This window comes from Nonomuraea sp. NPDC023979 (genome assembly GCF_040639085.1).
GTDB lineage: Bacteria > Actinomycetota > Actinomycetes > Streptosporangiales > Streptosporangiaceae > Nonomuraea > Nonomuraea ceibae.
In genome coordinates this window covers 56,226-153,270 of sequence record NZ_JBEZZG010000010.1, presented here as the reverse complement: position 1 = coordinate 153,270, position 97,045 = coordinate 56,226, and the positions used below count along the sequence as shown (strand labels likewise).

General features: G+C 73.6%; 74 protein-coding genes, 1 tRNA gene and 1 pseudogene. 49 read left to right on the top strand and 27 right to left on the bottom strand.

The window, feature by feature from the left end; translation table 11 throughout:
- The 10 genes from AB0G11_RS20010 to AB0G11_RS19965 form a co-directional block, all read left to right on the top strand.
- On the top strand, positions 1 to 1,662 hold a 1,662-nt coding region (locus AB0G11_RS20010), incomplete at its 5' end, for an acyl-CoA dehydrogenase (RefSeq protein ID WP_357587339.1).
- 69 nt (positions 1,663 to 1,731) lie between these two features.
- A complete protein-coding gene (locus AB0G11_RS20005; protein WP_357587337.1) occupies positions 1,732 to 3,567 on the top strand; it encodes a BTAD domain-containing putative transcriptional regulator in 1,836 nt (611 codons plus the stop codon).
- 115 nt (positions 3,568 to 3,682) lie between these two features.
- Positions 3,683 to 3,892, top strand: a complete 210-nt coding sequence (locus AB0G11_RS20000) for an MbtH family NRPS accessory protein (RefSeq protein ID WP_357587335.1) — start codon at positions 3,683 to 3,685, stop codon at positions 3,890 to 3,892.
- Between the two features lie 68 nt (positions 3,893 to 3,960).
- Positions 3,961 to 14,985 carry an amino acid adenylation domain-containing protein gene (locus tag AB0G11_RS19995; RefSeq protein ID WP_357587333.1) on the top strand — a complete coding sequence of 3,675 codons (11,025 nt, stop codon included), beginning with the start codon at positions 3,961 to 3,963 and terminating at the stop codon, positions 14,983 to 14,985.
- 10 nt (positions 14,986 to 14,995) lie between these two features.
- The gene (locus AB0G11_RS19990; RefSeq protein WP_357587331.1) at positions 14,996 to 20,107 is read left to right on the top strand and encodes an amino acid adenylation domain-containing protein; all 5,112 of its coding nucleotides are present in this window, start codon (positions 14,996 to 14,998) and stop codon (positions 20,105 to 20,107) included.
- Positions 20,104 to 21,399 (top strand): MFS transporter, encoded by a 1,296-nt coding sequence (locus tag AB0G11_RS19985; protein ID WP_357587329.1) that lies wholly within the window; start codon positions 20,104 to 20,106, stop codon positions 21,397 to 21,399. Before AB0G11_RS19990 ends, AB0G11_RS19985 begins: the two co-directional genes overlap by 4 nt.
- A gap of 140 nt (positions 21,400 to 21,539) precedes the next feature.
- On the top strand, positions 21,540 to 23,618 hold the full coding sequence (locus AB0G11_RS19980; protein ID WP_357587327.1) for an MMPL family transporter: 2,079 nt from the start codon (positions 21,540 to 21,542) through the stop codon (positions 23,616 to 23,618).
- 83 nt (positions 23,619 to 23,701) lie between these two features.
- A complete protein-coding gene (locus AB0G11_RS19975) occupies positions 23,702 to 24,958 on the top strand; it encodes a sensor histidine kinase (RefSeq protein ID WP_308125895.1) in 1,257 nt (418 codons plus the stop codon).
- Positions 24,946 to 25,587 carry a response regulator transcription factor gene (locus tag AB0G11_RS19970; protein WP_308125896.1) on the top strand — a complete coding sequence of 214 codons (642 nt, stop codon included), beginning with the start codon at positions 24,946 to 24,948 and terminating at the stop codon, positions 25,585 to 25,587. Before AB0G11_RS19975 ends, AB0G11_RS19970 begins: the two co-directional genes overlap by 13 nt.
- Complete coding sequence (locus AB0G11_RS19965; protein ID WP_357587325.1) at positions 25,584 to 26,309, top strand: DUF4097 family beta strand repeat-containing protein; 726 nt, start codon at positions 25,584 to 25,586, stop codon at positions 26,307 to 26,309. The genes AB0G11_RS19970 and AB0G11_RS19965 overlap by 4 nt, the downstream gene beginning before the upstream one ends.
- Before the next feature lie 22 nt (positions 26,310 to 26,331).
- Here the strand turns inward: AB0G11_RS19965 and AB0G11_RS19960 are convergent, their stop codons facing one another.
- Entirely contained in the window at positions 26,332 to 26,478 is a 147-nt protein-coding gene (locus AB0G11_RS19960) for a hypothetical protein (RefSeq protein WP_219508241.1), read from the bottom strand.
- Positions 26,479 to 26,833: 355 nt separating this feature from the next.
- Here AB0G11_RS19960 and AB0G11_RS19955 point away from each other — a divergent pair, with 355 nt between their 5' ends.
- The 3 genes from AB0G11_RS19955 to AB0G11_RS19945 are packed head-to-tail and all read left to right on the top strand — an operon-like array spanning position 26,834 to position 30,264.
- Positions 26,834 to 28,720 (top strand): ABC transporter permease, encoded by a 1,887-nt coding sequence (locus AB0G11_RS19955; RefSeq protein ID WP_219508242.1) that lies wholly within the window; start codon positions 26,834 to 26,836, stop codon positions 28,718 to 28,720.
- Between the two features lie 57 nt (positions 28,721 to 28,777).
- Positions 28,778 to 29,506: an ABC transporter ATP-binding protein gene (locus tag AB0G11_RS19950; protein ID WP_219508243.1), complete on the top strand. Its 729-nt coding sequence runs from the start codon at positions 28,778 to 28,780 to the stop codon at positions 29,504 to 29,506.
- Positions 29,503 to 30,264 carry an alpha/beta fold hydrolase gene (locus tag AB0G11_RS19945; RefSeq protein ID WP_219508244.1) on the top strand — a complete coding sequence of 254 codons (762 nt, stop codon included), beginning with the start codon at positions 29,503 to 29,505 and terminating at the stop codon, positions 30,262 to 30,264. The genes AB0G11_RS19950 and AB0G11_RS19945 overlap by 4 nt, the downstream gene beginning before the upstream one ends.
- Here the strand turns inward: AB0G11_RS19945 and AB0G11_RS19940 are convergent.
- Together AB0G11_RS19940 and AB0G11_RS19935 are read right to left on the bottom strand one after the other, a co-directional pair.
- Positions 30,253 to 30,843 (bottom strand): DUF6461 domain-containing protein, encoded by a 591-nt coding sequence (locus AB0G11_RS19940; protein ID WP_219508245.1) that lies wholly within the window; start codon positions 30,841 to 30,843, stop codon positions 30,253 to 30,255. The two genes, AB0G11_RS19945 and AB0G11_RS19940, sit on opposite strands and share 12 nt — an antisense overlap.
- 159 nt (positions 30,844 to 31,002) lie before the next feature.
- Positions 31,003 to 32,307: a prenyltransferase/squalene oxidase repeat-containing protein gene (locus AB0G11_RS19935; protein WP_219508246.1), complete on the bottom strand. Its 1,305-nt coding sequence runs from the start codon at positions 32,305 to 32,307 to the stop codon at positions 31,003 to 31,005.
- A 52-nt stretch (positions 32,308 to 32,359) separates the two neighbouring features.
- On the opposite strand from AB0G11_RS19935, the pseudogene AB0G11_RS19930 reads away from it, so the two are divergent.
- A pseudogene (locus tag AB0G11_RS19930) lies at positions 32,360 to 33,169 on the top strand (hypothetical protein); the annotation flags it as partial.
- 221 nt (positions 33,170 to 33,390) lie between these two features.
- On the opposite strand, the gene AB0G11_RS19925 reads toward AB0G11_RS19930, so the two are convergent.
- Both AB0G11_RS19925 and AB0G11_RS19920 read right to left on the bottom strand, forming a co-directional pair.
- Positions 33,391 to 34,362: a carbohydrate kinase family protein gene (locus tag AB0G11_RS19925; protein WP_246645559.1), complete on the bottom strand. Its 972-nt coding sequence runs from the start codon at positions 34,360 to 34,362 to the stop codon at positions 33,391 to 33,393.
- Positions 34,359 to 34,871 carry an NUDIX domain-containing protein gene (locus tag AB0G11_RS19920; RefSeq protein ID WP_219508248.1) on the bottom strand — a complete coding sequence of 171 codons (513 nt, stop codon included), beginning with the start codon at positions 34,869 to 34,871 and terminating at the stop codon, positions 34,359 to 34,361. The genes AB0G11_RS19925 and AB0G11_RS19920 overlap by 4 nt, the downstream gene beginning before the upstream one ends.
- A 299-nt stretch (positions 34,872 to 35,170) precedes the next feature.
- On the opposite strand from AB0G11_RS19920, the gene AB0G11_RS19915 reads away from it, so the two are divergent.
- From AB0G11_RS19915 to AB0G11_RS19900, 4 genes are all read left to right on the top strand, one after another.
- A complete protein-coding gene (locus AB0G11_RS19915; RefSeq protein ID WP_357587323.1) occupies positions 35,171 to 37,504 on the top strand; it encodes a hypothetical protein in 2,334 nt (777 codons plus the stop codon).
- A 96-nt stretch (positions 37,505 to 37,600) separates the two neighbouring features.
- A complete protein-coding gene (locus tag AB0G11_RS19910) occupies positions 37,601 to 38,896 on the top strand; it encodes a DUF559 domain-containing protein (protein WP_357587321.1) in 1,296 nt (431 codons plus the stop codon).
- A 3-nt stretch (positions 38,897 to 38,899) separates the two neighbouring features.
- On the top strand, positions 38,900 to 39,595 hold the full coding sequence (locus AB0G11_RS19905) for a hypothetical protein (protein ID WP_357587319.1): 696 nt from the start codon (positions 38,900 to 38,902) through the stop codon (positions 39,593 to 39,595).
- Complete coding sequence (locus AB0G11_RS19900; protein ID WP_357587317.1) at positions 39,592 to 42,870, top strand: DUF87 domain-containing protein; 3,279 nt, start codon at positions 39,592 to 39,594, stop codon at positions 42,868 to 42,870. The genes AB0G11_RS19905 and AB0G11_RS19900 overlap by 4 nt, the downstream gene beginning before the upstream one ends.
- Here the strand turns inward: AB0G11_RS19900 and AB0G11_RS19895 are convergent.
- Positions 42,803 to 43,135, bottom strand: a complete 333-nt coding sequence (locus tag AB0G11_RS19895) for a putative quinol monooxygenase (RefSeq protein WP_219508254.1) — start codon at positions 43,133 to 43,135, stop codon at positions 42,803 to 42,805. The genes AB0G11_RS19900 and AB0G11_RS19895 overlap by 68 nt on opposite strands.
- A 156-nt stretch (positions 43,136 to 43,291) precedes the next feature.
- Here AB0G11_RS19895 and AB0G11_RS19890 point away from each other — a divergent pair, with 156 nt between their 5' ends.
- The 3 genes from AB0G11_RS19890 to AB0G11_RS19880 all read left to right on the top strand — a co-directional run bounded on the left by AB0G11_RS19890 (position 43,292) and on the right by AB0G11_RS19880 (position 45,960).
- On the top strand, positions 43,292 to 43,744 hold the full coding sequence (locus AB0G11_RS19890; RefSeq protein WP_219508255.1) for a VOC family protein: 453 nt from the start codon (positions 43,292 to 43,294) through the stop codon (positions 43,742 to 43,744).
- Between the two features lie 152 nt (positions 43,745 to 43,896).
- Positions 43,897 to 45,855, top strand: a complete 1,959-nt coding sequence (locus tag AB0G11_RS19885) for a translation factor GTPase family protein (protein ID WP_357587315.1) — start codon at positions 43,897 to 43,899, stop codon at positions 45,853 to 45,855.
- A gap of 31 nt (positions 45,856 to 45,886) precedes the next feature.
- Positions 45,887 to 45,960, top strand: a tRNA-Met gene (locus AB0G11_RS19880).
- On the opposite strand, the gene AB0G11_RS19875 is transcribed toward AB0G11_RS19880, so the two are convergent.
- A complete protein-coding gene (locus tag AB0G11_RS19875) occupies positions 45,958 to 47,664 on the bottom strand; it encodes a hypothetical protein (protein WP_219508257.1) in 1,707 nt (568 codons plus the stop codon). The two genes, AB0G11_RS19880 and AB0G11_RS19875, sit on opposite strands and share 3 nt — an antisense overlap.
- A gap of 137 nt (positions 47,665 to 47,801) precedes the next feature.
- Here AB0G11_RS19875 and AB0G11_RS19870 point away from each other — a divergent pair, with 137 nt between their 5' ends.
- Entirely contained in the window at positions 47,802 to 48,278 is a 477-nt protein-coding gene (locus tag AB0G11_RS19870) for a GNAT family N-acetyltransferase (RefSeq protein WP_219508258.1), read from the top strand.
- Between the two features lie 4 nt (positions 48,279 to 48,282).
- Here the strand turns inward: AB0G11_RS19870 and AB0G11_RS19865 are convergent, their stop codons facing one another.
- The gene (locus AB0G11_RS19865) at positions 48,283 to 48,993 is read right to left on the bottom strand and encodes a GntR family transcriptional regulator (RefSeq protein ID WP_357587313.1); all 711 of its coding nucleotides are present in this window, start codon (positions 48,991 to 48,993) and stop codon (positions 48,283 to 48,285) included.
- Between the two features lie 96 nt (positions 48,994 to 49,089).
- On the opposite strand from AB0G11_RS19865, the gene AB0G11_RS19860 reads away from it, so the two are divergent.
- The 3 genes from AB0G11_RS19860 (at position 49,090) to AB0G11_RS19850 (ending at position 51,958) form a co-directional block, all read left to right on the top strand.
- On the top strand, positions 49,090 to 49,749 hold the full coding sequence (locus AB0G11_RS19860) for a putative N-acetylmannosamine-6-phosphate 2-epimerase (RefSeq protein WP_219508260.1): 660 nt from the start codon (positions 49,090 to 49,092) through the stop codon (positions 49,747 to 49,749).
- Positions 49,746 to 50,783: an ROK family protein gene (locus tag AB0G11_RS19855; protein ID WP_357587311.1), complete on the top strand. Its 1,038-nt coding sequence runs from the start codon at positions 49,746 to 49,748 to the stop codon at positions 50,781 to 50,783. The genes AB0G11_RS19860 and AB0G11_RS19855 overlap by 4 nt, the downstream gene beginning before the upstream one ends.
- A 257-nt stretch (positions 50,784 to 51,040) precedes the next feature.
- Entirely contained in the window at positions 51,041 to 51,958 is a 918-nt protein-coding gene (locus AB0G11_RS19850) for a hypothetical protein (RefSeq protein WP_357587309.1), read from the top strand.
- A 116-nt stretch (positions 51,959 to 52,074) separates the two neighbouring features.
- Here the strand turns inward: AB0G11_RS19850 and AB0G11_RS19845 are convergent, their stop codons facing one another.
- Positions 52,075 to 52,698, bottom strand: a complete 624-nt coding sequence (locus tag AB0G11_RS19845) for a TetR/AcrR family transcriptional regulator C-terminal domain-containing protein (protein WP_219508263.1) — start codon at positions 52,696 to 52,698, stop codon at positions 52,075 to 52,077.
- Between the two features lie 55 nt (positions 52,699 to 52,753).
- Between AB0G11_RS19845 and AB0G11_RS19840 the strand changes: the two genes are divergently transcribed.
- Genes AB0G11_RS19840 through AB0G11_RS19830 form a run of 3 tightly spaced genes read left to right on the top strand, consistent with a single transcriptional unit; the run spans position 52,754 to position 54,286 of the window.
- The gene (locus AB0G11_RS19840; RefSeq protein WP_219508264.1) at positions 52,754 to 53,560 is read left to right on the top strand and encodes an alpha/beta hydrolase; all 807 of its coding nucleotides are present in this window, start codon (positions 52,754 to 52,756) and stop codon (positions 53,558 to 53,560) included.
- Positions 53,561 to 53,618: 58 nt separating this feature from the next.
- Positions 53,619 to 53,849 carry a hypothetical protein gene (locus AB0G11_RS19835; RefSeq protein WP_357587308.1) on the top strand — a complete coding sequence of 77 codons (231 nt, stop codon included), beginning with the start codon at positions 53,619 to 53,621 and terminating at the stop codon, positions 53,847 to 53,849.
- Positions 53,846 to 54,286 carry a PIN domain-containing protein gene (locus AB0G11_RS19830; RefSeq protein ID WP_357587306.1) on the top strand — a complete coding sequence of 147 codons (441 nt, stop codon included), beginning with the start codon at positions 53,846 to 53,848 and terminating at the stop codon, positions 54,284 to 54,286. Before AB0G11_RS19835 ends, AB0G11_RS19830 begins: the two co-directional genes overlap by 4 nt.
- A 106-nt stretch (positions 54,287 to 54,392) precedes the next feature.
- Here AB0G11_RS19830 and AB0G11_RS19825 read toward each other — a convergent pair whose 3' ends face one another.
- The 3 genes from AB0G11_RS19825 to AB0G11_RS19815 all read right to left on the bottom strand — a co-directional run bounded on the left by AB0G11_RS19825 (position 54,393) and on the right by AB0G11_RS19815 (position 56,487).
- Positions 54,393 to 54,941 carry a hypothetical protein gene (locus AB0G11_RS19825; protein WP_357587304.1) on the bottom strand — a complete coding sequence of 183 codons (549 nt, stop codon included), beginning with the start codon at positions 54,939 to 54,941 and terminating at the stop codon, positions 54,393 to 54,395.
- A gap of 259 nt (positions 54,942 to 55,200) precedes the next feature.
- The gene (locus tag AB0G11_RS19820; protein WP_219508266.1) at positions 55,201 to 55,497 is read right to left on the bottom strand and encodes a hypothetical protein; all 297 of its coding nucleotides are present in this window, start codon (positions 55,495 to 55,497) and stop codon (positions 55,201 to 55,203) included.
- Positions 55,498 to 55,521: 24 nt separating this feature from the next.
- On the bottom strand, positions 55,522 to 56,487 hold the full coding sequence (locus AB0G11_RS19815; protein ID WP_357587303.1) for a YafY family protein: 966 nt from the start codon (positions 56,485 to 56,487) through the stop codon (positions 55,522 to 55,524).
- A gap of 54 nt (positions 56,488 to 56,541) precedes the next feature.
- On the opposite strand from AB0G11_RS19815, the gene AB0G11_RS19810 reads away from it, so the two are divergent.
- The 9 genes from AB0G11_RS19810 (at position 56,542) to AB0G11_RS19770 (ending at position 68,076) form a co-directional block, all read left to right on the top strand.
- Entirely contained in the window at positions 56,542 to 57,672 is a 1,131-nt protein-coding gene (locus AB0G11_RS19810; RefSeq protein WP_357587301.1) for an epoxide hydrolase family protein, read from the top strand.
- 141 nt (positions 57,673 to 57,813) lie between these two features.
- Complete coding sequence (locus AB0G11_RS19805) at positions 57,814 to 59,124, top strand: MFS transporter (RefSeq protein WP_357587299.1); 1,311 nt, start codon at positions 57,814 to 57,816, stop codon at positions 59,122 to 59,124.
- Positions 59,125 to 59,127: 3 nt separating this feature from the next.
- Positions 59,128 to 61,155 (top strand): molybdopterin-dependent oxidoreductase, encoded by a 2,028-nt coding sequence (locus AB0G11_RS19800; RefSeq protein ID WP_357587297.1) that lies wholly within the window; start codon positions 59,128 to 59,130, stop codon positions 61,153 to 61,155.
- On the top strand, positions 61,152 to 62,546 hold the full coding sequence (locus AB0G11_RS19795) for an FAD-dependent oxidoreductase (protein ID WP_357587295.1): 1,395 nt from the start codon (positions 61,152 to 61,154) through the stop codon (positions 62,544 to 62,546). Before AB0G11_RS19800 ends, AB0G11_RS19795 begins: the two co-directional genes overlap by 4 nt.
- Positions 62,543 to 64,972, top strand: coding sequence for a nitrite reductase large subunit NirB (gene nirB / locus AB0G11_RS19790; protein WP_357587293.1), 2,430 nt, complete (start codon positions 62,543 to 62,545; stop codon positions 64,970 to 64,972). The genes AB0G11_RS19795 and nirB overlap by 4 nt, the downstream gene beginning before the upstream one ends.
- The gene (gene nirD, locus AB0G11_RS19785; protein WP_219508273.1) at positions 64,969 to 65,295 is read left to right on the top strand and encodes a nitrite reductase small subunit NirD; all 327 of its coding nucleotides are present in this window, start codon (positions 64,969 to 64,971) and stop codon (positions 65,293 to 65,295) included. The genes nirB and nirD overlap by 4 nt, the downstream gene beginning before the upstream one ends.
- A gap of 59 nt (positions 65,296 to 65,354) precedes the next feature.
- On the top strand, positions 65,355 to 66,089 hold the full coding sequence (locus AB0G11_RS19780; RefSeq protein WP_219508274.1) for a class I SAM-dependent methyltransferase: 735 nt from the start codon (positions 65,355 to 65,357) through the stop codon (positions 66,087 to 66,089).
- On the top strand, positions 66,089 to 67,096 hold the full coding sequence (locus AB0G11_RS19775) for an iron-containing redox enzyme family protein (protein WP_357587291.1): 1,008 nt from the start codon (positions 66,089 to 66,091) through the stop codon (positions 67,094 to 67,096). Before AB0G11_RS19780 ends, AB0G11_RS19775 begins: the two co-directional genes overlap by 1 nt.
- A complete protein-coding gene (locus AB0G11_RS19770) occupies positions 67,096 to 68,076 on the top strand; it encodes a glycosyltransferase (protein WP_246645566.1) in 981 nt (326 codons plus the stop codon). Before AB0G11_RS19775 ends, AB0G11_RS19770 begins: the two co-directional genes overlap by 1 nt.
- Here AB0G11_RS19770 and AB0G11_RS19765 read toward each other — a convergent pair.
- On the bottom strand, positions 68,008 to 68,220 hold the full coding sequence (locus AB0G11_RS19765) for a CDGSH iron-sulfur domain-containing protein (protein ID WP_357587289.1): 213 nt from the start codon (positions 68,218 to 68,220) through the stop codon (positions 68,008 to 68,010). The genes AB0G11_RS19770 and AB0G11_RS19765 overlap by 69 nt on opposite strands.
- 407 nt (positions 68,221 to 68,627) lie before the next feature.
- Here AB0G11_RS19765 and AB0G11_RS19760 point away from each other — a divergent pair, with 407 nt between their 5' ends.
- From AB0G11_RS19760 to AB0G11_RS19750, 3 genes are all read left to right on the top strand, one after another.
- Complete coding sequence (locus AB0G11_RS19760; protein WP_219508276.1) at positions 68,628 to 69,188, top strand: nuclear transport factor 2 family protein; 561 nt, start codon at positions 68,628 to 68,630, stop codon at positions 69,186 to 69,188.
- Positions 69,189 to 69,222: 34 nt separating this feature from the next.
- The gene (locus tag AB0G11_RS19755; protein WP_357587287.1) at positions 69,223 to 69,858 is read left to right on the top strand and encodes a class I SAM-dependent methyltransferase; all 636 of its coding nucleotides are present in this window, start codon (positions 69,223 to 69,225) and stop codon (positions 69,856 to 69,858) included.
- A gap of 132 nt (positions 69,859 to 69,990) precedes the next feature.
- Complete coding sequence (locus AB0G11_RS19750; RefSeq protein ID WP_357587285.1) at positions 69,991 to 70,920, top strand: hypothetical protein; 930 nt, start codon at positions 69,991 to 69,993, stop codon at positions 70,918 to 70,920.
- 9 nt (positions 70,921 to 70,929) lie between these two features.
- On the opposite strand, the gene AB0G11_RS19745 is transcribed toward AB0G11_RS19750, so the two are convergent.
- Entirely contained in the window at positions 70,930 to 71,610 is a 681-nt protein-coding gene (locus AB0G11_RS19745; RefSeq protein ID WP_246645569.1) for an FCD domain-containing protein, read from the bottom strand.
- 72 nt (positions 71,611 to 71,682) lie between these two features.
- Here AB0G11_RS19745 and AB0G11_RS19740 point away from each other — a divergent pair, with 72 nt between their 5' ends.
- Positions 71,683 to 73,605, top strand: coding sequence for a Xaa-Pro dipeptidyl-peptidase (locus AB0G11_RS19740; protein ID WP_357587283.1), 1,923 nt, complete (start codon positions 71,683 to 71,685; stop codon positions 73,603 to 73,605).
- A gap of 87 nt (positions 73,606 to 73,692) precedes the next feature.
- Here the strand turns inward: AB0G11_RS19740 and AB0G11_RS19735 are convergent, their stop codons facing one another.
- The 4 genes from AB0G11_RS19735 to AB0G11_RS19720 all read right to left on the bottom strand — a co-directional run bounded on the left by AB0G11_RS19735 (position 73,693) and on the right by AB0G11_RS19720 (position 77,533).
- Complete coding sequence (locus AB0G11_RS19735) at positions 73,693 to 75,651, bottom strand: hypothetical protein (RefSeq protein ID WP_357587281.1); 1,959 nt, start codon at positions 75,649 to 75,651, stop codon at positions 73,693 to 73,695.
- 210 nt (positions 75,652 to 75,861) lie between these two features.
- Entirely contained in the window at positions 75,862 to 76,575 is a 714-nt protein-coding gene (locus AB0G11_RS19730) for a hypothetical protein (RefSeq protein WP_357587279.1), read from the bottom strand.
- A complete protein-coding gene (locus AB0G11_RS19725; protein ID WP_357587277.1) occupies positions 76,572 to 76,763 on the bottom strand; it encodes a hypothetical protein in 192 nt (63 codons plus the stop codon). Before AB0G11_RS19725 ends, AB0G11_RS19730 begins: the two co-directional genes overlap by 4 nt.
- 11 nt (positions 76,764 to 76,774) lie before the next feature.
- A complete protein-coding gene (locus tag AB0G11_RS19720) occupies positions 76,775 to 77,533 on the bottom strand; it encodes a hypothetical protein (RefSeq protein WP_357587275.1) in 759 nt (252 codons plus the stop codon).
- Positions 77,534 to 77,746: 213 nt separating this feature from the next.
- Here AB0G11_RS19720 and AB0G11_RS19715 point away from each other — a divergent pair, with 213 nt between their 5' ends.
- Both AB0G11_RS19715 and AB0G11_RS19710 read left to right on the top strand, forming a co-directional pair.
- A complete protein-coding gene (locus AB0G11_RS19715; protein ID WP_219511570.1) occupies positions 77,747 to 79,003 on the top strand; it encodes a helix-turn-helix transcriptional regulator in 1,257 nt (418 codons plus the stop codon).
- A 125-nt stretch (positions 79,004 to 79,128) separates the two neighbouring features.
- On the top strand, positions 79,129 to 79,995 hold the full coding sequence (locus AB0G11_RS19710) for an SAM-dependent methyltransferase (protein ID WP_246646345.1): 867 nt from the start codon (positions 79,129 to 79,131) through the stop codon (positions 79,993 to 79,995).
- 69 nt (positions 79,996 to 80,064) lie between these two features.
- Here AB0G11_RS19710 and AB0G11_RS19705 read toward each other — a convergent pair whose 3' ends face one another.
- On the bottom strand, positions 80,065 to 80,886 hold the full coding sequence (locus AB0G11_RS19705; RefSeq protein ID WP_219511571.1) for a DUF4253 domain-containing protein: 822 nt from the start codon (positions 80,884 to 80,886) through the stop codon (positions 80,065 to 80,067).
- A 120-nt stretch (positions 80,887 to 81,006) separates the two neighbouring features.
- On the opposite strand from AB0G11_RS19705, the gene AB0G11_RS19700 reads away from it, so the two are divergent.
- From AB0G11_RS19700 to AB0G11_RS19690, 3 genes are read left to right on the top strand one after another with little or no spacing between them, the layout of a single operon-like run.
- Entirely contained in the window at positions 81,007 to 82,533 is a 1,527-nt protein-coding gene (locus AB0G11_RS19700; RefSeq protein WP_357587274.1) for a carboxylesterase family protein, read from the top strand.
- Between the two features lie 7 nt (positions 82,534 to 82,540).
- Positions 82,541 to 83,146, top strand: a complete 606-nt coding sequence (locus AB0G11_RS19695; protein ID WP_357587271.1) for a response regulator transcription factor — start codon at positions 82,541 to 82,543, stop codon at positions 83,144 to 83,146.
- Entirely contained in the window at positions 83,143 to 83,781 is a 639-nt protein-coding gene (locus AB0G11_RS19690) for an HAD-IA family hydrolase (protein WP_357587269.1), read from the top strand. The genes AB0G11_RS19695 and AB0G11_RS19690 overlap by 4 nt, the downstream gene beginning before the upstream one ends.
- A gap of 56 nt (positions 83,782 to 83,837) precedes the next feature.
- Here the strand turns inward: AB0G11_RS19690 and AB0G11_RS19685 are convergent, their stop codons facing one another.
- Both AB0G11_RS19685 and AB0G11_RS19680 read right to left on the bottom strand, forming a co-directional pair.
- Complete coding sequence (locus AB0G11_RS19685) at positions 83,838 to 84,470, bottom strand: TenA family protein (protein WP_219511578.1); 633 nt, start codon at positions 84,468 to 84,470, stop codon at positions 83,838 to 83,840.
- A gap of 72 nt (positions 84,471 to 84,542) precedes the next feature.
- The gene (locus AB0G11_RS19680; protein ID WP_357587267.1) at positions 84,543 to 85,649 is read right to left on the bottom strand and encodes a TIGR03118 family protein; all 1,107 of its coding nucleotides are present in this window, start codon (positions 85,647 to 85,649) and stop codon (positions 84,543 to 84,545) included.
- Between the two features lie 111 nt (positions 85,650 to 85,760).
- Here AB0G11_RS19680 and ppgK point away from each other — a divergent pair, with 111 nt between their 5' ends.
- Positions 85,761 to 86,498, top strand: coding sequence for a polyphosphate--glucose phosphotransferase (ppgK, locus tag AB0G11_RS19675; protein WP_219511580.1), 738 nt, complete (start codon positions 85,761 to 85,763; stop codon positions 86,496 to 86,498).
- Positions 86,499 to 86,720: 222 nt separating this feature from the next.
- Positions 86,721 to 90,590: an ATP-dependent RNA helicase HrpA gene (gene hrpA, locus AB0G11_RS19670; RefSeq protein WP_357587265.1), complete on the top strand. Its 3,870-nt coding sequence runs from the start codon at positions 86,721 to 86,723 to the stop codon at positions 90,588 to 90,590.
- Here hrpA and AB0G11_RS19665 read toward each other — a convergent pair.
- Both AB0G11_RS19665 and AB0G11_RS19660 read right to left on the bottom strand, forming a co-directional pair.
- Complete coding sequence (locus AB0G11_RS19665; RefSeq protein WP_219511582.1) at positions 90,580 to 91,176, bottom strand: Uma2 family endonuclease; 597 nt, start codon at positions 91,174 to 91,176, stop codon at positions 90,580 to 90,582. The genes hrpA and AB0G11_RS19665 overlap by 11 nt on opposite strands.
- A 40-nt stretch (positions 91,177 to 91,216) precedes the next feature.
- A complete protein-coding gene (locus AB0G11_RS19660) occupies positions 91,217 to 93,220 on the bottom strand; it encodes a catalase (protein WP_357587264.1) in 2,004 nt (667 codons plus the stop codon).
- 105 nt (positions 93,221 to 93,325) lie between these two features.
- Here AB0G11_RS19660 and AB0G11_RS19655 point away from each other — a divergent pair, with 105 nt between their 5' ends.
- The gene (locus tag AB0G11_RS19655; protein WP_219511584.1) at positions 93,326 to 93,982 is read left to right on the top strand and encodes an HAD family hydrolase; all 657 of its coding nucleotides are present in this window, start codon (positions 93,326 to 93,328) and stop codon (positions 93,980 to 93,982) included.
- Between the two features lie 10 nt (positions 93,983 to 93,992).
- Here AB0G11_RS19655 and AB0G11_RS19650 read toward each other — a convergent pair whose 3' ends face one another.
- From AB0G11_RS19650 to AB0G11_RS19635, 4 genes are all read right to left on the bottom strand, one after another.
- Complete coding sequence (locus tag AB0G11_RS19650) at positions 93,993 to 94,313, bottom strand: DUF5709 domain-containing protein (RefSeq protein ID WP_219511585.1); 321 nt, start codon at positions 94,311 to 94,313, stop codon at positions 93,993 to 93,995.
- A gap of 33 nt (positions 94,314 to 94,346) precedes the next feature.
- Positions 94,347 to 94,880, bottom strand: a complete 534-nt coding sequence (locus AB0G11_RS19645; RefSeq protein WP_357587262.1) for a hemerythrin domain-containing protein — start codon at positions 94,878 to 94,880, stop codon at positions 94,347 to 94,349.
- Between the two features lie 53 nt (positions 94,881 to 94,933).
- Positions 94,934 to 96,229 (bottom strand): MFS transporter, encoded by a 1,296-nt coding sequence (locus tag AB0G11_RS19640; RefSeq protein WP_357587260.1) that lies wholly within the window; start codon positions 96,227 to 96,229, stop codon positions 94,934 to 94,936.
- Between the two features lie 93 nt (positions 96,230 to 96,322).
- A complete protein-coding gene (locus tag AB0G11_RS19635) occupies positions 96,323 to 97,015 on the bottom strand; it encodes a Crp/Fnr family transcriptional regulator (protein WP_357587258.1) in 693 nt (230 codons plus the stop codon).
- Positions 97,016 to 97,045: the final 30 nt, after the last annotated feature.

Genomic DNA, 97,045 nt, shown 5'->3' with positions numbered 1-97,045 from the left:
GCAGGTTCGCCACCACCAGCGCCACCACCACGACCGCCGCCGCCACCGGCCCCCCCCCCGTGCCCCCCCCCCCCGGGCCCCCCCGCGGTCCTGGCCGCCGACGAGCGGGGCGAGCTGCTGGCCGCCGGGGAGGCCGTCCTCGACGGGGCGCGGCTGGCCGACCGGTTCGTCCCGGCCTCGCTCGGCGGCGCCTTCGTCGACGTGAACGGCCTCGTCCAGGAGATGCGGGCGGTCTTCAGGCGCGATCCCACGCTGGGCATCGGCTACGGGGTGACGAGCTTCATCGCCGCGGTCCCGGTGTGGACGGCGGGCGACGCCGCCCAGCGCGCGTGGCTGGCCGGGCGGCTGCTCGGCGGCGACCGGGCGGCGGCGGCGTTCACCGAGCTGGCCCACGGCGCCGACTTCTCGCGCATGTCGATGCGCGCCGAGGCGCACGGCGACAGCCTGGTGATGACCGGGACCAAGCAGCTCATCAACAACATCGGCCGGGCCCGCGCCGTCACCGTGTTCGCCCGCACCCGCGACGATCCCGGCAGCCGCAGCCACTCCATGCTGCTGGTCGACCTGGCCGGCACCCGCGACTACCGCATCCTGCCCCGCCACCACACGTCCGGGCTGCGCGCCACCCCGCTGGCCGGGGTGGCGTTCGACGGCAGCCGGGTGCCCGCGGACGCGCTGCTCGGCGAGCCCGGCACCGGCCTGGAGACCGCGCTGCGCGCCTTCCAGGTGACGCGGATCGCGCTGCCCGCCATCGCGCTCGGCGCCCTGGACACCCAGCTCCGGCTGGCGTTGAGCTTCGCGGGGGAGCGGGTGCTCTACGGCCGGCCGGTGGCCGACATCCCGGTCACCCGCGACTGCCTGGTGGGCGTCTTCGCCGACCTCCTGGTGTGCGACGCGTTCGGCGCGGTGGCCGGGCGCGCCCTGCACCTGCTGCCCGAGCAGACCAGCGTGCTCGCGGCGGCCTGCAAGTACGTGGTGTGCGCCCTGCTCGACTCGGCCTCCTACGACCTCTTCACGATCCTCGGCGCGCGCTCGTACCTGCGGGAGGGCCCCTACGGGATCTTCCAGAAGTATCACCGGGATCTCGCCGTGGCCGCGCTGGCCCATTCGAGCAGCGCCGCCTGCCTGGCGACGATCATCCCGCAGTTGCCCCGGCTGGCGCGGCGGAGCTGGCTGCGCGCCGACGCCGGGCCGGACGAACTGTTCGACCTCGGCTCCGCGCTGCCCGAGCTCGACTTCGACAGGCTGGCTCCGGACGCGCGGGGCCGCGACAGCCTGACCGCCGCGCTGTCGCGGATCGAGGACGCCGAGCTGCGGGCGTTCTTCCTCGACCGGCTGGCCGAGCTGCGCACGCGCTGCGAGGAGCTGCCGCCGGGCGAGCGGACCGTGACGGCCTCGGCGGACACGTTCGCGCTGGCCGAGCAGTACGCGTTCACGCTGGCCGCCGCCGCGTGCGCGGGCGTGACGGCGGCGCGGGCCGGCGACTTCGGCGCCGCCTGGCAGCGGGTCGCCCTGCGCCGGATCGCCGCCCGCCTCGGGGCGCCCGCCCGGCCGGCGGGCGAGGCGGGCGAGGTGATGTTCGCCGAGCTGCTGGCCCGGCACGAGGACTCGCGCACCTTCGACGTGATCCCCCGGCGGCTGGCCAGGCACGGACGCCGGTGACGACCCGAGACGAGCTTCGTGATGAAAGGTGATGGGGTGCTGCACTTTCGCATACTCGGCCCGATAACGGTGAGCGGGGCGTCGGGGCCGGTCGAACTCAGCGCCACCAAGATCCGTACGCTGCTGGCGATCCTCCTGCTGTCGCGCTCGCGCATCGTGTCGGACTCCTGGATCGCGGAGATGCTGTGGGGGGAGGAGCTGCCCACCACCTCCGAGGCGCAGATCCAGATCTACGTCTCGCGGCTGCGGCAGAAGCTCGGCGTCTCCATCACCCGGCAGCGGCCGGGCTACCTCATGGAGGCCGACCCGGACGCGGTGGACCTGCTCGTCTTCGAGAAGCTCACCCGGCAGGGCAGGCACCTGCTGGAGAAGGGAGCGGCGGGCGAGGCGGCGCGCGTGCTGGGCGAGGCGCTGGCACTCTGGCGCGGCCCTGCGCTGTCCGGCGCCACCGACCTGCTCACCGCCGTGGAGCGGCCCCGCCTGGAGGAGGCCAAACTCGCCACCCTGGAGGACCGCGTCGACGCCGACCTGCTCCTGGGCCGGCACAGCGGCCTGGTGTCGGAGCTGACCGGGCTGGTGTCCAGGCACCCGTGGCGCGAGCGCCTGCGCGGCCAGCTCATGCTGGCCCTGCACCGCTCGGGCCGGCAGGCCGACGCGATCAACGTCTACGAGGACCTGCGCGGCCTGCTCGCCGACGACCTGTCCACCGAGCCCGGCCAGGAGCTGCGCGAGCTGTACGGCAAGGTGCTCGTCGGCGACCCGGCGCTCGACGCGGCCGGGGAGCGCGCTACGGTCACCACGCGCCTGCGCCCCGGCCAGCTCCCGCCCGACGTGGGCGACTTCACCGGCAGGTCCGCGGAGTCCGCCGAGCTCAGCGCCTCGCTCGGCAGCAAGGGCGGCCAGGGCGTCACGGTGGGCTCGGTCGTCGGCGGCATGGCCGGGGTGGGCAAGACCGCGCTGGCCGTCCACGTCGCCTACCAGGTCCTCGACCGCTACCCGGACGGGCAGCTCTTCGTCGACCTCGGCGGGCTGCGGGCCCGCCCGGTGTCGCCGTTCGACGCGCTCGGCGAGATGCTGCTGTCGCTCGGCGTGGACGCCTCGGCGGTGCCCGCCTCGTTCGAGGAGCGCGTCCGCCTCTACCGGAGCCGGATGATCCACCAGCGGATCATGGTGGTGCTCGACGACGCGGCCGGTGAGCAGCAGGTCCGCCCGCTGCTGCCGCCGGGCCCGAGGAGCGCCGTCCTGGTGACCGGCCGGGCGCGGCTGGTGCTCGCCGGGATGCCGGCACTGGACCTGTACGTGCCGGCCGAGCGGCACGCCGTCGACCTGCTCGGCCGGATCATCGGCGCCGGCCGCGTCCAGGCGGAGCCGGAGGAGGCCGCGCGCATCGCCGCGTTCTGCGGCCGGCTGCCGCTGGGCGTCCGCCTGGCCGGCATGCGCCTGGTGGCCAAGCCGCACTGGTCGCTGGGCCAGCTCGCCCAGCGGCTGGCCGACCCCCGGCAGCGGCTGGCGGAGCTGGGCGCCGCCGATGCCACGCTCCGGGACCGGCTGGGCCGCAGCTACCTGGCGCTGGCGCCGGACACCCAGCGGGCCCTGCGGCTGCTCGTGCTGCTCGACGTGCCCGCCTTCACGCTGTGGATGGCGGCCGTCGTCCTCGACACCAAGGTCACCCGGGCCCGCGACCTGGTCGAGCAGCTGCTGGACGCCCGGCTGCTGGAGAGCGTGCCCGGCACGCACGGGATGTCCGCGCAGTACCGCTTCCACCCGCTGGTCCGCGCGCTCGCGCTGGACTTCGCCGTGCGGGAGGACTCCTCACTGGACCGCCAGGCGGCCCTGGCCCGGATGACGGCCGCCTCCATCCAGATGGACGGCATCGGCTTCCGCGAGATCGCCCCGGCCCAGTGATCAAGAAAGACCAGTGAATCAGGAGACATCCGTATAGGGCGGATATGGCGGAGGCGTCGAGACTCCTCGCGACGACCACGCCGGCGCACCGGCGCCGCGCAGCGAGGAGTTCCCCATGACCGAGCAGCCAACCGCCGCCCCGTTCCTCGTCGTGCTCAACGACGAGGAACAGCATTCGATCTGGTGGGCCGACCGGGCTCTCCCGGCCGGCTGGAGACCCGAAGGGTTCACCGGGACCCGCGAGGAATGCCTCGCCCACATCGGGCGCGTGTGGACCGACATGCGCCCCGCGAGCCTGCGCCGCGAGACGGGCGCCCCCGTATAGGGCCCGTATAGGCGCTGATCCAAGGCTCGTTCTCTGATGGCCGACCACCTGTCTAGGGAGCAACGGGGATGAGCAACGAGCCAGTCTCGAATTCCGCTCGTGAGGAGCTGATCCGCCGGAGCCTTGAAGCCCGGCGAGCGCGCCGGGGATCACCCGCCGCGGGCATACCCCTGACCGATCGCAACGCGCGCCTTCCGCTGTCGTTCGGCCAGCAGCAGCTCTGGTTCCTCAACCGGCTGGAGACCAGCAACCCGGAGTACCTCGTCCCCGTCGCGTGGCGGCTGCGCGGGCCGCTCGACGTGGCCGCCCTGGTGGAGGCGTGGCGGGAGGTGCTCGCCCGGCACGAGATCCTGCGCACCCGCTACCGCATGGCCGGGACCGAGCCCGTCCAGGTCGTCGACGCCCCCGGCGACCTGCGGCTGACGTCGCTGGACCTGTCCGCCCGCGAGGACCGGGACGCCGCCGTCGCGGAGCTCAGCGAGCGGGAGGCGCTGGTCCCGTTCGACCTGGAGCACGAGTGGCCGGTCCGGGCCACGCTGGCCCGGCTGGCCGACGACGACCACGCGCTGATCGTCGTCCTGCACCACATCGCCTGCGACGCCTGGTCGCTGGCCGTCCTGACCGCCGAGCTCGGCGAGCTGTACGCGGCCCGCCACGAGGGACGCCCGCCGACGCTGGCCCCGCTGGCCGTCCAGTACGCCGACTACGCGGCCTGGGAACGCGCCCAGGACGCCGAGCACCAGCGGCACCTCCGCTACTGGCGGCAGCGCCTGGACGGCATGGAGCCGCTCGACCTGCCCGCCGACCGGCCCCGGCCGAGTCACCGCGACCCCGCCGGGGACGTCCTCGGCTTCGAGATCCCCGGCGACCTGGCCGCCCGGCTCCGCGACCTGGCCCGCGACCGCGGCACCACGCTGTTCACCGTCCTGCTGACCGCCTTCCACGTGCTGCTCTCGCGCTACACCGGCAAGACCGACATCCCCGTGGGCACGATGGTCTCCGGCCGCTCCCGCCCCGAGCTGCGCGAGCTGATCGGCTACGGCATCAACAGCCTCGTCCTGCGCGCCCGCTGGGACGACGACGCCGCCTTCCAGGACCTGCTCGCCGACGCCCACGGCATGGTCGCCGACGCCTTCGACCACCAGGGCATCCCGTTCGCCCTCCTGGTGGACGAGCTGCAGCCGCAGCGCGACATGTCCAGGACCCCGCTGTTCCAGGTCGCCTTCACCCTGCAGCAGGGCGAGCGGGCCGGGCTGCGGCTGCCCGGCCTCACGGTCGCGCCGATCCCCGGCTCCTCCCGCTTCTCCCGCTTCGACCTGACCCTCCTGGTGGACGAGAGCGAGCACGACAGGCTGCCGGCCAAGCTGGAGTACGCGACCGCCCTGTTCGACCGGGACACCATGACGCGCATGGCCGGCAACTACGTCCGGCTCCTCCGGGCCGTCGCCGCCGACCCCGCCGCGCGGGCGGCCACGCTCGACTTCATCGGCGCCGAGGAGCGCGCGCTGCAGATCGGCGCCGCCGAGCAGCCGGTCATCGACGGCCGCGTCCACGAGCTGTTCGAACGGCAGGCCGCCCGCACCCCCGGCGCGACCGCCGTGGTGTTCGGGCAGACCCGGCTCACCTACGCCCAGCTCAACGCCGAGGCCAACCGGCTGGCCCGCCACCTGCGCGCCCTGGGCGCCGGGCCCGGCTCGCTGGTCGGCGTGTGCCTGGACAACGACCTCGCCCTCGTCCCCGCCCTGCTCGCGGTCCTCAAGTGCGGCGCCGCCTACCTGCCGCTGGACCCCGCCCAGCCGGCCGACCGGCTCGGCTTCATGGTCACCGACGCGGCGGCCCCCGTGCTCGTCACCTCGACCGCCCGCGCCCGTACCGTCGCCGGGTTCTACGAGGGCACGATCGTGGACGTCGACCGGGACCGCGAGCTTATCGCCGGCCACTCCGGCGACGACCTCGCCGTCCCCGGCACGGCCGACGACCTGATCTACGTCATCTACACCTCCGGCTCGACCGGGCGGCCCAAGGGCGTGTGCCTGTCCCACGCCAACGTGGTCCGGCTGCTGCGGAGCGCCGAGCGGCACTACCGCTTCTCCGCGGCCGACGTGTGGCCCCTGTGCCACTCCTACGCCTTCGACGTGTCCGTGTGGGAGCTGTGGGGCTCCCTGCTGTACGGCGGCACCCTCGTCGTGCCGCCCCGCGAGGTGACCCGTTCCCCCGAGGACCTGCTCGCCCTGCTGGCCGAGCACGGGGTGACGGTGCTGAACCAGACGCCGTCGGCCTTCCGCGGCCTGGTCGGCCTCGCCCGGCAGGGCCACCCGGGCCTCGACCGGCTGAGGCTGCGCGCGGTCGTGTTCGCCGGGGAGAAGCTGGAGATCTCCGAGCTGGAGCCGTGGGTCGCCAGGTTCGGCCTGCGCTGCCCCGTCCTGGTCAACATGTACGGCATCACCGAGACGACCGTGCACACCACCTACCACGAGGTGAACGAGGCCGACCTGCGGCCGGGCGCCGGCAACGCCGTGGGCCGCCCGCTCGCCGACCTGCGCGTCCACCTGCTGGACCAGTGGGGGAACCTGGTGCCGATCGGCGTCCCCGGCGAGATCCACGTCGGCGGGCCCGGCGTCGCCCGCGCCTACCTCAACCGGCCGGCGCTCACCGCCGAAAAGTTCGTCCCCGACCCCTTCGGCGCGCACCCGGGCGCCCGCATGTACCGCAGCGGCGACCTGGCCCGCAGGCTCCCCGACGGCAGCCTCGAATTCCTCGGCCGCATCGACCACCAGGTCAAGCTGCGCGGCTACCGCATCGAGCTGGGCGAGATCGAGGCCGTGCTCACCCGGCACCCCGGCATCAGCGAGGCCGTCGTCCTGCTCAGGGAGAGCGGCTCCGCCGGGGACAAGCAGCTCGTCGGCTACCTGATCAGCGACGGCGGCGACGTCCCGCCCCCGGCGGAGCTGCGCGAGTTCCTCGCCCGCGACCTGCCCGAGTACATGGTCCCCTCGGCCTTCGTCGTGCTGGACCGCTTCCCGCTGACCAACAACGGCAAGCTCGACCGCGCCGCCCTGCCCGCGCCCGGCCGCGCCGAGCTGGGCACCCGGGGCGACTACCTGGCCCCGCGCGACAGCGTGGAGGAGCGGATCGCCGCCATCTGGAGCGACGTGCTCGGCGTGGACAAGGTCGGCGTGCACGACGGGTTCTTCGACATCGGCGGCGACTCGATCCGCGCGGTGGCGCTCGCGGGCGCGCTGCGCGAGGCCGGGTTCGACGTCGGCGTCAGCGACCTGTTCGAGCACCGCAGCGTCGCCGCGCTGGCCGCCGCCGTCGGCGCGCCCCAGGACGACGCGCCCGAACAGGGGTACGTGCGGCCGTTCGAGCTGATCTCGCCGGCGGACCGGGCCAAGGTCCCCGCCGGGGTCGCCGACGCGTACCCGCTCTCCCGGGTGCAGGCCGGGATGGTCGCCGAGATGATGGCCGACCAGGAGCTGCGCGTCTACCACAACGCCACGTCGTTCCGGATCCGCGACGGGGCGCCGTTCTCCCCCGAGGCGTTCCGTGAGGCGGCCGCGATCCTCGTCGCCCGCCACGAGGCGCTGCGCACGGCCATCGACATGACCACGTACAGCGTGCCGATGCAGCTCGTCCACCGGGAGGCGGAGATGTCCGTCACCACGGCGGACCTCGGCGACCTCGACGACGCCGGCATCGAGCGGGCGATGCGCGCCTACGTCGAGGCCGAGCGGGCCCGCCCGTTCGAGGACCTGGGCCGGCCGTGCCTGATCCGGCTGGCCGCCCACACCTGCGCGGACGGCTCGTGGTGGCTGTCGGTCACCGAGCACCACGCGGTGATGGAGGGCTGGAGCCACCACTCGATGCTGATGGACCTGCTGGGCTGCTACCGGCGGCTGCGCGACGGCGCCGAGCCGGAGCCGTGGGAGGCCCCCCGGCTGCGTTACGCCGACTTCATCGCCGCCGAGCTGCGCTCGCTGGAGTCGGAGGAGAGCCGGGGCTACTGGCGCGACATCGTCCGCGGCCACCCGAAGTTCGCCGTGACGCCCGGAACGGGCGAGGCCGAGCGGAGCAGCCACACGGCCGTCGTCTCCTTCCTCGACCTGGAGCCCGGGCTGCGCGCGCTGGCGGACGCCGCCGGCGCCCCGATGAAGAGCGTGCTGCTGGCCGCGCACCTCAAGGTGCTCAGCCAGCTCACCGAGGAGGAGTCGTTCCTGGCGGGCGTGGTGTTCCACGGCAGGCCCGAGGTGACCGGCGCGGAGCACGTGTACGGCATGTACCTCAACACGCTGCCGTTCGCCCACGAGACCGGCGCCCGGACCTGGCGGGACCTCGTCGAGCGGACCTTCGCCGGCGAGCGCACGATGTGGCGGCACCGCCAGTTCCCGATGCCCGCGATCCAGGAGCTGGCCGGTGGCGGGCGGCTGCTGGACACCATGTTCGTCTACCTGGACTTCCACCAGGTCGACACCGGGCTGGTGGACTACCTGGCCAGCATCGACGACAGCCCGACGGAGTTCCCGCTCGGCGTGGCGGTGCGCGTCGGGCACATCGGGATCAGCGTCGACACCAGCGTCATCAGCAGGGCCGACGCCGACCGGCTGACCCAGATGTACCGCAAGGTGCTCGCCGCGATGGCGGCGGACCCCGGCGGCGACGCCGTCGCCACGTTCCTGCCCGACGGCGACGAGGCGCTGATGGCCGCCTTCAGCGGCGACGAGCAGATCACCGCGCCGGCCGCGCGGGTGCACGAGCTGTTCGAGCGGCAGGCCGCGCGCACCCCGGACGCCGTCGCCGTCGTGTCCGGCGGCACCGAGCTGACCTACGCCGAGCTCGACCGGCGCGCCAACCGCTGCGCCCACCGCCTCATCGAGCTGGGAGCCGGGCCGGAGACGCTGGTCGGCGTGTGCCTCGACCGGGGCCCCGACCTCGTGCCCACCCTGCTCGGCGTGCTCAAGTCCGGCGCCGCGTACCTGCCGCTGGACCCGCAGCAGCCGCACGAGCGGGTGAACTACATCCTGGCCGACTCCGGCGCGCCGATCGTGGTCACCGACGAGGGCCGCGCCGCGGACCTGCGCGGCGCGCTCGTCCTCGGCGACGTGTCGGGCTACCCCGGCACCGCCCCGGCCGCGCCGGGATCGGCCGGCGACCTGTGCTACGTCATCTACACCTCGGGCTCGACCGGACGGCCGAAGGGCACCGGCGTCACCCACGCCAACGTCACGAGCCTGTTCGAGGCCACCGCGCGGCACTTCGACTTCGGCCTCGGCGACGTGTGGACCCTGTTCCACTCCTACGCCTTCGACTTCTCCGTCTGGGAGCTGTGGGGCGCGCTCTTCCACGGCGGCACGGTCGTCGTGCCGTCCCTCGAACAGGTGCGCTCCCCGGACGACTTCGTCGACCTGCTGGTCCGCCACCGGGTGAGCGTGCTGAACCAGACGCCGTCGGCGTTCCGCTCGCTCGTCGCCCTGGCCAGGGACGGCGACCCCCGGCTGGACCGGCTGGCCCTGCGCTACGTGGTGTTCGGCGGCGAGAAGCTGGAGATCGCCGAGCTGCGGCCGTGGACGTCCCGGTTCGGGCTGTCCCGTCCGGCCCTGGTGAACATGTACGGCATCACCGAGACGACCGTGCACACCACGTTCCACCGGATCACCGAGGCCGACCTGGAGCCGGGCGCGGGCAACCCGATCGGCAGGCCGCTGGCCGACGGCCGGGTCCACCTGCTCGACCGGCACGGCGCCCCGGTCCCGGTCGGCACGCCCGGCGAGATCCACATCAGCGGCCTGGGCGTGGCGCGCGGCTACCTCGGCAACCCCGCGCTGACCGCGCAGCGGTTCGTGCCGGACCCGTTCGGCGACGGCGGCGTGCTCTACCGCAGCGGCGACCTGGGCCGGTGGCGCCCCGACGGCACCCTGGAGTTCCTCGGCCGCGCCGACGACCAGGTCAAGCTGCGCGGCTACCGGATCGAGCTGGGCGAGATCTCCTCGGCCCTGGCCGCGCACCCGGCGGTCGCGGAGGCGGCGACCGTCCTGGAGGGCGGCGCCGACCCGAGGCTCGTGTCGTACGTGGTGGCCGCCCCGGAGACGGACGTCGCCGAGCTGCGCGGGTTCGTGTCCGGGCGGCTGCCCGGCTACATGGTCCCGTCGGTGATCATGGTGATCGACCGGCTGCCCGTGACGGCCAACGGGAAGCTGGACCGCCGGGCGCTGCCCGCGCCGGAGGCGGCCGCCCCGGTCGTCAGCCGCGCGCCGCGCACGCCCCGCGAACAGGTGCTGTGCGACCTGTTCGCCGAGGTCCTGGGCGTCGAGCGGGTGGGCGTCGACGACGGCTTCTTCGACGCGGGCGGCAACTCGCTGTCGGCCGTCCGCCTGGTGTCCAGGGTGCGCGCCGTGCTCGGCGTGGAGCTGCCCATCCGGCTGGTCTTCGAGGCGCCGACGGTCGCCGCGCTGGCCGGGCACCTGGCCGAGGCGTCCGGGCGCGTCCAGCCGCCGCTGCGGCCCGTGGCCAGGCCCGACGTGCTGCCGCTGTCGTTCGCGCAGCGCAGGCTGTGGTTCCTCAACCGCATGGAGGGCCCGAACGCGACCTACAACATCCCCGCCGCGCTGCGGCTGACCGGGCCGCTGGACGCCGGCGCGCTGCGGCAGGCGTTCGCGGACGTGCTGGCCAGGCAGGAGAGCCTGCGCACGGTGTTCCCGGAGGTGGACGGGGTGCCGCGCCAGGAGATCGTGCCGGACGCCGCGATCGACCTGCCGTGCGCCGACGTCGAGCCCGGGCGGCTCCGCGCGGTGCTGACCGAGGCGGCCGCAGAGGGCTTCGACCTGGCCACCGAGCTGCCCGTCCGCGCGCGGCTGTTCCGGCTGTCGGCCGAGGAGAACGTGCTGCTCATCGTCGTGCACCACATCGCGGGCGACGCCCTGTCGATGGGCCCGCTCGCCCGCGACCTGGCGGCGGCCTACTCCGCCCGCGTGCGCGGCACGGCCCCCGGATGGGAGCCGCTGCCCGTCCAGTACGCCGACTACGCCCTGTGGCAGCGGGAGGTGCTCGACTCGGCCGACGAGCTGGTCGCGTACTGGTCGAAGACGCTGGCCGGGCTGCCCGACGAGATCGCGCTGCCCGCCGACCGGCAGCGCCCCGCCGTGTCGTCGCACCGGGGCGCGTCCGCCGAGCTGCGCGTCGACGCCGACACCCACCGGGCGCTGGCCGCCGTCGCGGCCGAGCACCGGGTCACCCTCTTCATGGCGCTGCAGGCAGGGCTGGCCGCGCTGCTCACCCGCCTGGGCGCCGGCACCGACATCCCGATCGGCTCCCCGGTCGCCGGCCGCACCGACCAGGCGCTCTCCGACCTGGTGGGGTTCTTCGTGAACACGCTGGTGCTGCGCAACGACACCTCGGGCAACCCGTCGTTCCGCGAGCTGCTGGCGCGGGTCAGGGAGACCGACCTCGGCGCCTTCGCCCACCAGGACCTGCCCTTCGAACGGCTGGTCGACCTGGTCGCGCCGGAGCGGTCGGCGGGCCGCCACCCGCTGTTCCAGGTGATGCTCAGCCTCGCGCCGGACGAGCACGCCACACTCGACCTGCCCGGCCTCGACGTCGCCCCGGTGCCGTTCGAGGAGGGCGTGGCCAAGTTCGACCTGCTCGTCCAGCTCACCGAGCACCGCACCGCCACCGGCGACCCGGCCGGCCTGAGCGGCGAGCTGAACTACGCCACCGACCTGTTCGACGCGGCCACCGCGCGGCGGCTGGCCACGCTGCTGGGCCGGCTCCTCACCGCCGTCGCCGCCGATCCCGACCGGCCGCTCGGCCACACCGCGCTGCTCACGGACGGCGAGCTGGATCAGGTCCTGGTCCGCTGGAACGACACCGCCCGGCCCGGGATCGCGCGGACGCTGCCCGAGCTGTTCGAGGCCGCCGCCGCCCGCACCCCCGGCGCGCCGGCGCTGGTCCTCGGCGACACCGAGCTGACCTACGCGCAGCTCGACGCCCGCGCCAACGGGCTGGCCAAGGCGCTGATCGAGCGCGGCGCGGGCGCCGAACGGCTGATCGCCGTGCTCGCCCCCGCCTCCGTCGAACTGGTGGTGGCGCTCCTCGCCGTCGCCAAGTCCGGATCCGCGTACGTCCCGATCGACCCGGACCACCCGGACGCGCGGATCGCCCAGGTGCTGGCCGCCGCCGAGCCCGCGTTCGTGCTGGCCGCGCCCGGCCTGGCCGCCCGCGTCCCGGACGGCCACGCCGTCGTGCCGATCGAGGACGTCCCCGCCACGGCGGACAAGCCGCGCCCGCCGATCGCGCTGGACCAGCCCGCCTACGTCATCTACACCTCGGGCTCCACCGGCACGCCCAAGGGCGTCGTGGTCACCCACCGCGGGCTGGCGTCCCTGGCCGCCGACAACATCGAGCGGTACGGGATCACCGGCACGTCACGGGTGCTGCAGTTCGCCTCCTTCGGGTTCGACGCCTCCGTCGCCAACATGCTGATGGCGTGGGCGGCGGGCGCCGCGCTCGTCCTGCGCCCGCTGGACTGCCTGGGCGGCGACCGGCTCGCCGAGCTGATCGACGGCGCCAGCGTGACGCACGCGGTGCTGCCGCCCCAGGTCCTGGCGACGCTGCCCGAGCGCCCGTACCCGAGCTGGGAGACCGTGGTCACGGCGGGGGAGGCGTGCTCCGCCGAGGTGGTCGCCCGCTGGGCCCCCGGGCGCCGCATGTTCAACGCCTACGGCCCCACCGAGTTCACCGTGGCCGCGCTGGTCGCCGCCGCGCCGCCCGGCGCCGCCCCGCCGATCGGCACGCCGCTGCTCAACGCGCACGTGTACGTGCTGGACGAGCACTTCCAGCCGATGCCCGTGGGCGTGCCCGGCGAGCTGTACCTGGCGGGCGACGGGCTGGCGCGCGGCTACCTGCACCGGCCGGACCTGACCGCCGACCGGTTCGTGCCCTGCCCGTTCGGCGCGCCCGGCGAGCGGATGTACCGCACCGGCGACGTCGTCCGGTGGCGGGAGGACGGGCAGGTGGAGTTCCTCGGCCGCGCCGACGAGCAGGTCAAGATCCGCGGCTTCCGGATCGAGCCCGGCGAGGTCGAGGCGGTGCTGAACGAGCGCGCCGACGTCACCACCAGCGTCGTCGTGGCGCGCGAGGACCAGCCGGGCGTCAAGCGCCTGGTCGCCTACGTCGTCCCGGCGGGGGAGGCGGCGAGCCCGGACGAACTGCGCGCTCACCTGGCCGCCCTGCTGCCGGACTACCTCGTCCCGTCGGCGGTCATGCACCTCGACGCGATCCCGCTGACCCCCAACGGCAAGCTCGACCGCCGGGCGCTGCCCGAGCCGTGGTCGCGGAACCTGGCCGCGCACCGCGCCCCCCGCACCCCGCAGGAGGAGCTGCTGTGCGGCCTGGTCGCCGACGTGCTCGGCCTGGAGCGGGTCGGCCTCGACGACGGGTTCTTCGAGCTCGGCGGCGACAGCATCATGACGATCCAGCTCGCGGCGCGGGCGCACCGGGCGGGCTGGCAGCTGACGCCCCGGGACGTCTTCACCCACCGGACGATGGAGGCGCTGGCCGCAGCCATGCGCCCCGCTCCGGCCGGGGTCACCGAGGACCCCGCGGAGGCCGTCGGCGACGTGCCGCTCACGCCCATCATCGCCTGGCTGGCCGAGCGGCACGGCTCGATCGACGCCCACCACCAGTCGGCGTTCCTGCCCACGCCCCCGGGCGTCCGCCTGGACCTGGTCACCCAGGGGCTCCAGGCGCTGCTCGACCACCACGACGCCCTGCGGATGAGGCTGTCGCGGACCGGCGGGCAGTGGCGGCTCACGGTGCCGGAGAAGGGCGCCCTCGACGCCGCGACCTGCGTACGCCGGGTGGACGCGACCGGCCTCGACGCGACCGGCCTCGACGGCGGCGGGCTGGACGGGGGCGGGCTCGACGAGGCCGCGCTCGCCCGGCACGGGCACGCGGCCGTGGCCGGCCTGGACGTGGACGCGGGCGTGATGGTGCGCGCCGTCTGGTTCGACCACGGCCCGGACCGCGAGGGCCGGCTGCTGCTGGTGCTGCACCACCTGGTCGTCGACGGCGTCTCCTGGCGGATCCTGCTGCCCGACCTGCACGCCGCCTGGACGGCGCTGGCCGCCGGCGAGCCGGTCGAGCTGGACCCGGTGCCGTCCTCGTTCCGCCGGTGGGCGCGTCGCCTGCGCGAGCTGGCCGGCGACCCGGCCAGGGAGGCGCAGCTCCCGTTCTGGACCGACGTGCTCGCCACGCCGGACCCCCTCCTCGGCAGCCGCCCGCTCGACCCGGTGCGCGACACCTCCGACCGGACGGCCGACGTGCGCGTGACCCTGCCCGCCGAGGTGACGGAACCGCTGCTGACCAGCGTGCCCGCGGCCTTCCACGGGCGCGTCAACGACGTCCTGCTCACCGGGCTCGGGCTCGCCGTCTCGCAGTGGCGGTCCCGGCGCGCGGCGGCCCTGGCGGCACCGACCGCCGTCCTGCTGGACCTGGAAGGGCACGGCCGCGAGGACATCGCCGGCGACGTCGACCTGTCGCGCACGGTCGGCTGGTTCACCAGCCTCTTCCCCGTGGCCGTCGACCCGGGCCCGGCCGACTGGGCGGCCGTCCGCGCCGGCGAGCCGGCCGTCGGCCTGGCCATGAAGCGGGTCAAGGAGCAGCTCCGCGCCGTCCCCGAGAACGGCATCGGCTTCGGGATGCTGCGCCACCTCAACCCCGGCACCGCGCCCCGGCTGGCCGGGCTGCCCGCCCCGCAGATCGGCTTCAACTACCTCGGCCGGATCCAGCGCGCCGGCGAGGAGGCGCCGCCCGCGGCCCCCCGCCCGCGACTGGCCGTGGGGCACCCGCTGGAGATCAACGCCGTCACGTACGACCTGCCCGCCGGCCCGCGGCTGGAGGCCACGTGGACCTTCCCGGCGGACTGGATCGACAGGAAGGACGTGGAAGAACTCGCCGAGCTGTGGACCGAGGCCCTGCGGGGCCTGGTCACGCACGTGCGGCGGGGTGACGCGGGCGGCCACACCCCGTCCGACCTGCCGCTGCTCGAACTGAGCCAGGAAGAAATTGACGATCTTGCCACCGAATGGGACAACGAATGAGAGTCCGCTCATGAAGCGCCGAGGTCTGGCCGATTACCTGCCCCTGTCGCCGCTCCAGGAGGGAATGCTGTTCCATTCCCTCTACGACCACGACGCCGTCGACGTCTACATGCCGCAGACGGTCCTGGAGTTCCACGGCGAGCTCGACATCGAGGCGCTGCGCGTCGCCGTCCGCGCCCTGCTGGAACGCCACGTCAACCTGAAGGCCTGCTTCCGCACCCGCAAGAACCGGGGCGCGCCGGTGCAGTTGATCCCCGTCGACGTGGAGGTGCCGCTGCGCCGGATCGAGCTGGCCGACCTGCCCGAGGCCGACCGGGACGCCGAGCTGGAACGGCTGCTCCTGGCCGACCAGGCCGAGCGGTTCGACCTGGCGAAGCCGCCGCTGCTGCGGATCATGGTGATCCGCTGCGCCGAGGGCAGGACGCTGCTGGTGCTCACGCACCACCACATCCTGATGGACGGCTGGTCGGCGCCGCCGCTGTTCAGGGACCTGCTCACCCTCTACCGGCAGCACGGCGACCCGGCCGGGCTGCCGCCGGTGACCCCGTACAAGACCTACCTGGAGTGGCTGGCGCGGCAGGACGCCGACGCGGGGCGGCAGGCGTGGACGCGGGAGCTCCAGGGCCTGGACGAGCCGACGCTCGTCGCGCCCGAGCTCGGCGACCACATCCCGGGGCTGCCCGGCACGGTCACGGCCACGCTGAGCGCCGAGCTCACCGACGGCCTCACCCGGCAGGCGCGCCGGGCCGGGCTCACGGTCAACACCGTGGTCCAGGGCATCTGGGGGGTGGCCCTGGCCCGGCTGCTCGGCCGCGACGACGTGGTGTTCGGCGCGACCGTCTCCGGCAGGCCGCCGGAGATCGCGGGCGTCGAGGACATGGTGGGCCTGTTCATCAACACGGTGCCCGTCCGGCTGCGGATCACGCCGGGCGACTCGCTCGCCGACGTGTGCGGCCGGCTCCAGCGCACCCAGGCCGAGCTGCTGCCCCACCACCACCTCGGCCTGGTCGAGATCCAGAGGCTGGCCGGCGGCGGGACGCTGTTCGACACGCTGATGGTGTTCGAGAACTACCCGCCGGCGACCGACGCCGACCGCGACATGGGCGCGATGGTGAGCGTCGTGGGCACGGCGGGCACCGACGCCACCCACTACCCGCTGTCGCTCGCCGTGGCCCCCGGCACCGGCCTGGAGCTGCGGCTGGACTACCAGACCGACCTGTTCGAGCGGGAGTTCGCCGAGCGGGTCCTCGGCTGGCTGGTGCGGCTGGCGGAGTCGTTCGCCGACGACCCGGCCCGCCCGGTGTCCGGCGTGGACGTCCTGCACCCCGCCGAGCGCGAGCGGGTGCTGGTCACCAACAACGCCACCGCGCACGAGGTGCCGCGCGCCACCCTGCCCGAGCTGTTCGAGGCCCAGGCCGCCCGCACTCCCGACGCGGTCGCGGTCGTGGCCGGCGGCGCCGCGCTCACGTACGCGGAGCTCGACGAGCGCGCCGGCCGTCTCGCGGCCGAGCTCGCCGCGCGGGGGGCCGGGCCGGAGCGCCTGGTCGGCGTGGCGCTGCCGCGCTCGCCGGACCTGATCGTGGCGATCCTGGCGGTCCTCAAGTCGGGCGCCGCCTACGTGCCCGTCGACCCCGACTACCCGGCCGCCCGCATCGCCTACCTCGTGCGGGACGCCGCGCCCGCCGTCGTCGTCTCGCGCTCGGACGTGCTCGGCGGCGGCGACCTGCCCGACGGGGTCGACACCCTGCTGATCGACGGCGACCGCGCCGCCGACCCGCCCGCCGTCCGGCTGCCCGCGCCGGACCCGGCGAACCCCGCGTACGTGATCTACACCTCCGGGTCCACCGGGACGCCCAAGGGCGTCGTGGTCACCCACGCGAACGTGGCGAACCTGTTCCACGACCACCTGGCCGGCCTGTACCGCCCGCTCGCGGGCGACGGGCGGTTCCGGGTGGCGCTGGCCGCGTCGATCTCCTTCGACGCCTCGGTCGCCGGGCTGCTGTGGATGCTGGCCGGGCACGAGCTGCACGTCCTGGACGACGACTGCCGCTACGACCCCGCCGCGTTCGTCGCCTACGCGCGGGCCAACCGGCTCGACCTGGTCGACGTGACGCCGTCGTTCGCCGAGCAGCTCGTCGCCGCCGGCCTGCTGGCCGAGGCGCCCCCGAAGGTGCTGGTCGTGGGCGGCGAGCCGATGAGCGAGCCGCTGCTCGACGCCCTCGCGAGCGCCACCGGGACCGCCGTCTACAACTGTTACGGGCCGACGGAGGCCACGGTCGACGCGCTCTACCACCGGATGGCCGGCGAGCGCGAGCAGGTCATCGGCAGGCCGCTGTGGAACGTGCGCGCCTACGTGCTCAACGCCCACGGCCTGCCCGTGCCGATCGGGGTCACCGGCGAGCTGCACCTCGCGGGCGCCGGGGTGGCCAGGGGCTACCTCAACCGTCCCGGGCTCACGGCCGAGCGCTTCGTGCCCTGCCCGTTCGGCGCGCCGGGGGAGCGGATGTACCGCACCGGCGACCTGGTCCGCTGGCGCGACGACGGCACCGTGGAGTACCTGGGCCGCGCCGACGAGCAGGTCAAGATCCGCGGCTTCCGCGTCGAGCTCGGCGAGGTCGAGAACGCCCTGGTCCAGCACCCCGGCGTGGCGCAGGCCGTCGCCGTCGCGCGGGCGGACCAGCTCGTCGCCTACGTCGTCCCCTCGGGCGGCGACGACGACGCGGCCGGCCGCCAGGTCGAGGAGTGGCTGAAGCTCCACGAGTCCATCGAGCACACCGACCTGGAGGAGACCCCGTTCGGCACCGACTTCGGCGGCTGGGACTCCAGCTACACGGGGGAGCCGATCCCGCTCGACCAGATGGAGAGCTGGCGCGCCGCCGTGATCGCGCGCATCGCCGAGTACCGGCCCCGGCGCGTCCTGGAGATCGGCGTCGGCACCGGCCTGCTGCTGGCCAAGCTCGTGGACGACGTGGAGACCTACTGGGGCACCGACCTGTCGCCCTCCGCGATCGCGCTGCTCGGCGAGCACGTCAAGGCCCAGGGCCTGACCGACAAGGTACGGCTGCGCTCCCAGCCCGCCGACGTGACCGACGGGCTGCCGGCCGGGTTCTTCGACACCGTGATCCTCAACTCGGTCGTCCAGTACTTCCCCAACGGCGCCTACCTGCGGCAGGTGCTCAACCAGGCGATCGACCTGCTCGCCCCGGGCGGCAGGCTGTTCGTCGGCGACGTCCGCCGCGGCGAGACCCTCCGCGCGCTGCACACCGCGATCCAGTTCGGCAGGGAGAACAAGGCCGCCGACCAGGCCATGCTCGCCGGCGTCGAGCGGGCGATGCGGCTGGAGCGGGAGCTGGTGATCGACCCCGAGTTCTTCACCACCCTGGCCGAGGAGAACGGCAGCGTCGGCGCCGTCGACATCCGGCTCAAGCGCGGCGCCGACCACAACGAGCTGACCCGGCACCGCTACGAGGTCGTGCTGCACAAGACGCCCGTCCCCGGCCGGTCCGTGGAGGCGGTGCCCGAGCTCGTCTGGGGCAGGGACGTGCACGGCCTCGGCGACCTGGACGGGCGCCTCGGCCGGCCGGTCCGCGTGACCGGCATCCCGAACGCGCGCCTGGTCAACGAGGTCGCCGCGGCGCAGGCGCTCACGCAGGGCGTGTCGCCGGAGCTGGTGCGGGCGCAGCTGACCGCCCCCATCCCGGCCGCCGACCCCGAGGCGCTGCACGCCTGGGCGGCGAGGACCGGCCACTCCGTCTACCTGACCTGGTCGCGCGGCCGGGCCGACGCCTTCGACGCGGTCTTCCTGCCGCACGCGGCGGCGCCCGCCGCGCTCGACGGCCTCTACCTGGCCCGGGCGGACAGGCGGTGGCCGGACACGGTCAACGACCCCGCAGGCGCGCGCCGCACCGGCGAGCTCGCCGTGTCGCTGCGGCGCTTCGCCGGCGAATGGCTGCCCGGCCACATGGTGCCCGCCGCGATCGTCGTGCTGGACGCCTTCCCGCTCACCGCCAACGGCAAGCTCGACCGGGCCGCGCTGCCGGCGCCCGACCTGTCCGGCCTGGTGTCGAGCGGCGAGCCGCGCAACGCCAGGGAGGAGACCCTCTGCCGGCTGTTCGCCGAGGTGCTGGGGCTGGACCGGGTCGGCGTCGACGACGGGTTCTTCGAGCTGGGCGGCAACTCGCTGCTCGCGATCCGGCTCGCCGCGCGGATCCGCTCGGTGCTGGGCCACGAGCTGCCGGTGCGCGTCGTGTTCGAGGCCCCGACCGCCGCGGCGCTCGCCCGGCGGCTGGGCTCCGACGCCAAGGACGCCGGGCTGGGGGTGCTGCTCCCGCTGCAGACCGGGGGGAGCCGGCCGCCGCTGTTCTGCGTGCACCCGGCGGGCGGCCTGGCCTGGCCCTACGCGCGGCTCATCGGGATGCTCGACGCGGACCAGCCCATCTACGGCATCCAGGCGCGCGGCATCGCCCAGCCGGACCTGAGCCCGCGCTCGATCGGCGAGATGGCCGCCGACTACGCCCAGCAGCTGCGCACCGTCGCCCCCGAAGGCCCCTACCGCCTGCTGGGCTGGTCGTGGGGCGGCCGGATCGCCCACGAGGTCGCCGTGCACCTGCGCAGGTTCGGCCACCAGGTCGACCTGCTGGCGATGCTCGACGCCTACCCCGACGAGGAGCCGGGCGAGGTGCCGACCGAGGCCGAGTTCATCGGCAACATCCTGCGCGAGACCGGCGTCGACACCAGCGCCCTGGACGGCCGCCCGCTGTCGTTCGCCCTGCTGCGCGAGGTCCTCAGCGACATCGAGTCCCCGCTTCAGGCGATCAAGGACAACGGCGCGCCGCTGACGGACCTCGACGAGCCGACGCTGCGCTCGCTCTACCGCGTCTACCGCAACGAGGAGGGCATCGGATCTCAGCCGCCGGACGCCGCCTTCGACGGCGACCTGCTGTTCTTCACGGCGGCTGAGGGCAAGCCGGTGGCATCGCCGGGCGAGCTGTGGCGGCCGTACGTCGCCGGGAGCATCAAGGAGTACGAGATTTCCTGCGCACACCACCAGATGGCCGATCCGGGCCCGCTATCCGAGATCGCCGCCCTGCTGAAGGCCCACCTCGGGCAGGTGAACCGATGAGCGCCACCCAGTCCTCCGAGCCGGTCAAGGACCCGGTCGAGAGCCCCGTCGAGAACATCGTCCCGCTGGGCCGCAACCGGGACTTCATGCTCCTGTGGACCGGCGCCGGGTTCACCTCGCTCGGCGCCATGCTCACCATGACGGTCTACCCGCTGCTGGTGCTCTGGCAGACCGGGTCCACCGTGGCCACCGGCCTCATCGCGGCGGCGACCTCGCTGCCGCACCTGCTGGTCCAGGTGCCCGCGGGCGCGTTCGTCGACCGGTTCGACCGGCGGCGCCTGATGATCCTCTCGGACCTCGGGTGCGTGGTCACGGCCGCCAGCGTGCTCGTCGCCGTCCTCGCCGACGCGATCTGGCTGCCCCACCTGATCATCGCCGCGTTCGTCCAGGGCAGCCTCAGCATCTTCTACGAGCTGGCCGAGCGCTCCGCCGTGCGCAACCTGGTGCACGAGAGCCAGGTGCCGGTGGCGCTGAGCCGCAACGAGGCCCGGATGCAGGGCGTGAACATGCTGGCCAACCCGCTGGGCAGCTTCCTGTTCAGCCTGGTGCGCTGGACGCCGTTCCTGCTCACCGTGGTCATGCACGTGATCTCGCTGGTGCAGCTGCTGTTCATCCGCAAGAGCTTCCAGGCCGAGGGCGCGCCGCCGCCGCGCGGCAGGCTGTACGCGGAGATCCGCGAGGGCGTCCAATGGGTGTGGGGGCAGCCGTTCCTGCGGGCTGCGATGACGCTCATCTCCGCCAGCAACATGATCTTCATGGGGATGACGCTGACGCTGTTCGCCGTCATCCATGACGGCGGCCACTCGCCCGCCATCGTCGGCCTCGTCGTCACCGCGGGCGGCATCGGCGGCGTGGCCGGCGCGATGACCGCCACCATGTGGCGCCAGCGGGTGACCATGCGCACGCTCGTCTGCGGCGGGCTGCTCGTCTGGGCGATCTGCATCGCGCCGCTCGCGGTGGTCACCGACCCGTGGCCGCTGGCCGCGGTGTTCGCGCTCAACGGGTACGTGTCCGGCGTGTTCAACGTCGCCGGCTCCGTCTACACCATGCAGGTGACGCCCGACCACCTGTTCGGCCGCGTGCTGAGCGTGATGATGACGCTCGGCTCCGGCGCGAACTTCCTCGGCAGCCTGATCGCGGGCGCCGCGCTGAGCTGGTGGGGCGTGACGAACTCGGTGTTCGGCATGACCGCGATGATGGGCCTGCTCGTCGTCGCCGCCGTGCTCAACCCGTCGGTCCGCGACGTCGTCAACACACCGCACGGAGGGCGGCTGCCGAGCGGCGGCGCGTGACCGCGCCCGTGCGTGAAGTCCCTGGCCGGGCCCCCGGTCAGGGACTTCGTCACGTCCGGGCGGGGGCTGTACCTAGTACCACCCGGAAACGGCAACAGGCACTCCCGACAGCCGCTCTCCCCGCTGCCACAGTGAAGAGCATGCTTAGTCGGATCGGCAGTTTCTGTTACCGCCGCCGAGGATGGGTTCTCGCGGCCTGGATCCTGATCGTCGTCGTGGGAGGGACGTCCGTCGGCCCCCTGCTCCACACCGTCAACTCGGCCAACTACATCAGGGGCCTGGAGGCCGACGAGGGCCAGCGCGCCCTCGTGGAGGGCCGTACGCACGGCCGCGAGTTCACCACCGTGGTCGCCGGGATGGACCGGGCGGCCCCCGAGCTCGCCCGCGCGCTCGCCGACGTGCGGGCCATCCCCGGCGTGCACGCGGTCGGCGAGCCGTACGCCGGCGACCGCGGGACCGGCGCGGCCGTGCAGGTCCGGCTCGTGAAGGCCGGCGACCAGGGCGTGCCGCTGCGGCAGGCGCAGGAGCGCCTCGGCGACCTGGCCGAGGAGCGGCCCGGGGTGAGCGTCCGCTTCGGCGGGATCGACCTGATCTCCGACGACACGAACGCGATGGCGCAGCAGGACATGGCCAACGCGACCATGTACTCGCTGCCGATCACGCTGGTGGTGCTGGTCTTCGTGTTCGGCGGCCTGCTCGCCGCGAGCATCCCGGTGATCACGGCGGTGGCGACCATCGCCTCGTCGTTCGGGCTGATGCTGCTGGCGACCCGCGTCCTGCAGATCGACAACACCGTGCTCAGCGTCGTCGACCTGCTGGGGCTCGGCCTCTCGATCGACTACGGCCTGCTGCTGGTGGCCCGCTACCGGGAGGAGCTGGCGGCCGGACACGACCGGCCGGAGGCCGTCCGCCGGGCGTGGGCGACCGCCGGGCGCACGGTGCTGTTCAGCGCCCTCACCGTCGCCGCCGCGCTGTCCAGCCTGCTGGTGATCCAGCAGCCCCGACTGCAGACGATGGGCGCCGCCGGCATCGCCTCGGCCCTGCTCGGCATGCTGGCCGCGGTCACCCTCGTCCCGGCGCTGCTCGGGCTGTTCGGCAAGCGGGTCAAGCCCGCACGGGTGCGGACCCGGCCGGACAACGGGGTGTTCGCCGGGATCGCCCGGGTCACCCAGCGCGTGCCGGTGCTCGTCCTGGCCGGCGTGCTGCTCGTGCTGGCCGTCGCCGGGAGCACGCTGACCGGGCTCCAGATCAGGATGGCCGGCGCGGAGAGCGTCCCGCCCGGCACGCAGTCGCTCCAGGTCGAACGCGAGGTCTCCGCCCACTACGGCTTCACCAGCAACCCGCCGCTGCGCGTCGTCGCCGAGACCGGCCCCGCCGAGCTGGCCGCCTGGAGCGCCGCCTTCCGCGACGACCCCGGCATCGCCAGGATCGAGCCGCCCCGCGCCGAGGGCCCCGGCCTGTCGTCCGTCGGCATCCTCGTCCACGGGGACCCGCAGGGACCCGCCGCCGAACAGGTGCTGGACCGGCTGCGCGCCGACCGGCCGGACGGCGTCCGCTCGTGGGTGACCGGTGAGACCGCCGGCATGTTCGACCTGCTCGACCGGACCTCCCGCGACCTGCCGCTCGCCGTCGCCGTCGCCCTGCTCGCGATGCTCGTGCTGCTGTTCCTCATGACCGGCTCGGTCGTCGCCCCGCTGGTCGCGGTCGTGCTCAACATCGTGTCGCTCGCGGCCACGTACGGCATGCTCGTCCTGCTCTTCCAGCACGGCCTGCTGTCCGGCCCGCTCGACACCCTGCCCGTCTCCGGGCTGAGCGTCTACCTGCTGGTCACCGTGTTCGCGTTCGGGTTCGCGTTCGCCATGGACTACCACGTGTTCCTGCTGGCCCGGATCAAGGAGTACGCCGACCGCGGGCACGACACCAACACGTCCGTACGCCACGGCCTGCAGCACAGCGGACGGCTGATCACCCTGGCCGCCGCCGTCATGGGCATCGTCTTCGCCTGCTTCGGCGCCTCGAAGATCGGCGACATGGAACAGCTCGGCGTGGCCCTGCTCGTCGCGGTGATCGTCGACGCCACGCTCGTGCGCTGCCTCCTGCTGCCCGCCACCATGACCCTGCTGGGCCGCTGGAACTGGTGGGCGCCGGGCCGGATGCGCCGCGCGCACGAGCGCGTCGGGCTGCGCGAGCACGAGCGCGACCCCCTGGCCAGGGTGTGATCACCGCGGGCTTGTCCCGGGGGCGGGCGCATGATTGCCTACCAACGGATTCGGCCGCAACGGGTGGAGAACGGGGAGGGCTCGTGACCGTCGGGGGACGGGTGTTACGCGCGCCGTGGCAGGCCCGCACCTGGCTGGCCACGTTCCAGATCGCCGCGGGCAGCGCCGTCGGGATGCTGGCGTTCACCGTGCTCAGCGTCGTCGGCTCCGCCGTGGTCATGCTCACCCTCGTCGGCGTCCGCTGGCTCCCCCTGTCGGCCCTGCTGTGGTGCGGGCGGACGTGCACGCGCATGCACCGCTCCCGCTTCGCCGCCCTGCGCGGCGCACCCATCCCGGCCGCCGTCCACCCGCCCCCCGAAGGCCAGGGCCTGCGCTCGCGCGTACGGGCCGAGCTCCAGCAGCCGGTGGTCCGCTCGCGCCTGGCCTACAGCCTGCTCAGCGGCCTGGTGCTCACACTGGGCGCGGCCGTCTCGGTGACGCTCTGGACGGCCGGCCTGCTCGGCGCCACGATCATCGGCTACGCGTGGGCGCTGCCGGCCCGCAACGGCTTCGGCTGGGGCCTGCACGAGCCCGCCACGCTGCTGGCGCTCACGGCGGCCGGGCTGCTGTGCCTGTTCGGCGCCCCGTGGGTGGTGCGCGGCCTGGCCGCCTGGGACGCCGCCGTCGCCACCCGCCTGCTCACCTCCACCCACGTCGACCAGCTCGCCCGCCGCGTCGAGGTGCTGTCGGAGAACCAGATCCGCCTCCTCGACGCCGCCGACGCCGAACGCCGGCGCATCGAACGCGACCTGCACGACGGCACCCAGCAACGCCTGACCTCCCTGGCCATGAACCTGGGCATCGCCAGGGAGCTGCTCTCCGACCTCCCGCCGGACGCCCGCAAGCTGATCGCCGACGCGCACGAGGAGGCCAAGCAGGCCCTCACCGAGCTGCGCGGATTCGTCCGGGGGCTGCACCCTGCCGTCCTCGACGACCGCGGCCTCGACGCCGCGCTGTCCGGGATCGCGGCCAGGCTGCCGCTTCCCGTCCACCTCACCGTGGACGTGCGGCCACGACCCTCACGGACGATCGAGGCGGCGGCCTACTTCGTCGTCTCGGAGGCACTCACCAACGTCGCCAAACACACGGAGGCCGACAACGTGCACATCGAGGTCAACCGGCGCGACGACCGGTTGCGCATCCGGATCGCCGACGACGGCGGCGGCGGCGCCAGCCTGGACAAGGGCTCCGGCCTGCGCGGGCTGCGCGACCGCGTCAGATCCGTCGGCGGCGAGCTGCGCATCGACAGCCCGGCCGGCGGGCCGACCGTGATCGACGTGGAGATGCCGTGCGTGTCGTGATCGCCGAGGACTCCGCGCTGCTGCGCGAGGGGCTGGTCCGGATGCTGGAGCTGGCCGGTATCCAGGTGGTCGCCACCGCCTCCGACTCCGACGGGCTGCTGGCCGCCGTCGAGGAACACCAGCCGGACCTGGCGCTGGTCGACGTGCGCATGCCGCCCACCCAGACCGACGAGGGCATGCGCGCCGCGCTGGTCGTCCGCGAGCGGTGGCCGCACGTCGCCGTGCTGGTGCTCTCGCAGTACGTGGAGGAGCAGTACGCCACCGAACTGCTCGTCGGGGAGTCCAGCGGCCTCGGCTACCTGCTCAAGGACCGCGTGGCGAACTTCCGCGAGTTCCTGGAAGCCGTGCGCCGGGTCGCCGCCGGCGGCACCGCGCTCGACCCCGAGGTGGTGTCGCAACTGCTCGTCCGCCGCAGGCCCGACAGCCTCTCCCGGCTGTCGGCCCGCGAGCGCGAGGTGCTGACCCTCATGGCCGAGGGCAAGTCGAACGCGGGCATCGCGATGGGCCTGGCGATCAGCGAGAGCGCCGTCGCCAAGCACATCAACGGCATCTTCACCAAGCTCGACCTGCCCACGACGGACACCGACCACCGAAGGGTGCTCGCCGTGCTGAAATACCTGAAGGCATGACCGCCTCACGCCGGGCCCGGGCGGGCTGGATCACGCTCGGCGTGGGGGCGGCGCTGCTCATCGCCGTGCTGATCGGCCTGACGCTGTGGTCCTGGCTGGCCAGGCAGAGCGAGACGCAGCGCCAGACCCACCAGCGCCCGGCCGCCCGCGTCACGGTGGACCTCAGGATCGGCGAGGTGCGCCTGCTCCCCGGCGAGGCCGGGCGGGTCGACGTCGAACGGCGGCTGACCTGGTCGGGCCCCCGGCCGGCGCTGACGGAGCGGTGGTCCGGCGACACGCTCGGCATCCAGGCGCGCTGCGACGAGGACCTGCTGATCGGGGCCTGCTGGGTCAGCTACACGATCCGGGTCCCGGCGGGGACCGCCGTGGAGGCGCGGACCGCCGAGGGCGACATCACGCTGCGCGACCTGACCGGGGAGCTGCGGCTGGCCACGGAGACCGGCGCGATCACGGGCACGGGGCTGCGGGCGGCCGACGTCGAGGTCAGCGCCCAGCTGGGCGACATCGCGCTGAGATTCGTCCGGCCGCCGGGCTCGGTGCGGGCGGATTCGCAGGCCGGGAACATCGACGTGGAGGTGCCCGAAAGTGACGGTTACGCGCTCGACATTCGCAGCGGCATCGGCGAGCCGGACGTCGGAGTACGCGCCACCGAAGGCGCGAAGAACAATATTTCGGTGCACAACAGTACGGGCGGGATACGGGTCGCGTATTTGGGGTCCTGACCAGCCGGGAGGCTCACGCCGGTCAGTCGCGGTCGCCGTCGGCCGGTCGCCCGGACGGGTCGTCAGCCGCCGGCTCCGCCCGCGCCCGGTTGGGGCACCCGGCGCATTCGCCGGGCTGCGTGCGGCGCAGCAGGACCGGGCACCATTCCCGCGAGTCCGTATCCGTCATGCACACATCGTGTCAGGTTTCCTGGCAGGTGTCGGTAAAGGGGGTGCTACTTCCCACCGGTAGCTAACTCCACCTCGGTCGTGGAGCAGGCACCCGGAGGGCCTCATTGAAATGCTGAAACGGCACCCTTTCATGAAATGCTATAGTCTCACTATATTTGGCGGGAGTATTGGAATTCTGTCCATTGACGGGCAGGATTAGCCTGCGTATCGAGCCATCCGGGGGATTTCGGCACGCGGCCCGTCCGGCCGCCGCACGGCTCGTCGACCCCGACTGTCAACACGATCGTCAGCGCGGCCGTCAAGACGGTCGCCGACGTCGTCCCCTCTGTCGCTGAAGGTGTGGAGGTTCGCCTGTGCTGAGCATCGCGATGAGCACGCTCCGGGAGCGGTGGGTGGCCTTCGTCGTGTCCCTCGTCGCCCTCGCCCTGGGCGTCGGCATCATCGCCACCATCGCGCTGGTGATGAACTCGGCCCTCACGGGCTTCCCCGGCCAGCGCGCCGCGCTGACCGGGACCGTGGTGCTGCTCAGCGTGTCGGCGGGGGTGACCGGGTTCGCCACCGTCTTCATCGTGGCCTCCACCTTCGCCCTGACGGTGATCCAGCGCACCCGTGAGCTGGCGCTGTTCCGGCTGATCGGCGCCACCCCGCAGCAGGTGCGGCGGATGATCGTGATCGAGGCGCTGCTCCTGGCCGCGATCGGCTGCGTGGCCGGGGTCGTGATCAGCCTCGTGGGCGCGCCGGTGCTGGCCTCGGTGCTGGCGTCGAGCGGCCTGGCGCCGTCCTGGTTCGAGGTGTCGATCTCGCCCGTGCCGCTCGTGCTGGTCTGCCTCGGCGGCATGGGGCTGACGGCGCTGAGCGTGTCGGTGGCCTCGCGGCGGGCGGCGACGATCCGGCCGACGCAGTCGCTGCGCGAGTCGGCCGGCGACCCGCCCGGGGCGCGGCCCGGCAGGTCCGCGCGCACCGGTTGGGGCGTCGCGCTCCTGCTGATCTCGCTCATGGGGATGGGCGTGGTCGCGGCCGTGCTGCCGGAGCTCGCCACGGTCCCCGTGGTCTACCTGTGGGTGCTGCTCACGCTGGTCGCGGCCGTGGCGCTGCTGGCCCCGGCCCTCGTCCCGCCCGTCCTGAGGCTGCTGACGCTGCCGTGGGCGCGCGGCGGCAGCGCGATCGGCACCCTGGTCCGGGAGAACACCCTCACGATGGCCCGGCGCACCGCCGCGACGACGCTACCCATCCTCATCACCGCCGGCATGTCGATCAGCCTGCTCGGCGCGCTGGAGACGATCGGCCACGCCCAGTCGGTCGAGGCGGGCGAGCGGTTACGCGCCGACTACGTGCTGGTGCCCGAGGGCGGCCCCGCCATCAGCGCCGAGGCGCTCGATCGGGCACGGAAGATCCCCGGCGTCCGGATCGCCCCGCTCGCGCCGACGACCGTCCAGGTCACCGGCGAGGCCGGCCTGGCCGACGGGTTCTGGGGCTACGCCACCGACGCCCAGCGGTTCGCCGCGATGACCTCGCTGCCGCTGATCGACGGCACGCTGGAGGACTTCGGGCCCGGCGGCATCGTGGTGTCCGACATCTGGGAGCTCGGCGCCGGGCAGCGCGTCACGGTCACGCCGGACGGCGGCAAGCCGGTCCAGCTCACCGTGGCCGCGGTCGTCGGCGACAGCGCCGGAGGCGGCGACTTCTACCTGGACGTCTCCGACACCGGCCCGCGCCCGGCCGAGGCCGCGTACGTACAGGCCGGGGGCGAGGCCGCGGCGGCGCTGCGGGAGCGGAGCGGCGAGCTGGGGGCCTCGCTGCTGACCAAGGCCGAATGGGCGGCCACGGTGGGCAACAGCGACCAGGGCACCGGCGTGATCGGCATGCTGGTGACGCTCGGCATCGCGATCGTCTACAGCTGCATCGCCATCGTCAACACGATGGTCATGGCCGCCACCGCCAGGCGGCGCGACCTGACCCTGCTGCGGCTGCTCGGAGCCACGTCACGGCAGGCGGTGGCGGCGCTGCTCGCCGAGTCGGTCGTGATCGCGGCGGCCGCGATGGTGCTGGCCACCGCCGCGTCCGCGATCAACTTCGCCGGGCTGCTGGCCGCGCTGACCCAGGTCGTGCCCGGGGCCACGCTGGCCGTCCCGTGGGCGCCCGTCCTCGCGTTCGCCGCCACGAGCGCCCTGCTCGCCATCCTCGCCACGACGCTGACCGCCACGGCGGCCGTGCGCACGCCCGCCCCGTTGTCAGAGTGACGTGCCAGAGTGACGCGCCAGAGTGACGACAGAGTGACGACAGAGAAGGTGACTGCCATGGACTTCGCCGTCGAGCTGCGCTCGGTGCGCAAGACGTACGGGACCGGGAGCGCCGCGGTGACCGCGCTGGCCGATCTGAGCATCGGCTTCGCCACGGGCAGCTTCACCGCCGTGATGGGGCCCTCCGGGTCCGGCAAGTCCACGCTGCTCCAGTGCGCGGCCGGGCTCGACCGGCCCGACTCCGGCCAGGTGATCCTCACCGGCGTCGAGCTGGGCGGGCTGGACGAGCAGCGGCTGACCACGCTGCGCCGGGAGAGGATCAGCTTCGTCTTCCAGGCGTTCAACCTGATCACCGCGCTGACGGCCGCGCAGAACGTGGGGTTGCCGCTGCTGCTGGCGGGCCGCAAACCGGCCGCCGACCAGGTGCAGCGCGCCCTGGCCGAGGTCGGACTCGCCGAGCGGAGCTCCCACCGCCCGGCCGAGCTGTCCGGCGGGCAGCAGCAGCGGGTCGCGATCGCCCGCGCCCTCATCACGCAGCCGGCGGTGCTGTTCGCCGACGAGCCGACCGGCGCGCTCGACACCCGCAGCGCCAAGGAGGTGCTGGAGCTCATCCGCGCGATGGTCGACCGGCACCGCCGCACCGTGATCATGGTGACGCACGACCCCGTCGCCGCCTCCTACGCCGACTCGGTGGTCTTCCTCACCGACGGGCGCGTGGTCGACACCCTGCACCGCCCCACCGCCGACCGCGTCGCCGGCCACATGACGAACCTGGAACGCCGATGAGCCCCTACCACGGCGACCTGTGGGTCCGCCGCTTCCACGAGCCCCGGCCCGGCGCGCCGCGCCTGGTGTGCTTCCCGCACGCGGGCGGCTCCGCGAGCTTCTTCGTGCCCCTGTCGCAGGCGCTCAGCCCCGGCCTGGAGGTCCTGGTCATCCAGTATCCGGGCCGTCAGGACCGGGTCGCCGAGCCGTGCGTCGAGGACCTGAACGCGCTCGCCGACGAGATCTTCCTGCGGGTGCGCAAGCTCGCCGGCCCGCCCCCGGCGCTGTTCGGGCACAGCATGGGCGCCACGCTCGCCTTCGAGGTGGCGCAGCGGCTCGAAGGCGACGGGATCGCGGTGCCGCACCTGTTCGTGTCGGCCGCGCGCAGCCCCTCCTCCGAGCGGTCGGAGGAGGTCCACCTGCGTGACGACGACGGCATCATCGCCGAGATGCGCCGCCTCGACGGCACGGACGACGTGCTGCTCCTGGACCCCGAGCTGATGCGGCTCGTGCTGGGCCCGATCCGCAGCGACTACAAGGCGCTGGAGCGCTACCGCTACGCCGGTGGGGTGCTCGCCTGCCCGGTGACCGCGCTGGCCGGTGACGCCGACCCGGGCACCAGCCTGAGCGCGGCCCGCTCCTGGCGCGACCACACGGGCGGCGCGTTCACCTTCAGGCGGTTCCCCGGCGGGCACTTCTACCTGACCGACGAGCTGGCCGGGGTCGCCGAGGAGATCAGGCGGACCCTGCTGCCGCCCGATCCCGGGTCAGTCGTCTAGCGTCTCCGCGCCCAGGAACGGCTGGGCCAGCAGGCCGGCGGAGAAGGGCAGACCGGTGATGCGCTCGGCCAGGGCGAAGGCCCGCTCGATCGGACGGTCGATCTCACCGCCGGGGACCAGGCCGGTCGCGCGCATCTCCGCGGCGAACCGGTCCGCGTCGGCGCCCGAGGGGAGTTCCGGGTGGCGCGGGTCGAAGGCGACGACCGGCGTGCCGTCGACGATGTAGGCGAAGCTGTCGGAAGCGTAGTCGTGGCGGCAGATCGAGACCACCTCCGTCCCCTGGGACACGGGCCCGTACACGTCGGGGTCGACGGCCAGCTGCCAGCCGCCCGGCTCCACGACCACGGTCCAGTCGCCGGCCTTCGTGGCGCCGATGAAGCCGGCAGCGTCCTCGCGCATGGTGTCGATCGAGCGTTCGCCGAGGTCGTCGAACGCCACCTCCTCCAGGGTGTCCTCGTCCACGCCGAAGCGGCGCAGGACCTCGTCGGGGGTGAGGTTGCGTACGAAGGACACGCAGTAGACGTCGTCCAGCGTGTCGGCGCCGGGGAGAGGGACGAGGTGTCCGGGGATCTCGGTCATGGTCGCTCCTGTGTCGATGTGAGCGGAATGATCGCAGACGTGGCCGACAGATCGGTGCGCAATGGTGGGCGCACGAGCTGGCCAAAAATCTATACAAACCGGACAGAAGGCCATAATCTCTACTTGTCCCAGTCGGGGGGCGACTGGGACGCCAAAACTTTACGGCTCGGCCTGCTTGCGCTGCATGACCGCCGAGATCACCAGCAGCGCGACGGGGACGAGCAGACCCAGCGCCAGGTCCTTGGGCTCGATGAGCCCGGCCAGCAGGCCGGCGGTGCCGCCCAGGCCGAAGGTGGCGAACACCACCCAGGCCCAGTGGCGGCGCGCCCAGCGCAGCGGACGCGGCCTCGGCCGGGCGGGCAGCAGCGGCTTCAGGGCCGCCGCCAGCGGCCGGTCACGGTCTCCGTGCCGGAGCACGACGACGCCCTCGGCCCAGACGACCCGGTCCGCGGCACGCGCCAGCGGCAGCGCGCGGATCCCGGCCAGCGTCTCCACGCACGGCCACACGCCCCACAGCGTGACGTTCATGTCGTGGTTGTTGGGCCACGAGCCGTCGTCGCACTGGTCGGTGACGATGCGGTGCACGGCCTCGGCCAGCCGGGCCGTCACGTCCGGCTCGGGCACGCGCGGGTGGCGCATGAGCGCCGTGGCGGCGACCGGCAGCGCGTAGTGCATGAGCGGCGGGGGCCGCCAGATCTCGCTGCCGGTGGCGCTCGGCAGCCGCACCGCCGTGCTCTCCACCCGGTTGTGCTTCTCGTCCAGCGAGCCGGTGTCGACGTGTTCGAGCAGCCAGTCGAACCGGCCCCGCAGCCGCTCGTCGGCCGGGTCGGCCCCGGCCGCCAGCAGCGTCGTCAGTGCCATCGCCGTGTGCGCCACCCTCGGCGTCGCGCCCGGCTCCGCGCCCCACGCCCGGGGGAACAGGCGCTGGTCGAGGAGCCAGGCCACGCCGGACTCGACGGCCGGATCGTACGGGGCCGCCGCCACGAGCGCGCGCAGCGCCAGGCAGGTGAGCCAGGTGCGCGGCGGGCAGTCGGCGAACGATCCCCAGCCGCCCGAGGGGTGGCGGTTGCGGCGCAGCCACTCCACCGCGCGGTCCAGGTCGGGGGAGTCGGGCCGGGAGTCGCACCGGAGCGTCGCCAGGCACCGGATCACCCAGGCCGTCGCCTCGACGACCGGGCGCTCGCCGCTCGTGTTGGTCCACCAGCCGCCGTCGACGCGGGGATCGGCGTCGCGGAGCTGCCTGGCCCGCAGGAAGGCGAGGGCGTCGGTGAGCTGGTGCGGCTTCTCTCCGGCGGCGTGGAAGGCCAGAAGCGCCACCGCGGTGGCGGTGGCGCCCGGGGGAGGGGTTTCGAGCATGTGGTACCAGCCGCCACCGCCCGCGGGGCTTTCGGTGTAGGTCCGGCGCAACAGGCTCGTCGACCGGCGCAGCGCGCCCTCCACCTGGGTCAGGTCTATCTCGTACATCGAGCCCTTTCGTGCCGGGCCGCCTGAGATCTCGCACGCATCGTACCTATTGATGGTGTTGCCGGGGATGGTGCCGTTGAATATGTTTGGGGAGCCTTTCGTGATTGATCTGGATAAATCCTGTATTTCGGCGTCCCTTATGGAGCAGGAGCGCATGAACGAAGGCGACACGGCGGTCATCGGCGGAACACCGGAGTGGGCCGCCTCCCTCCGCGACGGGGCCGGGCTCGTCCATCTCGGACCGTCCCCGGACGGCTACGCGGTGGAGGGAGCCGTGGTCAGCAGGCCCGCGGGCGGGGCCCTGCCGTACCCACCGGGGTTCTTCCGGCGCGTCCACTGCGACCTGACGGCCGCCGCCGGCCTCGCGGCGGAGGCGCTGACGCTCCCCGCGCCCGGCGGGACCGTGACCTTGAGCCGGGTGCCGGAGGCCGAGCGGGAATCATGGCGCGAACGGCTCACCGCAGCCGGGCTCACCGCCACGGAAAAGAACGGCGCGGTAATAGGGCGGAACAATGCAACCGCACGGGCGGAAGAAACGGACTGCGTTTTCTGTGCCCGTTATCGATTCCGGATGAACGCCGACGCCGGAGTGCCGGGAGCGGCCAGTGTGCTGTGGGGTGACGACGACCTGTGGTGCGCCCCCGACCTCGCCCCGCTGCGGCCCGGCCACCTGCTGATCGTGTCCACCGCGCACCGCCCGTGCTTCGGCGCGTGCCCGCCCGCCCTGCTGGACAAGCTCGCCGCCTGGCGTGCCCTGGTGACCGCCATGCTGGCCGGCGCGTACGGCCTGCCCGTCACCTTCTTCGAGCACGGCCCGGCGACCTCGCAGGGCGGCGGCGCCTGCATCGACCACGCGCACCTGCACTGCGTCCCCGGCCTGCCGTCCCTGCGCGAGCGCGTCGAGGCCGAGGGACTGCGGGCCGGCCCGTACGGGATGACGGGCCTCTACCGCCGCCGGACCTCCTACCTGTACGTGGAGGACGCCTCGGGCCCGGCCGTCTACCCGTGCCGCGCGGCGCTGCCCACCCAGTTCCTGCGCAAGGCCGCGACCGCCGAAGGACGGCCGTGGCGCTGGCAGGAGACCTACGGCACGTTGGCGACGCGCGAGCTCTTCCTGGCGACGTTGCGCGCGCTGCTGCCGTGGGCCGACCGGCTGCTCAGCGGCCAGGCCGACAGCAGCCAGCGCAGCTCGGCCGCCGTCACCGCGTCACCGAACCCCATGGGCTCGCGGGCCAGCTCGTAGCCGGTCTCGTAGTCGCGGTGGACGAGGCCGTGATGGTAGACCGTGGACCGGCCCATGTTGCCCGCCCCCGACCTGATCAGCCACACCGGTCCGCCCGGCAGCGCCGCGTCGAGATGCGGGAAGAGCTGCGCCGGCGTCGCGCACGGCGTGCCCAGCAGGCCGTTGAGCGTCTGCAGCTCGGCCACGACGACGTCGGCCGCGTGCAGCGCCGGCAGCCACCGGCGGGAGTCCACGCGCCGGTGGAGGTCATGGGGCACCATGTCGACGCAGACCAGGGTGCCGCCGGCGTGCGCGATGCCCGCCGCCTCCAGCACGGCGCGGGCCGAGCGCGGGTGGAGGAGCTCGTAGCCGGTCAGGAACAGCACGTCCGCCTCGGCGATCGCCCGCCCGGCCGCCCGCACGTCGGCGGGGGCGAGCAGCTGCCCCTCCGGCAGCGGCTCGGCGACCATGAGCCGCACCCCGTCACCCGGCCCGGCGTCGCGCACCACCACGACGCGGCCGGTGCAGACCCCCTCCACCACGGTCAGGCGCGGCTCGACGCCCAGGGCGGCGAGCTCGGCCAGGATCGTCTCGGTGAACGCGTCACGGCCGATCCTGGCGACCAGCTCGACCCGGTCGAACCGGCCGACCGCCTGCCGGGCCAGGCCGAGCGCCACCCCGGCGGGCGTGACGTCCACCGCGCCGTAGTGCAGGCGGTTGGCGTCCAGTTCGGCGAAACGCAGCGAGTCGAGCCGGACGCGCACGTCCACCCGGATCTCCCCGATCACGACCAGGCGGCCCGCACGCCCGCCCGGCGGCCGGGCCGCCGTCATGCCGAGAGGGAGTCGGTGAGCCCCCGCCGGAGCAGGCGGACGAAATGCTCGACGGCCTGGTCCATGCCGGGAATGAGCGGATATTCGGCAAGCTCGTCGAGCGCCACCCAGCGGACGTCGCTGATGTGGTCGCCGGGCACCTGGTGCGCGCGGGACAGGCGGCGCGACAGCGGCCGGCAGATCCGGCCCACCGCGATCGCGCGGACCCGGGAGCGGCCCTCACCGCGCATGAGCCAGTCCCACATGTGAAACGGCGGCCCCGGCTCGATGTCGATGCCCGACTCCTCGCGCACCTCGCGGACGATGTGCTCGTCCAGCCCCTCGGCGGGCTGCATGCGCCCGCCGGGCACTTCCCACAGCCCCGGATGGTAGGGGTCGGCGGCCGATTTGCGCACCAGGAGCAGCCGCCCGTCGTCGGCCAGGAACGCCTTCTGCACGAAGGTGACGTGCACGTGCTGACGGCCGGCGCGATCCGCCTCGGTCAGGCCGCCCAGGAGCTGCTTCGCCACGGATTCCACCCCTGCCGAATAGGGAACGTCCTTGCGTGAGCCGGCGCCCAACCATAGCGCCCTTTCATTCTTCGCAAGACTCGAATGCCCGGCTGCTTGCGATTCTCCCGGCTGGAAATGAGCGGATCTTGCATTCCCAGTATCGGGGTAAAGGCGCGGGAATGCCAGACGAGTCGCCGGACGGCGGTTATTCCATTATCGAATCGGTGAATTTCGGGCGGCTTAATGCGGCGTCGCGTTGATCAACCCGTGGCCCGCGTGCTCTTGATCTTCGGGGCGTTCACTGGGAACTTGTCGGGGTGTCCAAGTGGAGTCGCGTTCTCTGGAAAGGGCTGGCCGTCGTGCTGCCGGCCGCCGCGCTGGCCGGGCTCGGCGGCTACGCCATGTCGCTGGGCGGGCCCGGCCTGAGCGAAGCGCTGGCCTCGGCGCCGCCGGAGGCCACCGCCGTCACGGTCACCGGGCTGATCACGGCCGAGACGTACGCCCGCATCGACGGCGTCGTCCGCGAACAGGCCGGGGCGGCGCTCGGCGGGGCCGGGGGCGAGCCGGCCACCCGGTTCCGCTCCGACGCCTACGCGATGCCCGGCCAGGAGAACCTGCGCCGGCCCGAGCGGCTCAGGTTCGACAGCGTGAGCGACCTGCGCGAGCACGCCAAGCTCGTCGAAGGCGCCTGGCCCGGTCACGGCGGCGCCGACGGCACCGTGCAGGCCGCCGTCTCCCAGCCCGCCGCCACGCTCGCCAGGCTCCGCGCCGGACAGGAGATCACCGTCCAGGGGCGCATCGACGGCAAGCCGGTCAAGGTCCGGATCACCGGCGTCTACCTGCTCGACGACCCGTATGGGCCGCGCTGGGCCGACGACCCGATGCTCGCCAGGGGCGTCGACGAGCGCGACTACTACACCACGTACGGCCCGCTGATGGTCGACCAGCGGACCTTCCTCGACCGATTCGCCACCAACGTCAAGGCGTCCTGGACGTTCGTCCCCGACCTGACCGGCGCCGACGCGCACGCGACGGCCGCCAGGGTCGAGCGCCTGCGCGAGAGCCTGCTGAGCGCCGGGTGCGCCGACTGCACGCCCGTCAGCGCGCTGCCCGCGACCGTGGCCCGGCTCGACGCCGTCACCGCCGCCTCCCGGGCCGCCGTGCTCGGGCTCGCCGGCGGGCTGGGCGCGGCCCTGCTCCTGCTGCTCGTACGGCGGCCGGGCGTGCGCGGGATCTCCGTCGCCCTGGCCGCCGCCCTCGTCGTCACCACCGTGTCCACCGCCGCCACCTGGCGCACCTCCCAGGCAGACCAGGCGACCCACCAGGCAGGCGCCGACCTGCGCGTGCACGGCCCCGCCGAAGGCGGCACCCCGCACGCGCTCGGCCGCGGCAGCGCCTTCGCCGCGCTGCCCGGCGTCACCGCCGCCGTGCCCGCCCACCGGGTGACGGTCGTGGTCGACCTGCACGACGCCACCCTCGTCGGCCTCGACGCCGACCGCCTCGGCCAGGCGTACCGGATCCGCCCCGACCTGTCCGACCGCGCCGTCGCCGAACTGGCCGCCGGCCTCGCCGCCGGACGCCCGGCCATCGGCGGGCTGCCCGTCCCCGGCACGCCGCGCACGCTCACCGTCGAGGCCGAGACGCCCGACGGGCCGCTGCCGCTCGTCCTGGTGGTCTCCGACGCCCTCGGCGCCTGGCACGGCGTGCCCGTGCCGCCGCTGCGCACCGGCGCCACCGACGTCGACCTGTCCGCGCTGGCCGGCCCCGGCGAGGAGATCGCCTACCCGCTCACCGTCCGCGGGTTCCTCGGCCGCGTCGTCGACGGCGTCCCCCGCACCGCGACCGTGACCGCCCTGCGCGCCGGCGGCCAGACGCTCACGCTGCCCACCGGCCAGCAGTGGACCGGCGGCGAGCAGGCCGACAGCGGGCTGTTCACCGTGCGCGTCGCCGACAGCGCCGTCACCGTCCGGCCCGTGCCCACCGCCGCGCCCGTGGACGGGCCGCTGCCCGTCGTCGTCACCGCCGACCTCGCCGCCGCGCACAACCTCGAGACCGGCCGCGAATCGGTCATCCTTCTCGAACGCAAACCCGTACGCGTCAAGGTCGCCGGCATCGTCGACCGGCTGCCCGCGACCACGCCCGCGCTCCCCGGCATCCTCGCCGACTGGCCCACCCTCCAGGTCCGCGAGCTGGCCGCCGGGCGGCTCCCCGCGCCCGCCACCGACTGGTGGCTCGCCACCGGCGACCCCCAGCGCACCCGGGCCGCGCTCGCCGCCCACCCCGGCTGGGACGTCCACCTCGCCCGCTCGCACGACCTGGCCGCACCCCTCCTCGGCGACCAGCGGGCCGCCCTCCTGCTCGGGCTGGCCGCCGCGCTCGCCGTCCTCGTCCTGGCCGCGCTGCTCGCCGGGGCCCGCGCCCTCTTCTACGCGGCCGGGGGAGTGGCGGCCGGGCTCGGGCTCGCGTACGCGCTCGCCCCCGGGCTCGTCCGCGCCGCCCAGGCCGCCCCCGTCGTCCCGGAACCGGTGCCCGACCTGGCCTGGCCCGTGGCCGTGGCCATCCTGGTGCTGCTCGCCGGGCTGTCGGGCCTCGTCCACGTCCGGCGCGGCCGGGCCCGGCCGGAGGCGGTCCCCGTGCCGGTACGCGTCTGAGACCCTTTCGCCGGACAGCCGCGGGCGGGCCCGTATAGCCTCGCCGATGGTTCCCCCGCTGTCCCCCCGCTTTCTCCCCCCGACGAGGACTGGCCTGTGGTGCGCTCATGGTCGCGATCACCGGCCGGCCGGGTGGTGTGGGCCGGGGCCGACCCCGACGCGATCGAGCTCGCCGCCGATCCGCTGCCCGAGGATGGCCCCGCGATCGTCACCTACACCGCCCGCCCGGCCCGCACCGCCGCCGACCTCGTCGCGGCGGTCCTGGACGAGCTCGACGCCGCCGCGCTCGCCCTCTTCCCCGCGTGGCTGCCGGCCGCCGCGACGCTCGACGGCCCCGGCGGCGCCGCCCCGGCCGCGGTCCGCGCCCTGGCCCTGCGCGAAGCCGCGACCAGCCCTCACTTCGGCCCCTTCCTCGCCGCCCTGGCCACCCGCGCCCTCGCCACCCACACCCCCGTTTCCGCGCCCGGCTTCGGCCCTCTCCCGGGTACGGGTCCCACCCCTACCTTCGACCAGGACCAGGACCAGGACCAGGGCGAGGGCCGGGGCCAGGGCGCGGCCCGGGATCAGGCCGGGGCTCGGGGCCAGGGCGGGGGCGGGAGCCGAGACCAGGGTTGGGGCCAGAACCGGGGTCGGGGCCGGGGGCGGGGGCGGTTCGGGCCGGAGGCGCGGGCGGCGGGGCTGGCGCGGGTGCTGGCCGCGAGCTTCCGGCGGGAGTGGACGGCCATCCTGGTGCGGGTCCCCGGTGAGCTGCCGTCCGCCGCGCAGGAGGTGCTCGTCGCCGGCTGCGAATGGCTCGCCCACCGGGGTGGGTTCGGCGTGTGGCTGGCCGGGGCGCCGCTGCCCGCCGTGGACCGGGTGCCCGCCGTCCCGCTCCCGCTCCGGCCGCTCCGCCTTCCCGCCGTCCACACACTCCCCGGCGAGCGCGTACGCATCCCCACCGACCAGGCGGAGAGCGTACGGCCGGCCGGTTGGACGCCGGATGACCCGCGCCCGCCGCACGGGGAGGCGGAGGGCGGAGGGCTGGGGTATCCGCCGGTGGCGGGGCGGCCGCATCCGGCGAGCCGCAGCGAGCAGGCGCTGGAGGACGCACTCGCGCCCCGGCCCTGGGCCGCCGGGCGGGCGTGGAACCGGACGTACCAGCCCCACCCGCTGGCCCCGCCCATCCGGGTGGACCTGCTGTGGCAGGCGGAGCGGTGCGTCGTCGAGATCGACGGCCCCGACCACCGGCGGCCGGCCAAGTTCGCCGACGACCGGAGGCGGGACGTGCTGCTCCAGCTCGCCGGTTACGCGGTGCTGCGCTTCACCGATTCCCATGTGTTGACCGATCCCGGATCGGTGGCCCGGCAGATCGAGCTGTTTCTGCGGAGCCGCCGCGGGACTACCGAAGGATGAGCCATGTCAGACAAGGCCCTGTCGCTGCCCGAGTTCTCGGCGCTGGTGGCGCTGGCGGTCGAGGCCCGGGAGATCTCCAACACGGAGCTCAAGGCGCGGCGCGGGCTGTCGATCGACGGGAAGAAGCGGGTCAAGCTCAATGAGCTGAAGCTGGTCGACAGCTGGAAGCAGGGGCGCGGGTTCGCGCACGTGCTCACCGACGCGGGCTGGGCGCGGCTGGGGGAGGACCTGCGCGCGGGGCGGCTGCCGGTGTTCGGCGGCTCGTCGGGGGTGATCGCGCGGGCGCTGCTCGGCTGGCTGCCGGAGTTCCTGGAGCGTACCGACCAGCGGCTCGCCGACGTCTTCCAGCCGCCCGAGTTCCAGCCGCCCGAGTTCCAGTCGCCCGAGTTGCAGCCGCCCGGGTTCCAGCCGCTGGAGCCGCAGCCGCCGGGGGAGAGCGCGGACGTGGAGGGGCGGGTCCGGGACGCCTACACCCGGCTCGCGGCCTCGCCCGGCGCGTGGGTGAGCCTGACGCGGCTGCGGGCGCTGCTCGGCGACGTGCCGAGGGAGGCGCTCGACGGGACGCTGACCCGCATGGAACGCCTCGCCGACGTCAACCTCGTCCCCGAGTCCAACCAGAAGACGCTCAGCCCGCAGGACCGCGAGGCCGCCGTCCGCATCGGCGAGCAGGACAAGCACCTGCTGTGGATCGGGCAGTGACGGCCGGGGCCGCGGCCCTGGCGGCGCTCCGCTTCAACTACGCCGAGGGCGCCGACGACGTCTGGCGGCACTCCGACCACCACGTGGACGGGCTGCACGGGCCGTCCGCCGGGATCGTGCTCACCGGCCTGACCGAGGCCGCCGAGGGGCGCGACACCAGCCCGATCGGCGTCGTCGTCCAGGGGCAGCGCGGCACCGGCAAGACCCACCTGCTCGGCTGGGTACGCGAACAGGCGCAACGCCGCGGCGGCTACTTCGTCCTCGTCGGCCTGCTCGACGCCAAGGGCTTCTGGGAGAGCACCGTCGTGTCCGTCCTGGACAGCCTGTCCCGCGACGCCGCCGAAGGGCAGAGCCAGCTCGGCCTGTTCCTGACGCGGCTGGCCTCGGCGGCCGACCTGTCCCGGATGGAACGGCGCGCCGTCAGCGGCAGGAAGGCCGTCACCCGGGAGGTGCTGGACCGGTTCGTCACGGCGCTGCGCCGGCTCGACCGGCAGGTCGGCAGCCAGGCGCAGGACACGGCGCGGGCCCTGGTGCTGTACGCGTCCGACGACCTCGCGCTGCAGGACCTCGGCGAGGCGTTCCTGTCGTCGGCCCCCGAGGGGGAACCCGGCGAGCGGGCCCGCTGGGGCATCCGGCAGGTCGACCGCACGCCGCAGGAGATCGTCAGGGACGTCTCGCGGCTGCTGGCCCTCACCGGGCCCGCCATCGTCGCCGTCGACCAGATCGACGCGCTCGTCGCCCAGTCGCCCATCGCCACCGATCCGCTCGCCCGCGAGCCGGGCGAATCGGCCATGATCGAACGGATCGCCGGCGGGCTCATGGATCTGCGCGAGGTCACCCGGCGCACGCTCACCGTCGTCACCTGCCTGCCCGCGACCTGGACGCTGATCGAGAAGGTGGCCGTCGACACCGTACGGGACCGGTTCCGGCAGGCCGTGCAGCTCAAGACCCTGCCCGACGCGCAGACGGCGGCGCGGCTCGTGGCGCGGCGGTTCGAGGTGCAGTACGCCGCCGCCGGGTTCGAGCCGCCGTACCCGACCTGGCCCGTCCGGCCGGAGGCGTTCGAGCAGGCGCCCGGGTTCACGCCCCGGCAACTGCTCATCACGATCGACGACCACGTCCAGGGCTGCGTACAGGACGGGCAGGTCCGCGAGCTGACCCGGCTCACCGGATCCGGCACCGGCACGACGCGTCAGAGTCCCGTCCCCGACGCGGGCCTGCTCGCGGCGATCGACACGCGGTTCGCCCGGCTGCGCGACGCCGCCGAGCCGCCGGAGCTCGACGCCGCGACCGAGGACGTCATCGTCCCCGCGCTCCTCGCGGCGGGGCTGGCCGCCTGGGTCGGCGAACGCGGCGAAGCGGGCAAGGCGTTCAGCGTCGACCCGCCGCCCAGCGCCAAGCCGCCGCTGCACGCCCGGCTGCGGCACACGCTCGACGAGGAGACCGAGGACGAGGCGCACTGGGCGTTCCGCGCGGTCAGCGCCGCCCACGGGAACGCGGCGCTCAACCGGGTGCGCAAGGCGTCCGTCGCCGCCGGGCTGGATCCGCGCGTGCCCAAGCGGCGGCTCTTCCTGCTGCGCAACGCGCCCTGGTCTCCCGGGGTGCGCACCAAGGAGGCGATCGCGGCCTTCGAGCACGCCGGAGGGCGCACCCTGCCCGTGACGCGCGGCGACCTCAAGGTCCTGGCGGCGCTCAAGGCGCTGCTGGCCGAGAACCCGCCGGGGCTCGCTTCCTGGCTCACCACCCGCCGTCCCACGTCCGCCATCGCCTTCCTCACCCAAGCCCTCACCGGCCCCTGGACCGTTCCCCCCGAACCGCCCCAGTCCGATGCGTCCACACCCGGGGTGGCGCCGTCCGGTCCGGGCGGTGGCACGCCGGAGGCGCCCGCCCCCGCTCCTGGAGCGGCTGCGTCCGGTTCGGGTGGGGGCGCGCTGGGGGCGCCCGCTGCGGGAGGGGCGGGGCCGCAGACGGCCGCGCCCGCTCCCGTCGTGTCGGGTGTGCCCGTTTCCGGGGACTTCGGCGGTGGGGAGTACGTGGACGTCGGGGTGCGGGTGCAGTTGGAGGGGCTCAGGAAGCATGTGGCGATCTTCGCCGGCACCGGGTCCGGCAAGACGGTGCTGATCCGGCGGCTGGTGGAGGAGTGCGCGCTGCGGGGTGTGTCGGCCATCGTGCTCGACCCGAACAACGACCTGGCGAGGCTGGGGGACCGGTGGCCGGAGCGGCCGGAGGGCTGGGCGGAGGGCGACGAGCGCAAGGCGGAGGCGTATCTGGCGGGCACCGATGTGGTGGTGTGGACGCCGAGGCGGGCGGCGGGCCGGCCGTTGAGTTTCCAGCCGCTGCCCGACCTGGCCGGGGTGGCCGCCGATCCGGACGAGTTCGGCGAGGCGGTGGAGGCCGCGATGGCGGCCGTGGCCCCGAGGCTGAAGCTGACCGCGCAGACCGTGAAGGCGCAGCGCGGCCAGGCGGTGCTGCGCAAGGCGCTCGAATGGTACGGGCGGCGGGGCGGGACGACGTTGCGCGGCCTGGCCGGGATGCTGGCGGCGCTGCCGGAGGGCGTGAGCGAGCTGGCGGACGCGGAGCGCATCGCCGCGGATCTGGCCCAGTCGCTGCGGGCGGCGATGGACAACGATCCGCTGTTCGGCGGCGAGGGGACGCCGGTGGACCCTGGCCTGCTGCTGACGCCGCCGCCGGGCAGGCGGGCCCGCGTGTCGGTGGTGAGCCTGGCGGGCCTGCCGGGGGACGAGCAGCGGCAGAGCTTCGTCAGCCAGTTGCAGCTTGCGCTGTTCGCCTGGGTCAAGAAGAACCCGGCGGGTGACCGGCCGCTGGGCGGCCTGTTCGTGATGGACGAGGCGCAGACGTTCGCCCCGGCGGCCGGTGGTGTTACCGCGTGCCTGCGCAGCACGCTGGCGCTGGCGTCGCAGGCCCGCAAGTACGGGCTCGGCCTGGTCTTCGCCACGCAGGCGCCGAAGGGGCTGCACAACCAGATCCCCGGCAACGCCGCCACCCAGTTCTTCGGCCTGCTGAACGCGCCCATCCAGATCGGCGCGGCCCGCGAGATGGCGCGGGCGAAGGGCGGCGACGTGCCCGACGTGTCGCGGTTGCGGTCCGGGGAGTTCTACGTGGCGCTGGAGGGGCGGGGCCCGGTCAGGACGCGGGTGCCGATGTGCCTGAGCCACCACCCCAGGGCGCCGCTCACGACGGAGGAGGTCATCGCGCGGGCGGCACGGCCATCTCCCCCAGCTCCGACCAGCCGTCCTGCGCGATCGTCGTGTTGACGATCCGCGGGGTCTCCGCGAGGTGCGGCGGCAGCGTCCGCTGCGCCTCGCGGAAGTGGTCCGACCGGACGTGCGCGGCGCCGGCCTCGTCGTCGCGGAACGCCTCGACGAGCACGTACTCGTTCGGGTCGTCGAGGCTGCGCGACCAGTCGAACCACAGGCAGCCGGGCTCGGCCCGGGTGGCGGCGGTGAACTCGGCGGTGATCTCCGCCCACCTGGCGGCGGACTCGGGCAGTACGCGGAACTTCGCGGTGATGAAAATCATCGGGCCTCCTCAGGTCTCGGGGACGATCGTATGGCGGGTGGCCTGACCTGCCGTGACGCGCCCGGCGGAAAACTTCTCCGGTCGCGTGTCGATCCGGCGGCCGGTCGTTCGACGCGCTGGTGAGGGGGAGGTTCCCCCTCACGAGAGGACGACGTCATGCAGAAGGTCACGACATTCCTGTGGTTCGACGACCAGGCCGAGGAGGCGGCCACGTTCTACACCTCGCTCCTGCCGGACTCGCGGATCGTGGACGTCCAGCGGGTGCCGGGGGGCGCGGCGATGACGGTGACGTTCGAGCTGGCCGGGCAGCGTCACATCGCGCTGAACGGGGGACCGGGCAAGGAGTTCAGCGAGGCGACCTCCCTGTACGTGGACTGCGCGTCGCAGGAGGAGGTCGACGAGCTGTGGGCCCGGCTGACGGAGGGCGGCGAGGAGGGCCGGTGCGGCTGGCTCAAGGACCGCTACGGCCTGTCCTGGCAGATCATCCCGCGCGCCCTGCCGGACCTGATGGGCGGCCCGGACCCGGCGGTCGCGGCCAGGGTCGCGCAGGCCATGCTCGGCATGAACAAGATCGAGGTGAAGGGTCTGCTCGAAGCCGCCGCGGGCTGAGGTAAAACCTGTTGTCCCGGCGGCCGCCGATCTGGTGTGCTGCCGGGACACCGACGAGCGGAGGAGCTTCACGATGCGAGCCACAACCATGTCCCCCCAGCTGAGCACTTCCATCCACTCAGAGGACATGGCGGTTCGTGAAATTTCTGAATTTGGGCGTCCTTGCGCATATAGACGCCGGTAAGACCAGCCTGACCGAGCGGCTGCTGCACGCCGCCGGAGTCATCGACGAGCTCGGCAGCGTCGACGACGGCAACACCCAGACCGACTCCCTCGCCCTCGAACGCCGGCGCGGCATCACCATCAAGTCCGCCGTCGTCTCCTTCCCGCTGGGCGACGTGACGGTCAACCTCATCGACACGCCCGGCCACCCCGACTTCATCGCCGAGGTCGAACGGGTGCTCGGCGTGCTCGACGGCGCGGTGCTCGTCGTGTCCGCCGTCGAGGGCGTCCAGGCGCAGACCCGCGTGCTGATGCGGACGCTGCGGCGGCTCGGCATCCCCGTGCTGATCTTCGTCAACAAGATCGACCGGGGCGGGGCGCGCTGCGCGGGCGTGCTGCGCGACATCGCGGCCAAGCTCGCCCCGGCGAGCGTCGCGATGGGCGCCGTCACGGGCGAGGGCCGGCGCGACGCCCGGTTCGTCCCGTACGGGCCGGGCGACGCGGACGACGCCCTGGCCGAGACGCTCGCCGAGCACGACGACGCGCTGCTGGCCGCGTACGTGGAGGGCACGCCCGTCCCGTACCGGCGGCTGCGCCGGGCGCTGGCCGGGCAGACGCGGCGGGCGCTCGCGCACCCGGTGTTCCTCGGCTCGGCCATCACCGGCGCGGGCGTCCCCGAGCTGATCGGCGGCATCCGCGACCTGCTCCCGGCCGCGCGCGGCGACGCCGGCGGGCCGCTCTCCGGCACCGTGTTCAAGGTCGAGCGCGGGCCGGCCGGGGAGAAGGCCGCCTACGTGCGGCTGTTCTCCGGCACGGTCCGCGTACGGGACGTCGTGCCGTTCGGCGACGGCCGGGAGGGCAAGGTGACGTCGATCGCGCTGTTCGACCGGGGCTCGGCCGTCCGCGCCCCGGCCGTCGAGGCGGGGCGCATCGCCCGGCTGCACGGGCTCACCGAGGTGCGGATCGGCGACGCCGTCGGACGGCCCCCGCGGCTCGCCCGGCAGCACTTCGCGCCGCCCACGCTGGAGACCGTCGTCGTGCCGGGCGACCCGTCCGGCCGGGCCGCCCTGCACGCCGCGCTCTCCCAGCTCGCCGAGCAGGACCCGCTGATCAACCTGCGCCAGGACGACGTGCGCCAGGAGATCTCCGTCTCCCTGTACGGCGAGGTGCAGAAGGAGGTCATCCAGGAGACGCTGGCCGCCGAGTACGGGCTCGGCGTCACCTTCCGCGAGACCACCACGATCTGCGTCGAGCGCCCCGCGGGCACCGGCGCGGCCGTGGAGCTGATCGGCAAGGGCGGCAATCCGTTCCTCGGCACCGTCGGGCTGCGCGTCGAGCCCGCGCCGATCGGGTCAGGCGTGGACTTCAGGCTGGAGGTGGAGCTGGGCTCGATGCCGTACACGTTCATGCGGGCCGTCGAGGACACCGTCCGCGAGACCCTGGGCCAGGGGCTGTACGGCTGGCAGGTGCTCGACTGCGTGGTCACGCTCACGCACTCCGGCTACTGGGCCAGGCAGAGCAGCGCGCACGGCGGGTTCGACAAGAGCATGTCGAGCACCGCCGGAGACTTCCGCCACCTGACGCCGCTGGTGCTCATGGACGCGCTGAAGCGGGCCGGCACCCGCGTGTACGAGCCGATGCACCGCTTCGCGCTGGAGCTGCCGGCCGACGCCTCCGCCGCCGTGCTGGCCGAGCTGGCCCGCCTCGGCGGCGTGCCGGGCGCCGCCGGGCCCGCCGGGAGCGCGTACCGGGTGGACGGGGTGATCCCGGCGGCCCGGGTGCACGAGCTGGAGCAGCGGCTGCCGGGGCTCACCCGGGGGGAGGGGATGCTGGAGAGCGCGTTCGACTCCTACCAGGAGGTGCGCGGCCCCGCGCCCGCCCGGCCGCGCACCGACCACAACCCGCTCAACCGGAAGGAGTATCTGCTTCACGTGATCCGGCTCGTGTAGGTCCGGAAGTGCGATACAGTTGAGGAGTCGACGCGGGGTAGAGCAGTTCGGTAGCTCGTCGGGCTCATAACCCGAAGGTCGTAGGTTCAAATCCTTCCCCCGCTACTCTTCACGAGATCCCGTCCGGTTGGGCGGGATCTCGTCGTTTCCCGGCAGATACGCGCAGCGGGCCCCCGTCCGCACGGCGGCCCGCAGCTCCACGCCGATGACCGGGTCCGCCTCCGCGATCCGCGCCAGCGCCCGCCTGACCGCCTTGCCGACGGCGATCCTGGCCCGCTCCCCGCCGCCCGCCCGGTCCTCCTCGACCAGGTCGGCCGCCGGGACCTCCCGGCCCGGCCGCGCCACCAGGACGGCCAGGTGACGCATGCCGACGCTGTCGGCGACGAGCGTGCGCCGCCCGCCCAGCGTCACCCGCCACTGCCTGCCGTGCGGCTCGATCCGGCACGCGCCCGGCCCGGCGGGCAGCATCATGCCCAGCTCCCTGGCCTCCTCGGCGGCGGCCGACCGCTCCCGGCGGGCCGCCTCGTCGTCGAGGCCGTGGCGCAGCGCCAGCGCCTGCGCCAGCCGGTGCCGCGACAGCGCCGCGGCGGGCCGGTGGCCCAGCGCCACGTTGTCGCGCACCGCCGCGCGGAGCTCCGCCACCGCGCCGTCCACGTCGCCGGTCGTCAGCGCCGCCATCCCCAGCGAGTGCCGCACCGAGCCGAGACACGTCACGCCCGGCCCGGCCACAGCCGGCAGCCCCGCGTAGGGCGCCAGCAGCTCGCGGGCCCGCGCCGCCGTGCCCGTGTCACGCAGCAGGTACGCGGCCTCGGTCAGGAAGTAGAGCGTCGCCAGCCAGCTTCCCGAACGCGGCAGGTTCTGGCCGCGCAACCGGGCCAGCACCCCCGCCGCCGTCCGGTGATCGCCGGCCGTCGCGGCGGACACGGCCAGGCTCGCCGCCACCGCGTGGTCCACCGGGCTGAGCGTCGGCGACCCGGCCAGCTCGCGCAGCGACGGCACCAGCTCGCCCGCCCGCCCCTGGAACCAGCGGATCGCGCCGAGCTGCTCGCCGTACCAGCCGGGCGCGTCCACGTGCCCCGCCTCCGCGCCCCGCTGCGCGCACGCGCCCGCCAGCGCCTCCGCCTCCTCGAACCGGCCCGCCCGCGTCGCCAGCATCACCTCCGCCGCCCGCGCCACGAACCCGACCGCCAGATGGTCGCCCGCCGCCAGCGCCGCCCGCAGCTCCCGCAGCGACGGCTCCGCCTGCGGATCGGCCGCCTTGAACAGGTCGACCGTCCGCCACATCAGCCCCATGAGCAGGTCGCCGCGCCGCCCGGTGCGCGCCGCCACGCCCGTCAGCTCCGACGCCAGCGCCAGCCGCGTGCCCGCGTGGGCCGGGCCCAGCAGGCAGTGGTGCGCCAGGCTCAGCGCCTCCGCGAGCGCCACCGGGTCACCCGCCGCCCTCGCCTCCTCCAGCAGGCGCAGGGTCCCGGCGTGCTCGCCCGCCCGGTAGTCGTCCTCGCCGCGCATCCTGATCCGCAGCCGCAGCGCCAGCGGGGAGCGCGGGCCGACCAGCGCCAGCGCCCGCCGCTGCCGCGCCCGTACCGTCTCCTGACGCGGGCCCGGCCGGTGCTCCTGCACCCAGATCCCGCCCAGCCCGAGCGCCGCCCGCGCCAGCGCGGCACGGTCGCCGCTCGCCTCGGCCCGGCCGTGCGCCGCCTCGAAGCAGCGCCGCGCGGCCCGTAAGTCGCCCTCCTCGTACAGCGCCCGCTCGCCCGCGGTGATCGCGAACGCGCCGTCGTCACAGCGGGCCAGATCCACGCCCCCCACCGAACAGCCACCTCCCGGGAACGCGCGCGCACGCCATCCCAACAGGCCCCCCGCCCCCCGGCGCACACCACGCCTGCGCATCGTCGCACGGGGACGGGCGAAAAGGGTAGGCGCGCAGGTGTCATACGCTTGCGCACATGATTCGCCCCGCCACTCCCGACGACGTGCCCGTGATCAACCAGCTGGTCCGCGACCTGGCCGAATACGAGAAATCCCTGCACGAGGTCAAGCTCACCGACGAGCGGCTGAAGGACGCGCTGTTCGGCGACTCCCCGGCGGCGTACGCCCACGTCGCCGAGAGCGACGGGCAGGTCGTCGGCTTCGCGCTGTGGTTCCTCAGCTTCTCCACCTGGACCGGGACGTACGGGATCTATCTGGAGGATCTGTACGTTCGGCCGGAGAGCCGGGGCGGCGGGCACGGCAAGGCGCTCATGACGGAGCTGGCCCGCATCGGCGTCGAGCGCGGCTACGAGCGGTTCGAATGGTCGGTGCTCGACTGGAACCAGCCGTCGATCGACTTCTACCGGTCGATCGGCGCCGAGCCGTGCGACGAGTGGATCCGCTACCGGCTCTCGGGCGACGCCCTGACGACCTTCGCCGGTCAGTCCCGGTAGCCGGTCAGTCCCGGTAGATCGTCAGCTCGTAGGAGTAGCGGTCGGCCCGATAGAGCGACAGCGCGCGCTCGACCGCCCGGCCGCGCGCGTCGTAGGCCGTCCGCTGCACCAGGAACGCCGGCGAGAACGCCGCCACCCGCAATTCCCGCGCGTCGGCCGGGTCCAGCACCGTCGCCCTGATCGTCTGCTCGGCCCGGCGCGGAGCCAGCCCGTGCCCGGCCAGCTCCTCGTACAGCGAGCCGCGCAACGCCTCGCCCAGCGCGCCCGGCACCAGCGCCGACGGCAGGTAGGAGTGCTCCAGGCAGATCGGCTCGCCGTCGGCCGTACGCACCCGCCGCACGTGCAGCACCTCGGCCGATGGGCTGATGCCCAGCGCGTAGCCGACCTCCGCCCCGGCCGGGATGCGTTCCTCCGTCACCGCCAGCGACCCCGGCCGCAGCCCCCGCGCCCGCATGTCCTCGCTGAACGAGGTCAGCTCCACCGATTTGGCGATGCGCGGCTCGCTCGCGAACGTCCCCGAGCCCTGCACCCGGTAGACGCGGCCCTCCCGCTCAAGCTGGTCGAGCACCAGCCGCACCGTCAACCGGCTCGCCCCGAACTCCTCCGCCAGACTGCGCTCGGTCGGCAGCCGGTCGTGCGGCGCCAGCTCGTCGCCCAGCAGCGAGAGCAGATGCCGGCGCAGCCGTGCCGACTTGCCCTCCGCCTCCTCGTTCACAGCGGGCAGTCTAGCCCTCCCCAGAATTGGGCTATACCATTTCGCCGAGCGAATCCCCCTTGTCGTGGGGGATCAGGTGGATTGGGCTATACAACCATGCTGGAACAGATCCGGGGCGGCCTCGTCGTCTCCTGCCAGGCGCCCGACGGGCACCCGCTGCGCGACCCCGAGACCATCGCCCGGCTCGCCCGCTGCGCCGAACTCGGCGGCGCCGCCGGGCTCCGGATCAACTCCGCCGCCGACATCCGCGCCGTCCGGCGCCACACCGCGCTCCCGGTCATCGGCCTGCACAAGATCCCGTACGCGCACCGCCACCTCATCACCCCCACCCTCGGCCTCGCCCGCGACCTGGCGGCGGCCGGGGCCGCGATGGTCGCCGTCGACCTGACCCGCGAATCGCCCGCCGACGCCGAGCTGGTCGCGGCCGTGCGCGCGTTCGTGCCCGTGATGGCCGACGTCTCCACCCTCGACGAGGGCCTCGCCGCCTGGGACGCGGGCGCCGCCGTGGTCGGCACCACCCTGTCCGGCTACACCGCCGCCCAGCTCCCCACGCCCGACGACCCCGACCTCGCCCTCGTCGCCGCCCTCGCCGGGCACGGCGTGCGGGTCGTCGCCGAGGGGCGCTACCGGACCGAGGACCAGGTACGGCGCGCGTTCGAGGCCGGGGCGTGGGCCGTCGTGGCCGGCGGCGCGATCACCGACCCGGTGTCCCTCACCGCCCGCCTCACCCACGCCACCCCGGCAGCCTCCCGATGACGGCGAACCGGCCAGGCGACCTGTCCTGGGACCGCGGTGGGGAGCCGGGCACCCGTTCCGAGGCGCCCGGCGTCGGCTCCCGGGCTTCCAGCGGTGGTGGCGGGGCGCTGGCCGTGGCGGTGGACATCGGCGGCACCAAGATCGCGGCCGGGCTGGTGGACGCCGCCGGGCGGCTGACCGGCGAGCGGCGCACGCCCACCCCGGCGGCCGACGGCGGCGAGGCCATCATGGCAGCCGTCCTGGACTGCGTCCGGCCCCTGCTGGCCCTCGGCGGTGACCGGGTGGTGGCGTGCGGCATCGCGACGGCCGGCGTGGTCGACGCCGGCGGACGCATCTCCAGCGCCACCGACCTGCTCACCGGCTGGGCCGGCACCGACGTCAGGTCCATCGCCGGGCACGCCCTCGGCCTTCCGGTGGCCGTGGTGAACGACTGCCACGCCGCCGGAACCGCCGAAGCCCGCCTCGGCGCCGCCCGGGGCGCCCGCACCGCCCTGGTCGTCGCCGTCGGCACCGGCATCGGCGGCGCCCTGGTGACCGGCGGCACCACGTACCCCGGCCCCACGGGCACCGCGGGCGCCCTCGGCCACCTCCCCGCCCCGGCCTCCGCCCTGGTCGCCGGTCGCAAGTGCTCGTGCGGCGCGACGGACCACATCGAAGCCCACGCCTCAGGCCCCGCGATCGAGCGCACGTACCACGAACTGACAGGCCGCGAGCTGACCGGCGACCGCCTTGACCTGGCCGCCATCGCCGCCCTGGCCCGATCCGGCGACCCGCGCGCCACCCAGGTGATCACCACCGCCGCGACCCTCCTGGGCCGTACGCTCGCGGGCGCCGCCAACCTCCTGGACCCCGACGTGATCGTGATCGCGGGCGGTGTCTCGCGACTCGGCCCCCTCCTGCTGGACCCGCTCCGCCTGGCCTACCGCGCCGACGCCCTGCCCGGCCCCCGCCGCGCCCCGATCCACCCGGCGGCCCTCACCGACCAGGCGGGCCTCATCGGCGCCGGCCTGACCGCCCTCCCCCCACCCTCCTGACCAGCCCGTCCTGGCCGCAGCAGGCCGAGATCCGGGCAACCACCCGCCCGTACGGACCGCGCCCGTACGGACCGCCCCCCGTACGTACGAGCTCTCGTCCGTACGGGGGCGCGCGCCCGTACGGACCGCCCCGCGCCTCGTGGGCCGCCCCCGCGCCGAGCTCGCCCGAACGGTCGTCTCCCAGGGGCGGCTCCCGTAACTGCGGACGGGCCTCGGCGGGGCGTGGTGGCGGCCCGGGGCCGGTTAGGATGCCGCGCATGCCGCGTCCCCCCGCTCTTCGGCTGGCTGCCGGGCTGCTCGCCGTGTTCTGGCTGGGTCTCGCCGGCGGCGCCGTGCTCGTGTGGGGGACCGCCGCCGCGCCGTTCGAGATCTTCGCCGGGGTGTTCTGGAGCTCGGTCTGGTGCTTCTGGCTCGCCCGGGTGTGGCTGGGCGGGCCGATGGCGATCGGGCTGATGCGCGTGGCGGTGCTCGGGATCGGCTCGGTCCTGCTCGTGGGCGTGGTGCTCGCCGCAGGGATCTCCGGTGGCGGGGTGTATCCGTCGCAGGGGATCGGGGCCGGGGCCGCGCTGTGCGGCGTCGCGGGCGGGCTGCTGCTGGGGCGCGAGGACGTCAAGCGGTGGAGCCGTTCCACGACCAGGGTGCGGGTGGTGCGGCAGCCGCCTGACGGGACCGCGTTCGACCTGCGGGGCGCCGCGCTCAGGCAGGGCCGGGGGATGTTCGGCTGCCTGATGCTCGTCATCTCCGTCGCCGTGCTGGTCGTCGTCGGGGTGATCGGCGCGACGCTGCCCGAGGACCGGGGGGTGGACGCGCCGGACTACCTCGCGTTCATGGCCGGCGTGGTGCTCGTCGTGATCATCGGCATCGCCGGATATATCCGGATCAATCTGCGCGCCAAGGCCCTGGGCGTCCTGACCGTCACCGAACGCGGCATCAACGAGCGCCCCTGGCCCAGAATCCGTTCGGCCGCCCTCTCGTACACCGGCGAAGCGAAGACCGTCGACGGCGTCCGCCGCTACCCGGGGGCCCGGCTCGACCTGTCGTTCCACGACGAGCCCGGCGAGCGCCACCTCGCCCTGCCCGGCGACGCCCACCTGCACGGCTCGATCGCGGCGGCCCTGGCCACGCACTGCCCCGAGGGCACGTTCCTGGGCTGGGTGCCACGTACCACCCGATGACCGTCCGCGCCGGGCCGGTGACCGTGCCGCCGCGTCGCCCCCGCCCGCCACCTCGGGAGACGCGGAACCGACCGGCTCCGCCACGCCCTGACCCGCCTCCGCGAGATCACCGACCCCTACCGCTGACCTTCCTCCAGAGCCGCCTCGATGCCCGCGACGAGCGTGCGCAGGCCGTGCTCGAACGCCTCTTCACCCAGCGGGCTGTCCCCTTCGCGCAGCGCCGCCGCCAGCGTCTCGCCGGGCGGCCCGGCCGGCTGTCCGCTCTCGGGACGTTCCGCCTGCTCCTGCAGCACGAACCCGTTGACGTAGTGGGTGACGTGGGTGATCGCCCGCAACGCGAGCACCGGCCCGAACCCGCGCCTGACCAGCTCCGCCAGCTCCTCGTCGAACCTCGCGACCGTCTCCGCGCCGAGCCGCGTGGCCCCGGCGACGATGCGGGCGCTGTCGCGGTGCGCGAGCAGGCAGCGCCGGTACGCGCGGGCGCGCCGGGCCAGCCACTCCTGCCACGTCTCGTCCGCGCCCGGCGGCCCCATGCCCGCCGCCAGCACGATCGCGTCGGCCATCCCGTCCAGAAGCTCCTGCTTGGTGCGGATGTGCCAGTAGAGCGCCGGTGACCGCACGCCCAGCTCGGCGGCCAGCCTGCGCACGGTCAGCCCGTCGAGCCCGACCTCGTCCAGCAGCCGCAACGCGGTCTCGACCAGCACCTGTGGGGACAGCGCGCCCCGCCTGTTCTCACCCATCGACGCCCTACCTTAGCAATGCTAAAGTCGCCCTTAGCGTTGCTAAGGAGGCGCCGTGCTCACCATCCCCACCCCCGACGGCGCCGGCATACACGCCACCGACGAGGGCCGTGGCCCCGCCGTCCTCGTGGTGCACGCGGGCCTGGACGACGGTTCGCAATGGCACAAGGTCGCCCGCCTGCTCAGCCCCCGCCACCGGGTCGTCCGGATCCACCGCCGCCAGTACCGCCTCGACCTGCGCCCCCGCTGCACCATGGCCCAGGAGGCCGACGACGTCCGCGTGGCGGCGGCGGCACTCGGCGGCCCGGTGCTGCTCGCCGGCCACTCCTCTGGCGGCGTCGCCGTCCTGGAGGCGCTCGCCGCCGCCCCCGGCGCGTTCGCGGGCGCGGTCCTCTACGAACCCCCCATCGTCACCGGCCCCCCGCTCGGCGGCGAGGCCACCGCCCGCACCCGCGCCCTCGCCGACGCCGGCCGCCCCGGCAAGGCCATCGAGATCTTCGTCCGCGACGTCGTCGGCATCCCGCCGTTCGCCTCCCGCCTCGTCGGCCTGTACGTGGCGGCCGCGCCCAGGATGCGGGCCCTGGCGCCCCGGCAGATCGACGACCTCGAGGCGATCGACGACCTCGGCGACCGCCTCGACGCGTACGCCGCCATCGACGCCCCCGTCGTCCTGCTCGGCGGCGACCGCAGCCCCGCCCACCTGGCCGCCCGCCTCGACGCCCTCGAACGCCGCCTCCCGAACGCCCGCCGCGTCACCCTGCGCGGCCAGGGACACAGCGCCCACCTCCGCGCCCCGGCCGAGGTCGCCCACGTCATCGAAACCCTCGCCACGGAAGTCCTCACCGCCCCCGGGAATGCGTAGGCCCCAGGAATCGGCTCCGCACCGAGCCGATCGCAACGGTTCGCCTACACTGTGAGATGTGAGTGCCGCGCCGGAAGAGTATGAGGACATGCATCGGCTGGTCGACCGGCTGACGGCGGATCAGCTGCGCGAAGTCCGCGCCCACACGCTGAGGCTCGTGCACGGCGCCGGCTCCGACGGCGACACCCACTGGCCCCCGGCCTGGTTCGCCTCCATCACCACCGACCGCGACGATAATGCCGAACGCGCTGAAGAGATCTTGAGCGAGGGGTACGGTCTTGACGCGTGATCGTCGTCGATACCGGCCCCATCGTCGCTGCCGCCATCAGTAACGACCGCAAGCACACGGCGTGCGTGAGGATATTCGAGCGGCTGTATCGCGAACGGCGCGACCTCCTGGTGCCGAGCTTCGTCGTCGGCGAAGCCTGCTACATGCTCGCCCGGCTCGGGAGCGCCAAGGTCGAGGCGACGTTCCTGCGTTCGCTCCAGCAGGGTGGGTTCACCGTCGTGGACCTGGGGCCCGCTGATCTTGAACGGATCGCCGTGCTGGTGGAACGGTATGCGAGTCTGCCCCTCGGCGCAGCCGACGCCTCGGTGGTCACCGTCGCAGAACGTCTTCACATCGCCGAAGTCTTCACGCTGGACGTCAGAGACTTCTCCGTGGTGCGACCAGCCCATGCCAGCGCGCTGAGCATCGTCACTCCAGACACGACAAGGCGCCGGTGACCCTCGCCTGATTTGCCCGGACAGCTCCAGGAGACCGGATCCTGCGGCCGTCGGTCCCGTATGTTCAGCGTTCCGGGTCGGCCGAGTGTGTCGCGCTGCCGGGGGATCAGCGCCAGGGGGTCCAGGCGGGGTGGAGGGGGATGCCGTCCACCAGGTTCGCGCCCCTGTGGACGTGCACGGTCGCGGGCTCGTCGCCCAGGACGCCCACGAGGCAGAGATGCAGCGGCGAGATCTCCTGCACGGCGCTCGACGACGCCGTCTCGCAGACGACCGAGGTGACCGAGGCGGAGAGCCGGAGCTCGAACAGGCGCAGCGGAGCCTCCGCACCACCCCTGAAATCTTGGTCCGAGATCCACGTCTCGGCCATGCCGAGCAGCGCCGCGTCCGGCGGGCCGGGGGAGGGGGAGAAGACGTCCGGGTAGCCGCTGGAGCCGGAGGAGACGCCCAGGTCCCGCCAGGCGCCCTCGTCCGTGCGCACTGCGACGGCGATGTCCGAGGCCAGCACGCCGTCACGCCTGTGCCGTACGGAGAGCACCGCGCCGAGCCCCTCGGTCCGCCACCTCGCGACCGCCACCACCGAACCAGGCTGAGGCAGCCGCGCGGGCGGCAGCGTGGCGGCGACGAGAGCCGCGGTCAGGGGTGAGGTGTGTGGCATCGCTGTGTCCCGCCAGGTTTGGTTCCATGAGCAACGGACAATCATGCCAGGGAGTCCGAGGCCGTGATCTTGCGGGAGCGGGTAGGTCTCGTCCCGGGTATGCGGGTTCGACGCCTGCCGTGCCGAAACGGCCAAGGGTGCGGCGAAAGCCGGGAAGACGTCCGAACGAAGTGAGGTCCTTGGGGGTTGGCGACCACGGAATCGGTCAGCGGGTGGGGGAGCAGGCCATGTCCGGTGAAGGACATGGCCTGCCTGGTGTTCACACGCCGGCGCCTGCCCGGATCCTCTCCGACTGGCGGCCGGTGTGGCCGTACATCTCCTCCTCCGTCTGCGCGTCCGGCCCGTGGGTCTCCTCGATGCGGAGCGCCACGCCCATGCAGAACAGCGTCGGTGCCCACTGGCCGATGAAGATCCCCCACCGGTCGGCGCGGTCCATGCCCGCGTTCTCGACGTTCTTGGACGTCATCCAGGTGGCGAAGGCCAGCCCAATGGAAGCGATACCGGCCAGATAGCAGTGGTTTGACTTAATGCCCATCTTGTGGAGCGTTTTGATCATGATTCCCCCCTTGCTGTGATGCTGTTACCCCGCGTGACCTTCCGTAATCGTTCCTGATGGCTGGGGGAGGGAGGCTCGGCCGGCGCGTTCCGACAGGGTGCGGAAGGCGGCCAGGAGCTCGGGCGGGCCGTCGACGTGGAAGTCGGCGTCGAGCATGAGGATGTGCAGCGCGAGCCGCATCGGCGTGTCGCCGCCCGCGTGGACCGCGCAGGCGTGGTCGCCGCGCGGCTCGACGGCGACGGACGGGGGCAGCAGGGCGCGGACGACGGCGACGGGCGCGTGCACGGTGACGGTCGCGCGGTGCCGCATGAGCGCCGTGTCGACGCCCTGCGGCACCACGTCCGCCGGCGGCGCGGCGCGCGGGGTGAAGCGGGGGCCGTGCGGGGTGCGTACCGTCATCCGGTCGACCCGGAAGGTGCGCCAGCCGGCACGGTGCACGTCCCAGGCGATCAGGTACCAGCGCCGTCCGGTGTATACGAGCTTGTACGGTTCGACGTCGCGGACGCGTCCGTCACCGGTGTGGGTGCGGTAGTCGAACCGGAGCCGGTGCCGGTCGCGGCAGGCGGCGGCGACGGCCGTCAGCGTGCCGGTGGCGACGGGCGTGCCGGGCGGCCGGAGCGACACGGTGTGCCGGTGCAGCGCCTGGACGCGGTGGCGCAGGCGGGCGGGGAGTACCTGTTCGAGCTTGACCAGGGCGCGCAGCGCGGTCTCCTCGAACGCCCCGGCGGTGCGCAGCGCGACGGCGACGGCGACGGCCTCCTCGTCGTCGAGCAGCAGCGGCGGCAGCTTGGCGCCCGCGCCGAGCCGGTAGCCGCCGGCGACGCCGGGCGCGGCGTGCACCGGGTAGCCGAGGCTGCGCAGTTTGCCGATGTCGTAGCGGACGGTGCGCGGGCTGACCTCCAGCCGTTCGGCCAGCTCGGCGCCGGTCCAGTCGGCCCTGGCCTGGAGCAGTGAGAGCAGGCGCAGCAGCCGCGCGGAGGTTCCCAGCATGCCCGCATTCAATCCAGGCAAGGACTTTGCCACAAGGGCTGCGACGGTGGGGTCATGAGCGAAGAGATCAGGGACTTCCGCATCGACATCCCCCAGGCGGACCTGGACGACCTGCGCGAGCGGCTGGGCCGGGCCCGGCTGCCGGTGCAGACGCCGGGGGCGGGGCCGGAGCGCGGCCTGCCGGTCGCCGCGCTGGCGGAGCTGGCCGAGCACTGGGCCACGGCCTACGACTGGCGCCTGCACGAGAAGCGGCTCAACGCCCTTCCGCAGTACGTCACCACGATCGACGGCCAGGTCATCCACTTCCTGCACGTCCGCTCGCCGGAGCCGGACGCCACGCCGCTGGTCCTGACGCACGGCTGGCCGGGCTCGGTGGTGGAGTTCCTGGACGTGATCGGCCCGCTGACCGACCCGAGGGCGCACGGCGGCGACCCGGCCGACGCCTTCCACCTGGTCGTCCCGTCGCTGCCGGGGTTCGGCTTCTCCGCGCCGCTGGCCGGCCCGGGCTGGACGCTGGAGCGGATCGCCCGCGCCTGGGCCACGCTGATGGCCAGGCTCGGCTACGACCGCTACGGCGCGCAGGGCGGCGACTGGGGGTCGGGCGTGTCGCGGGAGCTGGGCCGGGTCGACGCCGGGCGCGTGATCGGCGTGCACGTGAACTACCTCATGACCTTCCCCCACGGCGACCCGGCGGAGCAGGCCGAGCTCGGCGAGGAGGACCAAGCCAGGCTGGCCGGGCTGGAGCGCTTCACGGGCGAGCTGGGCGGCTACCTGGCGATCCAGTCGACCCGGCCGCAGACGCTCGCGTTCGGGCTGGCCGACTCGCCGGTGGGGCAGCTCGCCTGGATCGCGGAGAAGTTCGCCGAGTGGACCGAGAACGGCGTGGACCGCGACCGGCTGCTCACGAACGTGTCGCTCTACTGGCTGACGAACACGGCCGACTCGGCGGCGCAGATCTACTGGGAGTTCGCGCACGCGTGGAGCATGCCGGAGCGCTCGCCGACGCCGACGGGCGTGGCGGTGTTCGCCCACGACTACGTCAAGCCGGTCCGCGCGCTGGCCGAGCGGACCGACACGATCGTGCACTGGTCGGAGTTCGCGCACGGCGGGCACTTCGCCGCGCTGGAGCAGCCGGAGGCGCTCACCGAGGACGTGCGGACCTTCTTCCGGGCCCTTCGGGGCTGATTACCAGCATGTTTCCGGCGTGACGCATATGTATTGCGTGTTGCCCGGGTGAGTCACATGTAACCGGCGCACAGCCACGGACCGTCCATGTGCGTAACGCCGGGTTCCTACGTTCGACCTCACCAGAACGTAGGAGGAACGATGACGCGCTGGATCGCCGAGTGGCATCCCGACGACGCGGCCTTCTGGCAGCACACGGGCCGGAAGGTCGCCCGCCGGAACCTCGTCTTCTCGATCCTGGCCGAGCATCTCGGCTTCACCGTCTGGACGCTCTGGAGCATCGTGGCCGCCCGGATGGGCGCCTACGACTTCTCGACCGACCAGCTCTTCTGGCTCGTGGCGGTGCCGAACCTGGTCGGCTCGGCGCTGCGGGTGCCGTACACGTTCGGACCGGCCAGGTTCGGCGGGCGCAACTTCACGGTGGCGAGCGCGCTGCTGCTGATCGTCCCGGCGGTGCTGCTCGGCGTGGCGGTGAGCAGCCCGGACACCCCGTACTGGGCGTTCCTGGCCATCGCGGCCGTCGCCGGCGTCGGCGGCGGGAACTTCGCCTCCAGCATGGCCAACATCACCTACTTCTACCCGCGCGCCCGCCAGGGCGTGGCGCTCGGGCTGAACGCGGCGGGCGGCAACATCGGCGTCAGCTCGGTGCAGCTCGTGATGCCGCTGGTGATCGGGGCGTTCGGGCTGGCGGCGGCGGGCTGGTTCTGGGTGCCGTTCATCGTGGTGGCCGCCGGCTGCGCCTACTTCTTCATGGACAACCTGTCCAGCGCCAAGGCGAGCCCGCGCGAGCAGCTCGCGGTGGCGGGCCGCGCCCAGACGTGGATCCTGTCGTTCCTGTACGTGGGCACGTTCGGCTCGTTCATCGGCTACGCGACGGCGTTCCCGCTGCTGAGCATGAGCCTGTTCCCGGACGCGCCGTGGGCGGCGGTGGCGTTCGCCGGGCCGCTGGCCGGGTCGCTGATCAGGCCGGTGGGCGGCTGGCTGGCCGACCGGCTCGGCGGCGCGCCGGTCACCCTGTGGAACTTCGCCGCCATGGGCGCGGGCGTCGTGCTCGTCTGGCTCGCCTCGGCGTCCGGCGGCTTCTGGCCGTTCTTCCTCGCCTTCCAGGTTCTCTTCCTGACGGCCGGGATCGGGAACGGGTCCACGTACCGGATGATCCCGGCCATCTTCCAGGCCAAGGCGGTCGCCGAGCGCGGCACCGGCGAGGAGGCGCTGCTGCACGGCAGACGGCAGGCGTCGGCGGCCATCGGGATCATCTCCGCGGTCGGCGCGCTCGGCGGGTTCCTCATCAACCGGGCGTTCGGCATGTCGTTCGCCGCGACGGGCAGCCCGGCGGTGGCGCTCGCCGCGTTCGGCGCCTTCTACGCCGCCTGCTTCGCGCTGACCTGGTGGTGCTACACGCGCACCGTGGGCGTGACCCGGATCGCCTCCCTCGCCCATGCGCGGGTGTGAGCGATGACCACCGTCGACACCCACTGCCCGTACTGCGCACTGCAGTGCGGGATGGCGATCGGCGCCGAGGGGACCGGGATCACGATCACCCCCCGGGCCGACGTCCCGGCCAACGCCGGCGGCGCGCTCTGCCAGAAGGGCTGGACCGCCGCCGAGCTCCTCACCAACGGTGAGCGGCTGACCGGCCCGCTCCTGCACGGGAACCCGGTGTCCTGGGAGGAGGCGCTCGACCACGTGGCGGCGCGCCTCATCGCTCTCAGGGACGAGCACGGCCCCGACGCCGTGGCCGTGTTCGGCGGGGGCGGGCTCACCAACGAGAAGGCGTACCTGCTCGGCAAGCTCGCCCGGGTCGCGCTCGGCACCAGCCAGATCGACTACAACGGCCGCTTCTGCATGTCGTCGGCCGCCGCCGCGTCGATCCGCGCGTTCGGCATGGACCGGGGGATGCCGTTCCCCGTCACCGACCTGGCCGGGGCCGACGTGGTGCTGCTGGCGGGCGCGAACCCGGCCGAGACGATGCCGCCGTTCGTGCGCCACCTGGAGGGCGCGCGGCTCGTGGTGATCGACCCGCGCCGCACCGCGACCGCCCGGCTGGCCTGGCTGCACCTGCGGCCCGCGCCCGGCACCGACCTGGCGCTCGCGCTCGGCCTGCTGCACCTGGCCGTGGCCGAGGACCTGGTCGACGCCTCGTACGTGGCCGGGCGCACGACCGGGTTCGAGGCCGTGCGCACCTCGCTGGCCTCCTGGTGGCCCGAGCGGGTCGAGCGCGTCACCGGCGTGCCGGTCCAGCGCATGCGCGAGGCCGTGCGCGCGCTGGCGTTCGCGAGGAACGCGTACGTGCTCACCGGGCGCGGCGCCGAGCAGCACGCCAAGGGCACCGACACCGTGAGCGCGTTCGTCAACCTGGCGCTCGCGCTAGGCCTGCCCGGCAGGCCCGGCTCCGGGTACGGGTGCCTCACCGGGCAGGGCAACGGCCAGGGCGGCCGCGAGCACGGGCAGAAGGCCGACCAGCTCCCCGGCTACCGCAGGATCGACGACCCGGCGGCGCGCGAGCACGTCGCGGGCGTGTGGGGGGTGCGGCCGGAGGACCTGCCGGGGCCGGGACGGTCGGCGTACGAGCTGCTGGACGCGCTGGGGACGCCCGGCGGGCCGCGCGCGATGCTGCTGTTCGGCTCCAACCCCGTCGTGTCCGCGCCGGATTCGTCCAGGATCGCCGCCCGGCTGCGGGCGCTGGACCTGCTCGTCGTCTGCGACGTGGTGATGTCGGAGACGGCGGCGCTGGCCGACGTGGTGCTCCCGGTCACCCAGTGGGCCGAGGAGACCGGCACGATGACGAACCTCGAAGGCCGCGTCCTGCTGCGCCGCCGGGCGCTCGCGCCGCCGCCCGGCGTCCGCGGCGACCTGGAGGTGATCGCCGGGCTGGCCCGCCGGCTCGGCCACGACTTCGCCGACGACCCCGCCGAGGTGTTCGAGGAGCTGCGCCGCGCCAGCGCCGGCGGCACGGCCGACTACGCGGGCATCACCTACGAGCGGATCGCCGGCGAGACCGGCGTGTTCTGGCCCTGCCCGGAGCCGGGGCACGCCGGCACGCCCCGGCCGTTCCTGGACTCCTTCCCCACGCCCGACGGCCGGGCCAGGTTCGTGCCCGTCGAGCACCGGCCCCCGGCCGAGGAGGTCGACGACGACTACCCCGTCCATCTGACGACGGGCCGCGTGCTCGCCCACTACCAGAGCGGCGCGCAGACCCGCAGGATCGCCTCCCTGACCGCCGCCTCGCCGCACCCGTACGTGGAGCTCCACCCCGACCTGGCCGAACGGCTGGCGATCGAGGCGGGCGACCTGGTGCGGGTGACCAGCAGGCGCGGCACGGACGAGGCGGTGGCCAGGATCAGCGACGCGATCAGGAGCGACACCGTGTTCATGCCCTTTCACTGGGAGGGGGCGAACCGGCTGACCAACCCCGCGCTCGACCCCGCGTCCCGGATGCCGGAGTTCAAGGTCTGCGCCGTACGGGTGGAGCGGGTCTCATGAGGCTCGTCGTGGTCGGCAACGGCATGGCCGGCTCCCGGCTGGTCGGCGAGGTCCGGGCGCGCGACCCGCGGATGACGATCACCGTGTTCGGCGCCGAGCCCGGCCGCCCCTACAACCGCGTGCTGCTGTCGAACGTGCTCGCCGGCAAGGCCAGGCCCGAACAGCTCAGCCTGCACGACCTGTCCTGGTACGCCGCCAACCGGGTCGAGGCCGTGCTCGGCGGCGAGGTCGCCTGGATCGACCGGGAGGCCCGCGCCGTGCACACCACCGACGGCCGCCGCGAGCCGTACGACCTGCTCGTGCTCGCCACCGGCAGCGAGGCGATCGTGCCGCCGATCCCCGGCGTGGCGCGGGCCGTCCCGTTCCGCACGCTCGACGACTGCGAGCGCATCCTCAAGGCCGCCGAGCACAGCCGCCGCGCCGTCGTCGTCGGCGGCGGGCTGCTCGGCGTCGAGGCCGCCCGCGGGCTGGCCGGGCGCGGCCTGCCCGTGACGCTGCTGCACCTGGCCGGCCATCTGATGGAACGCCAGCTCGACGCCGAGGCCGGGCTGCTGCTCGGCGAGACGCTGGCCGGGCTCGGCGTCGAGACCCGCACCGGCGTGTCCGCCGCGTCCGTCGAGGAGACGGGCGTCCGGCTGGCCGGCGGCGAGCTCGTCGAGGGCGACCTGGTCGTGCTCGCCTGCGGCGTCCGCCCGCTGACCGCGCTCGCCGCCGAGGCCGGGCTGGAGGTGCGGCGCGGCGTCGTCGTGGACGACGAGCTGCGCACCGACGACCCGTCGATCTTCGCGATCGGCGAGTGCGCCGAGCACGACGGCACCGTGTACGGGCTGGTCGCGCCCGCCTGGGAGCAGGCGTCCGTGGCCGCCGACGTGATCACCGGGGGCAAGGCGCGCTACCGGGGCTCGCGCCTGGTCACCCGGCTCAAGGCGAGCAGCGTCGAGCTGGCCGCCATGGGCGAGACCCAGCTCACCGACGAGCACGCCGAGGTGGTCCGCTTCAGCCACCGCGCCAGGGGCACCTACCGCAAGCTCGTCATCCGCGACGACCGCCTGGTCGGCGCGATCCTGCTGGGCGACAGCGACGCCGTCGGCACGCTCACCCAGCTCTTCGACCGCGGCGGGCCGGTGCCCGGTGACCGGGCCGGCCTGCTGTTCCCCGGGCTGTCGGCCGCGCCGGTCGCCGACAGCCCGGTGCTCATGCCCGACGCGGCCAAGGTGTGCCAGTGCAACAACGTGACCAAGGGCCAGATCAGGGCCTGCTGGGAGGCGGGCGCCAGGGACGTGGCCGGGGTGGCCGCCGCCACCCGCGCCACGACCGGCTGCGGCACCTGCCGTGACGCCGTCGCGGGCATCGTCGGCTGGCTGTGCGAACAGGAAGGGGTCTCCGCATGAAGAAGATCGTCGTGGCCGGGTTCGGCCCGGCAGCACACCGGCTCGTGGAGGCGCTGCTCCAGCGCGGCTTCGACGGGCGCGTCACGGTCATCGGGGAGGAGCCCCGCCCGGCCTACGACCGGGTGGCGCTGACCTCGTACCTGTCGGGCGTGAGCGCCGAGGACCTCGCCTACCCGGTGCCGTCCGGGGCGGTGACCAGGCTGAACAGCCGCGTCACCGGCATCGACCGGCAGGCCCGCGTGGTCACCGTCGAGGGCGGCGAGCCGGAGCCGTACGACGTGCTCGTGCTCGCCACCGGGTCGGCGCCGTTCGTGCCGCCGGTGCCGGGGGCCGGGCACGCCTTCGTCTACCGCACGATCGACGACCTGGACGCGATCCGGCTGGCCGCCAAGGAGGCCGCTGACGGCGTCGTCGTCGGCGGCGGGCTGCTCGGCCTGGAGGCGGCCGACGCGCTGCGCTCCCTCGGCCTGCGCACCCACATCGTCGAGATGAGCCCGTGGCTCATGCCCCGCCAGGTCGACGAGGGCGGCGGCTCGGTGCTCAGGTCGCACATCGAACGGCTCGGGCTGAGCGTGCACGCCGGCTCGGGCGTCCAGGAGATCGTCACCGACGACCGGGGCCGGGTGGCCGGCCTGCGCACGCCCGGCGGCACGCTGATCGAGGCCCAGGTCGTCGTCTTCTCCGCCGGCATCAGGCCGCGCGACGAGCTGGCCAGGGCCTGCGGGCTGGAGGTGGGGGAGCGCGGCGGCGTCGTCGTCGACCCCGGCATGCGCACCTCCGACCCGTCGATCTACGCCATCGGCGAGTGCGCGCTGGCCGGCGGCATGGTGTACGGGCTCGTCGGGCCGTGCTTCACCATGGCCGAGGTCGCCGCCGACCGGATCATGGGCGGCGACGGCACGTTCGACGGCGCCGACCTGTCCACCAAGCTCAAGCTGCTCGGCGTCGAGGTCGCCCAGTTCGGCGCCATGACCGGGGCGCTCGACGTCACCTACATGGACCCGGTCGCCGGCGTCTACAAGAAGCTGTTCATCAGCGACGACGCCCGGACCCTGCTCGGCGGCATCTGCGTCGGCGACGCCGCCCCGTACACCTCGCTGCGCTCGTTCGTCGGCAAGCCGCTGCCCGCGCCGCCGTCCGACCTGCTGTTCACCGGCGGCGGCGCGAACCTCGACCTGCCCGACGACGCCCAGGTGTGCTCGTGCAACAACGTCAGCGCGGGCGAGGTGCGCGCCGCCGTCACCGACCGGGGCTGCGCCGACGTGCCCGCGCTCAAGGCGTGCACCCGCGCCGGCACCACCTGCGGAAGCTGCGTGCCCATGCTCAAGCAGCTCCTGGAGAAGTCCGGCGTCGAGGTCAGCAAGAACCTGTGCGAGCACTTCGCCCACTCCCGCGCCGAGCTGTTCGACATCGTCCGGGTGCGCGGCATCACCACGTTCTCCGAGCTCATCGCCCAGCACGGGCAGGGCCGGGGCTGCGACATCTGCAAGCCGGCCGTCGCCTCCATCCTCGCCTCCCTGCACAACGGGCACGTCCTCGACGGCGAGCGCGCCGCGCTCCAGGACACCAACGACCACTTCCTCGCCAACATCCAGAAGAACGGCACGTACTCGGTCGTCCCGCGCATCCCCGGCGGCGAGATCACCCCGGACAAGCTCATCGTCATCGGCGAGGTCGCCCGCGACTTCGGCCTCTACACGAAGATCACCGGCGGGCAGCGGATCGACCTGCTCGGCGCCCGCGTCGAACAGCTTCCGGAGATCTGGCGGCGGCTCGTCGAGGCCGGGTTCGAGTCCGGCCACGCCTACGGCAAGGCGCTGCGCACGGTCAAGTCGTGCGTCGGCTCCACCTGGTGCCGCTACGGCGTGCAGGACTCCGTCGGCCTGGCCATCGCGCTGGAGCTGCGCTACCGGGGCCTGCGCTCGCCGCACAAGCTGAAGTCGGCGGTCTCCGGCTGCGCCCGCGAGTGCGCCGAGGCCCGCTCCAAGGACTTCGGGATCATCGCCACCGAACAGGGCTGGAACCTGTACGTCGGCGGCAACGGCGGCTTCAAGCCCCGCCACGCCGACCTGCTCGCCGGCGACCTCACCACCGACGAGCTCATCAGGACCATCGACCGGTTCCTCATGTTCTACATCCGCACCGCCGACCGGCTGCAACGCACCTCCGCCTGGCTGGAGTCGCTCGACGGCGGCCTCGGCTACCTGCGCTCGGTGATCGTCGATGACGCGCTCGGCATCTGCGCCGACCTCGACGCCCACATGGAGCGGCACGTCGCCACCTACGTCGACGAATGGCGGGCGACCCTGGACGATCCGGACAAGCTCTCCCGGTTCGTCAGCTTCGTCAACGCGCCGGGCGTGCCCGACCCGTCCATCGTGTTCGCCGCCGAGCGCGGCCAGATCAAGCCGGTGGTGACCCGATGACCTGGGTGGACGTCTGCGGCTACCAGAACCTGCTGCCCGAGCGCGGCGTGTGCGCGCTCGTCGGCGACCGCCAGGTGGCGCTCTTCCGCACCCACGACGGCTCCGTGCACGCGCTCGGCAACCTCGACCCGTTCAGCGGCGCGTACGTGCTCTCGCGCGGCATCGTCGGCACCAGGAAGGGCGAGCCGACCGTCGCCTCGCCGCTGCACAAACAGGTGTTCTCGCTGGTCACCGGACACTGCCTGGACGAGCCCGACATCGCCGTGCCCGTCTACCACGTCCGGCTCGACGGCGACCTCGTGCAGGTGGCCGTGAGCGTTTAACGGGTGGAGCCCCGGGCATTCAGCTGGCATTCACGTGCTGGAACTCGGGGGAGGTGCGGATGCCGGCGTTCGACGCCTCCGCTTACGGCCGCGGCATCGCCGACATCTACGACGCCACCGTACGCGGCCTGCCCACGGACCAAGCTGTCGACCTGCTTCACGAGCTCGCCGACGGCGGGCCGGTGCTGGAGTTCGGCATCGGCACCGGCCGGCTGGCCCTGCCGCTGGCCGCCCGCGGCCTGGAGGTCGCGGGCATCGACGGCTCGGCGGAGATGGTCGAGGTGCTGCGCGGCAAGCCCGGCGGCGACCGCGTGCCCGTCACGATCGGCGACTTCTCCACGGCCACCGCCGACGGCTCCTACGCGCTCGTCGTGCTCGCCGCCAACACCGTCTACGCGCTGCCGTCGCAGGACGCCCAGGTCGCCTGCTTCCGCAACGCCGCCGCCCACCTGCGGCCCGGCGGCAGGTTCGTAATCGAGGCGTGGGTGCCCGATCCGGCCGCCTTCCGCGACGGCAGCGCGCTGCGGCTGCTGTCGATGACCGAGGACGCCGTCGTCGCCGAGGCGGCCGTGCTCTCCCCGGCCGGGCAGCACATGCACACCACCCGCATCCGGCTGACCGCCGAAGGGGTGCGCCTGCTGCCCGCCAACCACCGCTACGCCTGGCCCGCCGAGCTCGACCTGATGGCCCGGCTGGCCTCGATGGAGCGCGAGCATCGCTGGTCGGACTGGGCGCGCACCCCGTTCGGCGACGACAGCCGCGCGCACGTGTCCGTCTACCGCCGGAGTGCCTGATGCGCCTGCCTGCCGCCCGGGGCCCGATCAGCGACCAGCTCTTCTCCTGCCTCACCGGGCCGCCCGGGGAGCTCGGGGAGCTCGGCCCGCTGGAGCCGGGCGCGCTGCCGCTCGGCGACGACGACCTGCAGCTCGCCCTGTTCGCCTGCTACGAGCTGCACTACCAGGGCTTCGACGACGTGGACGAGCGCTGGGAGTGGGAGCCGTCGCTGCTGCGGGCCCGCGCCGCCCTGGAGCGCGGCTTCGAGGACGCGCTCGCCCGCGCCGTGCCGCGCCCCGCCCCGGTCGAGCCGCGCCACGTGCGGCGGGCGCTCACCGCGCTGGCCGTCGCCGACGAGGGCCCGCCGCTGTCGCAGTATCTGCAGCGCACGGCCGACCTCGCCCAGTTCCGCGAGTTCGCCGTCCACCGCTCGATCTACCACCTGAAGGAGGCCGACCCGCACACCTGGGCCATCCCGCGCCTCCAGGGCGGGGCCAAGGCGGCGTTGGTCGAGATCCAGGCCGACGAGTACGGCGGCGGACGCCGCGAGCGCATGCACTCCGAGCTGTTCCGCGCCACCCTGCGCGGCCTCGGCCTCGACGACTCCTACCTCGCGCACCTCGGCCGCGTCCCCGGCATCACGCTGGCGATCTCCAACGCGATGTCGCTGTTCGGCCTGCACCGGCGGCTGCGCGGCGCGCTCGCCGGCCACCTGGCAGCCCTGGAGATGACCTCCTCGCTGCCCAACCGCCGCTACGCCACCGGCCTGCGCCGCCTCGGCGGCGACGCCACCGCCACCCGCTTCTACGAGGAGCACGTCCAGGCCGACGCGGTGCACGAGCAGATCGCCGCCAACGACCTGTGCGGCGGGCTCGCCGCCGCGCAGCCGTCGCTCACCGGCGACATCCTGTACGGGGCCGCGTGCGCGCTCACCCTCGAACGCCTGTGGGCCGAGCACGTCATGGACTGCTGGGAGCGCGGCGTCTCGTCACTGGCCGAGCTGGAGACGGCCGTCGCGAGCCCGTGATGGACCTCGACTACGTGCTGCCGCTGCGGTGGGAGGACGACGCCGGGCTGGACGAGCTCACCGCCTACCTGACCGGCCTGGCCCGGCACGCCCGCGTGATCGTCGTCGACGGCAGCCCGGCCGCCCTGTTCGACCGGCACGCCCGCCGCTGGCGCGGCCTCGTCACCCACGTGCCTCCCGACCCCGAGCTCGGCTACGCCAACGGCAAGGTCACCGGCGTCACCACCGGCGTGCGCCTGGCCCGCGCCGCGCACGTGGTCATCGCCGACGACGACGTACGCTACGACCCGGCGGGGCTCGCCAGGATGCGGGAGCTGCTCGCCGGGGCCGACCTGGTGCGCCCGCAGAACTACTTCTCCCCGCTGCCCTGGCACGCCCGCTGGGACACCGCCCGCAGCCTGCTCAACCGGGCGTTCGGCGCCGACTACCCGGGCACCCTCGGCGTCCGGCGCGACTTCTTCCTGGGCATGGGCGGCTACGACGGCGACGTGCTGTTCGAGAACCTGGAGCTGATCCGGACCGTCCGGGCGCGCGGCGGGCGCGTGGTCTCCGCCCCCGGCCTCTACGTGCGCCGCCTGCCCTGCCAGGCGCGGCGCTTCTGGTCGCAGCGGGTCCGGCAGGCCTACGACGACCTCGCGCAGCCGTGGCGGATGGCGGCGTTCCTGGCGGTGGCGCCGGGCGTGGCCGTCGCGCTCGCCCGCCGCCGTCCCGCCGCGCTGGCCGGGGCCGCCGCCGTCACCGTGGCGGTCGCCGAGCTGGGCCGCCGCCGCTGCGGCGGCCACCGGGTCTTCCCGGCGACGTCGTCGCTGTTCGCGCCCGTGTGGGTGGCCGAGCGGGGCGTCTGCAGCTGGCTCGCCCTGGCCGCCGCGCTCACCGGCGGCGTCCCGTACGCGGGGCGGCGGCTGCGCCGGTCAGCCAGCTCCGTCCGCAGGCTCCGCCTCCTGGCCGCTGGGGGCGCGGAAGCCGGCCGTCTTGTGTGAGCCGTCGCAGAACGGCTTGGCCGCCGAGCGGCCGCACCGGCACAGCGCGACGGTGGCCCGGCCGGGCGGGATGCGCTCGCCGTCCTGGGTCACCAGCGCGAACTCGCCACGAATGAGCAGCGGGCCGTCTTCACAGGGGGTCACCGTGACCGGTTCATCCGACATTCGCGTCAATTGCCCGAAATGGCACTTTTGAAACGATGTCAGAGGCGGAGGTCCGTCTCCGCGGGTGGGAAAACATGCGCGCCATGATGGGCGGGCGGGAGGACGCATCGCCGCCCCGAATCGGCGGAGGCGCAACGCTCGGCGTCGTCGCGCTGCGGCAGAGGATCGGCGGGCGGAGCGGGGTTCGCCTTGATATGCGGCACTAGAGGGACGGTATCGGCGGCGCGCCGGGCAACGGGTCTCAGTGGGGCAACGATCAGACCTCTGAACGATCTCGCCGAATTCTGTGAAGCCGAGGGTGAGAAAATACCGCGTACGTTAAAAGGGTCGTGCGAACTGGATAAAGAGCGCATTCGCCCTTGATCGGGGCGGGAATCAAAGCGGCCATGAGCATGAATTCTCTGCGCAGGGGCCTCCTGCTGGCCGCGATCGTACCGGCCCTGTTCACCGCCGGCTGCGCCGCGGGCGGCACCGGGCAAGCGATGAAGGGCGCCGCGAGCCCGGCGTCCCCCACAGCCACCGACACGGGCATGACACCCGGCGACTCCGCCTCGCCGACCGACACCACGACCGGCACCGGCAGCCCGTCGCCCACCGACACCGGCGCCGGCCAGGGCTCGCCCCGCGGCGTCGTCGAGGGCTTCTACAAGGCGCTCGAATCGGGCGACGCCGCCCAGGTCGTGAAGCTGTTCACCTCCGACGCCGTGGCCGCCGTGGCCGGCGAGCAGACCGCCGAGGGCACGCAGGCGCTCACCACGCTGTTCGAGGGCATGGGCGAGGGCCAGGGCGGCACGCCGACGATCGAGGAGTCCCAGGTCGCCGGCAAGCAGGCGTTCGTCCGCGCCACCAGCGGCGAGGGTTCCGAGGAGACCCGCGCGTTCTTCCTGCTCACGCAGGACAACGGCGACTGGAAGATCGACCGCTACATGAGCAACAGCCCGTCCTAGCCCTCCGGCCCACGCCCGGACCTAGGCTGGGATGATGCAGGACCTCTCGAAGTACCAGCACCCGCGCTTCGCCCGCGCCTACGAGAGGATGACCGAGCGCGCCGATCCCGCCACCGCCGCACTGCGCGAGCGTCTGCTCGCCGGGCTGACCGGGCGGGTGATCGAGATCGGCGCGGGCAACGGGCTCAACTTCCCGCACTACCCGGCGGGAGTGCGCGAGGTCGTCGCCGTCGAGCCCGACCACCTGCTGCGCGCCGCGGCCGAGCGGGCCGCGGCCCGCGCCCCGGTGACCGTCCGGGTGGTGCCCGGCCACGCGGGGGCGCTGCCGGGCGGGCCCGGCGCGTACGACGCCGCCGTGCTGTCGCTCGTGCTCTGCACCGTGCCCGACCCGGCGGCCACCCTCGCCGAGGTGCGACGGCTGCTCGCGCCCGGCGGCGAGCTGCGCTACTTCGAGCACGTCCGTTCGCCCCGGCCGGTCCGCGGCGCCCTCCAGGACCTCATCGCCCCGCTCTGGCGGCGCGTCGGCGGCGGCTGCCACCCCAACCGCGACACCGCCGCCGCCATCCGCGCCGCCGGGCTGCTCGTCGAGGAGCAGCGGAGCTTCGTCCACCGGCCCGTCCCCGGCAGCCCTGCGCTCACCCACATCCTCGGGCGGGCCCGCAACCCCTGACCGGTCAGGCCCGCCGCTGATCCACCAGCGCGGGATGGACGGCGACCGCGCGAAGCCTCCCCGAGTCCCCCATTCTGGGCCCCGGCCGGAACTCCGGGCGCGCCGCCGGTGTATGCACGCCGGAGGTGTCCCATGAGAAGACTCGCCACCGTCGTGGCCGCCCTGCTGCTGGCCGCCGGGCCGCTCGCCACCCCCGGGGCGGCCGCCGGCGGATTCGCCGTCACCTACCTCGACCCGCTCCCGGGCAACCTGCAGGCCGGCACGTCCTACACGGCCGGCTACTGGGTGCTCCAGCACGGCAACCACCCCTACCAGGGCGACCTCGGGCCCACCGGGCTCCGGCTCACGGACGCCCGGGGCGAGGCCACGCTGTTCGCCGGCACGCCGCTGCCCGAGCCCGGACACTACGCCGCCGCCCTCACCGTCCCCGCCGCCGGGACGTACCGGGTCGAAGGCATCCAGGGCATCTTCGCCCCGTACGCCGTGGGCACCCTCACCGTGCCGGGCGGCCTTGCCCTCAACCCCTTGCAACCCGGCCTCGCCCGCGCCCTCAAAGAGCCGCAGAACCACTGGGGCGCCATCCGCCCCCCAGGCTTCCCTCCAGGCCGCCCCACCCCGGACCCCGAGCACCCCGCACCGGGCACCCCCGACCGAGGTGACGCCGAGCTGGGCGCGGCCGAGGAGGGGCGCGCCGAGCCGGGCGCGGCCGTGGCGAGCCCGCTCGCGGCGGGGCCGTCGCCGGGCACGCGGCCTTCCGGCACCCCGTACCCGGCCGAGGCGGCCACCGGCGACGGCGCGGCCCCCAGGGAAGGCGCGGCCACCGACCGCGGGGCGGCCCCGGCCCTCCCGGGCGGCGCGGATCCCAACGGCGGCGCGGTCACCCAGGGTGGGGCGGCCACGCGGGGTGGGGCGGGCTCCGGTGGGGTTCCGGTCTATGGGCTGGTGGTCGCCGCCGTGGGCGGGGCGGTGCTCGCCCTGGTCGCCGTACGGGGGCCGTGGGGGAGGCGGGAGCCGGAGCCGCCCGTGGACGACGAGACGGACACGATCACGATCGGCGGGTGAGCGCCCGGGTCACAGGTCGCGTTCCTGGCGGTCGAGGATGCCGACCGAGACCGCCACGGCCGCCGCCGCGTCACCGGCCTCGATGGCCGCCAGCAGTTCGTGGTGGGAGCTGTCGGGCCGCAGCGCCGCCTCCTCCAGGTCGCGGACGCTCTCGCGCACCGACTCGCTCATGCTCCGGTAGAGGTCGCCGAGCAGCGGGTTGTGGGCGGCGTCGGCGACGCACAGGTGGAAGGCCACGTCGGCGTCGGCGAAGGCGTCGAGGTCACCGGCGCCGGCGGCGGCGTCGCGGCGGGCCAGGGCCTCGCGCATCCCGGCGAGGTCCTCGTCGGTGCGCTGGGCGGCGGCCAGCCGGGCGGCCACCAGGTCGAGCCCGCGCCGCACGTCGATGATGTCCATGGCCGCCGCCCGGTCCAGCCGCCGCCGCAGCGCCACCTGCGACTCGTCGGTGGCCGTCACGTACGTGCCGTCGCCCTGCCGGGTGGCCAGCAGCCCGGCGTGCGCCAGCACCCGCAGTGCCTCGCGCACCGACAGGCGGCTCATGCCGAGCGTCTCGGCGAGCCGGCTCTCGGACGGGAGCTTGGTGCCGACCGGCCACGCGCCGCTGGTGATCTGGTCGCGCAGCTGTTCGATGGCGGCGTCCACCAACGAGGTCCGTGCCACGTTCCGCATGCCCATCCTCTCGACCCGCATGGTCAGATCTTGTCAGGCTTCCGGGCGTCTGAGAGATTGCTCGTACTTTTGGTACAGCCACGGAGGTCACGCGTGCCACAATTACGCCCGGCCCTCATCGCCGCAGTCCTCGTCCTGGGCACGGCGACCCCCGTCCACGCCGCGGCCCCAGCACCCGCGGTCACCGTCGAGAACGGCCGCACGCAGCCGGTCTTCTCCTACGCGGACGCGGTCCGCGAGCACGTCTACGTCGAGTCGCCGGTCGACAGCGACGCCGACGGCCGGCTCGACCGGGTGCGCGTCGACATCATCCGTCCCAAGGAGTCCGGTCCCGGGCTCCGCGTCCCGGTCATCATCGACGAGAGCCCGTACTACGACAACTCCGGGCGCGGCAACGAGGGGGAGCGCAAGGAGTACGGCGCCGACGGGAACGTTACGAAGTTCCCCCTGTTCTACGACAACTACTTCGTGCCGCGCGGCTACGCCGTGCTGAACGTCGACATGATCGGCACCACCCGCTCCGACGGGTGTCCCGACGTCGGCGGGAAGGCCGACGTGCTGGGCGGCAAGGCGGTCATCGACTGGCTGAACGGCCGGGCCAAGGCGTACCGGGCCGACGGCAGCCCCGCCGTGGCCGACTGGACGACCGGCAAGTCCGCGATGATCGGCAAGTCGTACGACGGCACGCTGGCCAACGCCGTGGCCGCGACCGGCGTGCGCGGCCTGGAGACGATCGTGCCGATCTCCGCGATCAGCTCCTGGTACCGGTACCAGCGCTCGAACGGCGTGATCTACAACTACGACTACGCCTCCTGGCTGGCCAACTACGTCGACACCGACCCCGAGGCCAAGTGTCAGGCGGTGCGCGACCGGATGGACGCCGGGGACGGTGACGACACCGGCGACCACAACCCGTTCTGGGCCGAGCGCGACTACCTCGGCGGGCTGCTCGGCGACGTCTCCAAGGTGCGGGCCAGCGTCTTCGTCGTCCACACGTCCAACGACCTGAACGTCAAGCCGGACAACTTCTCCACCTGGTGGCAGGCGCTGGCCGAGCGCCGGGTGCCGCGCAAGATCTGGGTCGGCCAGTACAACCACGTCGACCCGTTCGACTTCGAGGGCCGGCGGGACGTGTGGGTCGACACGCTGCACCGCTGGTTCGACCACTGGCTGCACGGCGTGCGCAACGACATCATGCGCGAGCCGCGCGCCGACGTGCAGGTCGGGCCGACGGAGTGGATCACGCAGCGCGACTGGCCGGCGCCGCACGCCACCCGGCTGACGCTCCGGCCCGCCGCCGACGGCACGCTCGGGCTGCGGCCCGACCGGCGCGCCACGGCGACGTTCACGGACGTGGCCATGACCGAGTCCGCGATGGTCGCCGACGTCGGCGCCGCGAACCCGGGACGGCTGGCGTTCACCACGGGCGCGCTGCCGGTCGACCTGCGCCTGTCCGGCACGCCCACCGCCGACCTGCGGGTCAAGCTCGACCGGCCCGCCTCGAACCTGACCGCCCTGCTCGTCGACTTCGGCGACGACACCCGCCTGGACTGGCGGCGCGGCCAGGGCGTCACCACGATCGCCGAGGAGGACTGCCACGGCGAGAGCACCGCTGCCGACGACGGCTGCTACAAGAAGGTCGTCACGAACGTGGCGAACCGGCCGGTGGAGGTCGTCGCCCGGGGCTGGATCGACACCCGCAACCGCCATTCGCTGACCCGGCCGTCGCCCATGCCGGTCGGGAAGTACGCCAAGGTCAGGTGGGAGACGCTGCCGCACGACTACACCTTCAAGAAGGGGCACCGGATCGGCCTGATCATCGCGGGCACCGACGCCTCCTACAGCTCCGAGACGGGCACCGGGGCCGCGGTGACCGTCGACCTGTCGAGGACCGGCGTGACCGTCCCGGTCGTGCCCGGCGCCCCGCTGGCCGACGTGCCGAAGGACACCGCCAGGTTCCTCGGGCCGCGTGAACTGACGCTGCCGGAGCCGGAGCCGGGCTTCTCGTTCTTCTGACGGGAGACGGGCTTCTGACAGCTGACGGCCCCGGGCGCGATGCCCGGGGCCGTCACGTGCGTGGCTGGTGCATGGTGCTTGCCTGTTTCACTCGCCCTTAGGGCAATTGCTCCAATAACCGCCTCCGTTCGTGTCGGGGATGAACGCTCCTCGGTTCGTGGTCACGGTCCACGAAACGATCATGGTGAGGGTGCCGTCGCCGGCCGTGGCGCCCTCCGTGGTCCTGCCGTCGCCCGTGGTGGTGCCCGACCAGCCGACGGTGATCACGCCCGACTCGGTCACGGGCGGCCCGGCGCAACCCGGCCGCTCGGCGGGCGCCCGTACGGTGAAGGTGTTGCCGTCGACGGTGATGCCGTTCGTCCCGGAGAACGAGGTGACCCGGCAGTCGCCGGTGCAGGTGAGCCTGAACCGGCCGCTGCGCTTCTCGCCCAGCCGCACGGACGCGGGCGTCAGCTTGGCCACCGGAGGCTCGGGCGCGGGCAGCGCCGTGCCGGGCTCCTCTGCCGCGCCGGTGGGCTCCCGCGCGGGAGGGTCCTGGAGCGTGGGCTCCTGGACGAGCGGCTCCTCGGCGGTGGGCTCGGGCCCGGTGCTCTCCTGTGCGGTGGGCTCCTGCGCGGTGGGCTGCGGGGCGGTGGGGGGCTGGGCCGCCGCGGCGGGGGCGGCGGTCGTCGCCGCCTGACGGGACTGGGGCTTGAGCACCGACCACGTCAGGCCCCCGGCCAGCAGCACCAGGCCGAAGACCAGCGCCGTCCGGACCAGCCAGCGCAGGGAGATGCGCGCCTCCGGGTCGTCCTCGTCGGGGCGCTCCCGCCAGAAGTCCTCCCACCGGGCGTCACCCCCGTCGTCGCGCGGCGGCGGCCGGTCACCGGCGTGGACGAGCTTGTCGCCGGGCTCGGCCCTGCGCCGCTCGCCCGGCCGCGCCGCCGGCCGGGCGCGCTCCCTGGCCCGCAGCGGGTCGTGCGGGGGGACGGGGTCGGGCGGCAGGTAGTACTCGCGCCGCTGCCCCGACCCCGGATGCGCGGCGTGCACGAGCGCCTGCCCGGAGCCGGCGCCGTTGCCGCCCCGCCGGACCCGGGCCTCCTCCACGACCCTGACCCCACGCCCCTCCCCTTCCTCCGCCACCGGGGCGCGCGGCACCGGGCGAGGGGGCGCCCAGTCGTCCTCCGGAGGCTCGGGCGGGGTGGGGGCGGGGAGGGGTTCCTGGCCGGCGACGGCCGCGCCCGTCGCCGGCCAGGGGTTGTCCCTGGTCTCCGTCGTGGGGCCGGGGACCAGGGAGATCATGGCCGGAGGCGGCTCCGCCAGGCCGCGCGCCTGGACGGGGAAGCCGTCCGGGCGCCAGGCGGTGTCGTCGTCCGGCAGCGGCTGCCCCCAGGCGGGCTGCTCGCGCAGGGTGCCGGGGGTGTCTGCCAGGGGGAGGCGGCGCAGCAGCGTGGCAGCGCGGAGCGTCCGGGGCGCCGCCTGACATTCCGGGCAGGTCAGGATGTGGCGGGCGATCCGCGTGCGGTTGCGGCGTCCGGGGGTCCTGGCCCAGTCGGTCAGCCGGGAGGCCAGCCGGGCGCAGCCGTCACGGGTCCTGGCCGCCCGCACCGCCGCGAACCACTGCTCCAGCGTGTCGGCCGCCTCCGTGACGATGGCGGTCACGTCACCGGTGTCCGCGTCGAAGATCAGCGCGATCTCGTCGTCGGACAGCTCGTGCCGTACCGAGAGGTCGAGCAGTTCGCGGTGCGGGCCGTCGAGGGCCGTCAGACCCTCGGGCACCAGGTCGGGCGCGGGGCCGGGACGGGACCAGGAGCCGATGCTGGCCGGTCTGGCGGCGGCGACGGCGGCGCGGTGGGCGCGGGCCAGGGCGTACAGCCACGGCCGCAGCGCGTCCGGCGACGGGAGCCGGCCGGCGTGCGCGTGCGCCGACAGCAGCGCGCCCGCGACCGCCAGCTCGGCGTCGGAGCCCGCCAGCGCCGTGCGGCAGTAGTCGTACAGGTGCCGCCCGTGCTCGTCGCAGAGCGCGCCGATCGCCTCGCGCGCCTCGTCCGTCAGCGTCCGCCACATCTGATCGAGCACTCCTCACGTCACCGCGCCGACCCTCGCCCGGTCCTCGCAGGGGATGGGCCCGTCAGGCGGCCTCCGCGGCGGCGCCGGGATCGCCGGCGCCGGACCGCGTGCCGCCCGGACCGGCCGCAGGCCCGGCACGGCCGCGAGCCGGAGCGCCGGCGACCCTCGTCAGGGGGCAGGGGAGGGCGAGCGCGCCCGGTGCGGCGCTCATGAGGCCCTCCGGTGCGGGGAGCGGTTGAGCGTGACGGGCTTGCCGGTCGCCCGCGACAGCGCCCACCAGGCGGTGCACAGGTTGGACGTGAGCAGCACCCGGTCGTTGCCGGCGCCCAGCGTGCCCAGCGCCGGCAGCGTCGCCATGCCGCTGCCGACGAACAGCAGCACGCCGTCCCGGGGCAGCCGCGCCTGCTTCACCTGCTCCACCAGCTCGGCGGGAGTGATCGTGTACGGGGACCAGCCGCCCTGGGCGCGGACCGGGAGCACCCCGGCGATGCGCAGCCCGGCGGCCTTCCAGAAGCGCTCGGCCAGCTCCGTCAGCCACGGCTGGAACGGCGAGACGATGTGGACCTCCTCCAGCCCGAGATGCCCGATCGCCTCCAGGATGGCCACGGTCGCCGAGGCGAACGGCACTCCGCACCGCTCGGTCAGCCGCAGGCAGCCCTCGCGGTCCTCGTCCGGGTCGAGCAGGTAGCGGGGGGCGTCGCAGGCCATGACGAGCGCGTCGAGCGGCAGGTCGCCGAAGGCGTGCGTCATGGCGGGCAGCGCCGCGTTGTAGCTCTCCAGCCGCTCGGCCGGGGCCAGCCCGGGGCGTACCGGGAAGCGGGCGGCGTGCATGTCGGCACGTGAGCCGAGCAGGCGGGTCAGCTCCGGCTCCGCCGACGGGTTCGCGGGCGGCACCAGCACGCCCACCCTGCCGCGGCTCATGTCCGCCTCCCGCCGTGCCGCCGCGCGGGCCGCAGCCGCCGCACCGGGTGCGTGATCGGCGTGACGTCCGCCCGTGGCCCCGCCGCCTGGTCGAGGGGCGGCCGGTCGGGGGGTGGCGGCGGGCGGGTGCCGCGTACCGGGACCTCGCAGGGCCGGTGGCGCGGCCCGCGGACCTCGTCGGTGAGCATGATCACTCCTGTCAGGTCAGGGCGCCTGCGTCCGATGGGGACAGCAGGGCGTGGGGCGGCGCGGTCGCCTGGTTGGGCACGCTGGCCGCGACCAGCCGCTCGGACAGGCCCGTGGCCAGGCCCGCTGTCAGGCGCGGGAAGCCGATGCGCGGGGGCGGCTTGCCGCCGGTGACCGAGGTGGCGACCCGGCCGGCCAGCGACAGGTGCTCGGCGCAGCGGTCGCGCACCCTGGCCTCCAGGCCGGCGATCTGGGCGAGCCGGTGGCGCAGCGGCTCCAGCGTGGCGGTGCGTTCGAGCCCGGCGAGGTCGGCCAGCCGTCCCGGCCAGCGCAGCTCCTCGCGCAGGCGCGCCTCCACCTCCGGGACGACGCGTTCGGCGGCCAGCCCCTCCTGGAGCAGCCGGGTGGCGACGGTCACCGCCATGAACGACGTCAGGTCGTAGTCGGCCAGCCGCCCGGCCAGCGCGGCGTCGAGCACGAGCACCCGGTACGACAGGGCTTCGGCGCTCCAGCCCAGCACCATGAGGCGGTCGGTGCCCGCCTCGGCGTGCCAGCCGGCGAGCCGCAGCTCGCGCGCCATCCGCTGGTACAGGCTCCACGTGCCGGCGTCGCCGTCTGTCCAGATCTGGACCCCGCCGAGAGGCAGGTCCGATACGTTGACCGTTGTCCCGGCCGGAGCGATCCGGGAGCAGATGCGCTGGATCACCCGCTCCTGCGCCGGTGAGGCCGTGCTCTTGGTGAACCAGGGGCTTATCTGGTGATCGATGGTCACGTTCGGCCACCTCCCTGCCGGGGGCCTCCGAAGGGGCCGGCTGTCAGGTAACAGTTTCCACGTGTCGTACGATACTGGCCAAATGCGGGTTATGGTGTCAACTCTCAGTTTTCGACAATACGTGAGCGGCTCCGGTACGGGAAGAGCGCCCTGCGCGGACGCGCCGGGCGGCGTCTAGGCTGGAAGAGCGTTCACGGGTAGCAGGAGGTCCGCGTGGCGAAGTTCGCCGAGCGACTCGATCTCGCGCTCAACAAGCGAGGTTTCACAGGCGCTCAAGTCGCCGCCGCGCTCACCGAGGCCGGCATCCCGATCACACGCGCCTACGTCAGCCAGTTGCGCACCGGCAAGCAGACCAACCCGACGCTCCAGGTGCTGCGCGCCTTGGCGGCGTGCCTCCAGGTGAGCGTTGGCTGGCTCGTAGGTGAGGATTACCTGGAGTCCGGGGCGGTGGAGGACCTCCAGCTCCGCGCCGCCGCCATCGGCGTGTCCGCCTCCGGGCTGTCCGACGCCTCGCTGACCGTGCTGCGGGGGGTGATCGAGCTGGCCCGCAAGGCCGAGGGCCTGCCCGAGGAGCCCGAGCCGGCCATGGAGATCCCCGACGCGGCGGCGCCGCTGGAGGAGCCGATGCGGGTGGCGCTCGGCGAGCGGCTCCGATCACTGCGCCTGGCCGCGCAGATCAGCCCGGAGAAGGTGGAGACCGCGCTCGGCAAGGGCGCCGTCGCGGTCGAGGCGATCGAGGCCGGCCGCATCACGCCCGCGCCGGCCACCGTCGAGCGCCTGCTGACGCTCTACGGGGTGACCGCCGTGCCCGCCCGCGAGTACGTGCTCTCGCTGGCGCGCGGCGAGCGTGAGCTGGCCTGGTACGACGCCAGCTCGTTCCCGGTGTGGCTGGCGACGACCTGCGCCATCGACAGCCGGGCCTCGGTGATCCGCACCTATCACACCCACTTCGTGCCGCCGCTGCTGCAGACCGAGTCCTACGCGCTGGCCGCGATCGCCACGGCCGACCAGGGCTCGTTCCGCCACACCACGGCCGACGCGGCGGTCGACATCCTGGCCGCCCGGCAGCGGCTGATCTTCGGGCCCAACGGCCCGGTCGTGTGGGCGGTCATGGACGAGGGCGTCCTGCTGCGCTCGATCGCCGACCCGGAGGTCATGCTCGACCAGCTCGACCGGCTGATCGCCTACGCCAAGCGGCCCAACATCTCGCTGCACATCGTGCCGATGGAGGACCCGGCGTACGTGCCGCGCACCGGCCCGTTCACGCTGTGGCGCTTCGCGGAGGCGTTCGAGCCCGACATCGCGTGCTCCCACGCGCTGGAGGCCGACGAGCTGATCACCGACGGGGTAGTGGTGGAGGCGTACCACCAGGCGTTCACCAAGCTGTCGGTCACCACGACCACCCGCGACGAGACGATCGACATGCTCTGCGCGCATCGCGAAAGACTTTCACGTACGCCCGCGAATTGATCTCCGGGAATGCGAAAAGTCATATTTCCTCAAAATACACTGCCCCATGTAGTTGAATAAGAGAATTTATGGATCATTATTAACATTGGTCATCCGAGTGGGGTCAGAGACCGGAACTTTCCCGAATGGACGCGGCGAGGGGAAAGGGGCGACACGCAATGCGGCAACGTGCCATCCGAAACCTGGCCAATCTCGACACCGCACACGCGAGGATCACGCGCATCCTTGATGCCGCCACCGGAGGCAAGAACAACTTCCGGGCCGACCGTGAAGCGGTGAACCGGTACGACGTGGCAGCCGCGGTGACGACCGCCGCGGCTCGGGCCGTCCAGGGGTATCTGTGCCGGGCCGTACGGCACCTGGCCGGTGAAGGCGTTGACCAGTTCATGATCGTGGGAAGTGGTGTCCCCAGCGGCCTGCCACCCGGCGGGCAGCTGCATGACATCGCCCGCGACACGCTCCGTACCTCTTGTGCGCGTGTCGTCTATATAGAGAATGACCCGATGGTGCTGGCCAACGCGCAGGCCACCATCGAACCGATCACCGACTCGGTCCGCGTGGTCGAGGGCGACATCCGCCAGATCGACGAGATCCTCGACGACCGGGTCGTGCGCACGTTCGCCGACTGGAACCGGCCGATGGCCTGGGTGGTGGTGTCCACCCACAGCCTCAGCGACGACGAGCAGGCGCGCTACGTCGTCAAACGCCTGCGCCAGTCGGTGCCGGAAAGGAGTTACCTGGCGATCCTGCAGACGACGTTCGACGGCATACCGCCGGAGTTGCTGCCCGCCATCAACGACCTGCTGGCCATGACGCTGCCTGGGCACGCGGTGCGCTCCCGCGACCGGGTGGAGGCGTTGCTCGACGGTCTGGACCTGCTGGAACCGGGATTGGTGTGGGTCCCGGAGTGGCGGCCTGACGAGGGCGACCCGCACTGCGCCGACCAGCCGGGGACGTCGGGCAACTACGGGGCGGTGGCCCGCCTGCCGTGATCGGGACCCGCCGCCCGCCGCCTGGCGGGCGGCGCCAGTCCCGGCGCCGGTCCCGTGCCGGCCGGGGCGTCAGTCCCACCAGAACGACCAGGCGTGCTCGCCGATGATCTGCTGCGCGTAGCCCCGCAGGTCGCCCGGCCCCTGGACGACGTTGTCCGGGCAGAACGTCCAGTGCTCGGCCGCGACGCGCATGGCGTGCTCCGGCTCCACGGGCGGCGCCGCCACGCTCAGCTCCAGCGTGTTGAAGCCGACGCCCACCACCCGCGCGCCGAAGCGCTCCTCCCAGCTGCGCACCACGGCGGCCAGCGGCACCATCCACTCGTTGTGGTGCAGCGCGCCCTGCCAGCCCATCACGGCCAGCGCGTCGGCGCCCCGGGGCGCGGCCACCAGCCCCAGCGGCATCCCCCGCTCGGCCAGCACCCCGGCGTACCAGGCGGCGACCTCGTCCGGGTGGGCCACCGGCGTCCCCGGCGGGGCCAGACCCGGACAGATCGCCCCGTAGGGGTCGAGCTCGTCCAGGGCGTCCTGGGCGGGCATCTGCGACACCCACTCCTGCCACACCTCGGCCATGAACCCCTCGGCGGTGAAATGGTCGATCTGCACCGGCTCGTCGGGCACCACCTGCCCCACCGACCACGGCTGCGCGCTCTCGTCCAGCAGCACCGGCCACAGCCCGCTGCGCGGGTGCTCGGCGTGGAAGCGCCGCCAGTCGGCCCCGGAGACGGGCTCGTCGCTCATCCAGAACGCCGGCCGCGCCGCCGGCCCCTGCCCGGTGTAGCCCGGATCGGGCCAGACCATGCCGCCCTCGGGCACAGCGATCCCCAGAGCCCGTCCCCTGCCGCCGTCGGCGAACAGCGGGCACAGCTCCGGCGGCAGCTGATGATCGTTCATGCCCTACCGTTCCGATACCGAATCCCGTCTCGCAGATGGTAATGCCGGGGACATTTGTCCTGGGCGATCCCGGATGCATGAACCTTCCGGCGCCCCGGGCGCTTCCGCGACCGTTGAGGCATGAGAACACTTCTCGCACTGGCCGTCCTGCTCACCGCCTGCGGGACCGCGACGAGCACCCAGGCCGCCCCGGACCCCGCGGTCGTCCGGACCGACGCCGGGACGGTGCGCGGCAGCGTGTCCGGCGAGCACCGGATCTTCCAGGGCATCCGCTACGCGACCGCCGGCCGCTGGGAGCCGCCCCGCCCGGCCCCGGCCTGGCAGGGCGTCCGCGACGCCACCGCGCCCGGCGCGATGTGCCCGCAGGTCGGCTCGCCGTACGCGCCCGTCCGCAGCGAGGACGAGGACTGCCTGTTCCTGAACGTGACCACCCCCGCCGAGCCCGCCAAGCCGGGCATGCGGCGGCCGGTGATGGTGTGGCTGCACGGCGACGGCGCGCTCGGCGCCGGGCACTACTCCGACGCCCGCCGGCTGGCCGCCCAGGGCACGGTGGTCGTGACGATCAACTACCGGCTCGGCGTGTTCGGCGGCTTCGGGCATCCGGGCCTGGCCGACGGCGGCACGTACGGGCTCCAGGACCAGACCGAGGCGCTGCGCTGGGTGCGGCGCAACGCGGCGGCCTTCGGCGGCGACCCGGGCAACGTGACCGTGTTCGGCATCTCCTACGGGGCCTCGTCCATCGGCGCGCTGCTCACCTCGCCGGGCGCCAAGGGCCTGTTCCACCGGGCGATCATGCAGAGCGGCGAGGCCATGATGGACATGCCCGCCGGCAGCATGGTGCCGGGCCTGGAGGCGCTGCCGTCGTTCATGTGGCGGCCGAAGGCCGAGATCGCGGCCCTGGGCGAGGCGTACGCCCGGCAGCTCGGCTGCGACAGCCTGGCGTGCCTGCGCGCGCTCCCGGTCAAGAAGATCCTCGACGTGCCGCAGATCATGAACGTGTTCCAGGTGTACGCGTACGGCAACCGGGTGCTGCCGCAGTCGCCGGACGAGGCCCTGCGCAAGGGCCGCTTCCACCGGGTGCCGGTGCTGGCCGGGGCGACCCGGGATGAGCATCGCCTCTTTGTCGCGATGAATTACGACATTCAGGGTAAAACGCCGAATTATCCCAAACTTGTACGGGAAGCGTTCGGCAGGAAGGCACCTGACATTCTTCGTAAGTACCCGGTAAATCGGTATAAGTCTCCTAGTATTGCGTGGGCCACCGTCCTCACCGACCGCATGTGGGCCCGCGCCACCCACGAACAGAACACGCTCCTGGCCCGGCACGTACCCGTGTACGGCTACGAGTTCGCCGACCGCGACGCGCCGATGTTCCTGCCGCTGGAGACCGGCTTCGACTGGGGCGCCTACCACGCGGGCGACCTGCCGTACCTCTTCGAGGAGAAGGACACCCCGCTCCCGCCCGCCCAGCGCGCGCTGTCGGACCGGATGATCGGCTACTGGACCAACTTCGCCCGCGCCGGCGACCCCAACGGCGACGGCCTGCCCACCTGGCCCCGCGCCTCCTCCGGCACGCTCGCGCTGGAACCCGGCAAGATCCGCGTCATCGACTACGCTGCCAGGCACCGGCTCGGTTTCTGGAAGTAGGACGGCGTTGATCAAGCTCCTGATCGCCGAGGACCAGGGCATGATGCGCGACGCGCTGGCCCTGCTCCTCGGGCTGGAGGACGACCTGGAGATCGTCGCCCAGGTGTCGTCCGGCGACGCGATCATGGCGGCCGCCGAGACCCACCGGCCCGACGTGGCGCTGCTCGACATCGAGCTGCCCGGCCGCTCCGGCCTCGACGTGCTGCCGGAGCTGCGGGCCGCGCGGCCGGAGTGCGCGGTGCTGATCCTCACCACCTTCGCCCGGCCGGGCTACCTGCGCCGCGCGATGGAGGCCGGGGCCGCCGGGTTCCTGGTCAAGGACGGGCCCGTCGAGGAACTGGCCGCCGCCGTCCGCCGGATCGCGGCGGGGGAGCGGATCGTCGACCCCGCCCTGGCCGCCGCCGCGCTGCGCGCCGGGCCCAGCCCGCTCACCGACCGCGAGCGCGACGTGCTCGCCGCCGCGCTCGACGGCGCCACCATCGCCGACGTGGCCGCCCGGCTGCACCTGTCGGAGAGCACGGTGCGCAACCACCTGTCGTCGGCCATCGGCAAGACCCACACCCGCAACCGCATCGAGGCCGCCAGGCTCGCACGGCACAATGGATGGCTGTGACCTCCACCGAAGCGACCCCCGCCGGCCAGACCCCCGCCGGCCGGACCCCTGCGGGCGCGTTCTCGTACGACGCCGTGCTGTGTGACCTCGACGGCGTCCTGCGCCTGTTCGACCTCGACGTCCAGGACGCCATCGAGGCCCGCTACGGCCTCCCCGTGCGGCGCACCGCCTTCGCCCCCGAGATTCTCTCCCCGGCCACGCTCGGCCGCATCACCGAGGCGCAGTGGGTCGACTCCGTCGCCGCCGCGCTGGGCGGCGACGAGCGCGCCAGGCAGGCCGCCGCCGAGTTCGCCGCCGTGCCGTTCCGGGTCGACGAGGAGGTCAGGGCCCTGCTCGCCAAGGCCCAGGAGCACGCCCCGGTGATCATCGTCACCAACGCCATGGACAGCCTGGACGAGCACCTCGACCGGCTCGGCCTCACCTACTTCGCCGACGCCGTCGTCAGCAGCGCCCGCGTCGGCGTCGCCAAGCCCGACCGGCGCATCTACGAGATCGCCGCCGAGCTCGCCGGGGCCGCGCCCGAGCGCTGCCTGTTCGTCGACGACCGCGCCGAGAACGTCGCCGCCGCCGTCGCCCTCGGCATGACCGGAGTCCACTACCGGCAGGCCGCCGACCTGGCCGCAGCCCTCGGCTGACTGAGGGCCGTGCCTGCCGCCCTCGGTCAGCCGAGGGCCATGTCTGACGCCCCCGGCTAGCCGAGGGCCATGTCGAAGAAGCGGCGCTCCAGTTCGACCGCCCGGCCGAACACCTCCAGCACGCGCCGCCTGCCCGCCTCGCCGAGCCCCGGCCCGAGCCGGTCCAGCTCGCCGCGCAGGAAGTCCACCCACGCGCGGAACTCGGGGCCCTCGTGCAGCCCGATCCACTCCCGGTGCACGAAGCCCTCCGGCAGCGGCTCGACCGCCCTGGACGCCCAGCCGAGGTAGGACCACTCGGCCACGCACAGCACCGCCGCGATCGACGGGTAGTCCTGAGAGGCGCGCACCTCGTCCATGAGCTGCCGGAACTCCGCCGTCACCGGCTCCGTCGCCGCCTGCGTGCTGCCGCCGAGCGCCGCCAGCGCCCGGTGGAAGTACGTCTTCTCCTCCGTCGTCGCCACCTGGCCGAGGAACTGCCCGTACGGGACGCGCGCCTCGAAGGTGTCGGCACAGGCGACGGCCGCGCCGAGGAGCGCGGTGAAGGAGTCGACGAACTGGAAGTCCTGCTCCAGGTAGCGCCGCATGTCGGCCTCACCCGTCGTGATCGCCGTGGCGAACGGGTGGGTCACCACCGCCGTCCACTCGGGCTCGCACTGCTCGCGCAGCCATGCGCTGAAGGTCTCGGTCACGTACCCGACTCTAGGCCCTGGCCCCCGGCTCCCGGCGCGGGCCGGGGGCCGCGCGCCGGGAACGCCGGAGGGTCAGTAGCCGCCGTACGGCTGGCTGGGGGCCTTCGTGGGGGCCTTCGTCGGGGCCTTGGTGGCCGGGGCGGCGGGACGGGAGCCCGCCGGGCGGATCACGCCGAGCAGGCCGTGCGTGCCGCCCTCCAGGCCGGCCGAGAACCACAGCGCGTTCTCGCCGCCGTTCGCCGCCGTGCCGGGCTCCAGGTCCCACAGCCCCGGCAGCGTGATCGCCTTGCCGCCGGCGGTGCGCAGCGCGCCCAGGTGGCGGTTGCCGCGGTAGGCGTGGATGGTGCCGTCGCCGAAGTTGCCGACCAGCAGCGCGCCCGCGTACTGGCCGAGGCGGCGCGGCGCCTTGGTGATCGCCCACGGCGCGTTCAGGCCGGTCCGCGCGATGCGCCCGGTCAGCCTGCCGTCGAGGTCGAAGCGGCTGACGAAGCCCTTGCCCGCCCCGGCGACCGACTTGCCGGTCTTCGGGTCGCGCAGCGCGTACGCCACCCACACGTTGCCGTTGACCACGGCCACGTTGAACGGCGAGTAGTTCGCCGGCACCGCCGCGTCCCTGAACTGCGAGCGCGACAGCCGCACCCGCCGGAAGTCGGCGTCGAAGGCGTGGATCCGGCCGCCCGCGAAGTCGGCCGCCAGCAGGAAGTCGCCGTCGTCCGTCTCGGCCAGCGCCAGGCCCTTGTAGTCGGCGCCGCGCGTGAACGCGCCGATGATCGCGTTCTTCGGGTCGGCCTCGGCGTTCCAGCCGCTGATCGCACCGCTCGGGCTGGAGAAGACGAACGTGGCGGGCCTGCCCTTGACGGTGAAGCCGTCGCCGGGGTTGAACACCTGGCCGGTCGGGGCGCCGCCCGGCACGACCACCTCCGTCGCCTCCTTCTTGCCCTGGCCGGAGTAGACGGTGGCGCTGCCGGTGCCCGTGTTGGACACCCACAGCGTCTTGCCCATGGCCAGCCCCCAGGGGTTGACCAGCTTGGGATCGGTGAGCGCCGCCTTGCCCTTGACGTCCGACACCAGGTTGACGACGTCGAACCGGGTGCGGTGGCTCGTGGCCTGTGCGGGGGTGTTGAGAGTGCTGCCCATGACGACCGCGACAGCGCCCAGGGCGATGATGCGTGACCGCATCCGTACCTCCTTGATAGCGCTTGTGACGCGAGATACGCGAGAGCCGCCTCCCGGGTTCAGTTAGGGTCCCTGGAGGCGTTTCGCGGCCGTGTACGGGGGAGTGGAAGACGCATGGACGTGCTGGGCATCGACATCGGCGGATCGGGCATCAAGGGCGCGCCCGTCGACCTGGAGACCGGCGAGCTCACCCGGGAGCGGCTGCGCGTGCCGACGCCGCGCCCCGCCGTGCCCGGGGCGGTCGCCGCCGAGGTGGGGCGGATCGTCGAGCACTTCGCCTGGACGGGCCCCGTCGGGGTGGCCGTGCCCGGCGTGGTGCACGGCGGCGTGATGCGCGACGCCGTCAACCTGCACGAGTCGTGGGCCGGGGCCGACGCCGCCGAGCTGTTCGGCGGGGCGGCCGTGGTCAACGACGCCGACGCGGCCGGGCTGGCGGAGATGACCTACGGCAAGGGGCGCGGGGAGCGCGGCACCGTGCTCATGCTCACGTTCGGCACCGGGATCGGCAGCGCGCTGTTCGTCGACGGCGTGCTCGTGCCCAACACCGAGCTGGGCCACCTGGAGCTGCACGGCCACGACGCCGAGCACCGCGCCTCCGACCGGGCCCGCGAGGAGCACGACCTCGGCTGGCGGGAGTGGGCCGGGCGCGTCCAGGACTACCTGGAGCACGTGGTGATGCTGCTGTCGCCGTCGCTGATCATCATCGGCGGCGGGGTCAGCAAGAAGGCCGACAAGTTCCTGCCGTACGTCCAGGTGGGCGTGCCCGTCATCCCCGCCGCGCTGCGCAACGAGGCGGGCATCGTCGGGGCCGCCGCGACAGCCGGTAATCGGCGCAGCACAGCGCTGCCGTAAACGTGATCAAACAGAGGCAACCCGGAGGCTGTTCCAGGAGTCTCATAGACGTGACCGTGGCCCGCCACGACTCAACTCTGGGGAGAGTGGGCCGGTCGTGGCGGGCCACGGTCACCCAGCGGCACGACGGGGGCCCCGATATTGGGATGCGCCGCGCCGCGCGGTGGGGCACGATGGGCCGTTGGCTCCCGGCGAGCGGGGCCCGAATATCCTTGAAGCAGTATGGGAACTCCTGCGTTGTCCTCTCCACTCACCGAGCTCCAGTCCCGCCTGCCCGGTCTGATGCCGCGCGACCAGCGGCGGCTGCGGCGCAGGCTCGACGGCGTGCGCCGGGTGCGCTCCCGCGAGGCGCGCGAGAAGATCGCCGCGGAGATCCTCGCCGACGTCGAACGCGCCGAGCAGCGGCTCGCGCGACGCCGCGAGGCCCTGCCGGTCGTCACCTACCCGGACAACCTGCCGGTCTCGCAGCGCAAGGACGACATCCTGGCGGCCATCCGCGACCACCAGGTCGTGATCATCGCCGGTGAGACCGGGTCCGGCAAGACCACCCAGATCCCCAAGATCTGCCTGGAGCTGGGCCGGGGCGTGCGCGGGCTGATCGGCCACACCCAGCCGCGCCGCATCGCCGCCCGCACCGTGGCCGAGCGCATCGCCGAGGAGCTCGGCACCGAGCTCGGCCAGGCCGTCGGCTACAAGGTCCGCTTCACCGACCAGGCGAGCGACCGCACCCTGGTCAAGCTGATGACCGACGGCATCCTGCTCGCCGAGCTGCAGCACGACCGGCTGCTGGAGCAGTACGACACGCTGATCATCGACGAGGCGCACGAGCGCAGCCTCAACATCGACTTCATCCTCGGCTACCTCAAGCAGCTCCTGCCGCAGCGGCCCGACCTCAAGGTCGTCATCACCAGCGCCACCATCGACCCCGAGCGGTTCTCCCGCCACTTCGACGACGCGCCGATCATTGAGGTGTCCGGCCGCACCTACCCCGTCGAGGTCCGCTACCGGCCGCTCGACGACGAGGACGACCAGACGCAGGGCATCGTGCACGCCTGCCGCGAGCTGATCGGCGAAGGCCCCGGCGACATCCTCGTCTTCCTCAGCGGCGAGCGGGAGATCCGCGACGCCGCCGACGCGCTGGCCAAGGCCGAGTTCCGCAACACCGAGATCCTGCCGCTCTACTCCCGGCTGAGCGCCGCCGAGCAGCACCGCGTCTTCCAGCGCCACACCGGCCGCCGCATCGTGCTCGCCACCAACGTGGCCGAGACGTCGCTGACCGTCCCCGGCATCAAGTACGTCGTCGACCCCGGCTACGCCCGCATCTCCCGCTACAGCCACCGCACCAAGGTGCAGCGCCTGCCCATCGAGGCCATCTCGCAGGCCAGCGCCAACCAGCGCAAGGGCCGCTCCGGCCGCACCTCCGACGGCATCGCCATCCGGCTGTACGAGGAGGAGGACTTCCTGGCGCGGCCGGAGTTCACCGACCCGGAGATTCTGCGCACCAACCTGGCCTCGGTCATCCTGCAGATGACCTCCATCGGGCTGGGCGACATCGAGGCGTTCCCGTTCGTCGAGCCGCCCGACCGCCGCCAGGTCAAGGACGGCGTCAACCTGCTGCACGAGCTGGGCGCGTTCGACGCCCACGGCAAGCTCACGCCCATCGGCCGCAAGCTCGCCGCGCTGCCCGTCGACCCGCGCCTGGGCCGCATGGTGCTGGAGGCCGAGCACAACGGCTGCCTGCGCGAGGTCATGGTCATCGCCGCCGCCCTGTCGATCCAGGACCCGCGCGAGCGGCCCTCCGACAAGCAGCAGCAGGCCGACGAGAAGCACCGCCGCTTCGCCGACCCCGAGTCGGACTTCCTGTCCTACGTCAACCTGTGGAACCACCTGCGGGAGAAGCAGCAGGAGCTGTCGTCCAGCGCGTTCCGCCGCATGTGCAAGGCCGAGTTCCTCAACTACCTGCGCGTGCGCGAATGGCAGGACATCTACAGCCAGATCCGCCAGTCGCTCGGCGCCCACCCCGGCACCGAGACGGCCGACCCGCGCCAGGTGCACGCCTCGCTCCTGGTCGGGCTGCTGTCGCACATCGGCGTCAAGGACGTCATGGACAAGCGCGGTGACGGAGGCCGCCGCCCCGTCCAGGAGTACATCGGCGCGCGCAACGCCCGCTTCGCCATCTTCCCCGGCTCCGCGCTGGCCAAGAAGCAGCCGCAGTGGGTGATGTCGGCCGAGCTGGTCGAGACGTCCCGGCTGTGGGCGCGGGTCAACGCCAAGATCGAGCCCGACTGGGTCGAGCCGCTCGCCCAGCACCTGGTCAAACGCTCCTACTCCGAGCCCCACTGGGAGAAGAACCAGGGCGCGGTGATCGCGCTGGAGAAGGTCACCCTGTACGGGCTGCCGCTCGTGGTCGGCCGCAAGGTCAACTACGGCCGGATCGACCCCGACCTGTCGCGCGAGCTGTTCATCCGGCACGCCCTCGTCGAAGGCGACTGGGACAGCCACCACAGCTTCCTCAAGGCCAACCGCAAGCTGCTCGAAGAGGTCGAGGAGCTGGAGAACCGGGCCCGCCGCCGCGACATCATGGTCGACGACGAGGCGCTGTTCGACTTCTACGACCAGCGGGTGCCCGCCGACGTCGTCTCCGCCCGGCACTTCGACGCCTGGTGGAAGAAGGCGCGCACCGAGCAGCCGGAGCTGCTCACGTTCTCGCCCGACATGCTCGTCAACGAGGGCGCCGACGTCAGCGCCCGCGACTACCCCGACACCTGGCGGCAGCTCGGCCAGCGGATGAAGCTGACCTACCAGTTCGAGCCCGGGGCCGACGCCGACGGCGTCACCGTGCACGTGCCGCTGCAGGTGCTCAACCAGATCAACTCCGACGGGTTCGACTGGCAGATCCCCGGCCTGCGCGAGGAGCTCATCACCGCGCTCATCCGCTCGCTGCCCAAACATTTGCGCCGCAACTTCGTGCCCGCCCCCAACTACGCCAAGCAGGTGCTGGCCGCCGTCAAGCAGGGCGGCGAGCCGCTGCTGGAGGCCGTCGAGCGCGAGCTGCTGCGGCTGACCGGCGTCCGCGTGCCGCACGACGCCTGGCAGCTCGACCAGATCCCCGACCACCTGCGGATCACGTACCGGGTGATCGACGAGCGCAAGCGCACGATCGCCGAGGACAAGGACCTCGACGCGCTCAAGCGGCGCCTGGCGCCGCGCCTGCGCAAGTCGCTCTCGCAGGCGGGCGACGACCTGGAGCGCACCGGCCTGACCACGTGGAGCTTCGGCACCCTGCCCAAGGTGTTCGAGCAGGGCCGCATGAAGGGCTACCCGGCGCTCGTCGACGCCGGCGACTCCGTCTCCATCAAGATCTTCGAGACGGAGGCCGAACAGCGCCGCTCCCATTGGACCGGCACCCGCCGCCTGCTGCTGCTCAACGTCACCAACCCGGCCAGGTCGCTGCTCGGCGGCCTGTCCAACCAGGCCAAGCTCGCGCTGTCACGCAGCCCCCACGGCGGCGCGGTCGCGCTGTTCGACGACATCGTCAACGCCTCCGTCGACAAGCTGACGAACGACGTCGGCGGCCCCGCCTGGGACCCGGTCGCCTTCGACCGCCTCTACCAGCACGTACGGGCCCACCTGTGGGACACCTCCGCCGAGGTGCTGTCGCGGGTGGAGCAGATCCTCACCGTCTGGCACGCCATCGGCACCCGCCTGGACGGCCTGCGCGCCGGCGCCTCCACCCAGGACGTACGCGACCAGCTCGGCAGGCTCGTCTTCCCGGGGTTCGTCACCGCGACCGGCCACCGCCGCCTCCCCGACATCCTGCGCTATCTGCGTGCCGTCGAGCGCCGCCTCACCAAGCTGCCCGAGGAGCCGTGGCGCGACGAGGAGTGGATGGACCGGGTGCACCGGGTGGAGGACGACTACCAGGACCTTCTCGACCGCCTGCACCCGGCCAGGCGCTCCGACCCGGACGTGGTGGAGATCCGGTGGATGATCGAGGAACTGCGGGTCAGCTTCTTCGCCCAGACGCTCGGCACCCCGACCCCGGTGTCGGAGAAGCGCATCGCCAAGGCGATGGACAGGCTCAGCCCTTGAAGATCGACGTGTCCAGCTCGAACCCGACCGGCTCGGGCAGGGTGATCGGCGAGCCGACCGTCACCTTGGTCATCGAGGTGTAGGCGCCGTCGACCGGCTTGCTGTAGACGGTCACGCCCGGCTCGTCGCCGATCGGGTCGATGAGCAGGTAGATCGGCACCTTGCCGACCGCGTAGCCCTTGGGCTTCTCCTGGCGGTCGTCGTGGGCGCTGCTCGGCGAGACCACCTCGGCGGCCACGAAAATGCCGGAGGACAGCAGCTCGAGATGCCCCCAGCGGGGGCAGTCGGCGGGTGCGAGCAGGTAGTCGGGCTGATAGGAGTCGCGGGGGCCTTCGATGCAGAGGCTCACGCCGCCTGCGGACTGCCACCATCCGCGCTCCCTGCTGAGCGGAAGGAGCTCGTAGGCCAGTTCCATGGCCATGCGGTGGTGCTCGGGGGTGCCTAGTGGGCTCAAGATGACCTTCCCTTCGATGACCTCTGCCCGGACGCCGGGCAGGGGGGGTAGGGCGTCGAAGACGTCTCGGAGATGATGCGGTGCGGTGTCGCTCACGGCGGGCTCCGGCTTGCTGATCGTCATGGTCGCCATGAACATGTCCCTTCGTGTTCGAGCAGGCACGCTCAGTATTTCACGCGGGAAGGCTGGACACGTCCCGGTCGTAGAAGCGGTGGGCGGCGACGGCCTCGGCGAACGGCTGGGCGATGTCGTCGCCGGTGACGACGCCGGTGCTGCCGGGCAGGCGGGCGGCCTCCACGAGCTGCGCGCCGGAGCCGACGGCGCCGATGGGCTTGCCGTGCTTGTACGCCTCCATGATCCAGAACTGGGCGCGGCCCATGGCGGCCAGGGCCTGGCCGTCGGCGGCCACGACCGCGTCGTACAGGACCGAGTTGGCGGCGCTGAGCTGGCGGTCGACCGGGATGCCGCCGATCGAGCCCTCGTGCGGCGCGATGATCTCGCAGATCGCGCCCTGCCCCTCCAGCGCCTGCTTGAGCGCGGTGACGGCGGCGGCGTCGGTGCCGTCGGCCATGAGGATGGCGATCTTGCGGGTGGCGACGCCGCCGGGCTGGTTCGTCATGCTGAGCGCGGGCGAGGCGTCGGAGTGCACCGGGCCGCCCTGCGGCACCGGCAGGCCGAGGCCGTGGGCGACCTGCTCGGCCAGGTCGGGATGGACGGAGCCGAGCTGCTTGAGCACGCCCTCCTTGATGTGCTTGCGCTCGACGTGTCCCAGCTCGAACAGGAACGCCGAGACGATGTGCCGCTTCTCCCAGTCGGCCATGCTGTTCCAGAAGAGCGTGGCCTGGGTGTAGTGGTCCTCGAAGCTGGGGCTGCGCTTGCGGATCTTGGTTCCGTCGATCTTCTCCTGGTAGTGCTTGTAGCCGTCGATGGCGGCGGGGCAGCCGCCGCTGATGGAGTTGATCGCGTAGCTGGTGCGCGACTCGTGGATGAGGTGCTGGTGGAAGCCGTCACGCTGGTCGTTGCGCACCGGGCTGACGGGCTGGTTGACGGGGATCTGCGGGAAGTTCGGCCCGCCCAGGCGCAGCAGCTGGGTGTCCAGGTAGGAGAAGAGCCTGCCCTGGAGCAGCGGGTCGTTGGTGAAGTCGATGCCGGGCACCACGTTGCCGAGGTGGAAGGCGACCTGCTCGGTCTCGGCGAAGAAGTTCTGCGGGTTGCGGTTGAGCACCATCCTGCCGATGGGCTTCAGCGGCACCTGCTCCTCGGGGATGATCTTCGTGGCGTCGAGCAGGTCGAAGTCGAAGTCGTGCTCGGCCGACTCGGGCACGAGCTGCACGCACAGCTCGTACTCCGGGTAGGCGCCCCGCTCGATGGCCTCCCACAGGTCGCGCCGGTTGAAGTCGGGGTCGTTGCCCTGGATGCGCAGCACCTCGTCCCACACCAGCGAGTGGGTGCCGAGCACGGGCCGCCAGTGGAACTTGACGAACGTGGCCCGCCCCACGTTGCTGACGAACCGGAACGTGTGCACGCCGAAGCCCTGCATCATCCGGTACGAGCGCGGGATGGCCCGGTCCGACATCAGCCACATGACCATGTGCATCGTCTCGGGCTGCATCTGGACGAAGTCCCAGAACGTGTCGTGCGCCGACTGCGCCTGCGGGATCTCGTTGTGCGGCTCCGGCTTGACGGCGTGCACGAAGTCGGGGAACTTGATGCCGTCCTGGATGAAGAAGACGGGGAAGTTGTTGCCGACCAGGTCGAAGTTGCCCTGGCTGGTGTAGAACTTGGTGGCGAAGCCGCGCACGTCGCGCACGGTGTCGGCCGACCCGCGCGAGCCCGCCACGGTGGAGAAGCGCACGAACACGGGGGTCCGCGCCGTCGTGTCGTTCAGGAACTCGGCGCACGTCACGTCGGCCATCGACTCGTAGACCTGGAAGTAGCCGTACGCGCCCGAGCCCCGGGCGTGCACGACCCGCTCGGGGATGCGCTCGTGGTCGAAGCGGGTGACCTTCTCGCGGAAGTGGAAGTCCTCCATGATGGTCGGACCCCGGGTGCCGGCCTTCAACGAGTTGTCGGTGTCGTCGACCGGGCAGCCCTGGTCCGTGGTCATGGGCGCGTCGTCCAGCGGCACCCGATACTGGCGGAGCTGGGTGTCCTTGGCGTCGGTCTCAGGCTTCATGAGGTCCCCCCTGGCTGTCGAACCACACCTACCCCGGGGGCATCACTGGCCACTCCGGCGGATCCGTACAGTGGAGGGAAAATTCCAGATAACGGATGGGTTTTGATGATCAAGGCAGTGGTGCTGGACGTCGGTGAGACGCTCATCGACGAGACGCGCATCTGGTCGCGGTGGGCCGACCGGCTCGGGGTGCCCAGGTTCGTGCTGATGGGCGCGCTCGGCGGGATGGCCGCGCTCGACCGGTCCCACAGCGAGGCGTTCGAGCTCGTCCGGCCCGGCTTCGACTTCGAGGCGGAGAACGCGGCGTGGGAGCGGGACGAGCCCGGCAGCCTGCGCAACCATTTCGACGCCGACGACCTCTACCCGGACGTGCGGGAGGCGCTCGCCGCGCTGCGGGCGGCCGGCTACCAGGTGATCATCGCGGGCAACCAGCCGGAGCGGGCCTACGACGCGCTGGTGGCGATGGAGCTGCCGGTCGACTCGGTGCACACCTCCGACGGGTGGGGGGTGGCCAAGCCCGCGCCGGAGTTCTTCGCCAAGGTCGCGGCGGTCGCCGGGCGGCAGCCGGGGGAGATCCTGTACGTGGGGGACCGGCTGGACAACGACGTGCTGCCGGCCTCGGCGGCGGGCATGCGCACGGCGCTGCTGCGCCGGGGGCCGTGGGGCTACCTGCACGCCGAGCGGGCACAGGCCGCCCAGGTCGCCGACGTCATCGTCGACGACCTGCACGCCCTGCTCCCCGCCCTGCGCGGCATGGCCTGACGGCGGGGAGTCACTCGTCGTCGCGCTCGATGTGCACGGCGCGTTCCTCGGCCGACAGGTCGCCGCCGTCCTCGCCCCAGTCGGAGCCGATCTCGCGGTCCTCCGCGTCGGCCTCCAGGCCCTCGTCCGGCTGGGTCAGCCGGTGCTCGGGCCGGGGCGCGTGGCGCAGCCTGTCGGGCAGCTCGCGTCTGAGCCGTTCGTCGAGTGAGTCGCGATGCCGGGGATCGTCCTCGGTGATCTCGTAGTTGAGACCCCGGTCGTCGGTCCATTCCTCGACCGTGATCCCCTGCTCGTCGCTGTATCCGTATCGGTCCGGAGGCTGTTCGGTCATACGCGTCCCCTACCCCGTGGACGGGCCGGAATCCTAGGTTCCGGCCTGCCGCAGGGCGTCACGCAGTTCCTGCTTGTCCATCCGCGACCTGCCGGGGATGTCGGCGCGCTGCGCCTGCTCGTACAGTTCGGCCTTGGTCTCGCCGGTGACGGTCAGCGCGCGCAGCTCCTCGTCGCGGCGCTGCTTGAACGCCTGGCCGAGCTCGCGCAGCCGTTCGGGGGTCGCGGACTCGGTCAGCTGGGGGAGGAGTTCGTCCTCTTCCTCCTTGACGTGGTGGGTGACCGCGTCCTCAAGCTGCTGGAGGGTCTGGCGGAACTCCGCGGTGCCGGGCTCGGCGCGTACCAGGGAGTCGAGCAGGACCTCGGCCTCCTTGTGCTCCTCCACGCCGTGGTGGGCGTCGAGCTGGGGGTAGACGCGGTCCTCCTCGGCGCGGGAGTGGGCGGTGAGCAGGGCGTGCAGCTCGGCCGCGGTGGCGGCCTGGTCGCCCTGGCCGCTCCTGAGCCGTTCGAAGAGGGCTTCGACCTCGCGGTGGTCCTGGGTGATGAGGGAGATGACGTCGCTTGTCATGAGCACCGGGGCTACCCCGCCGGCGGCGGTCCAATCACGGTGGCGGGCATTGGTCAGGCGTTCTCCAGAACCGGGTTCAGCGTGCGGGCGGGCGCGGGCCGTACGGGCTGCAGGGCGGGCTGCAGGGCCGGGGCGGGGGCGGGGCGGCGGGCGAGCCTGGCGAACGCCACGGCGGCCAGCAGCGTCGCCGCCACGCAGGCCACGCCGCCCGCCTCCAGGGCCGCGCGCGGGCCGAAGGTGTCGCTCAGCCAGCCGAGCACCGGGCCGCCGAGCGCCCCCGAGGCCGCGCCGACCATGCCGACCGCGGCGATGACCCGGCCGCGCATGGCGTCGGGGCTGTCGAGCTGTGCCCGCGCCGAGACCGTGGTGTCCACCAGGATGGCCCCGGCCGCGATCGGCAGCATGGCGACGGCGAACGCGGGCAGGGTCGGCAGCAGCCCGCTCAGCGCCTGCAGGACGCTGATGGCGAGGGCGGAGCCGAGCAGCAGCCGCAGCGTCAGCCGCGCGCGGGAGGCGGTGATGACGCCGCCCACCACGGTGCCCACGGCGAAGACCGTGGAGAGCAGGCCGTAGCCGCCCGCGCCGCCCTCCAGCGGGCCCGCGCTCATCGCGGCCATGGTGACCTGGTAGTTGCGCCCCAGGCTGCCCAGCACCAGCGACAGCGCCAGCATCACCAGCAGCCACGGGGTCCGCAGCACGTAGCGGAGCCCGGCGGCGATGGCGCCGGGCTCGCGCTCGGCGCTCTCCAGCTCGTGGAACTCCGACGCCCGCATGGCGGCGACCGCCGCGATCACCGCGAAGAACGTGACCGCGTTGATCACGAACAGCCCGCCCTGACCGGTGACGGGCAGCATCACGCCCGCGATCGACATGCCCAGGATACGTCCGGCGGAGTTGATGACGGAGCCGAGCGCCATCGCGTTCGGCAGGTCCTCTCGCGGCACCACCTCCGCGCCGAACCGGCCGAGCGCGGGCCCGCCGAGCGCCGAGACGACGCCGCCCGCCAGCGCCACCGCGTAGATGGGCAGCACGGAGTCCACGCCCGTCAGCGCGATCACGGCCAGCACGGCGGCCAGCGCGGCCTGGGCGAGCTGGGCCGCGATCACCACCGGGCGGCTCGGCAGCCGGTCGGCCAGCGCCCCGCCCCACATGCCCAGCAGCAGCGTCGGCAGCGCCTGCATGACCAGGCTGAGACCCATGCTGGTGGCCGACCCCGTCATGGACAGCACGAGCCAGTTGACCCCGAGGACCTGCATCCAGGTGCCGGTGATGGAGACCAGGTCCGCGCCTGCCCAGAGCCGGTAGTTGTGATGACGGAGGGCGCGGAACGTGGAGGAGGTGAGGGACAAGACTTTTCCTGTGCTTGACGGGGGCGACAGGTGGTGAACACCCTCTTTACGGACACGGATTCCGGTATGTCCGAAAAGTGAGGTAAGTCACGTTTAAAACGCGCGGAAGTCGGCCAGGGTCGCCAGCGCCGTCACGTCCAGGATCTCGATCCGCCCGTCGACCGGCCGGATCAGCCGGCGTCGCCGCAGGTCGCGCAGGGCTTTGGCGGTCAGGTCCGGGTCGGCGCCCGCCAGCGCCGCCAGCTCCGGCCCCGACAGCGGCACGCCGACGTCCAGGCCCCGGGTCCCGTGCCTGCCGTGCCGCCCGGCCAGCGACAGCAGCAGCCGTGCCAGGCACGCCCCCGTGTCGTAGCCGGCCAGGTCGAGCCTGCTCTGCTCGGCCCAGCGCAGCCGGTCCACGATGAACCGGCTCATCGCCAGTCCTGCGGGCGCCGAGCCCCGGACGAAGTCCAGGAACGCCGGCCCGCTGACGACCGAGGCGCGCACGGCGCCGCAGGTGGTCACGGTGGCCGCGTGCAGGCTGTGCGTGAGCGGCACCATGTCGCCCACCACGTCACCCGCCACCCGGACGGCCAGCAGCGATTCGTGGCCGCCGCCGGGCCTGGCCGACACCTTGGCCACGCCCTCCAGCAGCACGAAGATCGGCGTGCTGGCCTCGCCCTGGCGCATCAGCACCTGCCCGGCCGCGTAGCGGGCCTCGGCGCCCAGGGCCAGCAGCCGCTCGCGCACGGCGGGCGGCAGGTAATGGAGGAAGGTGCCCTCGGGAAAGCTGCGCAGACCGGTCATGTCCCCCTCCGGCATCCCTCGCCTGTCGCG

What these genes read in the sequence shown, in the direction of transcription:
- AB0G11_RS19855 (WP_357587311.1), top strand. Translation starts at nt 49,746, where the DNA reads ATGACGGCGAACCGGCCAGGCGACCTGTCCTGGGACCGCGGTGGGGAG.
- AB0G11_RS19995 (WP_357587333.1), top strand. Translation starts at nt 3,961, where the DNA reads ATGAGCAACGAGCCAGTCTCGAATTCCGCTCGTGAGGAGCTGATCCGC.
- AB0G11_RS19945 (WP_219508244.1), top strand. Translation starts at nt 29,503, where the DNA reads ATGAGCCCCTACCACGGCGACCTGTGGGTCCGCCGCTTCCACGAGCCC.
- AB0G11_RS19890 (WP_219508255.1), top strand. Translation starts at nt 43,292, where the DNA reads ATGCAGAAGGTCACGACATTCCTGTGGTTCGACGACCAGGCCGAGGAG.
- AB0G11_RS19820 (WP_219508266.1), bottom strand. Translation starts at nt 55,497, where the DNA reads ATGATCAAAACGCTCCACAAGATGGGCATTAAGTCAAACCACTGCTAT.
- AB0G11_RS19935 (WP_219508246.1), bottom strand. Translation starts at nt 32,307, where the DNA reads ATGTACGAGATAGACCTGACCCAGGTGGAGGGCGCGCTGCGCCGGTCG.
- AB0G11_RS19775 (WP_357587291.1), top strand. Translation starts at nt 66,089, where the DNA reads ATGCGCCTGCCTGCCGCCCGGGGCCCGATCAGCGACCAGCTCTTCTCC.
- AB0G11_RS19965 (WP_357587325.1), top strand. Translation starts at nt 25,584, where the DNA reads ATGACCGCCTCACGCCGGGCCCGGGCGGGCTGGATCACGCTCGGCGTG.
- AB0G11_RS19770 (WP_246645566.1), top strand. Translation starts at nt 67,096, where the DNA reads ATGGACCTCGACTACGTGCTGCCGCTGCGGTGGGAGGACGACGCCGGG.
- AB0G11_RS19650 (WP_219511585.1), bottom strand. Translation starts at nt 94,313, where the DNA reads ATGACCGAACAGCCTCCGGACCGATACGGATACAGCGACGAGCAGGGG.
- AB0G11_RS19665 (WP_219511582.1), bottom strand. Translation starts at nt 91,176, where the DNA reads ATGGCGACCATGACGATCAGCAAGCCGGAGCCCGCCGTGAGCGACACC.
- AB0G11_RS19710 (WP_246646345.1), top strand. Translation starts at nt 79,129, where the DNA reads ATGGACGCGGCGAGGGGAAAGGGGCGACACGCAATGCGGCAACGTGCC.
- AB0G11_RS19680 (WP_357587267.1), bottom strand. Translation starts at nt 85,649, where the DNA reads ATGCGGTCACGCATCATCGCCCTGGGCGCTGTCGCGGTCGTCATGGGC.
- AB0G11_RS19645 (WP_357587262.1), bottom strand. Translation starts at nt 94,880, where the DNA reads ATGACAAGCGACGTCATCTCCCTCATCACCCAGGACCACCGCGAGGTC.
- AB0G11_RS19990 (WP_357587331.1), top strand. Translation starts at nt 14,996, where the DNA reads ATGAAGCGCCGAGGTCTGGCCGATTACCTGCCCCTGTCGCCGCTCCAG.
- AB0G11_RS19745 (WP_246645569.1), bottom strand. Translation starts at nt 71,610, where the DNA reads ATGCGGGTCGAGAGGATGGGCATGCGGAACGTGGCACGGACCTCGTTG.
- AB0G11_RS19810 (WP_357587301.1), top strand. Translation starts at nt 56,542, where the DNA reads ATGAGCGAAGAGATCAGGGACTTCCGCATCGACATCCCCCAGGCGGAC.
- AB0G11_RS19845 (WP_219508263.1), bottom strand. Translation starts at nt 52,698, where the DNA reads ATGGGTGAGAACAGGCGGGGCGCGCTGTCCCCACAGGTGCTGGTCGAG.
- AB0G11_RS19905 (WP_357587319.1), top strand. Translation starts at nt 38,900, where the DNA reads ATGTCAGACAAGGCCCTGTCGCTGCCCGAGTTCTCGGCGCTGGTGGCG.
- AB0G11_RS19780 (WP_219508274.1), top strand. Translation starts at nt 65,355, where the DNA reads ATGCCGGCGTTCGACGCCTCCGCTTACGGCCGCGGCATCGCCGACATC.
- AB0G11_RS19980 (WP_357587327.1), top strand. Translation starts at nt 21,540, where the DNA reads ATGCTTAGTCGGATCGGCAGTTTCTGTTACCGCCGCCGAGGATGGGTT.
- AB0G11_RS19800 (WP_357587297.1), top strand. Translation starts at nt 59,128, where the DNA reads ATGACCACCGTCGACACCCACTGCCCGTACTGCGCACTGCAGTGCGGG.
- ppgK (WP_219511580.1), top strand. Translation starts at nt 85,761, where the DNA reads ATGGACGTGCTGGGCATCGACATCGGCGGATCGGGCATCAAGGGCGCG.
- AB0G11_RS19700 (WP_357587274.1), top strand. Translation starts at nt 81,007, where the DNA reads ATGAGAACACTTCTCGCACTGGCCGTCCTGCTCACCGCCTGCGGGACC.
- AB0G11_RS19760 (WP_219508276.1), top strand. Translation starts at nt 68,628, where the DNA reads ATGAGCATGAATTCTCTGCGCAGGGGCCTCCTGCTGGCCGCGATCGTA.
- AB0G11_RS19815 (WP_357587303.1), bottom strand. Translation starts at nt 56,487, where the DNA reads ATGCTGGGAACCTCCGCGCGGCTGCTGCGCCTGCTCTCACTGCTCCAG.
- AB0G11_RS19725 (WP_357587277.1), bottom strand. Translation starts at nt 76,763, where the DNA reads ATGCTCACCGACGAGGTCCGCGGGCCGCGCCACCGGCCCTGCGAGGTC.
- AB0G11_RS19655 (WP_219511584.1), top strand. Translation starts at nt 93,326, where the DNA reads ATGATCAAGGCAGTGGTGCTGGACGTCGGTGAGACGCTCATCGACGAG.
- AB0G11_RS19750 (WP_357587285.1), top strand. Translation starts at nt 69,991, where the DNA reads ATGAGAAGACTCGCCACCGTCGTGGCCGCCCTGCTGCTGGCCGCCGGG.
- AB0G11_RS19985 (WP_357587329.1), top strand. Translation starts at nt 20,104, where the DNA reads ATGAGCGCCACCCAGTCCTCCGAGCCGGTCAAGGACCCGGTCGAGAGC.
- AB0G11_RS20000 (WP_357587335.1), top strand. Translation starts at nt 3,683, where the DNA reads ATGACCGAGCAGCCAACCGCCGCCCCGTTCCTCGTCGTGCTCAACGAC.
- nirD (WP_219508273.1), top strand. Translation starts at nt 64,969, where the DNA reads ATGACCTGGGTGGACGTCTGCGGCTACCAGAACCTGCTGCCCGAGCGC.
- AB0G11_RS19940 (WP_219508245.1), bottom strand. Translation starts at nt 30,843, where the DNA reads ATGACCGAGATCCCCGGACACCTCGTCCCTCTCCCCGGCGCCGACACG.
- AB0G11_RS19850 (WP_357587309.1), top strand. Translation starts at nt 51,041, where the DNA reads ATGCCGCGTCCCCCCGCTCTTCGGCTGGCTGCCGGGCTGCTCGCCGTG.
- AB0G11_RS19735 (WP_357587281.1), bottom strand. Translation starts at nt 75,651, where the DNA reads ATGTGGCGGACGCTGACGGACGAGGCGCGCGAGGCGATCGGCGCGCTC.
- AB0G11_RS19660 (WP_357587264.1), bottom strand. Translation starts at nt 93,220, where the DNA reads ATGAAGCCTGAGACCGACGCCAAGGACACCCAGCTCCGCCAGTATCGG.
- AB0G11_RS19730 (WP_357587279.1), bottom strand. Translation starts at nt 76,575, where the DNA reads ATGAGCCGCGGCAGGGTGGGCGTGCTGGTGCCGCCCGCGAACCCGTCG.
- AB0G11_RS19755 (WP_357587287.1), top strand. Translation starts at nt 69,223, where the DNA reads ATGCAGGACCTCTCGAAGTACCAGCACCCGCGCTTCGCCCGCGCCTAC.
- AB0G11_RS19960 (WP_219508241.1), bottom strand. Translation starts at nt 26,478, where the DNA reads ATGACGGATACGGACTCGCGGGAATGGTGCCCGGTCCTGCTGCGCCGC.
- AB0G11_RS19925 (WP_246645559.1), bottom strand. Translation starts at nt 34,362, where the DNA reads ATGACGGCGGCCCGGCCGCCGGGCGGGCGTGCGGGCCGCCTGGTCGTG.
- AB0G11_RS19705 (WP_219511571.1), bottom strand. Translation starts at nt 80,886, where the DNA reads ATGAACGATCATCAGCTGCCGCCGGAGCTGTGCCCGCTGTTCGCCGAC.
- AB0G11_RS19860 (WP_219508260.1), top strand. Translation starts at nt 49,090, where the DNA reads ATGCTGGAACAGATCCGGGGCGGCCTCGTCGTCTCCTGCCAGGCGCCC.
- AB0G11_RS19825 (WP_357587304.1), bottom strand. Translation starts at nt 54,941, where the DNA reads ATGCCACACACCTCACCCCTGACCGCGGCTCTCGTCGCCGCCACGCTG.
- AB0G11_RS19805 (WP_357587299.1), top strand. Translation starts at nt 57,814, where the DNA reads ATGACGCGCTGGATCGCCGAGTGGCATCCCGACGACGCGGCCTTCTGG.
- nirB (WP_357587293.1), top strand. Translation starts at nt 62,543, where the DNA reads ATGAAGAAGATCGTCGTGGCCGGGTTCGGCCCGGCAGCACACCGGCTC.
- AB0G11_RS19795 (WP_357587295.1), top strand. Translation starts at nt 61,152, where the DNA reads ATGAGGCTCGTCGTGGTCGGCAACGGCATGGCCGGCTCCCGGCTGGTC.
- AB0G11_RS19635 (WP_357587258.1), bottom strand. Translation starts at nt 97,015, where the DNA reads ATGACCGGTCTGCGCAGCTTTCCCGAGGGCACCTTCCTCCATTACCTG.
- AB0G11_RS19895 (WP_219508254.1), bottom strand. Translation starts at nt 43,135, where the DNA reads ATGATTTTCATCACCGCGAAGTTCCGCGTACTGCCCGAGTCCGCCGCC.
- hrpA (WP_357587265.1), top strand. Translation starts at nt 86,721, where the DNA reads ATGGGAACTCCTGCGTTGTCCTCTCCACTCACCGAGCTCCAGTCCCGC.
- AB0G11_RS19950 (WP_219508243.1), top strand. Translation starts at nt 28,778, where the DNA reads ATGGACTTCGCCGTCGAGCTGCGCTCGGTGCGCAAGACGTACGGGACC.
- AB0G11_RS19870 (WP_219508258.1), top strand. Translation starts at nt 47,802, where the DNA reads ATGATTCGCCCCGCCACTCCCGACGACGTGCCCGTGATCAACCAGCTG.